118 protein-coding genes, 1 tRNA gene and 2 pseudogenes (2 of these 121 cut by a window edge) are annotated in these 111,942 nt (G+C 66.8%); 71 read left to right on the top strand and 50 right to left on the bottom strand.

Annotation, left to right across the window (positions count from 1 at the left end):
- The 10 genes and pseudogenes from D3874_RS07570 to D3874_RS07525 form a co-directional block, all read left to right on the top strand.
- Positions 1-86, top strand: partial view of an SAM-dependent methyltransferase gene (locus D3874_RS07570; protein WP_233559869.1) — the 3' end only. Its footprint begins 1,090 nt before the window's first position; only the last 86 of its 1,176 coding nucleotides appear in the window; its start codon lies beyond the left edge, outside the window; the stop codon is at positions 84-86.
- Between the two features lie 175 nt (positions 87-261).
- Entirely contained in the window at positions 262-1,947 is a 1,686-nt protein-coding gene (gene ybaL, locus D3874_RS07565; RefSeq protein WP_119782199.1) for a YbaL family putative K(+) efflux transporter, read from the top strand.
- A 28-nt stretch (positions 1,948-1,975) separates the two neighbouring features.
- Positions 1,976-3,603: pseudogene (locus D3874_RS31925) on the top strand (replicative DNA helicase).
- Positions 3,600-4,688: an alanine racemase gene (alr, locus tag D3874_RS07555; RefSeq protein WP_119777537.1), complete on the top strand. Its 1,089-nt coding sequence runs from the start codon at positions 3,600-3,602 to the stop codon at positions 4,686-4,688. Before D3874_RS31925 ends, alr begins: the two are co-directional and overlap by 4 nt.
- On the top strand, positions 4,685-5,461 hold the full coding sequence (locus tag D3874_RS07550; protein WP_119777536.1) for an MlaE family ABC transporter permease: 777 nt from the start codon (positions 4,685-4,687) through the stop codon (positions 5,459-5,461). The genes alr and D3874_RS07550 overlap by 4 nt, the downstream gene beginning before the upstream one ends.
- Positions 5,458-6,231 (top strand): ABC transporter ATP-binding protein, encoded by a 774-nt coding sequence (locus D3874_RS07545; protein ID WP_119777535.1) that lies wholly within the window; start codon positions 5,458-5,460, stop codon positions 6,229-6,231. The genes D3874_RS07550 and D3874_RS07545 overlap by 4 nt, the downstream gene beginning before the upstream one ends.
- Positions 6,231-7,637, top strand: a complete 1,407-nt coding sequence (radA, locus tag D3874_RS07540) for a DNA repair protein RadA (protein WP_119777534.1) — start codon at positions 6,231-6,233, stop codon at positions 7,635-7,637. Before D3874_RS07545 ends, radA begins: the two co-directional genes overlap by 1 nt.
- A gap of 2 nt (positions 7,638-7,639) precedes the next feature.
- Positions 7,640-8,419, top strand: a complete 780-nt coding sequence (locus D3874_RS07535) for a CvpA family protein (RefSeq protein ID WP_119777533.1) — start codon at positions 7,640-7,642, stop codon at positions 8,417-8,419.
- 7 nt (positions 8,420-8,426) lie between these two features.
- The gene (gene purF / locus D3874_RS07530) at positions 8,427-9,884 is read left to right on the top strand and encodes an amidophosphoribosyltransferase (RefSeq protein WP_119777532.1); all 1,458 of its coding nucleotides are present in this window, start codon (positions 8,427-8,429) and stop codon (positions 9,882-9,884) included.
- 3 nt (positions 9,885-9,887) lie between these two features.
- A complete protein-coding gene (locus tag D3874_RS07525; RefSeq protein ID WP_338016692.1) occupies positions 9,888-10,613 on the top strand; it encodes an SDR family NAD(P)-dependent oxidoreductase in 726 nt (241 codons plus the stop codon).
- 3 nt (positions 10,614-10,616) lie between these two features.
- Here D3874_RS07525 and D3874_RS07520 read toward each other — a convergent pair whose 3' ends face one another.
- Together D3874_RS07520 and D3874_RS07515 are read right to left on the bottom strand one after the other, a co-directional pair.
- Positions 10,617-11,762 (bottom strand): extracellular catalytic domain type 1 short-chain-length polyhydroxyalkanoate depolymerase, encoded by a 1,146-nt coding sequence (locus D3874_RS07520; RefSeq protein WP_119777531.1) that lies wholly within the window; start codon positions 11,760-11,762, stop codon positions 10,617-10,619.
- A 28-nt stretch (positions 11,763-11,790) separates the two neighbouring features.
- On the bottom strand, positions 11,791-12,210 hold the full coding sequence (locus D3874_RS07515) for a CopG family transcriptional regulator (RefSeq protein ID WP_119777530.1): 420 nt from the start codon (positions 12,208-12,210) through the stop codon (positions 11,791-11,793).
- Between the two features lie 176 nt (positions 12,211-12,386).
- Here D3874_RS07515 and cysE point away from each other — a divergent pair, with 176 nt between their 5' ends.
- Entirely contained in the window at positions 12,387-13,277 is an 891-nt protein-coding gene (cysE, locus tag D3874_RS07510) for a serine O-acetyltransferase (RefSeq protein WP_119777529.1), read from the top strand.
- Here the strand turns inward: cysE and der are convergent.
- The 6 genes from der to D3874_RS07480 form a co-directional block, all read right to left on the bottom strand.
- Positions 13,259-14,683: a ribosome biogenesis GTPase Der gene (gene der, locus D3874_RS07505; RefSeq protein WP_119777528.1), complete on the bottom strand. Its 1,425-nt coding sequence runs from the start codon at positions 14,681-14,683 to the stop codon at positions 13,259-13,261. The genes cysE and der overlap by 19 nt on opposite strands.
- Before the next feature lie 178 nt (positions 14,684-14,861).
- Positions 14,862-16,202 carry an outer membrane protein assembly factor BamB family protein gene (locus tag D3874_RS07500; protein ID WP_158595884.1) on the bottom strand — a complete coding sequence of 447 codons (1,341 nt, stop codon included), beginning with the start codon at positions 16,200-16,202 and terminating at the stop codon, positions 14,862-14,864.
- Between the two features lie 139 nt (positions 16,203-16,341).
- Positions 16,342-16,884 (bottom strand): tetratricopeptide repeat protein, encoded by a 543-nt coding sequence (locus tag D3874_RS07495; protein WP_158595883.1) that lies wholly within the window; start codon positions 16,882-16,884, stop codon positions 16,342-16,344.
- Between the two features lie 137 nt (positions 16,885-17,021).
- A complete protein-coding gene (gene panB, locus D3874_RS07490; protein WP_119777525.1) occupies positions 17,022-17,879 on the bottom strand; it encodes a 3-methyl-2-oxobutanoate hydroxymethyltransferase in 858 nt (285 codons plus the stop codon).
- Positions 17,880-17,936: 57 nt separating this feature from the next.
- Entirely contained in the window at positions 17,937-18,143 is a 207-nt protein-coding gene (rpsU, locus tag D3874_RS07485) for a 30S ribosomal protein S21 (protein WP_109902776.1), read from the bottom strand.
- A 157-nt stretch (positions 18,144-18,300) separates the two neighbouring features.
- Entirely contained in the window at positions 18,301-19,236 is a 936-nt protein-coding gene (locus tag D3874_RS07480) for a LysR substrate-binding domain-containing protein (protein WP_119777524.1), read from the bottom strand.
- A 109-nt stretch (positions 19,237-19,345) separates the two neighbouring features.
- Here D3874_RS07480 and betC point away from each other — a divergent pair, with 109 nt between their 5' ends.
- The 8 genes from betC to D3874_RS07440 all read left to right on the top strand — a co-directional run bounded on the left by betC (position 19,346) and on the right by D3874_RS07440 (position 29,538).
- Positions 19,346-20,854 (top strand): choline-sulfatase, encoded by a 1,509-nt coding sequence (gene betC / locus D3874_RS07475; protein ID WP_119777523.1) that lies wholly within the window; start codon positions 19,346-19,348, stop codon positions 20,852-20,854.
- Positions 20,855-20,882: 28 nt separating this feature from the next.
- Positions 20,883-21,824 carry a choline ABC transporter substrate-binding protein gene (choX, locus tag D3874_RS07470; protein WP_119777522.1) on the top strand — a complete coding sequence of 314 codons (942 nt, stop codon included), beginning with the start codon at positions 20,883-20,885 and terminating at the stop codon, positions 21,822-21,824.
- 201 nt (positions 21,825-22,025) lie between these two features.
- Positions 22,026-22,691 carry a class I SAM-dependent methyltransferase gene (locus D3874_RS07465; protein ID WP_147385559.1) on the top strand — a complete coding sequence of 222 codons (666 nt, stop codon included), beginning with the start codon at positions 22,026-22,028 and terminating at the stop codon, positions 22,689-22,691.
- Positions 22,675-23,313, top strand: coding sequence for an OmpH family outer membrane protein (locus tag D3874_RS07460; protein WP_119777520.1), 639 nt, complete (start codon positions 22,675-22,677; stop codon positions 23,311-23,313). The genes D3874_RS07465 and D3874_RS07460 overlap by 17 nt, the downstream gene beginning before the upstream one ends.
- A 149-nt stretch (positions 23,314-23,462) precedes the next feature.
- On the top strand, positions 23,463-24,536 hold the full coding sequence (locus D3874_RS07455) for an efflux RND transporter periplasmic adaptor subunit (protein WP_119777519.1): 1,074 nt from the start codon (positions 23,463-23,465) through the stop codon (positions 24,534-24,536).
- Positions 24,537-24,572: 36 nt separating this feature from the next.
- Complete coding sequence (locus D3874_RS07450; RefSeq protein ID WP_119777518.1) at positions 24,573-27,653, top strand: efflux RND transporter permease subunit; 3,081 nt, start codon at positions 24,573-24,575, stop codon at positions 27,651-27,653.
- Complete coding sequence (locus D3874_RS07445) at positions 27,650-28,846, top strand: class I SAM-dependent rRNA methyltransferase (RefSeq protein WP_119777517.1); 1,197 nt, start codon at positions 27,650-27,652, stop codon at positions 28,844-28,846. Before D3874_RS07450 ends, D3874_RS07445 begins: the two co-directional genes overlap by 4 nt.
- Complete coding sequence (locus D3874_RS07440) at positions 28,843-29,538, top strand: DUF1194 domain-containing protein (RefSeq protein WP_158595882.1); 696 nt, start codon at positions 28,843-28,845, stop codon at positions 29,536-29,538. Before D3874_RS07445 ends, D3874_RS07440 begins: the two co-directional genes overlap by 4 nt.
- Here the strand turns inward: D3874_RS07440 and D3874_RS07435 are convergent.
- Entirely contained in the window at positions 29,519-29,965 is a 447-nt protein-coding gene (locus D3874_RS07435; protein WP_119777515.1) for an NfeD family protein, read from the bottom strand. The two genes, D3874_RS07440 and D3874_RS07435, sit on opposite strands and share 20 nt — an antisense overlap.
- 10 nt (positions 29,966-29,975) lie before the next feature.
- Positions 29,976-30,896 carry an SPFH domain-containing protein gene (locus D3874_RS07430; protein ID WP_119777514.1) on the bottom strand — a complete coding sequence of 307 codons (921 nt, stop codon included), beginning with the start codon at positions 30,894-30,896 and terminating at the stop codon, positions 29,976-29,978.
- A 74-nt stretch (positions 30,897-30,970) separates the two neighbouring features.
- Here D3874_RS07430 and D3874_RS07425 point away from each other — a divergent pair, with 74 nt between their 5' ends.
- Both D3874_RS07425 and D3874_RS07420 read left to right on the top strand, forming a co-directional pair.
- On the top strand, positions 30,971-31,702 hold the full coding sequence (locus tag D3874_RS07425) for a type 1 glutamine amidotransferase (RefSeq protein WP_119777513.1): 732 nt from the start codon (positions 30,971-30,973) through the stop codon (positions 31,700-31,702).
- The gene (locus D3874_RS07420; protein ID WP_119777512.1) at positions 31,699-32,892 is read left to right on the top strand and encodes a hypothetical protein; all 1,194 of its coding nucleotides are present in this window, start codon (positions 31,699-31,701) and stop codon (positions 32,890-32,892) included. The genes D3874_RS07425 and D3874_RS07420 overlap by 4 nt, the downstream gene beginning before the upstream one ends.
- Positions 32,893-32,942: 50 nt before the next feature.
- Here the strand turns inward: D3874_RS07420 and D3874_RS07415 are convergent, their stop codons facing one another.
- The 6 genes from D3874_RS07415 to D3874_RS07390 all read right to left on the bottom strand — a co-directional run bounded on the left by D3874_RS07415 (position 32,943) and on the right by D3874_RS07390 (position 39,299).
- Positions 32,943-35,321, bottom strand: coding sequence for an efflux RND transporter permease subunit (locus tag D3874_RS07415; RefSeq protein WP_199698984.1), 2,379 nt, complete (start codon positions 35,319-35,321; stop codon positions 32,943-32,945).
- Between the two features lie 220 nt (positions 35,322-35,541).
- Positions 35,542-36,249: a TetR/AcrR family transcriptional regulator gene (locus D3874_RS07410; RefSeq protein WP_147385558.1), complete on the bottom strand. Its 708-nt coding sequence runs from the start codon at positions 36,247-36,249 to the stop codon at positions 35,542-35,544.
- Positions 36,250-36,344: 95 nt separating this feature from the next.
- The gene (locus D3874_RS07405; RefSeq protein WP_147385557.1) at positions 36,345-36,869 is read right to left on the bottom strand and encodes a hypothetical protein; all 525 of its coding nucleotides are present in this window, start codon (positions 36,867-36,869) and stop codon (positions 36,345-36,347) included.
- A 37-nt stretch (positions 36,870-36,906) separates the two neighbouring features.
- The gene (locus D3874_RS07400) at positions 36,907-37,386 is read right to left on the bottom strand and encodes a DoxX family protein (RefSeq protein ID WP_158595881.1); all 480 of its coding nucleotides are present in this window, start codon (positions 37,384-37,386) and stop codon (positions 36,907-36,909) included.
- Between the two features lie 28 nt (positions 37,387-37,414).
- Positions 37,415-39,022, bottom strand: a complete 1,608-nt coding sequence (gene bufB, locus D3874_RS07395; RefSeq protein WP_158595880.1) for an MNIO family bufferin maturase — start codon at positions 39,020-39,022, stop codon at positions 37,415-37,417.
- A gap of 19 nt (positions 39,023-39,041) precedes the next feature.
- A complete protein-coding gene (locus D3874_RS07390; RefSeq protein WP_119777507.1) occupies positions 39,042-39,299 on the bottom strand; it encodes a BufA1 family periplasmic bufferin-type metallophore in 258 nt (85 codons plus the stop codon).
- Between the two features lie 185 nt (positions 39,300-39,484).
- Between D3874_RS07390 and D3874_RS07385 the strand changes: the two genes are divergently transcribed.
- From D3874_RS07385 to D3874_RS07340, 10 genes are all read left to right on the top strand, one after another.
- The gene (locus tag D3874_RS07385; protein WP_119777506.1) at positions 39,485-40,057 is read left to right on the top strand and encodes a sigma-70 family RNA polymerase sigma factor; all 573 of its coding nucleotides are present in this window, start codon (positions 39,485-39,487) and stop codon (positions 40,055-40,057) included.
- Between the two features lie 17 nt (positions 40,058-40,074).
- A complete protein-coding gene (locus tag D3874_RS07380) occupies positions 40,075-40,761 on the top strand; it encodes an NrsF family protein (protein WP_158595879.1) in 687 nt (228 codons plus the stop codon).
- A 74-nt stretch (positions 40,762-40,835) separates the two neighbouring features.
- Positions 40,836-41,360, top strand: coding sequence for a gamma carbonic anhydrase family protein (locus D3874_RS07375; protein ID WP_119777504.1), 525 nt, complete (start codon positions 40,836-40,838; stop codon positions 41,358-41,360).
- Positions 41,361-41,417: 57 nt separating this feature from the next.
- Positions 41,418-42,050: a glutathione S-transferase family protein gene (locus D3874_RS07370; RefSeq protein ID WP_119777503.1), complete on the top strand. Its 633-nt coding sequence runs from the start codon at positions 41,418-41,420 to the stop codon at positions 42,048-42,050.
- Positions 42,051-42,205: 155 nt separating this feature from the next.
- Positions 42,206-43,150, top strand: coding sequence for a sulfotransferase domain-containing protein (locus D3874_RS07365; RefSeq protein ID WP_119777502.1), 945 nt, complete (start codon positions 42,206-42,208; stop codon positions 43,148-43,150).
- Between the two features lie 102 nt (positions 43,151-43,252).
- Positions 43,253-44,233, top strand: a complete 981-nt coding sequence (locus D3874_RS07360) for a tripartite tricarboxylate transporter substrate-binding protein (protein WP_119777501.1) — start codon at positions 43,253-43,255, stop codon at positions 44,231-44,233.
- A 134-nt stretch (positions 44,234-44,367) separates the two neighbouring features.
- Positions 44,368-44,820, top strand: coding sequence for a tripartite tricarboxylate transporter TctB family protein (locus D3874_RS07355; protein ID WP_119777500.1), 453 nt, complete (start codon positions 44,368-44,370; stop codon positions 44,818-44,820).
- Positions 44,821-44,832: 12 nt separating this feature from the next.
- Positions 44,833-46,335, top strand: coding sequence for a tripartite tricarboxylate transporter permease (locus tag D3874_RS07350; protein WP_119777499.1), 1,503 nt, complete (start codon positions 44,833-44,835; stop codon positions 46,333-46,335).
- An 85-nt stretch (positions 46,336-46,420) separates the two neighbouring features.
- On the top strand, positions 46,421-46,795 hold the full coding sequence (locus tag D3874_RS07345) for an EF-hand domain-containing protein (RefSeq protein ID WP_119782196.1): 375 nt from the start codon (positions 46,421-46,423) through the stop codon (positions 46,793-46,795).
- A gap of 80 nt (positions 46,796-46,875) precedes the next feature.
- Positions 46,876-47,304, top strand: a complete 429-nt coding sequence (locus D3874_RS07340; RefSeq protein WP_158595878.1) for an EF-hand domain-containing protein — start codon at positions 46,876-46,878, stop codon at positions 47,302-47,304.
- Between the two features lie 46 nt (positions 47,305-47,350).
- Here D3874_RS07340 and mscL read toward each other — a convergent pair whose 3' ends face one another.
- Positions 47,351-47,773: a large-conductance mechanosensitive channel protein MscL gene (mscL, locus tag D3874_RS07335; protein ID WP_119777498.1), complete on the bottom strand. Its 423-nt coding sequence runs from the start codon at positions 47,771-47,773 to the stop codon at positions 47,351-47,353.
- A gap of 278 nt (positions 47,774-48,051) precedes the next feature.
- On the opposite strand from mscL, the gene nosP reads away from it, so the two are divergent.
- Both nosP and D3874_RS07325 read left to right on the top strand, forming a co-directional pair.
- Positions 48,052-49,212 carry a nitric oxide-sensing protein NosP gene (gene nosP / locus D3874_RS07330; RefSeq protein ID WP_119777497.1) on the top strand — a complete coding sequence of 387 codons (1,161 nt, stop codon included), beginning with the start codon at positions 48,052-48,054 and terminating at the stop codon, positions 49,210-49,212.
- On the top strand, positions 49,205-50,389 hold the full coding sequence (locus tag D3874_RS07325) for a sensor domain-containing diguanylate cyclase (RefSeq protein ID WP_119777496.1): 1,185 nt from the start codon (positions 49,205-49,207) through the stop codon (positions 50,387-50,389). Before nosP ends, D3874_RS07325 begins: the two co-directional genes overlap by 8 nt.
- A gap of 16 nt (positions 50,390-50,405) precedes the next feature.
- Here D3874_RS07325 and D3874_RS07320 read toward each other — a convergent pair whose 3' ends face one another.
- From D3874_RS07320 to D3874_RS07285, 8 genes are all read right to left on the bottom strand, one after another.
- Positions 50,406-50,765 (bottom strand): ArsC family reductase, encoded by a 360-nt coding sequence (locus tag D3874_RS07320; protein WP_119777495.1) that lies wholly within the window; start codon positions 50,763-50,765, stop codon positions 50,406-50,408.
- Between the two features lie 10 nt (positions 50,766-50,775).
- Positions 50,776-51,888, bottom strand: coding sequence for an NADH:flavin oxidoreductase/NADH oxidase (locus D3874_RS07315; RefSeq protein ID WP_119777494.1), 1,113 nt, complete (start codon positions 51,886-51,888; stop codon positions 50,776-50,778).
- Positions 51,889-51,907: 19 nt separating this feature from the next.
- Positions 51,908-52,339, bottom strand: a complete 432-nt coding sequence (locus tag D3874_RS07310) for a DUF427 domain-containing protein (protein WP_233559868.1) — start codon at positions 52,337-52,339, stop codon at positions 51,908-51,910.
- A 36-nt stretch (positions 52,340-52,375) separates the two neighbouring features.
- Positions 52,376-53,122, bottom strand: a complete 747-nt coding sequence (locus D3874_RS07305) for an SDR family NAD(P)-dependent oxidoreductase (RefSeq protein WP_119777493.1) — start codon at positions 53,120-53,122, stop codon at positions 52,376-52,378.
- A 474-nt stretch (positions 53,123-53,596) separates the two neighbouring features.
- Positions 53,597-54,178, bottom strand: coding sequence for a TetR/AcrR family transcriptional regulator (locus tag D3874_RS07300; RefSeq protein ID WP_119777492.1), 582 nt, complete (start codon positions 54,176-54,178; stop codon positions 53,597-53,599).
- A gap of 36 nt (positions 54,179-54,214) precedes the next feature.
- Positions 54,215-54,847, bottom strand: a complete 633-nt coding sequence (locus D3874_RS07295; RefSeq protein WP_119777491.1) for a glutathione S-transferase family protein — start codon at positions 54,845-54,847, stop codon at positions 54,215-54,217.
- Entirely contained in the window at positions 54,844-55,329 is a 486-nt protein-coding gene (locus D3874_RS07290; RefSeq protein ID WP_119777490.1) for an SRPBCC family protein, read from the bottom strand. Before D3874_RS07290 ends, D3874_RS07295 begins: the two co-directional genes overlap by 4 nt.
- Positions 55,313-55,663, bottom strand: a complete 351-nt coding sequence (locus D3874_RS07285; protein WP_119777489.1) for an ArsR/SmtB family transcription factor — start codon at positions 55,661-55,663, stop codon at positions 55,313-55,315. The genes D3874_RS07290 and D3874_RS07285 overlap by 17 nt, the downstream gene beginning before the upstream one ends.
- Positions 55,664-55,791: 128 nt before the next feature.
- Between D3874_RS07285 and D3874_RS07280 the strand changes: the two genes are divergently transcribed.
- From D3874_RS07280 to D3874_RS07270, 3 genes are all read left to right on the top strand, one after another.
- Entirely contained in the window at positions 55,792-56,148 is a 357-nt protein-coding gene (locus D3874_RS07280; RefSeq protein WP_119777488.1) for a YciI family protein, read from the top strand.
- 73 nt (positions 56,149-56,221) lie between these two features.
- Positions 56,222-56,467 carry an ArsR/SmtB family transcription factor gene (locus D3874_RS07275; RefSeq protein WP_233559867.1) on the top strand — a complete coding sequence of 82 codons (246 nt, stop codon included), beginning with the start codon at positions 56,222-56,224 and terminating at the stop codon, positions 56,465-56,467.
- Between the two features lie 97 nt (positions 56,468-56,564).
- The gene (locus D3874_RS07270) at positions 56,565-57,047 is read left to right on the top strand and encodes an SRPBCC family protein (RefSeq protein WP_119777487.1); all 483 of its coding nucleotides are present in this window, start codon (positions 56,565-56,567) and stop codon (positions 57,045-57,047) included.
- Between the two features lie 172 nt (positions 57,048-57,219).
- On the opposite strand, the gene D3874_RS07265 is transcribed toward D3874_RS07270, so the two are convergent.
- From D3874_RS07265 to D3874_RS07240, 6 genes are all read right to left on the bottom strand, one after another.
- Positions 57,220-57,789 (bottom strand): DUF4142 domain-containing protein, encoded by a 570-nt coding sequence (locus tag D3874_RS07265; protein ID WP_158595877.1) that lies wholly within the window; start codon positions 57,787-57,789, stop codon positions 57,220-57,222.
- Positions 57,790-57,924: 135 nt separating this feature from the next.
- On the bottom strand, positions 57,925-58,167 hold the full coding sequence (locus tag D3874_RS07260; protein ID WP_119777485.1) for a hypothetical protein: 243 nt from the start codon (positions 58,165-58,167) through the stop codon (positions 57,925-57,927).
- A gap of 100 nt (positions 58,168-58,267) precedes the next feature.
- On the bottom strand, positions 58,268-59,251 hold the full coding sequence (locus D3874_RS07255; protein WP_119777484.1) for an aldo/keto reductase: 984 nt from the start codon (positions 59,249-59,251) through the stop codon (positions 58,268-58,270).
- Between the two features lie 44 nt (positions 59,252-59,295).
- A complete protein-coding gene (locus tag D3874_RS07250) occupies positions 59,296-60,351 on the bottom strand; it encodes an alpha/beta hydrolase (protein WP_199698983.1) in 1,056 nt (351 codons plus the stop codon).
- Positions 60,352-60,380: 29 nt separating this feature from the next.
- On the bottom strand, positions 60,381-61,106 hold the full coding sequence (locus D3874_RS07245; protein ID WP_119777482.1) for a DUF4405 domain-containing protein: 726 nt from the start codon (positions 61,104-61,106) through the stop codon (positions 60,381-60,383).
- 15 nt (positions 61,107-61,121) lie between these two features.
- Positions 61,122-61,610 carry a cytochrome P460 family protein gene (locus tag D3874_RS07240; RefSeq protein ID WP_199698982.1) on the bottom strand — a complete coding sequence of 163 codons (489 nt, stop codon included), beginning with the start codon at positions 61,608-61,610 and terminating at the stop codon, positions 61,122-61,124.
- A gap of 94 nt (positions 61,611-61,704) precedes the next feature.
- On the opposite strand from D3874_RS07240, the gene D3874_RS07235 reads away from it, so the two are divergent.
- The 3 genes from D3874_RS07235 to D3874_RS07220 all read left to right on the top strand — a co-directional run bounded on the left by D3874_RS07235 (position 61,705) and on the right by D3874_RS07220 (position 64,446).
- Positions 61,705-62,604 (top strand): LysR family transcriptional regulator, encoded by a 900-nt coding sequence (locus tag D3874_RS07235; RefSeq protein ID WP_119777481.1) that lies wholly within the window; start codon positions 61,705-61,707, stop codon positions 62,602-62,604.
- 202 nt (positions 62,605-62,806) lie between these two features.
- Positions 62,807-62,877: transfer RNA gene (locus D3874_RS07230), tRNA-His, on the top strand.
- Between the two features lie 420 nt (positions 62,878-63,297).
- Positions 63,298-64,446 (top strand): slipin family protein, encoded by a 1,149-nt coding sequence (locus D3874_RS07220; protein WP_199698981.1) that lies wholly within the window; start codon positions 63,298-63,300, stop codon positions 64,444-64,446.
- A gap of 178 nt (positions 64,447-64,624) precedes the next feature.
- On the opposite strand, the gene D3874_RS07215 is transcribed toward D3874_RS07220, so the two are convergent.
- Together D3874_RS07215 and D3874_RS07210 are read right to left on the bottom strand one after the other, a co-directional pair.
- Positions 64,625-64,819, bottom strand: coding sequence for a hypothetical protein (locus D3874_RS07215; protein ID WP_199698980.1), 195 nt, complete (start codon positions 64,817-64,819; stop codon positions 64,625-64,627).
- Positions 64,812-65,576, bottom strand: coding sequence for a DUF899 domain-containing protein (locus tag D3874_RS07210; protein ID WP_119777480.1), 765 nt, complete (start codon positions 65,574-65,576; stop codon positions 64,812-64,814). The genes D3874_RS07215 and D3874_RS07210 overlap by 8 nt, the downstream gene beginning before the upstream one ends.
- Before the next feature lie 104 nt (positions 65,577-65,680).
- Between D3874_RS07210 and D3874_RS07205 the strand changes: the two genes are divergently transcribed.
- From D3874_RS07205 to D3874_RS07185, 5 genes are all read left to right on the top strand, one after another.
- Positions 65,681-66,838 (top strand): helix-turn-helix domain-containing protein, encoded by a 1,158-nt coding sequence (locus tag D3874_RS07205; RefSeq protein WP_199698979.1) that lies wholly within the window; start codon positions 65,681-65,683, stop codon positions 66,836-66,838.
- Positions 66,839-66,909: 71 nt separating this feature from the next.
- Positions 66,910-67,554 carry a Vgb family protein gene (locus D3874_RS07200; protein ID WP_119777479.1) on the top strand — a complete coding sequence of 215 codons (645 nt, stop codon included), beginning with the start codon at positions 66,910-66,912 and terminating at the stop codon, positions 67,552-67,554.
- Positions 67,555-67,633: 79 nt separating this feature from the next.
- Positions 67,634-68,503: a glutathione-dependent disulfide-bond oxidoreductase gene (gene yghU / locus D3874_RS07195; protein WP_119777478.1), complete on the top strand. Its 870-nt coding sequence runs from the start codon at positions 67,634-67,636 to the stop codon at positions 68,501-68,503.
- A 70-nt stretch (positions 68,504-68,573) separates the two neighbouring features.
- The gene (locus D3874_RS07190) at positions 68,574-68,816 is read left to right on the top strand and encodes a type II toxin-antitoxin system Phd/YefM family antitoxin (RefSeq protein WP_119777477.1); all 243 of its coding nucleotides are present in this window, start codon (positions 68,574-68,576) and stop codon (positions 68,814-68,816) included.
- Positions 68,816-69,241 (top strand): type II toxin-antitoxin system VapC family toxin, encoded by a 426-nt coding sequence (locus D3874_RS07185; RefSeq protein WP_119777476.1) that lies wholly within the window; start codon positions 68,816-68,818, stop codon positions 69,239-69,241. The genes D3874_RS07190 and D3874_RS07185 overlap by 1 nt, the downstream gene beginning before the upstream one ends.
- Before the next feature lie 9 nt (positions 69,242-69,250).
- On the opposite strand, the gene D3874_RS30090 is transcribed toward D3874_RS07185, so the two are convergent.
- From D3874_RS30090 to D3874_RS07130, 12 genes and pseudogenes are all read right to left on the bottom strand, one after another.
- Positions 69,251-69,727, bottom strand: coding sequence for a dienelactone hydrolase family protein (locus D3874_RS30090; protein WP_233559866.1), 477 nt, complete (start codon positions 69,725-69,727; stop codon positions 69,251-69,253).
- Positions 69,649-70,548, bottom strand: a complete 900-nt coding sequence (locus tag D3874_RS30085; protein ID WP_233559865.1) for an alpha/beta hydrolase family protein — start codon at positions 70,546-70,548, stop codon at positions 69,649-69,651. The genes D3874_RS30090 and D3874_RS30085 overlap by 79 nt, the downstream gene beginning before the upstream one ends.
- Positions 70,545-70,994, bottom strand: a complete 450-nt coding sequence (locus D3874_RS07175; protein WP_119777475.1) for a PIN domain-containing protein — start codon at positions 70,992-70,994, stop codon at positions 70,545-70,547. Before D3874_RS07175 ends, D3874_RS30085 begins: the two co-directional genes overlap by 4 nt.
- On the bottom strand, positions 70,991-71,281 hold the full coding sequence (locus D3874_RS07170; protein ID WP_119777474.1) for a hypothetical protein: 291 nt from the start codon (positions 71,279-71,281) through the stop codon (positions 70,991-70,993). Before D3874_RS07170 ends, D3874_RS07175 begins: the two co-directional genes overlap by 4 nt.
- A gap of 44 nt (positions 71,282-71,325) precedes the next feature.
- Positions 71,326-71,913: a hypothetical protein gene (locus D3874_RS07165; RefSeq protein WP_119777473.1), complete on the bottom strand. Its 588-nt coding sequence runs from the start codon at positions 71,911-71,913 to the stop codon at positions 71,326-71,328.
- Positions 71,914-71,957: 44 nt separating this feature from the next.
- Positions 71,958-74,435: a DEAD/DEAH box helicase gene (locus tag D3874_RS07160; RefSeq protein WP_119777472.1), complete on the bottom strand. Its 2,478-nt coding sequence runs from the start codon at positions 74,433-74,435 to the stop codon at positions 71,958-71,960.
- A 245-nt stretch (positions 74,436-74,680) separates the two neighbouring features.
- Positions 74,681-76,246 carry a glutamine-hydrolyzing GMP synthase gene (gene guaA / locus D3874_RS07155; protein ID WP_119777471.1) on the bottom strand — a complete coding sequence of 522 codons (1,566 nt, stop codon included), beginning with the start codon at positions 76,244-76,246 and terminating at the stop codon, positions 74,681-74,683.
- Positions 76,247-76,319: 73 nt separating this feature from the next.
- Positions 76,320-76,766 carry a tetratricopeptide repeat protein gene (locus D3874_RS07150; RefSeq protein ID WP_158595876.1) on the bottom strand — a complete coding sequence of 149 codons (447 nt, stop codon included), beginning with the start codon at positions 76,764-76,766 and terminating at the stop codon, positions 76,320-76,322.
- A gap of 186 nt (positions 76,767-76,952) precedes the next feature.
- Positions 76,953-78,236 carry an RsmB/NOP family class I SAM-dependent RNA methyltransferase gene (locus tag D3874_RS07145; RefSeq protein ID WP_119777469.1) on the bottom strand — a complete coding sequence of 428 codons (1,284 nt, stop codon included), beginning with the start codon at positions 78,234-78,236 and terminating at the stop codon, positions 76,953-76,955.
- Positions 78,237-78,252: 16 nt separating this feature from the next.
- Entirely contained in the window at positions 78,253-79,725 is a 1,473-nt protein-coding gene (guaB, locus tag D3874_RS07140) for an IMP dehydrogenase (protein WP_119777468.1), read from the bottom strand.
- Between the two features lie 118 nt (positions 79,726-79,843).
- A pseudogene (locus D3874_RS07135) lies at positions 79,844-80,505 on the bottom strand (RlmE family RNA methyltransferase).
- A gap of 41 nt (positions 80,506-80,546) precedes the next feature.
- Positions 80,547-81,458: a Ppx/GppA phosphatase family protein gene (locus D3874_RS07130; RefSeq protein WP_233559864.1), complete on the bottom strand. Its 912-nt coding sequence runs from the start codon at positions 81,456-81,458 to the stop codon at positions 80,547-80,549.
- A gap of 375 nt (positions 81,459-81,833) precedes the next feature.
- Between D3874_RS07130 and D3874_RS07125 the strand changes: the two genes are divergently transcribed.
- Positions 81,834-84,017 carry a putative bifunctional diguanylate cyclase/phosphodiesterase gene (locus D3874_RS07125; RefSeq protein ID WP_119777466.1) on the top strand — a complete coding sequence of 728 codons (2,184 nt, stop codon included), beginning with the start codon at positions 81,834-81,836 and terminating at the stop codon, positions 84,015-84,017.
- A 12-nt stretch (positions 84,018-84,029) separates the two neighbouring features.
- Here the strand turns inward: D3874_RS07125 and D3874_RS07120 are convergent, their stop codons facing one another.
- The 5 genes from D3874_RS07120 to D3874_RS07100 form a co-directional block, all read right to left on the bottom strand.
- Positions 84,030-84,512: a carboxymuconolactone decarboxylase family protein gene (locus D3874_RS07120; protein ID WP_119777465.1), complete on the bottom strand. Its 483-nt coding sequence runs from the start codon at positions 84,510-84,512 to the stop codon at positions 84,030-84,032.
- 171 nt (positions 84,513-84,683) lie between these two features.
- Positions 84,684-84,992: a BrnA antitoxin family protein gene (locus tag D3874_RS07115; protein WP_119782190.1), complete on the bottom strand. Its 309-nt coding sequence runs from the start codon at positions 84,990-84,992 to the stop codon at positions 84,684-84,686.
- Positions 84,992-85,237 (bottom strand): BrnT family toxin, encoded by a 246-nt coding sequence (locus D3874_RS07110; protein ID WP_119777464.1) that lies wholly within the window; start codon positions 85,235-85,237, stop codon positions 84,992-84,994. Before D3874_RS07110 ends, D3874_RS07115 begins: the two co-directional genes overlap by 1 nt.
- A gap of 503 nt (positions 85,238-85,740) precedes the next feature.
- A complete protein-coding gene (locus D3874_RS07105; protein ID WP_119777463.1) occupies positions 85,741-86,679 on the bottom strand; it encodes a diacylglycerol kinase catalytic domain-containing protein in 939 nt (312 codons plus the stop codon).
- A gap of 2 nt (positions 86,680-86,681) precedes the next feature.
- Positions 86,682-87,692: an SPFH domain-containing protein gene (locus D3874_RS07100; protein WP_119777462.1), complete on the bottom strand. Its 1,011-nt coding sequence runs from the start codon at positions 87,690-87,692 to the stop codon at positions 86,682-86,684.
- A gap of 143 nt (positions 87,693-87,835) precedes the next feature.
- On the opposite strand from D3874_RS07100, the gene D3874_RS07095 reads away from it, so the two are divergent.
- The 26 genes from D3874_RS07095 to D3874_RS06975 all read left to right on the top strand — a co-directional run.
- Positions 87,836-88,558 carry an NUDIX hydrolase gene (locus tag D3874_RS07095; RefSeq protein WP_119777461.1) on the top strand — a complete coding sequence of 241 codons (723 nt, stop codon included), beginning with the start codon at positions 87,836-87,838 and terminating at the stop codon, positions 88,556-88,558.
- A 20-nt stretch (positions 88,559-88,578) separates the two neighbouring features.
- Complete coding sequence (locus D3874_RS07090) at positions 88,579-89,040, top strand: ADP-ribosylglycohydrolase family protein (RefSeq protein ID WP_119777460.1); 462 nt, start codon at positions 88,579-88,581, stop codon at positions 89,038-89,040.
- A gap of 236 nt (positions 89,041-89,276) precedes the next feature.
- The gene (locus tag D3874_RS07085) at positions 89,277-91,184 is read left to right on the top strand and encodes a proline racemase family protein (protein WP_119777459.1); all 1,908 of its coding nucleotides are present in this window, start codon (positions 89,277-89,279) and stop codon (positions 91,182-91,184) included.
- A gap of 132 nt (positions 91,185-91,316) precedes the next feature.
- Positions 91,317-92,075 carry a transporter substrate-binding domain-containing protein gene (locus tag D3874_RS07080; RefSeq protein WP_199698978.1) on the top strand — a complete coding sequence of 253 codons (759 nt, stop codon included), beginning with the start codon at positions 91,317-91,319 and terminating at the stop codon, positions 92,073-92,075.
- A 64-nt stretch (positions 92,076-92,139) separates the two neighbouring features.
- Entirely contained in the window at positions 92,140-92,793 is a 654-nt protein-coding gene (locus D3874_RS07075; protein ID WP_119777457.1) for an amino acid ABC transporter permease, read from the top strand.
- Complete coding sequence (locus D3874_RS07070; protein WP_119777456.1) at positions 92,790-93,605, top strand: amino acid ABC transporter ATP-binding protein; 816 nt, start codon at positions 92,790-92,792, stop codon at positions 93,603-93,605. Before D3874_RS07075 ends, D3874_RS07070 begins: the two co-directional genes overlap by 4 nt.
- A gap of 44 nt (positions 93,606-93,649) precedes the next feature.
- Entirely contained in the window at positions 93,650-94,558 is a 909-nt protein-coding gene (gene dapA / locus D3874_RS07065) for a 4-hydroxy-tetrahydrodipicolinate synthase (protein WP_119777455.1), read from the top strand.
- A 7-nt stretch (positions 94,559-94,565) separates the two neighbouring features.
- Positions 94,566-95,573 carry a proline racemase family protein gene (locus D3874_RS07060; RefSeq protein ID WP_119777454.1) on the top strand — a complete coding sequence of 336 codons (1,008 nt, stop codon included), beginning with the start codon at positions 94,566-94,568 and terminating at the stop codon, positions 95,571-95,573.
- A gap of 13 nt (positions 95,574-95,586) precedes the next feature.
- Complete coding sequence (locus D3874_RS07055) at positions 95,587-97,065, top strand: aldehyde dehydrogenase family protein (RefSeq protein WP_119777453.1); 1,479 nt, start codon at positions 95,587-95,589, stop codon at positions 97,063-97,065.
- A gap of 3 nt (positions 97,066-97,068) precedes the next feature.
- Positions 97,069-98,769 carry a GMC family oxidoreductase gene (locus D3874_RS07050; protein WP_119777452.1) on the top strand — a complete coding sequence of 567 codons (1,701 nt, stop codon included), beginning with the start codon at positions 97,069-97,071 and terminating at the stop codon, positions 98,767-98,769.
- Positions 98,770-98,812: 43 nt separating this feature from the next.
- Positions 98,813-100,255: an aldehyde dehydrogenase family protein gene (locus D3874_RS07045; RefSeq protein ID WP_119777451.1), complete on the top strand. Its 1,443-nt coding sequence runs from the start codon at positions 98,813-98,815 to the stop codon at positions 100,253-100,255.
- A 19-nt stretch (positions 100,256-100,274) separates the two neighbouring features.
- Positions 100,275-100,661: a DeoR family transcriptional regulator gene (locus tag D3874_RS29165; RefSeq protein WP_199698977.1), complete on the top strand. Its 387-nt coding sequence runs from the start codon at positions 100,275-100,277 to the stop codon at positions 100,659-100,661.
- Positions 100,658-100,930 (top strand): DeoR/GlpR family DNA-binding transcription regulator, encoded by a 273-nt coding sequence (locus tag D3874_RS29160; RefSeq protein ID WP_199698976.1) that lies wholly within the window; start codon positions 100,658-100,660, stop codon positions 100,928-100,930. Before D3874_RS29165 ends, D3874_RS29160 begins: the two co-directional genes overlap by 4 nt.
- 65 nt (positions 100,931-100,995) lie before the next feature.
- Positions 100,996-102,744: an ABC transporter substrate-binding protein gene (locus D3874_RS07035; protein WP_199698975.1), complete on the top strand. Its 1,749-nt coding sequence runs from the start codon at positions 100,996-100,998 to the stop codon at positions 102,742-102,744.
- 92 nt (positions 102,745-102,836) lie between these two features.
- Positions 102,837-103,799 carry a carbohydrate ABC transporter permease gene (locus D3874_RS07030; protein ID WP_119777449.1) on the top strand — a complete coding sequence of 321 codons (963 nt, stop codon included), beginning with the start codon at positions 102,837-102,839 and terminating at the stop codon, positions 103,797-103,799.
- Positions 103,796-104,755 (top strand): carbohydrate ABC transporter permease, encoded by a 960-nt coding sequence (locus D3874_RS07025; protein ID WP_119777448.1) that lies wholly within the window; start codon positions 103,796-103,798, stop codon positions 104,753-104,755. Before D3874_RS07030 ends, D3874_RS07025 begins: the two co-directional genes overlap by 4 nt.
- Positions 104,752-104,979 (top strand): hypothetical protein, encoded by a 228-nt coding sequence (locus D3874_RS07020; RefSeq protein WP_199698974.1) that lies wholly within the window; start codon positions 104,752-104,754, stop codon positions 104,977-104,979. Before D3874_RS07025 ends, D3874_RS07020 begins: the two co-directional genes overlap by 4 nt.
- Before the next feature lie 3 nt (positions 104,980-104,982).
- The gene (locus tag D3874_RS07015; RefSeq protein WP_119777447.1) at positions 104,983-106,143 is read left to right on the top strand and encodes an ABC transporter ATP-binding protein; all 1,161 of its coding nucleotides are present in this window, start codon (positions 104,983-104,985) and stop codon (positions 106,141-106,143) included.
- Positions 106,136-107,161 carry an ABC transporter ATP-binding protein gene (locus D3874_RS07010; RefSeq protein WP_119777446.1) on the top strand — a complete coding sequence of 342 codons (1,026 nt, stop codon included), beginning with the start codon at positions 106,136-106,138 and terminating at the stop codon, positions 107,159-107,161. The genes D3874_RS07015 and D3874_RS07010 overlap by 8 nt, the downstream gene beginning before the upstream one ends.
- Positions 107,162-107,193: 32 nt before the next feature.
- Positions 107,194-107,805 carry a dihydroxyacetone kinase subunit DhaL gene (gene dhaL / locus D3874_RS07005; RefSeq protein ID WP_119777445.1) on the top strand — a complete coding sequence of 204 codons (612 nt, stop codon included), beginning with the start codon at positions 107,194-107,196 and terminating at the stop codon, positions 107,803-107,805.
- The gene (dhaM, locus tag D3874_RS07000) at positions 107,802-108,194 is read left to right on the top strand and encodes a dihydroxyacetone kinase phosphoryl donor subunit DhaM (protein ID WP_119777444.1); all 393 of its coding nucleotides are present in this window, start codon (positions 107,802-107,804) and stop codon (positions 108,192-108,194) included. The genes dhaL and dhaM overlap by 4 nt, the downstream gene beginning before the upstream one ends.
- Positions 108,191-108,493, top strand: a complete 303-nt coding sequence (locus D3874_RS06995; protein WP_119777443.1) for an HPr family phosphocarrier protein — start codon at positions 108,191-108,193, stop codon at positions 108,491-108,493. Before dhaM ends, D3874_RS06995 begins: the two co-directional genes overlap by 4 nt.
- Positions 108,494-108,498: 5 nt before the next feature.
- A complete protein-coding gene (locus D3874_RS06990; protein ID WP_119777442.1) occupies positions 108,499-110,103 on the top strand; it encodes a putative PEP-binding protein in 1,605 nt (534 codons plus the stop codon).
- Complete coding sequence (locus D3874_RS06985) at positions 110,093-110,551, top strand: hypothetical protein (RefSeq protein WP_119777441.1); 459 nt, start codon at positions 110,093-110,095, stop codon at positions 110,549-110,551. The genes D3874_RS06990 and D3874_RS06985 overlap by 11 nt, the downstream gene beginning before the upstream one ends.
- A gap of 31 nt (positions 110,552-110,582) precedes the next feature.
- Positions 110,583-111,590 carry a dihydroxyacetone kinase subunit DhaK gene (dhaK, locus tag D3874_RS06980; RefSeq protein WP_119777440.1) on the top strand — a complete coding sequence of 336 codons (1,008 nt, stop codon included), beginning with the start codon at positions 110,583-110,585 and terminating at the stop codon, positions 111,588-111,590.
- Between the two features lie 44 nt (positions 111,591-111,634).
- Positions 111,635-111,942, top strand: the 5' end (the start) of a protein-coding gene (locus tag D3874_RS06975; RefSeq protein WP_119777439.1) for a dihydroxyacetone kinase subunit DhaK. It continues 1,339 nt past the right edge of the window; the window shows 308 of its 1,647 coding nt (coding positions 1-308); its start codon is at positions 111,635-111,637; the stop codon falls past the right edge of the window.

The raw sequence follows: 111,942 nt of genomic DNA, 5'->3' as shown, positions 1-111,942 counted from the left end.
CCCATGACGCCGGCATCGTGCCGATGACCCGCGACTACCTCTATGAGGCACCGGAGGATCAGCGGGTCCACGACGCGGCGCAGTAACCACGCTGCGTGGCTCGGCAGGGTCGAGCAAAAATTTCACTGCGCCGCGCTTGCCGTGGACGAACATTGTCAACCATAATGGTGGAAATCGACCAATTCGGTTGAGTTTTCAAGATGATGCAGGGTTTCGCGTCAGCGTTCCTCCTTGCCCGCAGCCTGGGAGATCAAGCAGGGGATGCCGCACGAGACGCCATTGATCAGCATGATCGTCATCGGTCTGGGCCTGGCTTTCGTGCTGGGCGCGATCGCCAGTCGCTTTCGCGTCTCGCCGCTGGTGGGCTATCTGCTGGCGGGCGTCATGGTCGGGCCGGCCACGCCGGGCTTCGTGGCGGATCCCCACCTCGCCGCTGAACTGGCCGAAATCGGCGTCATCCTGCTGATGTTCGGGGTCGGCCTGCATTTCTCGCTCAAGGACCTGCTGTCGGTGAAGGCGATCGCCGTTCCGGGCGCGATCGTGCAGATCGCCATTGCCACGGCGCTGGGCTTTGCCCTGTCCTGGGGGCTGGGCTGGTCGATCGGGGCGGGCATCGTCTTCGGCCTTGCCCTGTCCTGCGCCAGTACCGTGGTGCTGCTGCGGGCCATGCAGGAACGCCGCCTGCTGCAGACCGAGCGCGGCCGGATCGCGGTCGGCTGGCTGATCGTCGAGGACCTGGCCATGGTCCTGGCCCTGGTGCTGCTGCCGGCGCTGGCCGATGCCCTGGGCGGGGGCGAAGCGGCCCAGGACTGGAGCGCCATCCTCGAAGCCCTGGCCATCACCCTGGGCAAGGTTGCCGCCTTCGTCGTGCTGATGCTGGTGGTCGGCCGGCGGGTCATCCCGTGGATCCTGCACACCATCGCCCACATGGGCTCGCGCGAGCTGTTCCGGCTGTGCGTCCTGGCGATCGCCCTGGGCGTTGCCTATGCCGCGGCCCAGCTTTTCGGGGTCTCCTTCGCCCTGGGCGCCTTCTTCGCCGGCATGATCCTGAGCGAGTCCGAGCTGAGCCACCGGGCCGCGGAAGAAACCCTGCCGCTGCGCGATGCCTTCGCCGTGCTGTTCTTCGTTTCCGTCGGCATGCTGTTCGACCCGGCCAAGCTGCTCGACGACCCACTGTCGCTGGCGGCGACGGTGACGATCATCATTCTGGGCAAATCGCTGGCCGCTTTCGGCATCGTCAAGCTCTTCGGCCATCCCACCCACACCGCCCTGACCATCTCGGTCAGCCTGGCGCAGATCGGCGAATTCTCGTTCATCCTGGCCTCGCTGGGCCTGGGCCTGGGCCTGCTGCCCGCGGCGGGGCAGGATCTGATCCTGGCCGGGGCCATCATCTCGATCGTGATCAACCCTTTGCTGTTCGGCCTGCTCGACCGCGTCAAGCCGCGGGCCGAGGCAAAGCCGGACACGGCCCGGCCCGATGCACCGGCGCCTGATGCCGACGAGGCCGCCCTGCTCCCCACGGGCCAAACCGGCCATGCCATCGTCATCGGCTTCGGTCGGGTGGGGACGCTGATCGTCGACGCGCTGGAGCGACAGCGCCATCCCTTCCTGGTGATCGAGGAGAAGCCGGCGCGTCTTGCGGCGTTGAAGGCGCGGGGCATCGAATCGCTGAACGGCAACGGCGTGACGGCCGAGCTGCTGTCGGCGGCCAATGTCGCCGGCGCCCGGCTGCTGTTCGTCGCGATTCCCGAATCGTTCGAGGCCGGCCAGATCGTGCAGCAGGCGCGCGCCGCCAGCCCGGCGCTGGCCATCATCTCCCGGGCGCATTCCGATGCCGAGGTCGAGTACCTGCTGTCGCTGGGCGCCTCGAGCGTGATCATGGGCGAGCGGGAAATCGCCCGGGGCATGGTGGAGCAGGCCTTTCCCGAGGCAGCGCCGGCGGCCTGAACACAACTGCCCCCGTTCTCAACAGGGTGTGGATAAGATTCGCGCCGGATGCCTACCCGGACGGTGCCATCCCCATTCGCTTCCCGGCCCCGCTTGGTTAAACTGCGCCGATGGATACCGCCCGTACCTTCCCACCCAGGCCTTCGCCGTGAACGATGCCGGGCCGGAGCCGCAGTACCGCACGCCGCCCCACAATCTCGAGGCCGAGCAGGCGCTGCTCGGCGCCGTCCTCGTCAACAACGAGGCGATCGCCAAGGTTACCGAATTCCTTCTGGCGCAGCATTTCTACGAGCCGCTGCACCAGCGCATCTACGAGCACGCCCTGAAGCTGATCGAGCGCCAGCAGATCGCCACGCCCGTCACCCTGCGGCCCTTCTTCGAGAACGACCCGGCCCTGGCCGAGATCGGCGGCCCGTCCTACCTGGCGCGCCTGGCCGCCAATGCCGTCACCATCATCAACGCCGGCGACTATGGCCGGGCGATCTACGACCTCGCGCTGAAACGCGAGCTGATCCAGGTCGGCGAGGAGATCGTCAACACCGCCTATGAGCCCGACATCGACAGCGATGCCGAAGCGCAGATCCAGGAAGCCGAAGGCAAGCTGTTCAAGCTGGCCGAATCGGGCACCCGCGACGGCGGGTTGGAGCCTTTCTCCAAGGGCCTGACGGAGGCGGTCGAAGCGGCCGAACGGGCGTTCAAGTCGGATGGCCGGCTGACCGGCGTTTCGACCGGGCTGATCGACCTCGACCGCATGCTGGGCGGCCTGCACCGGTCCGACCTGCTGATCCTGGCCGGGCGCCCGTCGATGGGCAAGACCGCGCTGGCCACCAACATCGCCTTCAATGCCGCCCGCGCGGCCCGCTTCACCAAGGACGCCTCGGGTCGCAACCAGACCACCGACGGTGCCGTGGTCGCCTTCTTCAGCCTGGAAATGTCGTCGGAACAGCTTGCCATGCGCATGCTGTCGGAACAGGCGCGGATCGTCTCGGAGCGCATCCGCCGCGGCCAGATGACGACCGAGGAATTCCACCAACTGGTCCAGGCGGCGCAGGAGGTGCAGAGCCTGCCGCTCTACATCGACGACACCCCGGCATTACCATCTCGGCCCTGCGCACCCGCTCGCGCCGGCTGAAGCGGCAATACGGCCTGGGGCTGATCGTGGTCGATTACCTGCAGCTCGTGAACCCTTCCGGCAAGTCGCGGGTCGAGAACCGCGTCGGCGAAATCTCCGAGATCACCCGCGGCCTGAAGATGCTGGCCAAGGAACTGGACGTGCCGGTCATTGCCCTCTCCCAGCTCTCGCGTCAGGTCGAGAGCCGCGAGGACAAGCGGCCGCAACTGTCGGACCTGCGCGAATCGGGCTCGATCGAGCAGGACGCCGACGTCGTCATGTTCGTGTTCCGCGAAGAATATTACGTCCTGCGGCGCGAACCGCGCGAGGGCACGCCGGAACATGCGGCGTGGCAGGAGGAAATGGCCCAGGTCCACAACCTGGCCGAGGTCATCATCGGCAAGCAGCGCCACGGCCCCACGGGCACCGTCAAGCTGCGTTTCGAGGCCTCGCTGACCCTGTTCCAGAACGCCGCCATCGACGACCACCTGCCAGATGGCCCTATTGACGTGCTGCCCCTCCCCTCGGCGCGACCAGCCGGCTGACCATCGACCTGGGCGCCCTTGCCGGCAACTGGCGGGCCCTAGCCGCCCTGGCCCCCGCGGCCGCGACCGGTGCCGCGGTCAAGGCCGACGGCTATGGCCTGGGCGCTGTCCCGGTGGCGCGCGCGCTCTATGGCGCCGGCTGCCGTCACTTCTTCGTCGCCCATCTGAGCGAGGCCCTGAGCCTGCGGCCACACCTGGCCGCCGATGCGACGGTGTTCGTCCTCCACGGCATTGCGCCCGGTACCGCCGGCGAATTCATCGCCCATGGCATAACCCCGGTCCTGAGCAGCCTGCGCGATATCGAGGCCTGGGCGAGTGCTGCCCGGGCGGCGGGGCGCACCCTGCATGCCGCCCTGCAGGTCGACAGCGGCATGAATCGCATGGGCCTGAGCACCGCCGAGGTCGACGCCCTGGTGGCGGCGCCCGAGCGCCTGGCGGGGATCGACTTGACGGTCGGCATGAGCCACCTGGCCTGCGCCGATACGCCGGAACACCCGCTGAACGCCGAGCAGCGGCGGCGTTTCATCGCCGTAACCGGCCGGATCGAGGCGCTGGCCGGCGCCCGCCTGGCCCTGGCCAACTCCGCGGGGATCCTGCTCGGCCCCGACTTCCATTTCGCCCTGACCAGGCCCGGCATCGCCCTTTACGGTGCCAATCCCACGCCCAGCCGGCCATCGCCGGTCGCCCCGGTGATCCGGCTCGAGTCCGATATCCTGCAAGTGCGTGAGATTGACCGGCCGGAGGTGGTTGGCTACGGTGCGGCGCACGAAGTGACCGGGCCGACGCGCGTGGCGACGGTGGCGGTCGGTTACGCCGACGGCTATCTGCGGGCCGCGGGCAATCGCGGCAAGGTACGGGTCGCCGGCCGGTTGGTGCCGATCCTGGGGCGTGTATCCATGGACTTGATGACGATCGATGTGACGGACATTCCGCCCGCCCTGTCGGCCCCTGGCATGCCGGTGGTGCTGGTGGGCGACGGTCTCGCGATCGAGGACGTGGCACAGGCCATGGGCACCGTGCCCTACGAGTTCCTGACCCGCCTGGGCGCCCGCTTTGCCCGCACTTACCTGGGCGGGGAGTCATGAACAATCCCCTGGCCATTGTCGGGCGCGTCTTTCTCGCCTTCCTGGCGGCGGCGGGCCGGCTGGCGATCTTCGCCGGCAACGGCGTGCAGCACATCGTCCGGCCGCCGATCTATTTCGGCCTGATCGGCCGGCAGATGCTGTCGATCGGCTATTTCTCGCTGCCCGTGGTCGGCCTCACCGCCTTGTTCACCGGCATGGTGCTGGCCTTGCAGATCTATATCGGCTCGTCCCGCTTCAACGCCGAAAGCGCCGTGGCGACCATCGTGGTGATCGGCATCACCCGCGAGCTGGGCCCGGTGCTGAGCGGCCTGATGGTGGCCGGCCGCGTCTCGGCCGCCATGGCGGCCGAACTGGGGACCATGCGCGTCACCGAGCAGATCGACGCCCTGACCACCCTGTCGACCAACCCCTTCAAGTACCTGGTGGCGCCGCGCCTGATCGCCGCCACCCTGACCATGCCCCTGCTGGTGCTCATCGCCGACATCATCGGCGTCATGGGCGGCTATCTGGTGGGCACGACCAGGCTGGGCTTCAACTACGGGACCTATCTGAAGGCGACCGCCGACTTCCTCCAGCCGATGGATGTGATCTCGGGCTTGGTCAAGGCCGCCGCCTTCGGCTTCGTGCTGGCCTTGATGGGCTGTTACCACGGCTATCACAGCAAGGGCGGTGCCCAGGGCGTGGGGGCCGCGACGACCAATGCCGTGGTCTCGGCCTCGGTGCTGATCCTGGCCGTGAACTACCTCATCACCGAACTGTTCTTCGCCAAATGACCGTGCCGAAGCTCAAACTCAACCATGTGGCCAAGCACTTCGGGCGCAAGGTCGTGCTGGACGGCATCGATCTCGAGATCGAGCGCGGTTCCTCCCTCGTGGTGATCGGCGGCTCGGGCACCGGCAAGTCGGTGATGCTGAAATGCGTGCTGGGCATCATCAGGCCCGACGCCGGCAGCATCGAGGTCGACGGCCAGAACGTGGTCGGTCTCAGGGGTTCGGACCGGGACGCCTACTTGCGCAAGTTCGGCATGCTGTTCCAGGGCAGCGCCCTGTTCGACAGCCTGAAGGTCTGGCAGAACGTCGCCTTCGGCCTGATCCAGGGGCGCGGCATGCAACGCGCCAAGGCGCGCGAGATCGCCTATGAAAAGCTGGGGCGGGTCGGCCTGAAGGCCGATGTGGGCGAGCTTTTCCCGGCCGAGCTGTCGGGCGGGATGCAGAAGCGCGTGGCGCTGGCGCGGGCGATCGCGACCGAGCCCGAAATCATCTTCTTCGACGAGCCGACGACGGGCCTCGACCCGATCATGGCCGATGTCATCAACGACCTGATCGTGGAATGCGTGAAGGATCTGGGGGCGACCACCCTGACCATCACCCATGACATGGCCTCGGCCCGCAAGATCGCCGACCGGCTGGCCATGATCTACAAGGGCCGGATCATCTGGAACGGCCCCAAGCACGACATCGACAACAGCGGCAATCCTTACGTCGACCAGTTCATCCATGGCCGGGCGGAAGGCCCGATCACCATGGATGTCTTGAAGCCCTGATGGCCAAGGGCGGCGAAAGCTGGGTCTGCCAGGTCTGCGGTACGGCTGCGCGCAAATGGGGCGGGCGCTGCGAGGCTTGCGGCGCCTGGAATTCCATGGTCGAAGAGGCGGCCCCCGTGGCCCTGCCCGGCGGCCTGAATGGTAAGGCCAAGCGCAAGGGCCGCGCGCCCGTCTTTGCCGACCTGACCGGCGGCGAGGCCCCGCCGCCCCGGCTGCCGTCAGGCATCGACGAATTCGACCGCGTGGCCGGCGGCGGCCTGGTGCCCGGCTCGGCCCTGCTGGTGGGCGGCGATCCGGGCATCGGCAAGTCGACCATCCTGCTCCAGGTGGTGGCGAGCCTCGCCAGGCTGGGCCGCAACTGCGCCTATATCTCGGGCGAGGAGGCGATCGACCAGATCCGCCTGCGCGCCGGGCGCTTAGGCTTGGGCCAGGCCCCGGTCAAGCTGCTGGCCGAAACCAACCTGGCCAATGTCCTGGCGGCCCTGGACGGGGCCGGCAAGGTCGACGTGGTGGTGGTCGATTCGATCCAGACCATGTTCGCGGAAAACATCGAGTCGGCACCGGGCACCGTCTCCCAGGTGCGGGCCGTGGCCGGCGAATTGGTGCGCTATGCCAAGGGGCGCGGCGTCACCGTGATCCTGGTCGGCCATGTCACCAAGGACGGCCAGATCGCCGGGCCCCGCGTGATCGAGCACATGGTCGACACCGTGCTCTACTTCGAAGGCGAGCGCAGCCACCAGTTCCGCATCCTGCGCGCGGTCAAGAACCGCTTCGGGCCGACCGACGAGATCGGCGTGTTCGAGATGACCGATGCCGGCCTCTCGCAGGTGCCCAACCCTTCGGCCGTGTTCCTGGGCGAACGGCGGGAGGATGTCTCGGGCACCGTGGTCTTCGCCGGGATCGAGGGAACCCGGCCGCTGCTGGTGGAAATTCAGGCCCTGGTTGCACCATCCGCCCTGGGCACCCCGCGCCGGGCGGTGATCGGCTGGGACGCCGGGCGCCTGGCCATGGTCATGGCCGTACTCGAAGCCCGCTGCGGGATTGCATTCGGGCCCCGGGATATCTATCTGAACGTCGCGGGCGGCCTGCGCATCAACGAACCTGGTGCCGATCTAGCCGTTGCCGCGGCCCTTGTATCCGCCATGATCGACATCGCCCTGCCCCGGGGCATGGTGGTATTTGGTGAAATCGGCCTGACAGGCGAGGTTCGGCCGGTCACCCAGAGCGAGGCAAGATTGAAGGAAGCCGCCAAATTAGGCTTTGAGCAGGCACTTATCCCCGCAGGTGGGACAAAACGCGCGGCAAGTCTGCGTGTTACGGAGATCTCTCGACTTGCAGACATGGTCCATCGCCTTGTAGGAGATGGATCAGGGACCCAAGCAGGCCACCCTCCGAGGAATCGCTGATCATGTCCGATCTGCCCTTCAACATTGTCGACGGGGTGGTCATCGCACTTGTTGTGCTGTCCGCGCTGTTCGCCTTCTTCCGCGGCTTCACCCGCGAGGTGCTGTCGATCGCCGCCTGGGTGGGCGCCGCTTTCGCCGCCCTCTATCTCTACAAGCAGGTCGAGCCCTTCGCCCTGCAGGCGACCGGCAACGAAACCATCGCCAAGGCCATCGCCGTGGGCGCGCCGTTCCTGGTCGCCCTGCTGGTCTTCTCGATCATCACCCATGTCATCGCCAGCCGCGTCCAGAAGAGCGCGGTCGGCCCGCTGGACCGGACGCTGGGCTTCGTCTTCGGCGTCGCCCGCGGCATCGCGGTGGTGGCGGTCGCCTATCTGGTGGTCACCAACCTGGTGCGCGAACCGGAAGATCCCGCCTGGATGCGCGAGGCCAAGACCCTGCCCATCGTGCGCGCCGGCGCCGAGATCGTCTTCGACCTGCTGCCGACCGAATTGCGCAGCCCCGAGACCCTGACCCGCCTGCAGACCCAGGGCGGCGGTCTGGTCGAAGGAGCCCGGGCGCTGGAATCGCTGGCCCCGGCCCTGGGCGGCTCGAGCCCCGCGGTCACACCCGCCCCCGCCCCTGCCCCTGCCACGACCCCGGTCGCGCCGCCACCGCCCCCCGCCCCGCCGAAACCGCAGGGCAGCGCGCCATCCACGGGCAAGCCCGAAACCGGTTATTCGACCGAGCAGGTGAACGACTTCAACCGCCTGATCAACAGCGTTGGTACCACCAACCAGAATTGAGGAGGACGTGTTGACCACCCCCTTCGACGACGACCAACTGCACGAGGAATGCGGCATTTTCGGTGTCTACCGCCACGCCGATGCCGCCCGCCACGTCGCCCTTGGCCTCCATGCCCTCCAGCATCGGGGCCAGGAAGCCGCCGGCATCGTCGCCTTCGACGGCGCCCGTTTCCAGGCCCACCGCGCCATGGGCCACGTCGCCGAAGCCTTCGAGTCCGACCGGGTGATGGCCGAACTGGCGGGCTATACCGCCATCGGCCACGTCCGCTATGCCACCTTCGGCGCCACCATCCTGCGCAATGTCCAGCCGCTGTTCGCGGACATGTCCTTCGGCGGCTTTGCCGTGGCCCACAACGGCAACCTGACCAATGCCATGGCGCTGCGCCGGCGCCTGGTCAAGGCCGGCTGCATCTTCCAGTCGACCTCGGACACCGAGGTCATCCTGCACCTGGTCTCGACCTCGCAGCAGAACGGCGTGATCGACCGCTTCATCGATGCCCTGAAGCAGATCCAGGGCGCCTACAGCCTGGTCGCCCTGACCGACAACATGATGATCGGCGTGCGCGATCCCCTGGGCGTGCGGCCGCTGGTGCTGGGCAAGTTCGAGGACGGCACCATGGTCTTCGCGTCGGAGACCTGCGCCCTCGACATCATCGGCGCCGATTTCGTACGCGATGTCGAAGCCGGCGAGATCGTCATCGTCTCGGACGAGGGCATCCGCAGCCTGAAGCCCTTCGGCAGCCCCAAGTCGCGCTTCTGCATCTTCGAGCACATCTATTTCGCCAGGCCGGATTCGATCGTCGACGGCCGCAGCGTCTATGACGTGCGCAAGCACATCGGCGCCGAGCTGGCGCGCGAAAGCGGCGTCCCCGCCGATGTGATCATCCCGGTTCCCGATTCCGGCGTGCCGGCGGCGATCGGCTATGCCGCCGAGGCGGGCGTGCCGTTCGAGCTGGGCATCATCCGCAATCACTATGTCGGCCGCACCTTCATCGAGCCGACCCAGCAGATCCGCAACCTGGGCGTCAAGCTGAAGCACAATGCCAACCGCCCGCAGATCGAGGGCAAGCGCGTCATCCTGGTCGACGATTCGATCGTGCGCGGCACCACCTCGCTCAAAATCGTGCAGATGGTGCGCGATGCCGGTGCGACCGAGGTGCACATGCGCATCGCCAGCCCGCCGACCACCCATTCCTGCTTCTATGGCGTCGACACCCCGGAACGCAGCCAGTTGCTGGCCGCGACCCACGACATCGAAGGCATGCGCAAGTTCATCCAGGCCGACAGCCTGGCCTTCATCTCGATGGACGGCCTCTACCGCGCCATGGGCGAACCCCGCCGCAACACGGATGCGCCGCAGTACTGCGACGCCTGCTTCACCGGCGACTACCCGATCCCGCTGACCGACCATTGGGGCAGCGAAGAGGACGGCCCGCGGCTTCCCCTGTTTTCCAAAGCGATCTGAATTTTGAGCATTGACCGGCCTCTCGAAGGGCGCCTTGCCCTGATCACCGGCGCGTCCCGTGGCCTGGGCTGGGCCGCCGCCAAGGCCTATGCCAAGGCCGGCGCCGACCTGATCCTGCTGGCCCGTACCGTGGGCGCCCTGGAAGAGCTGGACGACGCCATCGTGGCCGAGGGTGGCAAGTCCTCGACCCTGGTGCCGCTGGACCTCAAGGACGGCGACGGCATCGACCGCCTGGGCGGCGCCATCGCCGAGCGCTGGGGCCGCCTCGACATCCTGGTCAGCAATGCCGGCGTGCTGGGGACGCTGTCGCCGGTCGGCCACATCAAGCCCAAGAGCTGGGACGAGCTGATGGCGGTGAACGTCACGGCCAACTTCCGCCTGATCCGCTCGATGGATGCCCTGCTGCGCGTCTCAAGCGCCGGCCGGGCGATCTTCGTCACCTCGGGCGCCGCCGCCAAGGGCGAGGCCTTCTGGGGCGGCTACGCCAGCTCCAAGGCGGCGCTGGAGGCCCTGGTCCGGGCCTATGCCGCCGAGGTCGGCGACATTACCCGGATGCGCGTCAACCTGCTCTCGCCCGGCCCGGTCGACACCGGCATGCGCGCCAAGGCCTTCCCCGGCGAGGATCGCAGCACCCTGCCCCGCCCGGCCGACCTGGCCCCCCTGTTCGTCGAACTGGCCCGCGCGGAAGAGACCCGCAACGGCCAGGTCATCCGCTTCACGCGCGACTGACCTTTACCACCAGCCGCGCCGTTGCGGGCTGGGTTTTTCCAGGAAGAAACGCAGCATTTCGCGCGTGGCGTCGGGCCCGCGCGGATCGGTGTAGGTGCCGGCCAGGCTGCCGCCGGACCAGGCATGGCCGGCGCCGTGAATCACCCATTGTTCCAGCACCGTGGTGCCGTCGGCCGCCGTGTGCAGGCTGCGGCGGAAATGGTGGCCGTCGGGGACGCGGCCTTCCTCGACATGCACCGCCAGCGCGCTGCCGTTCGTCCACTGCGCGACCACGGCATCGCCGTTGGTGGGATGCACGGTGGTGTCGCGGTCGCCGTGAAAGATGATCGCCCGCGGCGCCTTGCCGGCATGCCCCTCGGGCCGCCGCCCCTCGCTGCCGCGCCGCATTGCCGACAGGGCGGTGGGCAGGTCGCGGGCGGCACCGCAGGCCAGGCCCGAATGAACGCCGATCGCGGCATAGAGCTCGGGATAGGTCGCCCCCATGATCGCCGCGGCCGCCCCGCCCGCCGACAGGCCGGCGACGAAGATCCGGCCGGCGTCGACCGCGTAACCGTCCATGACCGCGCGGGTGATGCCGGCGATCAGTGACGGCTCCCCGTTGTCGCGGCGCTGGTCGCCGGGGCTGAACCAGTTCCAGCACTTGCCGGGATTGGCGCCCGCGGTCTGCCCCGGATAGACCACCAGGAAACCGTGCTCCTCCGCCGCCTGGTTCATGCGCGTGCCGGCGGCGAAATCGTCGGGCGACTGGGTACAGCCGTGCAGCATGACCACCAGCGGCACCGGCCGGCCGCGGTAGCTGGCGGGCACGTAGAGCTTGTAGGGCCGGCTCCCGGCGGCATTGGTGAAGCTCGCGGCGAGGAATTGCGCCGGCCCTGCCGCCGGCATCTCCTGTGGCGGCGCCGGACGGGGGGCGTCGGCACCGGGCAGCGCGAATTCGCCGCGGCTGACCCGGTCGTAGAGCCCGCGCAGGGCGCTGGGCAGCAGCGGCTGGCCGGCCTCGCCGGCGAGATCATCCGGCGCCGGTGCCGTACCGGGCTGCCGGCCCGGCTTGAGCAGTCGTCGCAGCAGGGCCGAGGTTTCGCTCAACCGCTCGGCCAGGGTCAGGCGGGTCACCCTCAACAGGCCCCGCGGCGGCAAATCGATGGTCATGACGGACGTCTTTCCAAGCAAAGCATACTCAACGGATACGGTCGCGTAGCGCGCTTCTCACCTCGGCGCTGGCGTGCAGCGCGCCCAGGACGGTCACCGAGGCGATGGCGGCCTGCGCCAGTTCGGGCGTGACGTCGTCACCGATGCGGGCAAGGCCCAGGATATTGATGTGCAGCACCTCGCCCCGGTCCCGCACCGCTTCGAGTTCCGCCCGGCCGAAATAGCGCAGGCCCAGGTCGAGGGTTTTGCGCGCGACCGACTTGCGCACCACCTCGGCATGACGATCGAGCTGGTTGCGGATCGCCGTGCGGATGAAATCCGTGCGATTGGCATAGAAGCCGTCCTGCACCATCAGGTCGATGTGACCAAGGTCCATGAAGCCCAGATTGATCGTGATCTTCTCGCTGTCGGGGCTTTTCGGCCGCAGTTCGTGAACATTCGCCGCCATGGCTTACCATCCGTCTACCATCCAACTGGATGGTATATTGGGTCCTGCGGCGGCCGCTTGCAAGTCCTGAACGCATAGGAGGCTCTCGCCGGCGCGGGTCCATTGGAACTGGCCCGCGGCCCGCCCTCCGGTGTACCGTCTGGTCATGGCTGTCTGCACACCCAAGGATGCGCGGGATGCAACGTAGTTCCAGCAAGCGTGTTGCCGGCTCTCCGGCACTCAAGACCCCGCTGCTTCGCGGCGTGCCCGACATCTGGCAGGCGCTGCGCGAGCATGCCGAGACCATCATCGTGAACGAGCCCTTGCTGGCCGGCCCGGTGCAGCGGCGCATCCTCAATCACGATCGCTTCGAGGATGCCTTGGCCAGCATGCTGTCGGTCAAGGTCGCCTCGGAATCGCTGGGCTCGGCGGCTTTGCGCGGGCTGATCGGCCAGGCCCAGGCCGACGATCCGACGCTTGCCGTCTCCTCGCGCGCCGATCTCTCGGCGGTGGTCGAGCGGGATCCGGCGGTCAAGGGGCCGGCCCACCCGTTCCTGTTCTTCAAGGGCTATCAGGCGCTGCAGCTCCACCGCATCGCCCACCACCTGTGGCTGGACGGGCGGCGCGACCTGGCGCTGTTCCTGCAAAGCCGCGCGTCGGAAGTCTTCGGTGTCGACATCCATCCCGCCGCGCCGATCGGCCGCGGCGTGATGCTGGATCATGCCACCGCCCTGGTGGTGGGTGAGACCGCGGTGATCGGCAACAATGTCTCGATCCTGCAGAAGGTGACGCTGGGCGGCACCGGCAAGGAAAGCGGCGACCGCCATCCCAAGATCAGGGACGGCGTGCTGCTGGCGGCCGGGGCCATCGTGCTGGGCAATATCGTGGTCGGGACCAATGCCAAGGTCGCGGCCGGCAGTGTCGTGCTCGAGGATGTCCCGCCCTGCGCCACGGTGGCCGGGGTGCCGGCGCGCATCGTCGGCTGGTGCAAGGAATCGGTGCCGGCCCTGGCCATGAACCAGGCCCTGCCGCCGGCCAGCTTCCCGCTGCCCGACAACCTGCCCGAGGATCACTCCTGGTCGGTATAGGGGTTGTCGTTGCGGCGCAGGGTCAGGCGCACGGGCACGCCTTCCATGTCGAAGGTCTCGCGCAGGCCGTTCATCAGATAGCGTGAATAGGATTCCGGCAGGTCGCCGGGCCGGTTCATGAACAGCGCGAAGGTCGGCGGCCGGGCCTTGACCTGGGTCATGTAGCGCGGGCGCAGGCGCTTGCCGGCGACCGCGGGGGCCGGATGGCGTTCCGTCGCCTCGCCCAGCCAGCGGTTCAGCCTGGCCGTGGGAATGCGCCGGTTCCACTTGGCATTCACCGACAGCACCGCCGGCATCAGCTTGTCGACGCCCCGGCCGGTGCGGGCCGACAGGGTGACGATGGGCAGGCCCTTGACCTGCGGCAGCGAGATTTCCAGCCGGTCCTTGAGGTCGTTCAAGGTCTTGCTGTGGTCCTCGACCGCGTCCCACTTGTTGAGCGCGATGACCAGGGCCCGGCCCTCGTAGATGGCGCGGTCGGCGATCACCAGGTCCTGGCGGTCCATGCCCTGGATCGCATCGATCAGCAGGATCACCACCTCGGCGAACTTGACCGCGCGGATGGTGTCGCCGGCCGACAGCTTTTCGAGCTTGCCCTCGACCCGCGCCTTCTTGCGCAGGCCGGCGGTGTCGAACAGCTTCACCGTGCGACCGTCCCAGTCCCAGGGGACCGAGATCGAATCGCGGGTCAGGCCGGCCTCGGGCCCGGTGATCAGCCGGTCGTCGCCGATCAGGCGATTGATCAGGCTGGACTTGCCGACGTTGGGCCGCCCCACCACGGCGATGCGCAGCGGCTTGGCCGGATCCTCCACGACCTCGGCATCGGGGTCGAAGGGCTCGCTCTCCTCGTCCTCGGCGAAGTCGTCTTCCGCCTCGTCGTCGGCCGGGTCCAGGCCCTTGGCTTTCAGGCGGTCGATGATGGTCTCGAACAGGTCGAGCATGCCCTCGCCATGTTCGGCCGACAGGGCCACCGGCTCGCCCAGGCCCAGTTCCCAGGCGCCGTGGGCGCCCATGGTGCCTTCGCGGCCCTCGGCCTTGTTGGCGCACAAGACGATGGGGGTGGCGCTCTTGCGCAGCAGGCGCGCGAATTCCATGTCGAGGGGCGTGATGCCGGCGCGGGCGTCGATCAGGAACAGGGCCACGTCGGCCTCCTTGATCGCCCGTTCGGTCTGACGGCGCATCCGGCCTTCGATCGAATCGTCGACCGCGTCCTCGAAGCCTGCCGTGTCGAACACGGTGAAATTGAGATCGCCCAGATGCCCGTCGCCTTCGCGCCGGTCGCGGGTGACGCCGGGCGTATCGTCGACCAGGGCCAGCTTCTTGCCCACCAGGCGATTGAACAGGGTGGACTTGCCCACGTTCGGCCGCCCGACGATGGCAATCCGCAATTTAGCGCGTTCCGCACCCATTCTCTTCATTCCTAAAAAAAGAAGCCCTTTCCGCCCTTAGGGGGGAGAGGGTTTGGGAGAGGCGGGCCGGCGGCATAAAGCGCGCTCGTGACAACCACCACCTCACCCTCCCATTGCCTCCGGCAACGGGTCCCTCCCTCTCCCCCGCAAGCGGCGGAGAGGGCCTATAGATGCCCCGTCAGCGCAGGGCTACGAGCGTACCGTTCGAGGTCAGGACGTAGACCGTGCCATTGGCGACGACGGGTGTGATCACGGTCTTGCCCGGCAGTTCGATCGAGCCCAGCACCTCGCCGGTGTAGGGCGAAACCGCGGTCATGATTCCGGTGTTCGAGGCGAGCAACAGCCGGTCGCCGGCCAGGACCGGACCCGACCAGGTGATATTGTCGGACGAGGTATCCTCGTCCTGGAAGCGCGGCAGCGGGGTGACCCAACGCACCCGGCCCTCGTTGCGGGTCAGGCAGAGCAGTTCGTTGTCGTCGGCCAGCACATAGATGTAGTCGCCGCCGGCCCAGGGCGTCTGGGTCGAGCCGATGGAGCGATCCCACAGCCGGCTGCCGGTGCGCAGCTCGATGCCGACGATGCGGCCGCTGTGGCTGGCCGCGAAGACCGCGCCGCGATCGATCACGACCTGGCCGCGGATATCGTTCAGGGCGTCGATCGGCGTGGTCGAGCCGCCGCGGGTCAGGGTGTCGGACCAGACCACCCGGCCGTTTTCGACGCGCAGGGCGAAGATTTCGCCCGAGGAGAACGGCACCACCACCGCCTCGCCCGCGACGGCGGGGCTGGCAGCACCCAGGAAGCCGGCGCTTTCGGAGATACCGACGTGGTTCCACAAGACTTCGCCGCCCTCGGTCGCCAGGGCAAAGAGCTGGTTGTCCTGGGTGATGGCGAAGACGCGGCCGCCGTTGACCGTCGGGGCCGAGCGGAAGGGAATGCCGATGCCGCGCTTCCAGATCGTGCTGCCGTCGCCGGCGTTGAGGGCAAAGACCTCGCCATAGCCGGTCGAGACATAGACCCGGCCTTCGTCGAAGGCCACGCCGCCGAAGAAGCCGGTCGGCGAATCCTCGTCCTCGGGCCGCAGGCTGACGCTCCAGCGGCGCTTGCCCTGGAGGTCGAAGGCATTCACGTGGGCCTCGGTATCGAGGACGTAGATCGAGTCGGCGCTGACCACGGGCGAGGCAACCAGGCGCGTATCGGAACCGTCGCCGACCCCGGCATTGGCGGTCCACATCACCTTCAGTTCCGGCCCGACCTCGAGATGGTACATGGCATGGGCGGCGTATCCGCCCGGCTGCGGCCATTCGGGATTGAGGTAGGGCTGCGGCAGTTGCACCGGCACGTCGGCCAGGGCCGGATCGACGCTGATGGTCACCTGCTGCGCCAGCACCGAGATGCGTTCGCCTTCGACCTTCTGCGTCGTCCCGCCCCCGCTGAAGGGATTGATGCTGTCGAGCGTCGAGCAGGCGCCCAGGAACGCGGTCAAGGCAACGACGGCCAGCGGTGAAGCGAGTCGGCTCAAACTACGGCTTGCGATCATTGGCGTGGCGCCTCGCTCTGGGTCGGTTGATCGGGCTGCGGGATGGTGGGGGCAGGCGTGGTGGGGGCAGATTCGGGCAGGCGCCCGCCCAAGGCAGCGAGCACTTCGGTCGCGCGTGTCTTCAGCCGCGTCGGGGCGGTAGCGTCGTCGATGACTTCGGCCAAAAGACGGCGGGCCTCGGGGTGTCGCCCTTCTTCAGCCGGACATAGGCGCGCAATTCCTTGACCGCCGGGGCAAAGCCCGAATCGCCGATCGCCTCCAGCCGCTTGTTGAGTTCGTCGACCGAAGCCGTGTCCATCAGGGCCTGCACCGCCAGCACCTGGGCCAGGGCGCGCAGGGTGCTATCGCTGCCCGACGCGGCGACCTGGTCGTAGAGGGCCACGGCGGCGGCCTTGTCGCCGGCATCGTAGGTCGCGGCCGCGGCGTCGAGCCGGGCAAAGGCGCCATAGTTGCCGCCCGCTTCCACGGACAGGGCCTCGAACGCCTTGGCGGCGTCGGCGTGCTTGCCCTCGCTCACCAGCTTGGCGGCAGCGGCCAGGGACTGGGCATGATCGTTCAGCTTGGCCTCGGCATAGTTGCGCCAGCCGATGTAGGCCGCGATCCCCACCAGCAGACCGATGCCAAGCGCGATGATGACGGTGCCGTAGCGACGCCAGAACCCCAACAGACGTTCGCGCCGGAGATCTTCATCGATCTCCTGAAAAATATCGGACACTAGAACCTACCTATGACAGAGGCAGAGAAGGCGGAAAAAGGCGTCGAACCATAGCCAAAGGGCGCCCCCTTGGCAAACCGCTCGCCTTACGATCGCTCGCTGCCGCCTGCCGGCCGATTATCGCCCTTCAGCTTGTACGTATATTCCTCGCTCGGGAACTGGCGGGAACGCACCTCGGCGGCATAGCGCGCCGCCGCCTCGTCGATGGCATGGCCCAGTTCCGCATAGCGTTTCACGAATTTCGGCGTGCGTGCCGACATGCCCAGCATATCGTCGATCACCAGCACCTGGCCGTCGCAATGGGCCGAGGCGCCGATGCCGATGGTGGGAATCGAGATCGAGTCGGTGATGCGCACGGCCAGCGGCTCGCTCACCGCCTCGACCACCACCAGGAAGGCGCCAGCCTTGTCGACCGCCACCGCGTCCTCGACGATCCGGTCCCAGCCCTCGGTGCTGGCCGTCCCCAGGGCGGCATAGCCGCCGCTGACATTGACCGACTGGGGCAGCAGGCCGACATGGGCCATCACCGGAATGCCGCGCCTGGTGAGGTAGGAGATGGTTTCGGCCATCACCTGCCCGCCTTCGAGCTTCACCGCCGCGGCGCCGGTCTCGCGCAGCACGCGGACAGCGTTGCGGAACGCCTGCTCGGGGCTTTCCTCATAGCTGCCGAAAGGCATGTCGATGACCACCAGCGCCTTGTGGGCACCGCGCACCACGGCCGCGCCATGGGCGATCATGATGTCCAGGGTGACGCCGATCGTGCTGGGCAGGCCATAGAGCACCATGCCCAGCGAATCGCCGACCAGCAGCAGGTCCGCGTGGGGGTCCAGCATCTTGGCCATCGGCGTGGTGTAGGCCGTCAGACACACGATCGGCTCCGCGCCCTTGCGGGCGCGGAGCCGAGGTACCGTCACGGTCTTGGTCGTGGTCGATTGGGCCGACATCGGGGCGATCCAGCTCGACCGAGCGTTCTTAGGAGGTGAGACCGGCCAAGGGGCCGATCACGCCACGCCGTCGCGCTGGGCCCGCTTGCGCGCCAGCTTGCGGGCGCGGCGGACAGCTTCGGCCTTTTCGCGGGCACGCTTCTCGGAGGGCTTCTCGTAATGGCCGCGCAGGCGCATTTCGCGGAAAATGCCCTCGCGCTGCATGCGCTTCTTCAATGCGCGCAGCGCCTGGTCGATATTGTTGTCCCGCACCAAAACTTGCATTCGTCTGACCTTCCAAGGCCTCGCCAGGCCCGAATCGCGCCCCCTTCCGGGGCCTACGATCAAAAATAAAAATTCGTTTCGGGGGGTGTTTCTACCCACCGGAGGCGCGCTGTATATCACGCACAAGTCGCCTTGGGAAGCGGTGCGGTGGCGCCGATCAGCCGATAATAACCATGGTTTCCAAGGGCGCCAACTGGCCGAACTCGGCCTGCAGCCAGCGCTTGAAATCGCGGATCACCGGGTTGGCGCCGCCGCGCGGCGGCACCAGGAGATCATAGCCGCGGGAGCGGTTGCGCACGGTCCCCAAGGTCGGCACCAGCAGCCCGCGGTCGATCAGGTCGTCGACCAGCGGCCGCCAGCCCAGCGCCACCCCCTGGCCCGCGATCGCCGCCTGAATCAGCAGCGGATAGTTGTTGAAGGACAAGTCCGCCCCCGCGGGCGCGGGCGCCAGCCCCGCCAGGCTGAAATAGTCGGGCCAGGACAGCCAGCGATCGCGCCCCGGGGTATCGAGGTGCAGCAGCGGCACCCGGGCCGCGCCATCGGCGGCAAACAACCCCTGGCGCGCGGCCAGTTGCGGGCTGACCACCGGCACCACCTCCTCGTCGACGAGACGGGTGATCTCCCAGCCCTTGGGTGCCTGGACGCCGAAGGTGACCGCCACATCGCCGATCGAGAGATCGACCGCCGCACTGGCCTGGCTGGTGACGATGCTGGCATCGCTGCCGCCGCTGATCCGCCGCAACTCGGCCAGGCGCGAGACCAGCCAGAACGAGGCGAAGGCGAAATCGGTGACCACCGTGAACTGGCGCTGGCGCGCGGCGGCGCGCGCCCCTTCGATCCCCGCGCCGATCGCCGCCAGGCCATTTTTCATGCCGTCGAACAGGACGGCGCCCGAGTCGGTCAGGGCGACGCCACGCCAGACCCTGGCGAACAGCCGGAAGCCCAGAACTGCCTCGAGCGTGGCCACGTGATGGCTGACGGCGGACTGGGTCATGCCCAGTTCGCGCCCGGCCGCACTGAAACTGCCGGCGCGCGCCGCGGCGTCGAACACCGAGAGTTCGTGCAAATGCTGGTGCAGGAGGCTGCTTGCCATGAGTACCACTCATATATCCATCTCGACTTGATAGCTTTACCGGATCCCTGACGCTTCTCAAGCTGGCTGTGGTGAAGGCCGCTGGAGAGATAGCTTGGGCACGCGTGGCATGAACATCGTTGTGGTCATGGCCGACCAGATGACGCCGGCCGCCCTGCCCTTCCACGGCCATCGCGCGACCCGTGCGCCCAACCTGGAGGCGCTGGCGCGGGACGGCGTGGTGTTCGAGGCGGCCTATAGCAACAGCCCGCTGTGCTCGCCCGCCCGCGCCGTCTTCATGACCGGGCAATTATCGTCGCGCACCGGCGTCTACGACAACGCGGCCGAGTTCCGCTCGGACATCCCGACCTTTGCCCATTACCTGCGGCGGGCGGGCTATCGCACGCAACTGGCCGGCAAGATGCATTTCTGCGGGCCCGACCAGCTCCACGGTTTCGAGGAACGCCTGACCACCGACATCTACCCGGCCGATTTCGGCTGGACGCCGGACTGGGACCAGCCTCATCAGCGGCCGAGCTGGTATCACAACATGAGTTCGGTCACCGATGCCGGGCTGTGCGTGCGCACCAACCAGATGGATTTCGACGACGAGGTGATCTTCGCCGCCGAACGGGCGATCTATGACCATGTGCGCGGGTCGGACGGGCGGCCGCTGTGCCTGGTCGCCTCCTTCACCCACCCCCACGACCCCTATGCGGTGCCCGCCCGTTATTGGGATCTCTACTGCGACGACGAGATCGATCTGCCCCGGGTGCCGCTCGACCGCGCCGCCATGACCCCGCACGAGCAACGCCTGTGGCAGGTCTGCGACATGGGCAATGCCGAGGTGACGCCGGCCCATGTCCGCGCGGCGCGCCGCGCCTACTTAGGTGCTGTGGCCTATATCGACGACAATGTCGGGCGGATCAGGGCGGCCCTGGCCGCGACCGGCCTCGCCGACGACACCGTGATCCTGGTGACCTCGGACCACGGCGAAATGCTGGGCGAGCGCGGCCTTTGGTACAAAATGAACTATTTCGAGGGCGGCGCACGGGTGCCCCTGGTGGTTCATGCGCCAGGCAGATTCCAGCCAAGGCGGGTCGGCGAGGCCGTGTCGCTGGTCGATATCCTGCCGACGCTGACCGATATCGCCACCGACGGCAAAGGCCTCGCCCCCGTCTCGCCCATCGACGGGCGCAGCCTGCTGCCGCATCTGGGCGGCACCGGCGGCCACGACGAAGTCCTGGGCGACTATCTGGCGGAAGGCGCCGTGGCGCCGATCGTGATGATCCGGCGTGGAACCTTGAAATTCGTCCACAGCCTGGCCGACCCCGACCAGCTCTACGATCTGGCGACCGATCTGGACGAACGCCACAATCTGGCCGCCGACCCCGGCCGGACGACGCTGGTCGCGGAACTGCGCCGTGAAGTGGCGCAGCGCTGGGATCTGCCCGGGCTGGACCAGGCCGTGCGCGACAGCCAGCGGCGGCGCCACATGGTGGTCGACGCCTTGGGCATCGGCACCGCGGCGCCCTGGGATTTCAACCCGCCGCGCGACGCCAGCCGCCAGTACATCCGCAATCACATGGATCTCGACGACCTGGAAGCGCGCGCCCGCTTTCCGCGCGTCCGGGCCTGACTTCGATCGCAACCTGAGGGGTTTCAACATGAATCTCGGACGTGCTCTGCTCCTTGCCGGGGCCATGATTTGTGCGGCAGCGCCGGCTTTCGCCGCGGAAAAGGCGGCCTGCGCCAGCCTGCGCATGTCCGATCCCGGCTGGACCGACATCACCTCGACCAATGCCCTGCTGGGCGTGGTGCTCGAACCGCTCGGCTATGCCCAGAAGGTCGAGCCGCTGGCGGTGCCCGTCACCTACGAGGCGATCAAGAACAGCCAGCTCGATGCCTTCCTGGGCAACTGGATGCCGGCGCAGAAGCGCTTCATCGAGCCCCTGGTGGCGTCGGGCGACCTGGAAGTGATCCGCGCCAACCTGGACGGCATCCGCTTCACCCTGGCGGTGCCCGACTATGTCGCCAAGATGGGGATCAAATCCTTTGCCGACCTGGCGGCCCATGCCGATGCCTTCGATCACAAGATCTACGGCATCGAGCCCGGCGCGCCGGCCAACCAGAACATCCAGAAGATGCTCGACGCCAAGGACTTCGGCCTGACCGGATGGAGCCTGGTCGAATCGAGCGAGCAGGCCATGCTGTCCCAGGTCGAACGGGCGCAGCGCGCCAAGAAGGCGATCGTCTTCCTGGCCTGGGAACCCCACCCGATGAACACCAAGTTCGCCCTGACCTATCTCGCCGGCGGCGACGCCTATTTCGGGGCGAACTTCGGGGCCGCCACGGTCTACACCGTCGCCCGCAAGGGCTTCGCGGCCGATTGCCCCAACCTGGCCCGGCTGCTGGGCCAGCTCACCTTCAGCGTCGACATCGAGAATCAGATCATGGCCGCCATTCTCGACCATGGCGAAGACGCCAGGAAGGCGGCCCTGGCCGCCTTGAAGGCGCATCCGGGCCTGGTCGACGCCTGGCTTGCCGGGGTCACCACCAAGGACGGCGGCGACGGGCGCGCCGCGGTGAAAGCCAGCCTGGGCCTGTGATCCGCCGGCCTCCGTCGCGGCGCGATCGCCGCGACGGAGGTGACGCAAAAGAAAATCCGCCTTCGGTTGGGATTGCCGTCACATTCGACCATCCCGCCACTTTCTTTCCCCATTTGTCATGATAGTGTGCCGCGCCAAAGCGAGCGGAATGCTTCGCACAACCGGTTTTGGGCGGGCCACGTGGACGATTCTGGAAATCTGTTGAACGCTGGACATTCTCGTGGGCGCGCGCCCTCGTTCCTGCTGAAATGGTTGCGTTCGCCCTTCAAGATCGGCGCCATTGCCGCCTCCAGCAAGGGATTGGCCCGGGAAATGGCGGCGCAGGCCGACCTTTCCCTGCCCGGCGCGGTCATCGAACTGGGCGGCGGCACCGGATCCATCACCCGCGCGATTCTCGACCGCGGCGTCGGCTATGACCGGCTCTATTCCGTCGAATTCGACCATGAGCTGGCCGCCACGCTGCGCCATCGCTTTCCCCGGCTGCACGTGGTCGAGGGCGATGCCGGCGAGCTGGTCCCGCTGATGGCGGCGCGCGGCGTCCACCAGGCGGCCTGTGTGATCTCCGGCCTGCCCCTGCTGGGCATGCCGGCCTCGGTCCAGCACCGCATCCTGAAGGCCGCCTTCATGCTGATCGCCCCGGGCGGCCGCTTCATCCAGTTCACCTATGGCCCGACCACGCCGACCAGGCCCGCGATCATGCGCGACCTGAATCTCAAGGCGCGCCGGGCCGGCCACATCATGATGAATGTCCCCCCGCGCGCGTTTGGTGCTACGAACGGGCAGAAACGCGCTAGGCGCTGTTTGAATTCCCTGCCGTCGCCCACGCCGGCATCGGAGGTCTGGAGAAACGATGTTTACTGCACTTAAGCGCCTGGCTCTTGTGACCGGCCTTGGCCTGGCGATCGGCGCCGGTGTCGCCGCTGCCCCCCACCCCGTCCAGGCCGAGGAAGCGGGGCCTGCCACCATCGCCTTCGTCGATGTTCCCCGCATCATGCGCGACAGTGCCGCCGCCAAGAGCATCCGTGCCCAGCTCGAGCGCCAGGAAAAGGCCTATGGCGCCGAGATCAAGGCGCAGACCGACAAGCTGCGCCAGGAAGAAGAGGCGCTGAAGAAGCAGGCCGCCAATACCGACGCCTTCCGCGCCAAGCAGCAGGAATTCCAGGGCAAGGTCGACGCCCTGCGCCAGCAGGTGGAGCGGCGGCGCCAGCAGATGTCTTTCGCCCAGGAAGACGCCATGAAGAAACTGACGCCGGTGTTCAAGGACATCGTCTCGGAAGTCGCCAAGGAAGTGGGCGCCAGCATCGTCCTCGACAGCGCCCAGGTCCTGGTCACCTCGAACAACCTGAACGTGACCGATACCGTGCTGCAGCGGCTCGACGCCAAGCTGCCCTCGGTCGCGGTGAACTTCAACGCCCCGGCAACGCCGGTCGGCGGCGGGTCGGGCGGTGGCGCGGCGTTGCCGCCGCCGCCGGGCAAGCCCGCCAAGTAAGACCCACGGCTGAAAAAAATTTCGGGGCCGGGCGCAGGAGCGTCCGGCCCCGTTCCGTTTCAGGTGGGGCTGTGGCGTCTTCACCCAGGCGCCTTGACGCTTTTCACGGCCGCCACCACAGTCTTCTGCGTATCCAATGACGGTTTGTCATGACCCTGACCGCGAAAAGCCCGGCCATCGTTGCCGCCCTCCTGGCCGCGTTGCTGATCGGCGGCCTGGACCTGACACCGGCCAGCGCGCAGAACGCACCGGCCAAGGGCATACCGGTCGAGGTCGTCAAGGTGGTGCCCAAGGACCTGACCGACCAGCTGGAGGCCGTGGGCACCCTGCGCTCGAACGAGTCGGTGGTGCTGCGGCCCGAGATTGCCGGCCGGGTGACCAGGATCCTGTTCAACGAAGGCCAGCCGGTCGCGGCCGGCGCCCCGCTGATCGACCTCGATGCCTCGACCTATGAAGCCGAACTGGCGGTGGCCCGGTCCGACCTGAAACTGGCCCAGGCCGATGCCGAACGGGCCCGGACCCTGTTCAACCAGCGCGCCGGCACGGCCCGCGCCCAGGACGAGGCGATGGCCAGGCTGTCGTCGACCCAGGCCGCCGTCGCCCTGGCCGAGGCCCAACTGGCCAAGACCCATATCGTGGCCCCCTTCGCCGGCATCCTGGGGCTGCGGCAGGTCAGTGTCGGCGACGTGGTTCAGCCGGGCGAGACCCTGGTCAACCTGGAAGCCATCGACCCGCTGAAACTGGATTTCTCGGTCCCGGAGATGATGCTGTCGCGCCTCGGCGTCGGGCAGCCGGTCACCCTCGCGGTCGACGCGCTGCCCGGGCGCAGCTTTACCGGCCAGGTCTATGCCATCAACCCGCTGGTCGACGAGCGCGGCCGGTCGGTCGCGCTGCGGGCCACGGTGCCCAATCCCGACGGCGTGCTGAAGCCCGGCCTGTTCGCCCGGGTGAAGCTGACGACCGAGATCCGGGGCGGTGCGATCATCGTGCCCGAACAGGCGATCGTGCCGCGCAACGGCGCCCTCTTCGTCTTCAAGGTGACCGGCGACAGCGTCAGCATGGTCGAGGTGACGCTGGGCGAGCGGCTGGTGGGCGAGGTCGAGGTGCTGAGCGGCATCGCCGCCGGCGACACCATCGTCACCGCCGGCCAGCAGCGCCTGCGCGACAAGGCCAGGATCCTGATCGTGGGACCGGACGGCACCCCCGTCGCCTCGGAAAGCTGATCGCCTCAGCCTGTAACGGACAAGGAACACGCACCCATGGGTCTGTCCGAGCTGTGCATCCGCCGCCCGGTCTTCGCGACCGTTCTGGCCCTGATCATCCTGCTGGTCGGCATCGTCGCCTATCAGCGCCTGTCGGTGCGGGAATATCCCAATATCGACGTGCCCGTGGTCAGCGTCCGCACCGATTACACCGGCGCCAGCGCCGCGGTGATCGAAAGCCAGATCACCCAGGTGCTGGAGGATTCGATTTCGGGCCTCGACGGCATCGATACCATCACCTCGACCAGCCGCGACGGCCGCAGCGCCATCAGCATCCGCTTCCTGTTGAGCGTTTCGCCCGACGTCGCCGCCAGTGACGTGCGCGACCGCGTCTCGCGCGTGCGGGGGCGCCTGCCCAACGAGGTCGACGAGCCGATCATCGCCAAGGTCGAGGACGACGCCCAACCGATCATCTTCCTGTCGGCCAATGCCGAGAACATGAACCCGCTGGAAGTCACCGAGATCGCCGACACCTATATCGTCGACCGCCTGCAGACCATTCCCGGCATCTCCTCGGTCGACCTGCGGGGTGCCCGCGAATATGCCATGCGCATCTGGCTGGACCGCGCCCGCATGGCGGCCTATGGCATCACCACCCAGGACATCGAGAACGCCCTCTCGGCCCAGAACGTGACCCTGCCGGCCGGGCGCATCGAATCGTCGTCGCGGGAATTCACCGTCGAATCCCGCACCGACCTGCGGGAACCCGCGGAATTCACCAAGATCATCCTGCGCCAGGATGGCACCTACCTGGTCCGTCTGGGCGATGTCGCCCGGGTCGAGCTGGGTGCCAACGACGAACGGACGATCGCCCGCTTCAACGGCCGGCCATCGGTGACCGTGGCGATCACCAAACAGGCGACCGCCAACCCCCTGGACATTTCGCGGGAACTGCGCGCCCGCCTGCCTGAAATCCAGGCCGCCCTGCCGCCCGGCTTCCAGCTCGAACTGGGCTACGACAGTTCCGTGTTCATCGACCGCTCGATCGAGGCGGTCTACCACACCATCGCCGAGGCGGTGCTGCTGGTCGTCGTGGTGATCTTCTTCTTCCTGCGCAGCGCGCCGGCCACCCTGATCCCGATCGTGACCATCCCGGTGTCGCTGATCGGGGCGTGCATGATCATGTACGCCTTCGGCTTCACCTTGAACACCATGACCCTGCTGGCCTTCGTGCTGGCGATCGGCCTGGTGGTCGACGATGCCATCGTGGTGCTGGAAAACATCTTCCGCCACGTCGAGGACGGCATGAAGCCGATGCGGGCGGCGATCCAGGGCGCGCGCGAGATCGGCTTCGCCGTGGTCGCCATGACCCTGACCCTGGTCGCGGTCTATGCCCCCGTCGCCTTCGCGGAAGGCCGGGTGGGCCGGCTGTTCGCCGAATTCGCCCTCACCCTGGCCGGCGCCGTGCTGATCTCGGGCTTCATCGCCCTGACCCTGACGCCGATGATGTGCTCGCGCCTGCTCAAGCATTCGCCCCGGCACGGCCTGCTGTACCGCACGATCGAGCGCTGGCTGGACGGTCTCGACCGCGGCTATGGCCGGGCGCTGACCTTCGCCCTGCGGCGCTGGCCGGTCGTGGTCGCCGCCGGGCTGCTGGTGGCCACGGCCAACTGGTTCCTGTTCACCAGCCTGAAATCGGAACTAGCCCCGCTGGAGGACCGCGGCACGATCTATGTCCGCGGGACCGCCCCCGAGGGCTCCACCCTCGACTTTACCTCGCTCTACGGCAGCGTGGTCGAGAAGATGGTGGCGAATATCCCGGAGGTGGAATCGGTCCTGTTCATCGTCGGCAATCCCGACGTGACCTCGCTGACCGCCATCGTGCGCCTGAAACTGTGGGAGGAGCGCGAGCGCACCCAGCAGCAGGTCGCCGCCAGCATGGCGCCGATCCTGTCGCGGGTGCCAGGCGTTACCCAGTTTCCCAGCAACCCGCCGTCGCTGGGCCAGAATGCCCGCGACAAGCCGGTGCAGTTCGTCATCCAGACCAGCGGCAGCTTCGGCGAACTCGACGAGGTGGCCCAGCGGCTGATCCAGAAGATCGAAACCAACCCGGGCCTGGTGAACATCGAATCCGACCTGACCCTGAACAAGCCGCAGATCGACGTCGTCATCGACCGCGACAAGGCCGCCAGCTTAGGGATAGACGTCGGCGTGATCGGCCGCACGCTGGAGACCTTCTTCGGCGGCCGCCAGGTCACCCGCTTCGAGCGCAACGACAAACAATATGACGTGATCGTCGAGGTGACGGACGCCGACAGCCGCCAGCCGTCGGACCTGACCTCGCTCTATGTCCGGGCCGCCTCGGGCGAGATGGTGCAACTGTCGAACCTCGCCACCATCGACGAGCAGGTCGGCCCCAAGGAATTGCTGCGCTTCAACAAGTCGCGCTCGGCCACCATCTCGGCCAATCTCGCCGCGGGCTATGGCCTGGGCGAGGCCCTGGCCTTCGTCGAGGCCGCCGCGCAGGAGGTGCTGCCCCAGGGCTATCGCTACGATTACTCAGGCCAGAGCCGCGAGTTCCGTGATGCCTCGGGCACGCTCTATGTCACCTTCCTGCTGGCCATTGCCTTCATCTTCCTGGTGCTCTCGGCCCAGTTCGAGAGCTTTGCCGCGCCGCTGGTCATCCTGCTGTCGGTTCCCCTGTCGATCGCCGGTGCGCTGACCGCCCTGCTGCTGTCGGGCGGCACGCTGAACGTCTACAGCCAGATCGGCCTGATCACGCTGATCGGCCTGATCTCCAAGCACGGCATCCTGATCGTCGAATTCGCCAACCAGCTCCAGGAAGCCGGGCGTTCCAAGATCGAGGCGGTGATCGAGGCGGCGCGCCTGCGCCTGCGCCCGATCCTGATGACCACCGGCGCCATGGTGCTGGGCGCCGTGCCGCTGGCCTTCGCCACCGGCCCGGGTGCCGAAAGCCGGCAGGATATCGGCTGGGTCATCGTCGGGGGCTTGAGCTTCGGCACGGTGCTGACCCTGTTCGTGGTGCCGATCGCCTATCTCCTGATCGGCCGCAGCCACAAGGCCGGGGCGGAAGCGGATGCGGACGAGGCAGTTTCTGCTAATGTCCCGCAACGATGACCGATGCCCCGATTCAGACGATCCAATTGCTTGCCGGCCATGACCGGCGCATTGCCGGCGGCCACCCCTGGGCCTATTCCAACGAGTTGAAGCTGGACGCCGCGGCCAAGGCGATCGCGCCGGGCGCCCTGGTCCACCTGACGCGGATCGACGGCAAGCCGATGGGCCTTGCCACCTTCAACAAGAACACGCTGATCGCCGCGCGCCTGATGTCGCGCGATCCGGCGGTGACGACCATCGACCAGGGCTTTCTGCACCGGCGCCTCGCCGCGGCCCTGGCCCTGCGCCAGCGCCTGTTTGCCGAACCCTATTACCGCCTGGTGCATTCCGAGGGCGACGGCCTGCCCGGCTTCATCATCGACCGCTTCGGCGATGTCGTGGTGGTCCAGGCCAATACCGCCGGCGCCGAGCATCTGACCGAAGCCATGCTCGACGCGCTCGAGGCCATGGTGCAGCCCCGGGCGATCGTGCTGCGCAACGACAGCAGCTACCGCGACCTGGAAGGCCTGAGCCGCAGCATCCGCCTGGCGCGCGGGGTGCTGCCGGCCCAGATCGAGGTCAAGGAGCACGGTGTCCGCCATCTGGTGGAACCCCTGGACGGCCAGAAAACCGGCTGGTTCTTCGACCTTCACGACGCCCGCGGCCTGATGGCGCGGCTGGCCGCCGGCGGCCGGATGCTGGACCTGTGCTGCAACACCGGCGCCTTTTCGCTGGCCGCCCTGGCCGCCGGTGCCGAGCAGGCGCTGCTGGTCGACCGCTCGGATTCCTCGCTGGCCCAGGCCAGCGCCAGCGCCGCCCTGAACGGCCTGGCCGCCCGCACCGAGATCCGCCGCGGCGATCTGTTCGACGAGGCCGACCGGCTGTCCCATGCCGGGCGCCAGTTCGACACCGTCATCGCCGACCCGCCCAGCTTCGCCAAGTCGCGGCGCGACGTGCCCCAGGCGCTGAAAGCCTATCGCAAGCTGGCGCGCCAGGCGGCCCTGCTGACCGCCCCCGGCGGCTTCCTGTTCATCGCCTCGTGCAGCCACAATATCGAGACCGAGGCCTTCGGGACCGAGGTCGCCCGCGGTATCGCCGGGGCGGCGCGCGAAGGCCGCATCATCGCCGCCGGCGGCGCCGGCGCCGACCATCCCGTCCACCCCTTGCTGCCCGAGACCGGCTATCTCAAATGGCAGGTCCTGGCGCTCGATTGATCGGGCGCCTCGCCCTTCTCGTGGCACTCTGCCTGCCCGCCGCGGGGCGGGCCGCATCGGTCGACGTCGCGCTGGTGCTGGCGCTCGACTCGTCGTCCTCGGTGAACCGGGACGAATTCTTCCTGCAGACCCAGGGCATCGCCGCCGCCTTTGCCGACCCCGAGGTGCAGGCCGCGATCGACGCCGGCCCCAAGGGCACCATCGCCGTGGCGATCATGGAATGGTCGCATCCCACGCGGCAGAACCTGAGCCTGGACTGGCAACTGGTGACCGCGGGCAATGCCGCCGCCTATGCCGAAAGCGTCAGCAATATGCCGCGTTACATCGAAGGTGGCGGCACGGCGGTGGGCGCCGCCCTGCTGCGGGCGGGCGCCGTCGTCGACGCGGTGCCGCACCAGGCGGCGCGCAAGGTCATCGACCTGTCGGGTGACGGCAAGACCAGCGCCGGCCCGCCAGCGGCCCCCATCCGCGACAGCCTGGTGGTCCGCGGCATCACCATCAATGCGCTGGCGGTGGTCAACGAGGAGCCGGACGTCGACAGTTTCTTTGCCCGCGACGTCATCGGCGGCCCGGGCGCCTTCGTCGAGGTCGCCAGGGATTACGACGACTTCGTCAATGCGATCAAGCGCAAGCTGCTGCGCGAACTCAAACCCGAGCCGCTGGTCGCGGCAATCATATCGCCTCGACAGTGAGGCGGGGACCGTCGGCGGCGATCACGCGCACGCGGGTACCGACGGGCAAATCCGTTGCCGCGGTTACGGCCCAACTGCCGTCACCCAGGCGTACCCGGCCGGTGCCGTTCACGACCGGCTCGATCAGGACCGCCTCGGCACCGATCAGCGATACGCCGCGCTGGTTGAGCCCCTTCGCCGCCGCCTCCTGCCCGGTGCTGCGCAGCAGATTATGGCCGAACAGCAAGGCCAGTGCGCTGGCCACGGCGAAGATGGCGGCCTGGAAGTACCAGATCAAATCGGGCACCGCGAGCAGCACGGTGCCGGCGGCAACGGCGCCGATCGCCAGCCACAGAAAGACGATCCCCGGGGCCAGGATCTCCAGAATGATCAGGACGCCGGCCAGGGCGTACCAGTACCAGTAGACCAGGACGATCGGCTCTGCCATGCCCCCTCCATCACGTGTGACCGCTGCCGGAATGCTTGGTCAGGTCGGCGATGCCAGAGATCGCGCCCATGATGCCGGTCGCCTCCAGCGGCAGGAAGGTGACCTTGTTGTTGGGTGCAACGCCGATAGCGGTTAAGGCCTCGATATATTTCTGGCCCAGGAAGTAGTTGATCGCCTGGGTGCCGCCCGAGGCAATGGCGTCAGAGACCATGGCGGTGGCGCGGGCTTCGGCCTGGGCCGAGCGCTCGCGCGCCTCGGCATCGCGGAAGGCGGCCTCCCGGCGACCTTCGGCTTCCAGGATCGCCGCCTGCTTTTCGCCCTCGGCCCGCTTGATGCTGGCCTCGCGGACACCTTCGGCCTCCAGGATCACCGCGCGCTTCTCGCGTTCGGCCTTCATCTGCCGGCCCATGGCGATGACCATGTCTTCGGGCGGCGCGATGTCCTTGAGCTCAATACGGGTGACCTTGACGCCCCAGGGCTGAGTCGCCTGGTCCATGATCACCAGCAACTGGTCGTTGATTTCGTTGCGCTTGGACAGCACGTCATCGAGATTCATGCTGCCCATTTTCGAGCGGATGTTGGTGATCACCAGGTTGATGATGGCGCTGGTGAGATTCTGGACTTCATAGGCAGCCTGGGCCGCATTGATGACCTGATAGAAGGCGACGGCATCGGCGGTGACGATGGCGTTGTCCAGGGTGATGATCTTCTGGGAGGGGATGTCGAGCACCACCTCCTGGGTATTCATCTTCCGCCCGATCTGGTCGATCACGGGGAACAGGAAGTTGAGGCCGGGGCTCAATGTGCGGGTGTATCGGCCGAAGCGCTCGAGCGTGTAGGCCTGCCCCTGGGGCACCGTGCGCACCCCCAGCACGACGAGGATGACGACCAGGATGACCAGTACCAGGATGAATACCGCAATTCCTTCCATCGTCCCCTCCAAAATGCTGTTGCCCACAGTGTATAACAGGTCCTCCCGTCGGCCATCCGTGAACAACGTCACAAATGAACATCCTTTGTATCCAGAATGATTTGCGTACCCCGCCGGGGCTGGCCGGCCTTGCCCTGATCGAGGCGGGCTGCCGGCTCGACGTCATCGCCCCCCATGACGGCTGGTCCAGCCGCCAGCCGGCCGCCGACACGGCGCCGCTGCCGGCGGATGATGCGGGTTATGACGGCCTCATGGTGCTGGGCGGGCCGATGCACGCGGGCAATGACCGCGACTACCCCGCCCTGGCCCAGGTTGCTGGGCTGATTCGCCGCTTCACCGCCGCCGACAAGCCGGTCCTGGGGATCTGCCTGGGCGCCCAGTTGATCGCCCGGGCCTTCGGCGCCCGGGTCTATCCCCACGCCATCACCGAGATCGGCTTCCTGCCCCTGGACCTGCTGGACGCGGCGGCGGGCGATCCGGTGCTGGGCGGGCTGGCCGCACGCCAGCACGTGATGCAGTGGCACGAAGATACTTTCGACCTGCCCGAGGGGGCCACCCTGCTGATGACCGGCGAAACCTGCCGCCACCAGGCCTTTCGCATCGCCCGCGCCACCTATGCCTTCCAATGCCATTTCGAGGTAACGGCGGACATCGCCCGCGAGTGGATGCGTGGCCGGGCCCAATGGGTTGCCGAGGAACGCCCCGAGGTCCTCCTCGATTTCGAGGACGGCCTGCATCGCCACCTGCCCCAAGCCGCCCGATTCGCGGTCGATGTCACCCGCCGCTGGCTGGAGCTCATGCCGTGACCTTTTATCGTGATCGGGCGGCCCTTGCGGCTGCCCGGCGGCCGTCCCGTCGGCATTTCCTGGCGCTTGGCGCCGCCGCGGCACTGGGCGCGGGCCTGGGTTTGCCGGCGCGCGCCGCCGCATCGAGCCTGCGCCTGCTGGCGCCCGAGGCCTACGGCGACAAGGCCCTGCTCGCGGCCCTGGGCGGCGACGGGCCGCCGCTGGTCCATGTCCCGCTGGCCGACGACGACCAGGCCCTGTCGCCCTTGCGGCCGCTGGGCCCGACCGCCAGTGCCGCCGAGAAGGCCGCCCGCCCCGCCCTGGTGGTGACGGCCCATCCCTTCCCCCGCGGCATCCTGTGGCCCGAGGGCGTGATCGACCCGCTGGGCAAGGATGATCCCGCCAACGCCAGCCCGACCAATATCCTGCCCGGCTTGACACCGACCACGGCAACCCTCGAGTCCGGCTTCGAAGGCCGCTACCGGGTCGGTATCGCAACCCGGTTCGACCTGGCCGCCGTCGCCATCGATCGCCGGCGCGTATCGGCCGCGGCGGTCGGCGACCTAGGCCTTGCCGTGCTCGACGACCCGGCCTTGAACGGCCGCTACGGCCTGCTGGCCGACCCGCGCTGCCTGCTGGCCAGTGCCATGCTCTATGCCGGGCTCGACCCGTTCCGCCTGCAACTGCCCAGCGAACTGCGCCGCTTCGAGGCGGCGCTGGACCGCTTCGTGGGACAGGCCGCGCTGGTCACGCCCTCGGCCGACGAACTGGTGGCGGCGCTGGTCGACGGCCGGATCGATGCCGCCCTGCCTTGCGGCCTGCGCCATATCGCCCGGGCGCGCCTGGACGGCAAGGGCGACCTTGCCCTGGCGATACCGCGGCGCGGCCCCCTGGCCGGGCGGGCGGCGTTCTACTGGCTGGAGATGATCTCCCTGGCTGCCCAGCCCAAGCCGATCGGCCAGGCCCTGGAGATCATGGGCCGCGTCCGCGGTGCGGCGGTGGCGGCAGCGCTGGCCCGGGCGGGCGGCGGCCTTGCCCCCGCCGTCGGCCTGCTGGATCCGGCCAATGCCGGCGCGCTCGAGGCGGCCGAGCGCCGGGCGCTGGGCCTCGACGACCTGGCCGGCCTGATGCCGCTGGCGGTCCCCATGGCCCTGGTTCCTGAACGGCACCGATTGCAGCCGTTGCTGGACAAGGCGCTGAAGCCCAAATGACAAAGGGCGCGAGTGATCGCGCCCTTTGCCTTGGTCCGGGCCTGGTCGGCCTAGTGCATGCTGCGCATCAGCGCATTGCGCTCTTCTTCCGACAGCGGCGGATACTTCTTGGGCAGCAGCTGGTCGATGATCGAGATCATCGCTGGCAGCAGCGTAACCGCACCGATCATGTTCACCATGAACATGAAGGTCAGCAGCATGCCCATGTCGGCCTGGAACTTCAGGGCCGAGAAGCTCCAGGTGGAGACGCCGACCGCCAGGGTGAAGCCGGTGAACATGGTCGCCGAACCGACGTCCTTCAGGGCCTGCTCATAGGCTTCGAAGGGCGACTTGCCCAGGCGCATGTAGCGCTGGATGCGGTTGTACTCGTAGATGCCGTAGTCGACGCCGATGCCCACCGCGATCGCCAGCACCGGCAGGGTGGAGATCTTCAGGCCGATCTGCGCCAGCGTCAGGAACATGTTGCCGATGATGGTGGACAACACCAGCGGCACCACGCAGCACAACGACCCGCGCCATTCGCGATAGGTCAGCAGCACCAGGCCGATGACCACCGCGTAGACCCACAGCAGCATCGGGATTTCCTGCTCCTCGACCACTTCGTTGGTCGCGGCGGTGACACCGATCGAACCCGCCGCGAGGCGGATGTTCATGCCCTCGAGCTGGTTCTCCGGCTTGGCGCGGAACTCCTTCACCGCGTTGACCACGCCCTTGATGGTGATCGCCTTGCTGTCCTTGGTGAAGATCAGCAGCGGCAGCACGGTGCAGGTGGTGTTCAGCGTCATGGTCGAGGTCGGGATCGGGCCCACGGCCTGCGCCAGCACGCTGGTGTTACGCGGCAGGAAGTACCATTTCAGGTTACCCTCGCGCCACATCGAGCCGACCATCTTGGCAAGCAGCGGCAGGCCGATAGTGGACTGCACGCCCGGCACGTTGGCCATCTCCCACTGGAAGCGGTCGAGCAGGCTCATGTACTTGTGGTCGACGCAGGCGCCTTCCGGCGTCTCGACGATCACGGTCAGGATGTTCACGCCGATATCGAAGTTGCCGACGACAAAGCGGGTGTCCTGGTTGTAGCGGCTGTCGGGGCGAAGCTCCGCCGCGCCGGCATGCACGTCGCCGATCTGCAGCCCCTTGGAGACATAGACGCCGACGGCCCCCAGGATGAGACAGCCGATGACCATGATCCACGCATTGCGCGGCTTGGCGATACGGGCGACGTAGGGCCAGACCTTCTCGCGCTTCTCCATCTGCTTCTTGACCTGGCGGGCATATTCGCCGGTGGGGGCGATATACGAGGCCAGCAAGGGCAGCATGACCAGGTTGGAGACGATCTTGAGCGCAATGCCGATCGAGGCGGTGATCGACAGTTCGCGGATCATGCCGATGGGGATCAGGTAGAGCGTGCCAAAGCCGGCGAGGCAGGTGCATAGCGCCACGGACCCGGGGACCAGCAGGAAGTGGAAGGTATCCCGCGCGGCCGTCATCTTGTCCTTGCCGTTGGCGATCTCGGCACTGACCATGTTGATCTGCTGCACGCCGTGGGACACCCCGATGGCGAACACCAGGAACGGCACCAGCACGGCCAGCGGATCGAGACCGAAGCCCATCAGGTTGAGGATGCCGAATTGCCAGACCAGCGAGCATAGGGACGCCGACAGGGTGACGAAGGTCAGGCGCCACGACCGGCAATAGAGCCACAGCATCATGACGGTCAGCAGGAAGGCGGCGCCCATGAAGAAGACGACGCTTTCGGCCCCGTCCTTGATGTCGCCGACGACCTTGGCAAAGCCGACGATCTTCACCGAGATGCCGTCTTTTTCGTACTTGTCGCGGAAGGCCTCGAGCGCGTCGGCCACCTTGAAGTAATCGAGGCGGTCGCGGGTCTCGGGATCGATGTCCTGCAGCTCGGCCGAGATCATCGAGGCTTCGTAGTTGTTCGAGACCATGCGGCCGACGATGCCGGCCTTCTGCACGTTGGCGCGGACCAGCGCCATCGAGGCGGCATCCGCCTGGAATTCGGCGGGGATGACGTCGCCGGCGTTGATGCCCTCCTCGGTGATTTCGAGGAAGCGGGTATTGGGGGTCCACAGGGAGGCGAGCGTCGGGCGCGAGACGCCGGAGATGTAGAACACGTCGTCGGTGGCGGCCTTCAGGACCTTCAGGTATTCCGGCGTGAAGATCGTCCGCTTGCCCTGGGCGTCGGGGGCGGCCTCCAGCACGATGATGATGCGGTTGCCGCCGGCAAAATCGTCCCGGTACTTCTGGAAGGTGTCGATGTACTCATGGCCGATCGGCAGCATCTTCTCGAAGCCGGCGTCCATCCGCAGGCCGCTGGCGAAATACGCCATGAAGACGGTCACGATGGCGAGCGTGATCAGGATATAGGCCCTGAATCTGAATAAAAAATTCTCGATGATCTGCAGCATCAAGGCTCCCCTTCCCCGCCGGTCGTTGCCGGTTATCTTTAACGCCGACCGCGATGCGGTTCGGTCCCAAGTGTCACATTCGTTATTGGAGCGCAACTAACCCCGTAATCCCAACGCTCTTAGGCCGCACCGCTTGCCGCGTCAACGATGATCACCGCAGCTTTGGCGCGGAAATCCGACGTTTTCACGAATTCGCCTGCTTGACGCTGCGACACCGGCGTCATTCTGGCAGCAGGGCCAGGAAGACCTGCGTCATGGCGGCCTGCGCCGGGGAAACCTCGAGGTCTTCGGCCCGACGCAGGGCATACCAGGCGTGGAAGCCGGTGACGGCCGCGATCTGCCGGATCACGATCTTGCGCCGCGGCGGGCGCAGCGAGGCCAGTTCGGCCTTGAAGGTGACCTCGATCTGCACCCGGAAGATATGTTCCAGATGCCGATAGGTGGTTTGCAGCGTGGTCGAAATCGGTTCTTCCAGCAAGCCGGCGCGCCAGATGTTGCCGGCCCGCTCGAACAGGTCGAAGCGCTGCTTGATCAGGGCGTTCTGGCGCACCGCCAGCGTGGCATCGGGCCGGATCGGCTGGACCAGCGGCGCGAAGCGGTTCACCTCGCGCTGGACCGCCGCCGAAAACAGGGTCTCGAGATCGGGAAAATGCTGAAAGATCGAGCGGGTGGACACGCCCGAGCGCTCGGCGATGACCTTGGCGGGCGGCTTGAAATGGCCCTCCTCGAGCAGGGCGATCAGGGCGTCGAGCACCGCCGCGCGGGTACGGTGCGACCGCGCCACCCGCCCGTCGACCCGCGGCCCTGCCGGAACCTTGGCCTGGACCGCCTCGTCAACCTTCCAAGCCCCGGGATTGCCCCACGGCTGGGTCTCGGGCTTATCTGCAGCTTTCTTTCGGCGAACACCCGATTGTTCTTTGGAAGCCACGCCTTACCCCCGGAATCCGACAAAGACATCAACAGCTTGTCGCACCCCGGCGCGCGCTCGTCCAGTCGCACGACAACAGTCTGACACCGGCGGGGCTAGAAGCCGGCGCAGGGCCGTCCCATGGCATCCACCGCCACGCCGTCCAGGAAATACTGCCCGCCGCAGTTCGCGGGGCCCAGCCGAAGCACGGGCGCAGGCCCCTGGCCCTTTTTGCGCGGCGGCACGGCCGCGGCCGGTGCCGGCCTGGCCGGCCTTATCGGGGCGGCGACCACCGGTGCGGCGGGCGCCGCGGGCATCGGCGTGACACGCACCGGCGGCGGCAGAACGGCGGCGGACCGCGATGGTGCCGGCCGTGCCGCCGACGGCGGCTTGCCCGGGGCGTCGGGCTGAGTGGGGTCGGCCCAGCGCCGGTGCAGCGTTTCGCCGGGCAACAACAGGTCTTGGGGCGATTTGGGCGACGGCCGGGTGGCGATCTCGCGGCTTTCCAAGGGCGGCAGCGGCGACGGCGCGGGCCCTTGCGCCGGCACGGCGGCCGGTGTGTCGGCGAAGGCCGTCCCCGGCGCCCCCGCGACCAGCCCGAAGGCCGCCGCCAAGCCTATCGTCGCCCACACTTTCGGCATCGCCTCGATCCTGCGTGTCGGCGGCGATACTAGCAGATCAGTGCCGCCCGAACACAAAGGACAACAGCCGATCGGCCGACAAGGTCCCGCCCCCCTGGACCAGCAGCACCAGCAGGGCACCGCCCCACAGGCAGAACTCGACGGCATTGAAGGCGATGCCGTCGCCGGTGAACGGCACCACGAGCTGGATCATCATGGTGACGCCCAGCAGGATGACGGCGCCAAAGCGCGTGAACAGGCCCAGGAACAGCAGCCAGGCCCCCGTCGCCTCGGCCGCCGTGCCGAGATAGGCCGCGATTTCAGGCGGCAGCAGCGGCACCTTGTAAATTTCGGCAAACAGGCTGATGGCGCTGTCGCTCAAGCCGAAACCATCGAACCGGGTGCTGGCCGATTTCCAGAACACCAGGCCCACCCCCAACCGCAATGCCAGCAGCCCCAGGGGCAGCAGAACCACCCCGGCGGTGGCGGCCGCCTCGCGCAGGCCGCCGCCGGCCCGCACGCCGCCCGTATCGCTCATCGTCATGATCTCGTCCCCTCCCCGGATTTCAGGTTTCGGCCCGGCACAACAGGCCGCGCCCCAGGGCGGCGGCCAGAATCTCGCCAAGTTCGGCTTCCGCCCCGGCCCGCACGACCGCCGCCGCCGCATCGCCGAGGCGCGCGCCCTTGGCCACGGCGTCCAGAAACGCCCAGTCGCCCTCGCCCAACCGCGCAACCCGAATCATGTCCCCGCCGTCGCGCCAGACCGCGAGCCGGCGGGCCTCGTCGATCAGCCCGTCGGGCGTGCCGTCGCAGCCTTCCTGATTGGCCAGCCACAGCCGATCGACCGCCCAGCGGGACTGGATCAGCGCGGCCGAGGGTGGCAAGGCCAGGCTCAGGGTGTCGAGGTCGGCCGGGGCGATGCCGGCCAGGCCAAGGGCACTGAACACGGCCCTGGACGGCGCAAGTGCCGCGCCATGGCGCGCCCATTCCAGGTGTGCCACCGCCGCCACGTAGGGCAGGCCGGATAGGGCCTCTTCCCGGGCCAGGAAATCCGGCAGCAACGCGCCGAAGCGGCTCAACACCGGATCGGTCGGCGGATGGGCCGCGATGAAGCGGTTGGCGATCGCCGCGAAGGCCTCATTGCCGACCAGCCTGGCGACGACGGGGAAATGCAGCGCCAGAGCGGCGCTCAAGGTGATGCGCACATGATTGCGATGAATCGCCAGGCGCCTAGCGGGCGCCATGCCGGAGGCGCCGACCTGGGCCACCAGGGCCGGCGGCATCTCGCCCGTTCGCAAGCCCTGGGCGAATGTCCCCTGAAGCTCAGCCAAGCGCATGGCGCGCCTCCGGAACCGGCGGCCGGTCAGCCTTGGCGGCTTGCGCCAACAATCGCTCGACCGGGGCAAGGCACTGTCCCATTCGACCAGGGCCGGCACCGGCCCCAGACGGCGACGGGTGAGCGCGAACAGATCCCAGACGGCATCGGCCACGGCGCTGCCGTGATCGTCGATCCGGATCTGCGCATCACCCAGGTCGACCAGGGTGTGCCCGGCCAAATGAATCTCGCCCACACAGCCCAGCGGCATCGCCTCCAGGTCGGCCAGCGGATCGCGGCCCAGGTTGCAGGCGCTGAGATAGAGATTGTTGAGATCGAGCAGGACGCCGCAGCCGGTCCGCCGGGCCAGATGCCCGAGGAATTCCCCCTCGCCCATCTCGCTCGCCTCGAAGGACAGATAGCTGGAGGGGTTCTCGACCAGGATCGGGCGCTTGAGCGCGTCCTGGACCAGGGCGACATTGGCCGCCATGACGTCGAGCGCCTCGGCGGTCAACGGCAGGGGCAGCAGGTCGTTCCAATAGTGGCCGCCGGCGACCGACCAGGCCAGGTGCTCGGAGACCAGGACCGGCTCGACCCGCTCGACCAGGCGCACCAGCCGCGACAAATGATCCCGGTCGATCCCGCCGGCCGAGCCCAGCGAGAGACCGACGCCGTGAATCGAGACCGGCCGATCGCGCCGCACCGCTGCCAGGCGATCGCCGCCGGGACCGTCCAGCATGTGGTTTTCGGCATGGATCTCGACCCAGGCGGGATCGGCTTGCCCGCCGGCGACCGCATCGAGATGGGGCGCGCGCAGGCCGATCCCGCACCGGTCCATCCGGTCCGGCAAGGCCGTCATGGCGCGCGCCGACATCGGATCAGCCCGGCTCGAGCGTGCCGCCGGCCTGGGCGCAGGTGCCCTTGGGCACGTATTTCCAGGCATCCTTCTGGTGGTCGATGGTCGAGGTGCCGGCACACGACGACTTGGCCGTCTGACAGTCGTTCTGGCCGGCCTTGGCAATGCCGAAGCACTTTTCATTGTCGGCCGCGTAGGCACCGGTCGAAGCCAGGCCGACGGCGGCGGTTACGGCCGTGGCGAGCAGCGACGCCGTGGCGATCTTGGACGCGAGTGACATTTTTCTTCCCCTGATTTCAATGGCTTGCAGAAGCGGCGAGGCGCCGGCGGCCGAATGGCCAACAACAACCGGCCTCGTCAACTGGTTCGCCGGTAAAGCGCAGAGGTTACACCGGCTCTCGAATTGCCATGCTTTGGCGCTATTGTGTCCAGCGAGTCGCGACGGCGACGGGGGATTTCCAGCGGATGAGCGATCCGGCGGATGACGGTGCAGTCCTGGCCGAGCTGATGGCCGCGGCCCAGAACGGCGACCAGCGGGCCTATGCATCGCTGCTGCGCACCGTCACGCCCTATCTGCGGCGCCAGGTCCGGCGCTATCTGCGCGACGCCGGCGAAGTCGAAGACGTGGTGCAGGAAATCCTCCTGACCATTCACCGGGTGCGCCACACCTACGATCCCGCGAGGCCGTTTCGCCCCTGGCTGGTCGCCATTGCCAGGCGCCGGATCATCGATCGCCTGCGCGGCCTGATCCGGCGCGACGGCCGCGAGGTCGTGGTCGCGCCGGATGACGAAACCTTTACGACCGCCGCGGCGAACCAACCTGCGGAGGAGCCCGACCACGCCGCCCTGCATGCGGCGGTGGCGGCCCTTCCCGAAGGGCAGCGGCGTGCAGTAGAGCTGTTGAAGTTTCAGGACCTGTCGCTGAAGGAGGCTTCGGCCGTCAGCGGCATGTCGGTGGGGGCCCTGAAGGTTGCCGGGCACCGGGCGTACAAGGCGTTGCGCGCCGCCCTGTCGGGCGGGCGGGCGGTTGACGAGTAAGGCTAGGAACCATTGACGTGACGGTGGAGACCGACCGACTGATCGAGGAACTGACGCGGCAGGCAAAGCCCGTGCGACGCCTGTCGCCGCCTTTGCGCCGTGCCTGCCTCTGGCTGCTCGGCGCCGTCGTCGTCATCGCCGCGACCGCCGCGTTCCACGGCCTGAACGAAGCGCACGGCTTCCACCACATGTGGGCCAAGCTGGTCGAGACGAAACTCGCCCTGCAAATCCTGGCGAGCCTGGCGAGCGGCGTGACGGCGATCGTCGCGGCCTTCATGATCAGCCTGCCCGACCGGTCGCCGAACTGGTCCCTGCTGCCCCTGCCCGCCCTGGCGCTGTGGGCCCTCTCGATCGGCTACGGCTGCCTGACCGATTGGATCGAGCGCGGCCCGGACGGCTTCAAGCTGGGCACCAGCTTCGGCTGCTTCCTGACCATCGTGGGGACCAGCGTGCCCCTGGGCCTGCTGCTGGGCTGGGCGCTGCGCTACGCCACGGCCTTCCGGCCGCTGGAGACCATGACCATGGGCGCCCTGGGTGTCGCCGCCCTGTCGGCGACCGGCCTCAGCTTCTATCACGAGCTCGACGCGACGATCATGATCCTGCTGTGGCACGGCGGGTCGACCCTGATCGTGATCCTGATGACCCGCCTCATCGGCGCGCGCCTGTTGCAGCGCACCGCCCGGCCTGTCCGCGGCCAGGCTTGAAGCCCTACGCCGAGATTGCGCCGGGCGGGGCAGCCGGGGCATGCTGCCGCCACGAATTTCGGGGGTGGCAAACGATGATCTACCGGTTGGGCACGCGTGAGGTGGTCTGCGAGGAGGGCGTCTGGATTGCGCCCAGCGCGATCGTGATCGGCTCGATCATTCTCAAGCGCAATGCCAGCATCTGGTTCAACGCCGTGCTGCGCGGCGACAACGACCCCATCGTCATCGGCGAGAACACCAACATCCAGGACGGCTCGGTCCTGCACACCGACGACGGCGTGCCCTTGACCGTGGGCAGCCATGTCACCGTCGGCCACAAGGTCATGCTGCATGGCTGCACGATCGGCGACAACACGCTGATCGGCATCAATTCGGTGATCCTCAACAATGCCAGGATCGGCCGCAACTGCATCATCGGCGCCAACAGCCTGATCGGCGAGGGCAAGGAAATCCCCGACGGCTCGCTGGTCATGGGCAGTCCCGGCCGGATCATCCGCCAGGTTTCCGAGGCGCAGACACAGATTCTGACCATGCAGGCCCTGCATTACGTCGAAAATGCCCACCGCTTTGCCCGCGATCTTGCCCCCGTTTCGACGTAACCCCTTTTTCGGCCCTCGACCTTCCCCATCTATTGCGGGTTGAGGGAGGAGCGCTGCATGTCCGATCGGCCCCAGATCTTCGGGATACCCACCAGCACCTACTGCTGGACCATTCGCATGGTCTGCGCGGAAAAGGGCCAGGATCACGACTTCTTCGAAATGATTCCCGGCGGCGTGCTGGACGGCGTGCGCCATCCTTTCGCCCGGGTCCCGGTGATGCGCTACCGCGGCGTGGTGATTTACGAATCACTCGCCATCGCCCGCTACCTCGACCGCGAACTGCCGGGGCCGTCGCTGCAACCCGCCGACAGTTTCGAAACGGCGCGCATGGATCAATGGATCAGCGCCACCTCGGACTATCTCTACGACAGCATGATCACGGGCCTGGTGACCCAGCGGCTGGTCGCCCCCCTGGACGGGCAACTGCCGAACGAGGACGTCATCAGCGAACACAGCGCCATCATGCGCGAGCAACTGGGCGTAATCGACGAGATCCTGTGCCGCAGCCGCTACCTCGCCGGCGGGACCATGACCCTGGCCGACCTGTTCCTGGCCCCGCTCATCTACTGGATCGAGAAGACGCCCGAAGGCGAGGAAGCCCTCGACATGTATCCCACGCTCAAGCGCTGGTTCCACGGCATTGCCGGGCGCGAGAGCTTCAAGGCGACGACGCCCGCGATCCGGGTCTGAGCGGCGGCCGTTTTTTGTCGCCTGACGGCGAAGGAACGACAATCCTGGTGCGTTCTTCCGAGGCAACCCCAGACGGAGCCTCGACGATGACCATTTCCAGCGACCAGGATTCAGCCGGCAACTAGCCCCGGCGACCACCTGCATCACCAAAAGACATGGGTTTCGTCGTGGCGAGCGGCGGGCCGATGCCCCTGCTCGCCCACAACGGTCTTGGAATATTCAGCGACATGGACCTTGCAGCAATTCCCGAATACATCAGCGGAAAATTTCGGGCCCGACGCATCGAACGCGCCTACTGGCGGCAATTCGTTGCCGACCGGAATGCAGCCGACACTTTTCTCATTTCCTTTCCAAAATCGGGCAGGACATGGCACCGCGTCCTCCTCGGCCATTACTTGTGTCAGCTTTGCGGGGTTCCCGAACAACAGGCCTTTCAACTCGATGAGTTGAGCCGGATGGCTGGCACGGCCGGTCTGGTCTATTCGCACAACGGGGCAAATTTCACCGACGGCATCGCCCCTTCGCGCAAGGTCGTCGCGGCGCCGGCCTCGTGGCAGGGACGCAGGGTCATCCTGCTGGTGCGCGAACCGCGCGACACGCTGGTTTCCGCCTATCACCACGCCCGCCACCGGGACAAGACCTTCGACGGCAGCCTGCACGACTTCATCCGCGATCCGTGCACGGGCATCGACAAACTCATGACGGCCAGATGCCGCTGGTACGATAACAGGGCCCTGGCCGCGGAATTTCATGTGCTTTCCTATGAAGAGATGCATGCAGATCCCGCCGGTGCACTGCGTTCTACGCTGCAGTGGATGGGGGTCACCGAGATAATCGACGAGTACATCCTGAAATCAGTCGATTTCTGTTCGTTCGAAAAGATGAAAATCTATGAAATAACCAACTATTTCGATAACTGGCGCCTCAAGCGCGCTTCCGGCGACCCCAGCGGCGGCAAGGTGCGCGAGGGCAAGATCGGCTCCTCGCGGCGCCACTTCTCCGATGACGACGAGGCTTTCGTGAAGGAGCGGGTCCTGGCCTATGGCGGCGATCCCTTCGCCGCCTACCATCTGCCGCCCTCAGCAACGATACCGGCTTAGACTATCGTCGCTGGCAAAAGCGGTCGCCAAGGGCGACCCACCTCGTTATCCTCCCTAAGCGAAACCAGACGGTTACAAGCCTGGTCGACAAGGGAGGACATAATGAAGAAGTGGCTCGTCGCCGCCAGTGCCGCCATGGTCTTTGCCGCAGCCGGGTTGGGCGCGGCGCAGGCCGAAACCTATCCCTCGCGGGCGATCACCATCGTGGTCCCGTTCTCGGCCGGCGGCCCGACCGACACCGTGACCAGGCTGGTCGCGGAATCCATGACCAAGACGCTGGGCCAGCAGGTGATCGTCGAGAATGTCGGCGGCGCCGGCGGCACCCTGGGCGCGGCCCGCGTGGCCAAGGCCGACCCCGACGGCTACACCCTGCTGCTGCATCACATCGGCATGGCGACCAGCGCCACCCTCTACCGCAAGCTCGCCTACAAGCCGCTGGAAGATTTCGACTATGTCGGCCTGGTGACTGAAGTGCCGATGGTCATGATCGCCAAGAAGGACATGCCGGCGACCGACCTCAAGGGCCTGATCGAGTATGTCAAAGCGCACAAGGATACGGTGACCTATGCCAATGCCGGCATCGGCGCCGCCTCGCATCTGTGCGGCATGCTGTTCATGCAGGCGATCGAGACGCCGCTGACCACGGTTCCCTACAAGGGCACCGGCCCGGCCATGACCGACCTCCTGGGCGGCCAGGTCGACTTCATGTGCGACCAGACCACCAACACCACCGGCCAGATCAAGGCGGGCACGGTCAAGGCCTATGCCGTGACCACCAAGGCCCGGGTACCTAGCCTGCCCGACCTGCCGACCATGGCCGAAGCCGGCCTGCCCGGCCTCGAATTCGGCATCTGGCACGGCATCTACACGCCCAAGGGCACCGCGCCCGAGATCATCGCCAAGCTCGAAGACGCCTTGCAGAAGGCCCTGGTCGACGAAACGGTGATCGCCCGCTTTGCCGAACTCGGCACCGCCCCGGTTTCAGCGGCGGATGCCACGCCGGCAGCGCTGGAAGCCAAGCTGAAGGCCGAGATCGCCCGTTGGGCACCGGTCATCCAGTCGGCCGGCGTCTACGCCGACTGAAGGCCGGGATCGGCCTGGTTGCGTGGTTCGACAGGCTCACCATGAGGGAAATCTTTCTGCCATGAAGATTCCCCTCATCCTGAGCCTGTCGAAGGACGCACAGTGGCAGTGCAACGGGGGAAGCGGGGCGCAGCATGACGATCAATCGCAAGGACTTGGGCGCCGGTCTCGTCTTCATCGTGATCGGTGCCTTCTTCGGCCTGCAGGCAAACGGGCTCGACCTGGGCACCCGCCTCAAGATGGGGCCCGGGATGTTCCCGCTGATCCTGTCCTGCCTGCTGGTCGCGCTGGGGGCGATCATCATCCTGCGCGGCATCGGTACGGCGACGCCGGCCTCGACCCCGGTGCCGTGGCGGGGCCTGGCGCTGGTCCTGCTGGCACCGGTGGTGTTCGGCCTGACCGCGCGTGGCCTGGGCTTCGTGCTCGCCATTGCCCTCGTGGCCCTGATCACGGCCTATGCCTCGCAGCGGATGCATGCCGTTCTCGCCGTCTGTCTCGCCGTTGGCCTGACGGCCTTTTGCGTCGCCGTTTTCTATTTCGGCCTGGGCCTGCCGCTCGTCTTGTTCGGGCGCTGGCTGACTTTCTGACGGGGGCGTCGCATGGAGTTACTCGACAACCTGGCACTGGGCTTCGACACGGCCTTCACCACCGGCAACCTGCTCTACTGCTTCATCGGCGTCTTCCTGGGGACCCTGGTCGGCGTGCTGCCGGGCGTCGGCCCCACGGCGACCATCGCCATGCTGCTGCCGATCACCTTCGCGTTGGCGCCGGTCGCGGCCCTGATCATGCTGGCCGGGATCTACTACGGCGCCCAGTACGGCGGCTCGACCACCGCCATCCTGATCAACATGCCGGGTGAATCATCGTCCGCCGTCACCGCCATCGACGGCTATCAGATGGCACGCCAGGGACGCGCCGGCCCGGCCCTGGCGACGGCGGCGATCGGCTCCTTCGTCGCCGGCACCTTCGCCACCTTCGTGCTGGTCCTGTTCGCCCCGCCGCTGACCAAGCTGGCCCTGGAATTCGGCCCGGCCGAGAATTTCTCGCTGCTGATCCTGGGCCTCGTCTTCTCGATCGCCCTGGCCCACGGCTCGGTGCTCAAGGCGCTGGCCATGGTGGTGACGGGATTGCTGCTGGGGCTGATCGGGACCGACGTGTTCACCGGCACCCCGCGCTTCACCTTCGACGTGACGCAACTGGCCGATGGTCTGAATTTCGTCGCGGTGGCGGTGGGCATCTTCGGCATCGCCGAGATCGTGCGCAACCTTGAGAACGAGCACGACCGCGAGGTGGCGGTGAAGCACGTAACCGGATTGATGCCGACCCGCGCCGACCTGAAGCAGATGGCGGCGCCGATCGTGCGCGGCACCCTGCTGGGCTCGGTCCTGGGCGTGTTGCCCGGCGGCGGCGCGATCCTGTCGTCCTTCGCCGCCTATACGCTCGAGAAGAAACTGTCGAAGACGCCCGAGCGCTTCGGCAAGGGTGCGATCGAGGGCGTGGCAGCACCGGAATCGGCCAACAATGCCGGCGCCCAGACCTCGTTCATCCCGATGCTGACCTTAGGCATTCCCGCCAACCCGGTGATGGCCATGATGATCGGCGCCCTGATCATCCAGGGCATCACGCCGGGGCCCAATGTGGCGACCGACGAGCCGGCGCTGTTCTGGGGCATCATCGTCTCCATGTGGATCGGCAACCTGATGCTGATCATGCTCAACCTGCCGCTGGTCGGGCTGTGGGTGAAGATGCTGACCATCCCCTATTATTCGATGTTCCCGGCGATCTTGGCCTTCTGCTGCGTCGGCGTGCTCAGCGTCAACAACAACGCCTTCGACCTCTATACCGTCTCGGTCTTCGGCTTCCTGGGCTACGTCCTGGTCAAGCTGGATTGCGAGCCGGCGCCCCTGCTGCTGGGCTTCGTGCTGGGGCCGATGCTGGAGGAGCATCTGCGCCGCGCCATGATCATCTCTCACGGCAATCCGGCGGTGTTCGTCGAGCGCCCGCTCAGCGCCGGGCTGCTGGCGGTGGCGGCCATCGCCCTGATCGTCGTGTTCCTGCCGGGCGTGGCGCGCCGGCGCGAGGTTGTTTTCGTCGAGGATTGACGGCGCTCACGCAACCGGCGCAGGAGAGGCCGCGTTACTCCGTTCAAGAATCGCAAGCACAGTGCTTCCGGTACGGAGTTCGATCATGTCAATCATCAAGCCGGGTCACGTTGCCGGCCTGGCGCTGCTGGGCATCGCCTGGGCGGCCCTGAGCACCGCCGCCCCGGCCGACGCCCCCGCCGCTGTGCGCTCGGAAATGAAGTCGGCGCTGTTCCGGATGATGGATGTCGACAGTGACGGCATCGTCACCAAGGCCGAATTCGATGCCAGGAGCACCGGCCTGGTCAAGGAACTGGCCGGCCGCGATCCCGACCTGGCCGAGCGCTTCCTGCTGCTGACGCCCGACGAGCAGAAGCTGCGCTTCGACCAGCGCTTTGCCTCGATCGATGCCAATCGCGACGGCAGGATCGACGACCGGGAATGGGCATCGGCCCGGCCCAGCCCGCTGCTGCCCGGCTGATCGCCGCAGGAGATCGCCCCGTCCGGCCGTTCAACCCGGCAGGCGACGATCGTCGCCCTTACGATAAGGAGTCCTGGCTGATGACCGCTGTTGCCCACCGCTTTGTCGCCGGCCTCGCCGCCCTGCTGATCGCCGGCGCAGCCACCGTCTCGCCCGCCCTGGCCGACCAGGCGCCGACCGCCGCTGCACCGGCCGCCAGTGCACCGCCGGCCGGTGCACCAACGGCAGACCGGCACGCCGCCGCCAAGCAGGCACGCTTCAAGAAACTCGATGCCGATCGTGACGGTGTCGTCACCAGGGCCGAATTCGAGGCCGGCAGCCAGATGATGATCAAGCGCATCGCCGACACGAAGCCCGACCGCGTGAAGGCCTTCCTGGCCCTGCCGCCGGCCGAGCAGACCGCGCGCATCGACGGCAGCTTTGCCAGGATCGATGCCAATCACGACGGCAGGATCGACGCCGGCGAATGGCAGAGCGGCCGCGCCGGCTCCATCATCCCGCGCGGCTGATCCGGAAGGCGGGGCCAGGGCCCCGCCTTCGCGAGCGTTGCGGCGTTCAGTTTGCCTGGGACTTCAGGGCGTCGCGGATTTCGGTCAACAGGGTTTCCGTCGGCGTGGGCGCCGGCGGCGCGGCGGGTGCTGCCTCGGGCTTGCGGACCAACCGGTTGACCAGCTTCACCAGGAGGAAGATCGCGAAAGCGACGATCAGGAACTGGATCAGCACATTGATGAAGGCGCCGTAGGCAATGACCGCCGCCTTGGCCTGGCGCGCCGCCGCCAGCGAGTCGTAGGCGACACCCGACAGGTTGATGTAGAGGCCCGAGAAATCGATGCCGCCCAGGACCAGGCCGATCGGCGGCATGATGATGTCGTCGACCAGCGAGGTCACAATCTTGCCGAAGGCCGCGCCGATGATCACGCCGATGGCGAGATCAAGGACGTTGCCGCGCATGATGAATTCCCTGAATTCCTTGAACATGTGGTTCCCCTCAGAGTGATCGAGTTCGCGGCAGCCCTTTGCCCACGTTGTTACCCGACAAGGAAACGGCTTGGGAACCCCAAATTTGCCGGGCCGCGGGCGGGCCGGCCGCGCCTGCCACGCTTCGCATAAAAACCGCCCCCATCCCGACAACTCGACGTTTAAGTTTTTTAAATGGCTTGAAGCAATACTCGGGAAACTTGCTTCGGGACAAAGTAAGCAGCGCTCAAAAAGGGCCAAGCAATAACCGGCACTGACAAAGGTGCGAGGGAACAAACATGAAAGAACCGGCAATCATCCGCAGGGCGCAATCATGCGCACGCGATGCCCGCGAGGCCGTGCGCGAATTCCACGCCGCGGTGGCCCGGCCTGACACGGCCCTGGTGGTGTTCTTTTGTTCCAGCGACTACGACCTCGAGGCCCTCGCCGAAGAAATGCGGCACCTGTTCGATGGTATCCAGGTGGTGGGCTGCACCACGGCCGGGGAGATCGGACCGGCGGGCTGCCGGGACCACAGCCTCAGCGGGATGAGCTTTCCAGCCGAAAGCTTCGATATCGTCTGCGGCCAACTGGAGCAGCTTCAGCAGTTCGACATCGCCAAGGGCCAGGCCTTCGCCGAAGCCCTGCTGGAGCGCCTGAAAAGCCAGGCACCGCAGGCCGACGCCGACAACAGCTTTGCCCTTCTGCTGATCGACGGCTCGTCCGTGCGCGAAGAGCCGGTCACCCGCAGCCTGCAGAGCGCGCTGGGCCATCTGCCGCTGGTCGGCGGATCGGCGGGCGACGGCCTGAACTTCGGGAAGACCTATGTCTATTTCGGCGGCCGGTTTCAGACCGACAACGCCGCCCTGGTCCTGATCACCACCCCCTTGCCGTTCAAGCTGTTCAAGACCCAGCACTTCGTCGCCATGGACGACCGGCTGGTCGTCACCCAGGCCGACAGCCGGCTGCGCGTGGTCAACGAAATCAATGGGCTGCCGGCGGCGGAAGAATACGCGCACCTGCTGGGCGTCGATGCCCGCGACCTCGACCCCAGCCGCTTTGCCGCCTGGCCGGTGGTGGTCATGATCGACGGCACGAACTATGTCCGCTCGATCCAGAAAGCCAACCCCGACGGCAGCCTGACTTTCTTCTGCGCAATCGAGGAGGGCCTGGTCCTGCGGGTCGCCCGGGGTCAGAACCTGGTGAACAACCTGGAGCAGACGTTTTCGCAGATCCGCGCCGAAATCGGCCAGCCCCAACTGATTTTCGCCAGCGACTGCATTCTCCGCAAACTGGAAATCGCGCAAAACGGCCTGGAAGACCGGGTGGGCCAGTTGTTCGCGCAGAACAATGCGGTCGGCTTCAACACCTATGGCGAGCAGTACCACGGCGTGCATGTGAACCAGACGCTGATCGGCGTTGCCATCGGGGCCGCCCCGGCCGGAGGCCACGATGCCTGATCTGTCGTTGCCGGGACCTGACCCGGGTATGCTGGCACTGGAGAAGGAGGTCGCCCGGCTGAACAAGATGGTGCGGGCGCTGATGGATCGCGCGGAGCGCAGCACCAGCGTGCAGGCTTCCGATTTCAGCCTGTTCCAGACCGCCATCCTGCTGGAGGAGCAGGTTCGCAAGCGTACCGCTGAAGTGGAGGCGGCGCTGCGCGAGAACGAAAAGATCACGCGGGCCCTGCGCGAGTCGGAAGCGAAATTCCGCGGCCTGGTGACTCAGTCCATGGTCGGCATCGTCACGATCGAGGACGGCAAGTTCACCTATGCCAATGCCAAGTTCGAAGCGATTTTCGGCTATAGCGCGGAGGAGCTGCGCGGGATGGGTGCCATCGACCTGACGGTCGAAGAAGATCGCCCCCTGGTGGCGGAGAATCTGCGCAAGCGTCTCAGCGGCGAGGTCGACCAGGCCCACTACGTTTTCCATGGGCGGCGCAAGGACGGCATCGTCCTCGACATCGAAATTCAGGGCGGCGTGATGGAACTCGCCGGCAAGCGCGTCCTGCTCAGCCTGGTCATGGATGTAACCGAACGCGCCCGCGCCGAGCGCGAGGTGCAGGCGCTTCAGGAAAGGCTGCGCGAGCAATCGACCCATGACGCGCTGACCGGCCTCTACAACCGCCGCTATCTCGACGACACCCTGGCCCGGGAACTGACCCTGGCCCAGCGCCATGGCCACGAGGTCAGCGTGATCCTGGGTGATCTCGACCATTTCAAGTCGGTGAACGACCGCTTCGGGCACCTTGCCGGTGACGAGGTGCTGCGCGCCTTCGGCGAGTTGATGAAAGGCCATGCCCGCAGCAGCGACATCTACTGCCGCTATGGCGGCGAGGAATTCCTACTGGTGTTGCCACGGGTGACAACGGCGATCGCGATCGAACGCACCGAGCAGTTGCGCCGCTCGCTGGCCGCCACGCCGATCCCTTTCGACAAGGTGCTGATCCCGGTGACCGCCTCCTTCGGGATCGCGACCTTTCCGCGCGATGGCCAGACCGCCGACGCGCTGATCGCCGCCGCCGACAAGGCCCTGTACGGCGCCAAGGCCGCGGGCCGCAACCGGGTCCATGCCAGCTCGACCGATGCCAGGCCGCCGCACGGCACCGGCCTTCGCGCCGCCGCCCCGGTTTGCTGATCAGGAAAAGCGGGCTTCAGTCGAAGATGTCGGCATAGACCTCGGGCTTGAAGCCCACGGTCAGCCGGCCGCCGACATCCAGCACCGGGCGCTTGATCATCGACGGCTGGTCCAGCATCAGGGCGATGGCCTTGGGCTCGGTCAGGTCCGCCCGGGCTGCATCGGGCAGCTTGCGGAACGTGGTGCCGGCGCGGTTGAGCAGCACTTCCCACCCGACCTTGCGCGCCCAGCCTTCGAGCACCTCGCGCCCGATGCCCGACACCTTGTAATCATGGAAGTCATAGGCGACGCCCCGGCCCTCGAGCCAGGTGCGCGCCTTCTTCATCGTATCGCAGTTCTTGATGCCGTAGATCGCGACCGCCGGTGCCTTTGCCATGCTTGTCACCTCAGCGCGCGCCGGTGACCGTGTCGCCGAACAGGGCCTTGTGCGCATGCGGGGGCGAGCGCCAGAACTGCGGCGCGGCCTCGACGGTGGCGCCCAGTTCGGCCGCCGCATGCCAGGGCCAGCGCGGGTCGTAGAGGATGCCGCGGGCCAGCGCCACGAAATCCGCCTGGCCGCTGGCGACGATTTCCTCGGCCTGTTTTGCCTCGGTGATCAGGCCCACGGCCATGGTGTTGACGCCCGTGGCCGCCTTCACCGCCTGGGCGAAGGGCACCTGATAACCCGGGCCCAGGGCGATGCGCTGCTGTGGCGATACGCCGCCCGAGGAGACATCGATCCAGTCGACGCCGCGGGCCTTCAGGGCATGGGCGAAAACCACGGTCTGTTCCAGGTCCCAGCCGCCGGCGACCCAGTCCGAGGCCGAGACCCGGATGCCGACCGGCTTGTCCGCCGGGAAGGCCGCGCGCACCGCATCGAAAACCTCGAGCGGGAAGCGCAACCGGTTCTCCAGCGAGCCGCCGTATTCATCGGTCCGTCGATTGGCGAGGGGGGACAGGAATTGATGCAACAGGTAGCCATGGGCCGCGTGGATTTCGATCGCGTCGATGCCCAGCCGGTCTGCCCGGCGGGCCGCCGCCGCGAAAGCCTCGCGTACCCGCGCCAGGCCGGCGGCATCGAGCGCCAGGGGTGCTGCCTCGCCGTCCTTCTGCGGCACGGCCGACGGGGCATAGGGTCGCCAGCCGCCCTGGTCGGCCGGGATCAATTGTCCGCCCTCCCACGGCACATGGCTGGAGGCCTTGCGCCCCGCATGGGCAAGCTGCACGGCGACGGCGACCTTGGAATGCCGGCGGATGGCAGCCAGCACCGGCACCAGCGCCGCCTCGGTCTCGTCATCCCACAGGCCGAGATCGGCGGGGGAGATGCGGCCCTCGGGCTCGACCGCCGTCGCCTCGGTGATCAGCATGCCGGCGCCCGACAGGGCGAGATTGCCCAGGTGGATCATGTGCCAGGCCATGGCTTTGCCACCCTGCGCCGAATACTGGCACATGGGCGATATCACGATGCGGTTGGACAGGGTCAGGCCACGCAAGGTGGCGGGGGAGAACAGAACGCTCATGTCGACTTTCCAGGAAGGTTCAGGTCGCGGGCCGTTCCTCGATCGTCACGCGATCGGGGTAGAAGGCCAGGTGATCCTTGATCGGCGCCACTGCGGCATAGGGTGCCTCGTAGGTCCACACGGCGTTGGCCCCGCGCGGCGCATCGGTGATGGTGTAATAGGCGCAATCGCCCTTGTAGGGGCAGTAGGTGACGTGGTCGGTCCGCACCAGCAGGGTCATGTCGACATCCCGGCGCGGGATGTACTGGACCGCCGGATAATCCGCCTCGCGCAGGGCCAGCGCCGCCGTGGTATCGGCGATGATCCGCCCGGCCACGGAAACGACGACGCGGGCGGGGTTGCGCGCGATGGTGATCGGATGATCGGCACCGGGGAGCTTGATGGCCTTGGCGGTCATGGCATCGAATTCCTTCGTCTGCGGCGGGGCGAGCTTAGACCCGATCATGGCCATGGGCGACCGTCCGCGAAGGCCGGTCGCCCATGCGGATTACGCCGCCAGCCTGCCGCCGTCGACGGCAACGGACTGGCCGGTGAGGAACGGCGCCTTGGCCGAGGCCAGGAAGACGATGGTCTGGGCAATCTCGTCGGCGGTACCGGCACGGCCGGCGGGGATGCCGGCCAATAGCCCGGCCTTGTTCTCCTCGTTGCCGACGAAGCGGTTCAGCATGCCCGTCTCGATCGGGCCGGGTGCGACGGCGTTGATGCGCACGCCGGTCCCGGCGACTTCCAATGCCGCCGACTTGGTCAGGCCTTCGACGGCGTGCTTGCTGGCGGTATAGACCGAAGCGCCTGGCGCGCCGATGCGGCCCAGCACGGACGAGACATTGACGATGCTGCCGTGGCCCTGGGCCAGCATTACGCGCAGCGCGTGCTTCATGCCCAGCAGCGTGCCCAGAACATTGGTATCGAAGGTGGCGGCATAGCTCTCCGCCGTCTGCTCGACGACCGGGCCGGGTTGGCCCTCGGTGCCGGCATTGTTGACCGCGGCATCGAGGCGGCCGAAGCGGGCCACGGTGCGGTCGACCAGGTCGCGCACCTCGTCTTCGTTGCGCACGTCGGCGCGGATGAACTCAGCCTCCGCCCCCAGCCCGCGCAGTTCCGCGGCCAGGGCCTCGCCCGCATCGTCGCGGCGGCCAGAGACGACAAGGCGGGCACCTTCACGGGCGAAGGCCAGGGCGGTGGCGCGGCCGATGCCGGTCAAGGCGCCAGTGATCAGGACAACGGGGGAGGTCATGGGGGAATTTCCTAACGAACCGGCCGGCGCCTCATGCATCCGGCAAGGGCTAATATGGACGTCCATCTCGCCAGGTCAAGGCGATAATACGGCCGTCCATACTTTATATCTTCTCCACGCTATGCCGACCTGCCCACCACCCGCCGCCGTCATGCCCGGCCTTGTGCCACGGCTACCCGATTAAGGAAATCGGGTTGTTTCACGGCATATGCGTACCACCCTCAATCGTCATGACCGGGCTTGTCCCGGTCATCCACGTCGGGACGAGCCACATCCGTTGACGGCATAGGCAGCTTGCCGACGTGGATGGCCGGGACAAGCCCGGTCATGACGATTTAAGGTAGTGATGATGAAAGGAAACCATCCTAAGGAAGTGTCCTCCTACGCCCCTTTTTCCTTAACCGGACAGCCGTGGGACTTCGCCCGGCCATGACGAAGAGAAGGTATCCACGCCGGGGTGCCGCTGAAGGTTGTTCAGCGCAGGATCGTCTCGAACAGGATCTTCCGGAACCGCTCGACCGGGAGCGGGCTGCGGTGGGCTTTGGACAACAGGTTGGCGCCCTGCAGGGACGAGATGATGAAGCCGGCGGTCTCGTCGCAATCGAAACCCGCCGGCAGGTCGCCCGCCTTGACCGCCGCCGCCAGGCAACAGGCGACCGACTGCTCGACCTCGGCGAAGACCTCGACCAGCTTGTGACGGATGACCTCGCTCTCGGCACTCGCCTCGGCGGTGAAGTTGCCGAACAGGCAGCCGTGGCGCATCTCGCTCTGGTTCAGGCGGTGCTTGTTGGCGTCGATATAGGCGCCCAGCCGTTCCAGCGGCGGCAGCGCCTCGTTCAGCAAGGTCTCGCGCATCACGGTACGGGCGTTGGCGAGGTAGAGGTCGATGACCTCGAGGCCGAACGCCTCCTTGGAGCCGAAATGGTTGGTGAACGAGCCTTGCGGCACGCCGGCGGCCTGGACGATGTCGCGCACGCTGGCGCCGCCAAAGCCGCGCTCGTGCACGACACGCATGCCCTCTTGAAGAATCTTGTCGCGATTGGATAGCTTGGCCATGGGTTTAATATGGCCGTCCATATTATCCTGTCAAGGCTAATGGAACGGCGCCATATGGTCGCTCAGGGCACGCTGGAAAGCCGGGCGCGCCTCGCAGCGCTTCACATAGGCGGCCAGCGCCGGCTCGGCCGCCAGCAGGTCGGTATGGCGCAGGATGCGCAGCACGGCGGTCATCATGAGGTCGCCCAGGGTGAACTGCCCGGTCAGGTAGGCGCGATCGCCCAGCGCCACCGCGAGTTCGCGCAGGCGCAGTTTGACCCGCTGCTCAACCTGGGGCCGGCGGGTCGCCGCCCAGGCTTCGCCGCCATGGAACAGGTCGATCTCGGCCAGTGGCTGGACGGCCACCTCGATCGTGTTGAGTGCCGCCAGCAGCCAGGTAACCGCCTGCGCCCTGCCCGCCGCGTCGGCAGGCAACAATGCCTCGCTGCGGGCGCCGATGTGCAGGACGATGGCGCCGGATTCGAACAGGGAAATCCCGGCCTCCTCGAAGGCCGGCACTTGGCCGAAGGGCTGCCAATGGCGATAGTCGTCGGAGGCCTGAACCGCCGGATCGATCAATGTCGCCTGGTAGTCGAGGCCCGCCTCTTCCAGTGCCCAGCGCACGCGAAGATCGCGGACGAGGCCCTGGGCAAAGGGCGGCACCCATTTGAAGGCACTGATGGTAATCATGGGCGTATCTCCCGGGCCAGGGTTTCGACGTAGGTGCGCTCGCGCTCGAAGCACTGGCTCCAGCCGCCGATATGGCTGTCGCGCGCCTCGACGCTGATGAACGGCGTCTGGTGAAAGGTCTGCACCGTCTTGCCGTCCTGCTCGGCGAAGGTGACGGTGATCAGGGTCTCGATCCCCGGCTGAGCGTGGCCGTCGTCCCAGGCGAAGCTGTAGACGATGCGCCGGTTCTTCTCGATTTCGCGGTATTGCCCGCCCATCCAGCTCTCGCCGTAGGCCTGCGAGATGATGCAGGCGCGCCAGGCCCCGCCGGGGCGGAAGTCGAGCTCGCAATGGGTGCAGGTGAATTCGGTCGGCCCCAGCCAGCGGCTCATGTGTTCCGCCTGTGACCAGATGCGAAACACCAGGGCCACCGGGGCATCGAAGGTCCGGACGATCAGCAATTCGTCGTCGGCCAATTGCCGGGCTTCAGCTTTTGCGCTCATTGCCATCTCCTTTGGTCAACTGGGCCAGATAGGCCTCCATCTTGTCGAAGCTGCCTTCCCACAGGCGGCGGTAGCGCTCCAGCCAGCCGTCGACCGCCTTCAGCGGCGCCGCCTCCAGCCGGCAGGGCCGCCATTGGGCATCCCGCCCCCGCGAGATCAGCCCGGCCGCCTCCAGCACCTTCAGGTGCCGCGAGACCGCCGGCAGGCTGATCTGGAACGGTGCCGCCAATTCGTTGACCGAGGCCTCGCCCTGGCACAGGCGGCCGAGGATGGCCCGGCGCGTCGGGTCGGCCAGGGCGGCGAAGGTGGCACTCAAGGGATCGGCCGGCTCCATATTTAGCAACCTTGTTAATTAACATTTCGGTTAAATACGGAATTTTGGGCCGCCTGTCAACCGGCCTGTCTGAATCCCTGCCGCCTGGGCGTCATTATCCAGACGACACCCCGCGACGGAGATCCCGGATGCAGTATCTGCTCATGCTCTATTCCGACGAAGCCGGCTGGCACCGCCTGACGGCGCCTGAACAAAAGCAATGGATGGCGGCCTACCAGGCCTATACCGGCGCCCTGGCGTCGGCCGGCGCGCTCAGGGGCGGCAGCCACCTGGCCTCGCCCAGGACGGCGGTGACCGTGCGCGTGGCCGGCGGCAGGACCCAGGTCCTGGACGGCCCCTTCATCGAAACCAAGGAGCAACTGGCCGGCTATTTCATCATCGAGGCCCCGGACCTCGACGATGCCCTCGCCTGGGCCGCCCGCTGCCCGGCCGCCAGCCACGGCGTGATCGAAGTGCGGGCGATCGGCACGCCGCCCAGCCCGTAGATACCTAGGTATTGACCTAAGTATCAAGTTGCCTTACCGTGCGGGGCAGTGGGCGGACACGACGAGGGCGACCATGGACACGACGGCCATCACGCCCCGTCCGATCGACGGCATCTTTCGCGCCCTGGCCGATCCCACGCGGCGCGACGTGCTGGCACGGCTCAGCCACAGCCCCGCCTCGGTCAGCGAACTGGCCCGGCCGTTCGAGATGGCCCTGCCCTCGTTCCTGGAACATCTGAAGATCCTGGAAGGCAGCGGTCTGGTCAGCTCGCGCAAGGCCGGCCGGGTGCGTACCTATCAGCTCGTCCCCGGCAATTGAAGCTGGCGGAGGACTGGCTGGCCGACCAGCGCAGCCTGTGGGAAGGCCGCCTGGACCGGCTCGACCGCTATCTCATCACCCTCAAGGAGCAAGGCCAATGACCACGTCGCCGGTATGGCAACCCGACCCCAAGCTGGACCTGGTGATCGAGCGCACCATCGACGTGCCGCCGGAACTGGTCTGGACCGCCTGGACCAGGCCCGAACACATCAGCAAATGGTTCACGCCGGCCCCCTGGACGGTGACGGAATGCGAGATCGACCTGCGCCCGGGCGGCATCTTCCGCACCGTCATGCGCTCGCCCGAGGGTGAGGAAGCCGTGAACCTGGGCTGCTACCTCGAAATCGTGCCCAACCAGCGCCTGGTGTGGTCCGACGCCCTGCTGGCCGGCTTCCGCCCCTCGCCCCATCCGTTCATGACCGCGATCATGACCTTCGAGCGCGCGGGGAATGCCACGCGGTACACCGCCATGGCCGTGCACCGCGACCAGGCGACACGGGACAGGCACGAGGAGATGGGCTTCTATGACGGCTGGGGTACCGTCACCGACCAGCTCGCGGCGCTGGTCAAGACGCTGTGACCGCGTGCCTGTTGCCGGTCTGTGAGCTTGCTGATCTCACCCCGGCGTCATCCCGGCGAAGGCCGGGATCCATTCTGGGGCAGCGCGCGGTGTCGCAATGGATCCCGGCCTTCGCCGGGATGACGCGATAACTCGGACGCCTCCACGGGAATCAGGCGTTAGATTCAATCCGCTAGGACGGTGGTCCCATCGTCACCCGCAGGGCCTCGGCCTCCTCGAGGTGCGCTTGTGCCATGGCCGCGGCCCGGCCGGCAAAGCCGCGCAGGGCCTGGTCGGTACCGGCACTGGCATAGCCGCCGTGCAGGCGCCCGGCTTCGAGATTGGACTCGATCTGCTTCTCCAGATACTGGCGGTCGAAGTCATCCGCGATCCTGAGCGCGGCCAGACGCGTGTTGTGGAATGTATTGAGTGTCATGGTCGGCGCCGCCACCGGGCCGCCCTGGTAGGCCAGCACCCGCAATTCGCCGGCACTCGTGTCGTGGTCGCGGATCACGCGCTCGGCAAAGGCCGCGATCGCCCGGTCGCGGGTGCGCTCGATGGCGAGCTTGGCGGCCTCGATCTCGAACATGTCGATGCGGATGGCGGCTTCGACATAGCCGGCCTTGTCCAGCATCACGGTGCCCGGCGGGGGCGGTTCGTCGGTGCCCTCCGGGATGTGCGGCGCGGCCGGCATCAGCGTCTGGGCCCCCAGGGGCGCGCTGACCGACAGCAGCAGCAGGGCAGCAAGCGAGACAAGCCTCATGGCCTCGATCCTTCGCCAAGCCCGGCGCCACGGCATGCCAGCCGCGGCGGCGGGCAATTGCCCTCCGCCCCGCAACATCTCTTCACTCTCGCGAAGGCAACGACCGTCAGGCGGCCATTGTTCCCCAAAGGCGCCCTATGCCTTCCCCGCCGCATCGAGGGCGGCGAGATAGGCCTCGATCTCGTCGATATCGGCGGAGAAGCGATATTCCTTGTCGCCGAAGACGATCTTGGCGGTTTCCTCGTCGCGCAGCATATAGCCGCCGTGACGTTCGATCTGGGCATCGAGTTTCTGCGGCTTGAGCAGGTTCAGGCCGTGGCGGCCGGCGATGCGCCGGAGGCGGCGCTCGACCGCGTTGGGGCTGTCTCGGCGGCTCATCTGCGTCTGGGTTCCATCATGCCAATCGAGTCGGGCCGGCGGTGCCGGGCGGTGGCCAACTGTAGCCCACCGCGCCGGCAAGGTGAATCCCGGGGTTCGCTCAGCGCCCGACCCGATTTTGCAGATGCGCCGGGTAGCGGGCCCCCTGCACCGCTATCGCGGACACGGCGCTTTCGATGTCGCGCAGGTCGCCGGGGGTCAGGGCGACGTCCGCCGCACCGAGGTTTTCCTCCAGGCGGTGCAGTTTCGTGGTGCCGGGGATCGGCACGATCCAGGGTTTCCGGGCCAGCAGCCAGGCCAGCGCGATCTGCGCCGATGTCGCCTGCTTCTGCGCCGCGATCCGGCCCAGCAGGTCGACCAGGGCTTGGTTCGCCTTGCGCGCCTCGGGCGCAAAGCGGGGCACCACATTGCGGAAGTCGGTGCTGTCGAAGGTCGTGGTCTCGTTGATCGCCCCGGTGAGGAAGCCCTTGCCCAGCGGGCTGAAAGGGACGAAGCCGATCCCCAGTTCCTCGAGCGTCGGCAGGATCTCCGCCTCGGGTTCCCGCCACCACAGCGAATACTCGCTTTGCAGGGCGGCGACCGGCTGGACGGCATGGGCGCGCCGGATCGACTGCACCCCGGCTTCCGACAGGCCGAAGTGCTTCACCTTGCCTTGCTGGATCAGGTCCTTGACCGTGCCCGCCACCTCCTCGATCGGCACGTCGGGATCGACGCGGTGTTGGTAGAACAGGTCGATATGATCAGTCTTCAGCCGCCCGAGCGCCGCTTCGGCGACGGCCTTGATGCGCGCCGGCCGGCTGTCCAGCCCCTGCTGGACATCACCGCCCGCAAAGCCGAACTTGGTCGCGATCACGACCCGGTCCCGGCAGGGCGCCAGGGCCTCGCCCAGCAATGCCTCGTTGGTGAAGGGGCCGTAGGCCTCGGCCGTATCGAAGAAGGTCACACCGCGGTCGACGGCCGACCGGATCAGCTTGATCGCCTCCTGCCTCTCCGCCGCCGGGCCGTAGCCGTAGCTCAATCCCATGCAGCCCAGCCCGATCGCCGATACTTCCAGGCCGCTGGTGCCGAGTTTGCGCTTTTGCATGTTTGCTCTCCTTGATTGACATTCGCAGCGTGCAGGCCAGGCGATCAGTCCAAGTCCTTCGCTTCGAGGAACTTCGACATCTGGTCTGCGACTTCGAGATTGTTGAGATCCGAGAACGGAAAGTGCGTGTTGCCGCGGATTCCGATCTCCGGCAGATGCACCAGGATGACATCGCCGCCATGGCGGTTCACGGCATCCCGCCAGAGCCGCGCCATGGCGAGACGTACCCGCCAATTGTCCTCGCCCGGGCTCGCCGTCGGCAGCGCCGGAATGTTGTCGCCGAAGTAGACGACGATCGGGATCCTGGTGAGCCGCATGAAGTCCGGCAGCGGCACGCCGACGCCTTCGAGCGGGCCGGCCGAACTCGGCATCGGCGGCGGCACTTCGCCTTCAGGGAAAATGAAGTTGCTGCCCGGCTCGTAGGCGACGATCGCGCGGACATTCTGGTTCTTGATCGCCGTGACCCAGCCGAGACCGCCACTTTGCGAGTGAGTGACCAGGATTGCCGGCCCGATCCTGTCGAACAGGGCCGACACGCCAGCCGAGGCAACTTCGATCTCGAACGGCCCGGTATTGGGCGTCATGGAGCGGAAATACTGGTTCAGGGTTTCGCGGTCGCGCGAGAATTGAACCCCTGGGAAATAGTTCGGCCAGACACCGACGCGGAACATGCCGAACCAGACCTGCTCGTCGGGCGTGGGGGCGATCGTGGTCGCCACGGTGCTGCGCCCCGCGTCGCCCCGCCGCGGCTGATCGATGACATAGACGCCGAAGCCGCGGCGCAGAAAGATGTTCTGATATCCCTCGCGTCCATCCGGCGTGGTTTCCCAGGTCCTGGAGAACTGTCCGGCGCCATGCCAGAGCACGAGCGGCATTTTGCGGGCGTTCACCGGGATCTGGTAGAAGGCGTAGACATGGTCGCCGTGAAAGGTCTGCCCTGCCGGCGTTGGCTTGTAGGGGTCGAAGGTGCCGGGATTTGCGATCACGCTCCCGCCGGCGGCAAAACTGCCTTGCTCCTGGATGACCAGCGGTGCCGGCTTGCCGCCGTCGGCTGGCAGCGCCTGCCAAGACAAGAGGCTGGCGGCGGCGACCAGGAGCAACGCGATGGATAACTTCCGACGTTCCGGTCTCATGGAATTCTTTCCCATCGTTGCAGGTCGGAACAAGTACCGACCGGGGCTGTTGGGCGTTTGCCTTTCCGCGCCCATTTCACGAGGTAGTGGGCCAGGAACACGTAGAGCCCGCCGATCGACAGCCAACGGAGGAAGAATCCCAGCGTCGACGCCTCGAAATCCCACCAATCCAAGGTGAGTTGGAGGGACAATTTGGCGCCGACACCCATCTCGAACGAGCTTTGCACGCCGCAGGCGGCAATGGCGGCGGCGACCGCCCGCAATGCGGCGGTACGGATCGCACTCGTCGCGGCCAGCCCGAATAGATTGCGCATCGTGCTCATGATCATCGACCAGCGCAGGCCCAGGTGGATGGAGACCATCACCAGGGCCCAGTAGGCTGCAAGCGTGTGGATCTGCCGCGCGGTGTAGCCGCCGTTCAGCGGCAGGACGTCGAACAATGCGCGCGAGATCACCAGGCTGGTAACCAGCAGCGCCAGCATCACGGCCAGGAGCGACAGCGTCATCGCGCTGTTGATCAGGCCGCGCGGTTCACGCCGCGTTCTGGAAATCGTACCGTACCAGCGGCGATTGAAGGTGTTGTGCACGATGATCAGCAGGAACATGCCCGTGCCGACCAGTTCGTGAATCGTGTTGTCGAGCCAATAATAGGCAAGGCCGACCAGCACCAAGCCGGCCGCCACGAAGTCGAGCGCCAGTCGCAGCAGAAGCACCTTGTTCATCGCGCGACCGGCTTTCTACTCGAAGACCGAAATATCATTGAACGTGTACAGGTACTGGCTGTCTTCCCGCCCCTGGTGGCAGGATTGGCAGCGAGCGGTGTTCTCGTTCATGTTGATCGTCTGGTCGGGATTGAACCACTGGAACTGCCAGTCACCCGTGCGCCGGCGCTCGTCGTAATCCGTTCCCCACCCCTCGCCCTTCTCCATCACGAAATAGCGGAAGACGGCGCCGTCGCGATAATCGACGAGGACGAAATGCGTTCCATTGGGGACCGGCTGGCCGCTCTTGACGGCGTCGATCGCCTCTCGGCTCGTCAGGATGTGCTCGGTGACATTTCCGCGCGTGACGGTCGTATAGTGCACCAGTCGATCGAGGTTGTCGGGAAAGGTCACACGATTGCTCTCGGCGTCCGCCCGCCACCCGGCCAATGAGACGGCGGCGCAGGCCAAGGCGCTTAGGAGAATCCGGCCGGAGCGAGTCTTCATCTGTCGTTGCTTTCCCATGCTCATATCCCGCTGCCGTGACCTGAAGTTAGCGGGTGCGGCAACGGCCGATTAGATGATAAAATCGGCATGGACTTATAAGTTGGAATAATGAATGCCGCGGGAAAACGTCAACGACCTCCTCGCCTTCCTTGCGGTCGCGAAGGAGCGCAGCTTTACCCGCGCCGCCGCGAAGCTCGGGGTTTCCCAGTCGGCGCTCAGCCAGACCATCCGGGGAGTCGAGGAGCGCCTGGGTCTCCGGCTGTTGACCCGCACCACGCGCAGCGTCGCGCCGACGGAGGCCGGCGAACGCCTGCTGCGGACCATCGGGCCGCGGTTCGACGAGATTGAAGCGGCGCTGGCGGCCTTGAGCGAACTGCGTGAGCGGCCGGCCGGCACGATCCGCATCACCGCCGGCGAGCATCCGGCAACCGCGGTTCTCGAGCCTGCCCTGGCGCGATTGCTGCCGGACTACCCGGACATCAATGTCGAGATTGTCGTCGACTACGGCCTGACCGATATCGTCGCCGAGCGTTATGACGCCGGCGTCCGCCTGGGCGAACAGGTTGCCAAGGACATGATCGCGGTGCGCATCGGCCCGGACATGCGCATGGCGGTCGTCGGGGCGCCGGCCTACTTCGCCAAGATGAGTCCGCCACAGACACCGCAGGACCTGACGGACCACAGGTGCATCAATATGCGCCTGCCGACCTACGGCGGGCTGTACCCTTGGGAGTTCGAAAGAGACGGGCGCGAGTTGAAGGTGCGGGTCGAAGGCCAATTGGTGTTCAACAATATTGCCCTCAGGCTGAACGCCGCCCTGGCCGGCCTGGGTCTGGCCTACCTGCCCGAGGATCAGGCGCAGCCACATATCGCGCAGGGGCGGCTCGTCCGCGTGCTCGCTGACTGGTGCCCGCCGTTCTCGGGCTATCACCTCTACTACCCGAGCCGGCGACACCCCTCACCGGCCTTCGCCCTGCTCGTGGAGGCGCTGCGTTATCGCGAGCCTGGGTGAACGTTGCCTTTCACAACGGAACCGGCACACGATTTCACGCTGGCCCTGTGGATTTTCCCTCTTGCGCAAGGCGAATGCCGGACCTATAAAACCACCCCCGGTCATGAAGCCGGCGCGAGCACAACGGCTGGAGTTCCTGAACTCCGCCCGCGCGGGGCGGCCCTGCCGATCCCGTGTACGGCGCCGCGGCGGTAGATCGGATGAGGTTTTAGCTCAGCGGCAGAGCACCGGCATGGCCGGCGGTCGTGGGTTCGACTCCCGCAAACTTCGCCACTTGGATAGCTCAGCGGTAGAGCATCAGACTGTGGATCTGATTGTGGAAGGTTCGAATCCTTCTCCAAACCTGGTCTCGAAAACCAGACACCCTGCAAGGTGATCCAAAGTGGGCCGGGGACCGGCATGCGTAAGGGCCGGAAACCTCGCCATCGCCTTCGGGCGCTGGCGGCGGGGATGACCCTGACGCCTTTCGCGCGTTGCCTGGCTTCAGGTGACGGCCAAGACGCGGCCTTGCCGGCAAGCGGGGATTTCCCTGTGCGCCCGCCTTGCCGCCTCGAGGCCCTCTCCCTGCGGCCCGCGGCGCGTGGCTGCCGCCGGTCCCCGGTCTTTATATATAACCCCAGGCGTTTCCTGGGGCGGTAGCGTGAAACAGGAAAGGACAATCGACGCATGCCGTAACATGCCCGATGGAGCAAAATGATGATGTACCTTCTCGATGCACTCCGGGGACGCAAGCGCGTCCTGGTCAAGGAAAACGAACGGATCGTCGCCCTTCACAAGGGCGAGTTGCTGGGCATCTACGGCCCGGGCGAACACGCCCTGCCCAATCGCCGGCACAGCCTGGAGACGTTCCGCCACGACATCGGCAGCGCGGTTTTCGCGTCGCCCTTCGAAAAGGTCTTGTTCGACAAGCTCCCGGAGGTGGCGGCACGCCACCTGACGCAGTTCCGCACGGCGCGCGCCGAGATCGCCGTCATCGAGCGCGACGGCCAGATCCACACGGTGCTGGCACCCGATGCCAAGCTGACGGTGTGGACCGATGCCGGGCCCTGGGCCGTGACCCGTGTCGACACGTCGGCCGACCTGCGTGTCGATCCCGACCTGCTGCGCCGCCTGGCGCTGGCCACCAAGGCCGGCCTGGTCACGGCCGCCACGGTGCCGGAAGGCCACGCCGGGCTGCTCTTCGTCGACGGCATCCATGTCGAGACGCTGACGCCCGGCGTCTACGGCTTCTGGAAGGCCGGCCGGTCGGCGGCGGTGAAGGTGATCGACCTGAAGCGCCAGTCGCTGGACGTCACCGGCCAGGAAGTGCTGACCAGGGACCGCGTGACCATCCGCATCAACCTGGCGGCCGAATACCGGGTGGCCGATCCGGCCCTTGCCGTCTCGGCGGTGAAGGACTTCGCCGACAGCCTCTACCGCGCGCTGCAGTTCGCCTTCCGCAAGACGCTGGGCGTGCTCAGCCTCGACCAGATCCTGGAGAAGAAGGTGACGGTCGACGAGGAGGCCGCGGCCAAGGTGAAGGCCGACATGGCGGCGATCGGCGTCGAGGTCATCGACATCGCGCTCAAGGACGTGATCCTGCCGGGCGAGATGCGCGAGATCCTGAACCAGGTGGTCGCGGCCGAGAAGCAGGCCGAGGCCAACGTCATCCGCCGCCGCGAGGAGACGAACGCCACCCGTTCCCTGCTCAACACGGCCAAGGTGATGGCCGAGAACCCGGTGATGCTGCGCCTCAAGGAACTCGAGGCACTGGAGACGATCGCCGGCAAGGTGGAACGCCTGACGATCCACAACGGCACCGGCGGCCTGCTGAACGAGATCGTCCGGCTGCGCGACGAATAGGACATGGCACGGGCCGCGGCCCGTGCCACCTGCCTGTCCTGCAGAGACATCGTGCGTCCTTCGAGACGGTCGCTTTGCGCCCTCCTCAGGATGAGGGGAATCTTTATGGCAAAAAGATTCTCCTCATCCTGAGGAACCCCGAAGGGGGTGTCTCGAAGGACGCACGGCGCTCATCCCATCACGCGCGGCGAAACCTTCTCAGCCAGGGCGCCGCATGGAAGATGCTCATCAGCGCATACATGAGCGCCATGCCGTTAAGCGGCAGCCCGCCACCTGCCCCGCACAGGATGTTCGCCTGGCCGCCGAAGAGCGCCTCGACCAGCGCCATGGCGGCGAAGGTGGGCGTGGCCGCCAGGCAGAGCCGGTCAGCCATTGCCGTACTCGTCGTGACGGCGCCACCAGATATCCGCCTCGTTACGCCCCAGCGGTGCCCGGTCCAGCCATTGGTAGGATCCCCACAAGCCGTCCAGCCCGCGGGCATAGGTCGAATAGCTGTGGTAGACCGCGCCATCCTTCAGCACGAAGGCGCTCAAGCCCGGCCGGTCGCGGGTGTAGGTGGCCGCATCGGTGCCGCAGGTGGCGGCGAAGCGGACCACGGGTTCCGGGGCCGATGCCGCGTCCATCGCATGGGCGCCGCGCTGGTAATTGTATTCGATGTCGCCCAAGCGCTGCTGCTCCTCGCTGAACCAGACGTTGAAATCGGCATTGAAGTCGCTGCCGAAGGACGAGGCCCAGGGGAAGCTCCAGCCCATGCGCTGCTTGTAGGCCTGGAGCTTGGGCAAGGGCGCGCGCGAGACCGCCCACAGCATCACGTCGTGGCTCGCCAGATGAACCTGGAAGCCGTTGAAACCGTCCGCGATCATCGAGCAGGAGGGGCAGCCCGCCTTGTAATCCACCCCGAACATGAAGTGATAGACGAGGAGCTGCGAGCGGCCCTGGAACAGGTCCGTGAGCGAGGCACTGCCGGCCTCGGTGTCGAAGCGGTAATCCTTGTCGAGCCGTACCCAGGGCAAGGCCTGGCGCTGCCTTGCCAGTTCGTCGCTGCGCCGCGTCAGGTCTTTTTCCGCCTCCAGCAGGTCCAGCCGGGCGGCCAGCCATTCCGCGCGGGTTCCGGTGGTGTGCATCGTCATCGCTCATTCTCCCTTGGCTATTGCGACCATCTCGACAATGGTCATGGGCGAACCTTAAGGGCCGGCGAGCCTGGGGGCGGAGTGACAAGTGTGGCGGGATTTGCATGGACAGCCTGATCACGGCGGCGGCGCGGGCGCTCGCGGCCGGTGATCCGCTCGGTGCCCTGAACCGGGTGGCCCTGCGCGACGACGCGCCGTCGCTGGCCCTGCGCGGTATCGCCATGGCGCAACTGGGCGACCTGCCCCGGGCCAGGGTGCTGGTGCGCCATGCTGCCCGCGCCTTCGGCCCACGGGAGGCGGTGGCCCGCGCCCGCTGCATCGTGGCCGAGGCGGAAATCGCCCTGGCCGCGCGCGACCTGACCTGGCAGCCCAAGACGCTGGACGGCGCGCGGGCGGTGCTGGAGGCCCATGGCGACCGCCTGAACGCCGCCCATGCCCGCTATCTCGAGGTCCGCCGCCTGCTGCTGCTGGGCCGCCTGGACGAGGCGGAGGGCAAGCTGGCCCAGCTCGACCCCGCGCCCTTCCCGCCCGCCCTGGGCGCCGCCCATGCCCTGGTGGTGGCGGGCATCGCCATCCGGCGCCTGCGCACCGGGGCGGCGCGCGCGGCGCTGGCCCGGGCCGGGGCCGCCGCCCGCGAAGCCGGCATCCCCGCCCTGTCGGCGGAGGTGGAAAGCGCCGCCCTGGTCCTGAACACGCCCGCGGCGCGCCTGATCTTGGGGGACGAGGAACGCCCCATCCTGCTCGACGAGATGGAGGCCTTGCTGGCCTCCAAGGCGCTGGTCGTCGATGCCTGCCGCAATGCCGTCCACGGGGCCGGGACGACGGTCTCCCTGGCCAGCCGGCCGGTGCTGTTCGCGCTGGCCCGCGCCCTGGCGCAGGCCTGGCCGGGCGACGTGCCCAGGGCCGTGCTCATCGCGCGGGCGTTCCGGGCGCGGCACGCCGATGAATCGCACCGGGCGCGGCTACGGGTTGAAATCGGGCGGCTGCGCGCCCTGCTGCGCCGGCTGGCGAGCGTGAGCGCCACGGCTGGCGGCTTTGCCCTGGCGCCGCGGGACAAAGCCCAAGTCGCCGTGCTCGCGCGACCGGTGGAGGAGGCCCATGCAGCCGTGCTCGCTTGCCTCGCCGATGGGAAAGCTGGGCCAGTTCGGCCCTGGCCCTGGCGCTGGGCACCAGCCAGCGCAGCGTGCAGCGGGCGCTGGACGACCTGGCCGCCACGGGCAAGGTGCAGCCGGTCGGCCGCGGGCGGGCGCGGCGCTGGATGACGCCGAGCGTGCCCGGATTCACGACGGCCTTGTTACTCCCCGGCCCGCTGCCGGGCAGCTAGGATGGCCCTATGAAAAACACAGCCGCCGAAATCCTCCAAGAATATGGCCCCTTTCCCGGCGTCGACAGCGTCGCCGGGGTCACCTTTGACGGTAGCCAGGTCTGGTTTGCCAGCGGCGACAGGCTGAACGCCCTGGACCCGGCTACGGGCAAGACGGTGCGCTCGATCGACGTCGCCGCCGATGCCGGCACCGCCTTCGACGGCCGCCACCTGTTCCAGATCGCCGAGGCGCGCATCCAGAAAATCGATCCTAAGACCGGCCGCGTGCTCGGCACCATTCCGGCGCCGGGCGGCGGCGGGGATTCGGGGCTTGCCTGGGCCGAAGGCTCGCTCTGGGTCGGCCAATACCGCGAGCGCAAGATCCACCAGGTCGACCCCGACACGGGCGAGGTCCTGCGCACCATCGAGAGCAGCCGCTTCGTCACCGGCGTCACCTGGGTGGACGGGGAGCTGTGGCACGGCACCTGGGAAGGCGACCAAAGCGAGTTGCGCCACATCGACCCGGTAACCGGCGAGGTGCTGGAAGCCCTCGAAATGCCGCCCGACAAGATGGTGTCGGGGCTCGAATCCGACGGCGGCGACCGCTTCTTCTGCGGCGGCGGCAACAGCGGCAAGGTCCGCGCCGTGCGCCGGCCCAAGAGCGGCCGCGCATAGAAGCCCCGCGCCCCGGGGGCTTCCCCTGGGCCTCAGAATTCGCTTCCATTCCCTCCACCCGTGTTGCCGGAGAGCGAGAATGACGGAGTCGACCGAGTACGCGCCCCCGAAGGTCTGGGCCTGGAACAAGGAAAGCGGCGGCCGGTTCGCCGCCGTCAACCGCCCCATCGCCGGCCCGACCCACGACAAGGACCTGCCCGTCGGCCGCCATCCCTTCCAGCTCTATTCGCTGGGCACGCCCAACGGCCAGAAGGTCACCATCATGTTCGAGGAGCTGCTGGCCCTGGGCCACGGCGGCGCCGAATACGATGCCTGGCTGATCAACATCGCCGACGGCGACCAGTTCGGCAGCGGCTTCGTTGCCATCAACCCCAATTCCAAGATCCCGGCCCTGCTCGACCGTTCCGGCCCCACGCCGATCCGGGTCTTTGAATCGGGCTCGATCCTGCTCCACCTGGCCGAAAAGTTCGGCGAATTCCTGCCCACGGCCCAGCCGGCGCGTGCGGAAACCCTCTCCTGGCTGTTCTGGCAGATGGGCAGCGCGCCCTATCTGGGCGGCGGTTTCGGCCATTTCTATGCCTATGCCCCGATAAAGATCGAATACGCCATCGACCGCTTCGCCATGGAGACCAAGCGCCAGCTCGACGTCCTCGACCGGCGCTTAGGCGAAACCGAATACCTGGGCGGCGACACCTACACGATCGCCGACATCGCCGTCTTCCCCTGGTACGGCGGCCTGGCCAAGGGCCTGCTCTACGACTCGGGCGAATTCCTCGCGGTGCACGAGTACAAGCACGTCAACCGCTGGGCCGACCAGATCGCCGCCCGCCCCGCCGTGAAGCGCGGCCGCATCGTCAACCGCGTGTTCGGCGACCCCGCCAACCAACTCCGCGAACGCCACGAGGCCAGCGACTTCGAGACCAAGAGGCAGGATAAGGTTGGAGGGTGAGGCCACCCTCTCCGCTGGAATTGTCAAGCCACATGCGCTATATGACTATCTACATGGTCAGGAGCGCAGCGTGGACGCGATCAATCTGGCTGACGCCAAGGCACATCTGAGCGAACTCGTCGATCGGGTCGAGGCTGGGGATTCGATCGACATCACCCGGCGCGGCAAGCCGGTGGCGCGGCTCGTGGCCGTGGCCAGGCCCCGCAAGCCGGTGGATGCGGCCTTGCTGCAAGCCCTGACCGCGACCATGCCCCGGCCGGCGCAGGACGCTGCCGGCCTGGTGCGGTCGATGCGCGATGGCGACCGCTACTGATGCTGTATCTCGACACGTCGCTGATCGTCGCGGCGCTTTCCAACGAGGCGATGACGCCCCGTGCGCAAAGCTGGCTGGCCGAGCAGGATCCGGCGCAACTGCTGATCAGCGACTGGACCATCACGGAGTTGTCTTCCGCGCTGGCCATCAAGCTGCGGACCGGGCAGGTCACGCTGGACCAGCGGGCCGCGGCGCTCGCGATGTTCAACAAGCTGGTTGCCGAAAGCTTCACCGTGCTGGCCGTGACCGGCGGGCACTTCCGGACGGCGGCGAAGTTCGTCGATCAGCACACGCTGGGGCTCCGGGCCGGCGATGCCCTGCACCTTGCCGCCGCGTCGGAGCACGGCGCCACGGTGTACACGCTCGACCAGCGCCTCGCGGAAGCCGGGCCGATACTCGGCGTACCCACGCGGTTGCTCGATTGATCCAAGCGCCTATTCCGGCGTCGATCCCGGAAACTTCCCCACCAGCCACTCGAAGAAATCCCGCTGCCACAGGGTCACCGCGCCGTCCTGGCAGTGTTCCTTGCCGCCGGATTCGGCGTCGTAGACGATGGCGGTTACACTGCGGGCGTTGGTGAGGGCCGCGCGGAACTGCTCGACCTGGGCCAGCGGCACCAGGTGATCCTCGACACCCGCCAGGATCAGGACATCGGCGCGGATATGCTGAGCGATATCCTCGAGCGTGTAGGGGGCGAAGGCGGCCAGCACCTGGGTGGGGGAGGAAACGCCCATGACCCACATGGCATTATTCAGACCCCAGCGCAGGCCGGGGTCCGTGCTCATCTTGAGGCGCATCAGGATTTCCGCCACGCCGTCCAGCCCTAAGCCGGTCAGCCAGTCGACCAGGCCGCTGCCGCTGGATTGCCAGCGCGCGGCGGCGGCCACGTCGAACAGCACGTCGAAGGCCACCACGCCGTCGATGCGGGCATCGAAGGCCGCGGCGCGGGGGCGAGGTAGCCGCCCATGCTCATGCCCACCAGCACGATATGCGGCGGCCGGGGATGGCCGGCCAGGAAGGTGTCGAGCACGGCGCCGGTCGGCCGCTCCCACTCGACGACGAAGGTCAGGCCCTCGTCGCGCAGCGCCGCCCCCTGCCCCGGCCCCTCGTAGAGGAGCACGGAATAGCCGCGCTCCAGGGCGCCGGCTGCGACGGTGAAATACAATTCCTCGAGCGTTGAATCGAAGCCGCCGCAGACCACGATCAAGGGCTTGTCCGCGCGGCCCTCGCCGCCCGGGAAATAGAGCGCCCGCAGGCTGTGCCCGCCGTAAGGCACGGCGATCTGCTCGTAGGCCACGCCCAGCGTATCGAGGCCGGCATAGAACGATGCCGTCTGCCGCTGCCAGGCAGCCGCCCGGCGCGCGTCGCCGGGGAGGAGGAGAAATTCGGCCGTGCGGTAGTAGTTGCTGGCGCGCAGCAGGGCGCGGCCGCGGCTGACCCGGTCGCGCGAGGCCTCGCCCAGGGCGGCGACACGGTCGGCGGTGGTGCCCCAGGCGGCGTACCAGCTCTCGGCGTCGCCGGCGCGGATGTGCTTGATGGTTTCCAGCACCTCGCCGGTATCGGCCCCGCCATAGGGTATTTCACCCAGGGCCCGCATGGTGAGGTGGTGATAGGTCTGGTCCCTGAAATAGCGCTGGTTGCCATGGTCGAGCCATTGCCAGCCCCAGGCCGCGGCGACGACCAGCGCCAACACCGCGGCGACCTTGAACCAGCGGCTCTTCTTCCTTTTCATGGCTCGCCGTCGCGCGCCGCCTGGCCCAGGCCGCGCATCAGGTTGGGCGTCGACCAGGTGGCGACGCCCGCACCGGCGAAGTCGCGGTCTGTCGTCCAGACGTCGGCATCGATGTTCCAGGCCAGGGCCAGGACATGGGCATCACGGGTGGAACCGTTGCGGCTGGCCACCGCGTCGCGCAGGCTTGCCGCCGCATCGTCCAGCAGCATGTCGAGATCGGCGACCGGCACGACCGTGAGCGCGTCGGCCAGTTCGTCGAGCAGCGCCAGCAGGTCGGGACGGTTCAGCCCGAGTTCGATGCGGCGGCGCGCCTCGGCCAAGACACGATCCGTGGTCACGAGAATGGCGGCGCGCCGCACCTTGGCGATGATGCCGGCACTTCTGCCGAAAACCGCCGAGATCAGCACCGCGGCATCGACGACCAGCACCGGCGGCGGCGCCCTCATCGTTTTGTGCGCGTCTCGTTCATCAAAGCCGCAACCGCTTCGACCGACCAGTTGGTGGGGTCGATCCCCATCGCGATCAACGCGGCATCATCCTCCGCCGGGTCGCGTTCCTTGGCCAGCGCCTCGGCCTTGGCCAGCACGGCATCCAGTCGGGCGGGGTCCGGCGCCCTGAAGGGGATCAGCATGCCGACCGTCCGGTTGCCGGATTTGACCGCAGTCGGCCCCGGCAAGGCCGCGATCTTCTCGGCCGAGAGTTTCTGGAGGTCGCGGATGCTGAGGTAAGCCATGGCTATTTACATACACCCGTAAGTACGGCGCGGCAAGGCGCCGGTCAAGCCAGCCCGGGGGCCGGCAGGTCGAGCGCGAAGCGCAGCCGCCCCTCGCCCCGCCGATAGAGCGTCGCATGGGCGGCCGGGGCCAGCAGGTCGGCGTGGGCGACGAAGCCGTCGACCCGCTTGTTGAACGGGATCTCGCCGCAGCCGGGGACGAGACAATCCCGCTTTTCCTTCGGGCAAGCATTGTAGGCGCACAGCCGGCCGAGGTAGCGGTCGGTGCCCGGTTCGATCAGGAAGATGTCCAACTGAGAGCCGGCGACGCTCGGGCCCCTGCCGGCCTCATAGGCGTCCCGCAGGGCGACATGCGCGGCCCGGCGCAATTCGCCGAGACGGCCCTGGGCGTCGATCCACAGGGCCAGATCAAGGTCGCTGCATTCGTGCCACACCTCGATGCCCGCGCGACGGTATTCGCGGAAGCGGGGGACCTCCTTCCACAGCGGCTTGGCGACGGAGCCGATCACGGCGACCGCGGCCACTTCCGGGAAGCGGGCCCAGGCATCGGCCACCACGTCGGCGGCCTGCCGGAAGCGGCGCTGCTGCTCGACAAGGTAACGATTCTGTTCCTCGATCTCCGCGCGACGCATCCCCTCACCCCAGCAATTTCATGAAATTGCGCCGGCAACGCCGCTCACGCAATCCTGCCCCGCAAGCCATCGGCGAGCGCAGAGAGCACATGGGCGAGCTGCCGCGCAGTTTCCGGTGGCGGCAGCGGCATCTTCAGGCTTTGCACGCCGGTGGCCGGATCGCGCTCGATCCAGGGATGCGCCGCGGCGCCAGGATCGTTGGCGGCGGCCAGAGCGGCAATGAACTGCCCCCCGACCTGCACCAAGGCTTGCCACGGATCGGCAGCAGCGTCGCGCGGCGGCGGTCCGGCCGCCTCGATCCGCGCCACCATCCCATCGGCGCCGGCGTCGACATCCGCAGCGCCACCGTCATCGGCCGTGACGATATTCGTCACCTCTTCGGCCGGCGTCACGGCCTCGCCCTCGCCCATCCCCCCGGTGACGTTTTCCACTTCCTTCATGAACTGGCTGAGACGCGAGCCTTCGAGCGAAATCTCGCCGCCGGCCCCGTCGAGAATCCCCGCTGACAGAGAGCGTTTGAACGCCAGAACCGAAAGCATGCCCTCCTCGATGGTACCCTTCGAGACGAAATTGATTATCTGCACCGGCCGCGCCTGGCCCATACGATGGATGCGGGCGATGCGTTGTTCGAGGATCGCCGGGTTCCACGGCAGATCCATGTTCACCAAGGTCGAGGCATGTTGCAGATTGAGGCCCGTGCTGCCGGCATCGGTGGACAGGAACACGCGGCAGGCGGGGTCGTCACGAAACCGCTCGACCAGCGCCGGCCGCTTCTCCGACGGCACGCCGCCGTGGAAGCTGACATAGCCCAGCCCGCGCGCGTCGAGGCGGCGGATGACGATGTCGTGCGTCCGCGTCCATTGGGAGAATACCACCGCCTTGGCCTCCGGGTCGGCGAACAGTTCGTCCAGCAGTGCCGCCAGCTCGTCCGCCTTGACGCCGTGGTCGGTTTCCTGATCCAGCAAATAGGTGCTGTTGCATGACATGCGCATGTTCTGCAGCGCACAGGTCAGCCGCCGCTGGTCCTTGTCTGACAGGAAACCGGTCTTGCGCCAGCGGTGGACGATCTTCGCCACCGCGTCGGCATTCTCCTGGTGATACAGCATCTGCATCTCGGTCATCGGCACCAGCAGGTTCTGGTCTGTCCGGCTGGGCAGTTGCCGCAGCACCTCGGACTTGCGGCGACGGATCATGATCGGCGCCAGTGTCTGGCCGATCTTCTCCAGCCCCGTGTAACCGGTGACGCGCCCGCCTTCGTCCCTGACCTGGTGCTCGTGCAACAGTTTCCAGGTCGGCCCCAGCCGGTGCTGATCGACGAACTGGACGATGGATATCAGTTCCTCCAGCTTGTTTTCCAAAGGAGTCCCGCTCAGCACGATCGCAAAGGCGCTGTCGATGCGCTTCAAGGCGCGCGCCGCGATGGTGTTCCAGTTCTTGACCCGCTGCGCTTCGTCGACGATGACCAATTCGGGTGCCCAGGCGGCGATCAGGTCGAGGTCGGGCTTGAGTTTTTCGTAGTTCGTGATTTTGCAGAAATCATCCAGCGCGTAGTCCTTCTGCCGTTGCCCTCGACCACCGCCGATGACGCGCGCCGCATTCTCTCCCTCTCGTCCCGCAAATCGTGCAATCTCGCTTTGCCACTGGTATTTGAGCGACGTCGGGCAGATCACCAGCACGCGCGAGACACCGAAATGTCGTGCCAGAATCTCCGTTGCGGCGATCGCCTGGATGGTCTTGCCCAGTCCCATATCATCGCCGATCAGCGCCCGGCCGGCCCGCGTCGCGAACAGCGCGCCTTCGGCCTGATAGGGATAGAGCGGCACCTTCAACAGCGTCTGCAGCCCGGGATCGGCGGCACCTTGCGGGAAAAGCTGATCGAGCTTCGAGGCCCGCCGTGCCGCATCCCGCTTGCCGGCAATGAAATCGAGCGCATCGTCATAGGCGCGTAACTCATGGCCGCTCCCGGACGCCATGGCCATGAAAGGCTCCAGCCCGCCTAGGTGGTCGTCGGCAAGCATGCCGTCTCGGTCGGCGTCGAACAAGGCCGCGGCGGCCTCCTTCATTGCCTGCGGGCAGTCCGTTCCGGCGCGAAAATAGACGCGGCGTTCGCCGTCATTGCGTAGGTAGAGCTCGGAAAATGCGGGCCGGTAGCCCCGCGCGAACGCCGCCTTGGCGCCGCGCTTCTTCTCCAGTTGGGCGAGCGTGAATTCGATGTGCTTGCAGGTGCCCAGCTCGCTGGTGGCGTAATCGGGGCACGAACAGAAATTGCCGCCCGGCCCCAGGCCTCGAATCACCACGCGGTAACTGGAATTCGAAGCGGGATTGCTGACCCTGAACTCGGAGAAGAACGGCTCGCCGGTGAGATTCTCGAACCCGAATGCCTGCTCGCGGCCGAACTGGCGACGCAAGCGGCGTTGCCAGTCCACAGGCGACAGATCGGCGGGCGCCTGGGTGCGCGAGACCTTGGGTTCCTTGTCCGGCTTGGCCGCCGATTTCAGGCTTCGGCGCTTGGGTGTTTTCATCGAGGCATATTCCGTCCGGCATCGGCGTCTTGCGAGATATCGATCTACCACATCAGGGAAGATTGCGGGCTTCGAAGTCTAGCGGCTGCGCCAATCCATCGCCTATGCGGGTCTGGATCAAGCTGTACAGGCCGGCCCGGAGCCGCTCGTCAATGATATCGACGGTTGGCGGCCGTGGGCCGCCCCGAAAATTACCGCCGTCTCCGCTAAGGACTACGATCTAGCCCTCCAGAGTACGCCGCCCTTCACTCCCACTCGATCGTGCCGGGCGGCTTCGACGTGATGTCGTAGACGACGCGGTTGATGCCCCGCACCTCATTGATGATGCGGGTCGCGACGCGGGACAGGAAGGCGTGCTCGAAGGGGTAGCTGTCGGCGGTCATGCCGTCGACGGAGGTTACGGCGCGCAGGCCGCAGACCTGGTCGTAAGTGCGGCCGTCGCCCATCACGCCCACGGTGCGCACAGGCAGGAGCACGGCGAAGGCTTGCCAGATCTCGTCGTAGAGGCCGGCCTTGCGGATCTCCTCCAGGTAGATCTTGTCGGCCTTGCGCAGGATCTCCAGCCCCTCGAAGGTGATCGCACCCGGCATGCGGATGGCAAGGCCGGGGCCGGGGAACGGGTGGCGTCCCACGAAGGCGGGCGGCAGGCCCAGTTCGCGGCCCAGGGCGCGGACCTCGTCCTTGAACAGTTCGCGCAGGGGCTCGACCAGCTTCATCCTCATGCGCGCCGGCAGGCCGCCCACGTTGTGATGCGACTTGATGGTGACCGAGGGGCCGCCGGAGAAGGAGACGGACTCGATTACGTCCGGGTAGAGCGTGCCCTGGGCCAGGAAGTCGGCCCCGCCGATGGCCTTGGCTTCCTGCTCGAAGACGTCGATGAAGGTGGCGCCGATGATCTTGCGCTTCTGCTCCGGGTCGGTGACGCCGGCGAGCTTTTCCAGGAACAGGGCGCTGGCATCGGAATGGATCAGGCGGATGTTGTAATGGTCGCGGAACAGGGTGACGACCTCGTCGGCCTCGCCCGAACGCATCATGCCGGTGTCGACGAAGACGCAGGTAAGCTGGTCGCCGATCGCCTCGTGCAGGAGCACGGCGACCACCGACGAGTCGACACCGCCTGACAGGCCGCAGATCACCCGGCCCTTACCGACCTGGGCGCGGATGCGGGCGATTTCCGCCTCGCGGAAGGCGTTCATGGTCCAGTCGGCCTTGAGGCCGGCGACTTCGTGGACGAAGCGCGACAGGAGTTTCGCGCCGTCGGGCGTGTGCACCACTTCCGGGTGGAACTGCACGGCGTAGATCTTGCGCGCGTCATTGGCGATGGCGGCGAAGGGGGCACCTTCGGAAACCGCCACGGCGCGGAAGCCGGGCGGCAGGGCCGTGACGCGGTCGCCGTGGCTCATCCACACCTGGGGGGTGGCGCCCTTGGGCCACAGGCCCTCGAAGAGTTTGCAGTCGTCGGTGATGGTAATCTCGGCGCGGCCGAACTCGCGGGTCTCGCCCGGCTCCACCTTGCCGCCCATCTGGTGGCAGATGAGCTGTTCGCCATAGCAGATGCCCAGGATCGGCAGGCCGGCGTTGAGGATCCTTGTCGGCGCCAGGGGGCCGTTCTCGTCAGTCACCGAGGCGGGACTGCCGGAGAGGATGACCGCGCCGGGATTGAGGCGGTCAAAGCCTTCCTCGGCCTTGGCGAAGGGGACGATCTCGCAATAGACGCCGGCCTCGCGGATGCGGCGCGCGATAAGCTGCGTCACCTGCGAGCCGAAATCGATGATGAGGATGGGGTGGGATTCGGGAGGGGTCGTCGACATGGGAAGGAGATACAGATAAGACCCGCGCCAGTAAACGGCGCATTTGCACCCCTGCCCCCAGGCGATGCGCTGGTCAGCCGGCCGGTTTTGCCTTTTTATAGGCGTCGATGGCCTGCTGGAGACTGGTTCGTTCTTCGCAGCCCGCGGCGCACAGGCGCACCAAGCCGGCCAGCAGATCCTCGGCCTTGGGCAGGTCGCCCAGCTCCAGATAGGCCTCGCCCATGTATTCGTAGGCCCCCTTGTGATAGGGGTCGAGCGACAGGGCCTTCTGGTAGTGGATCAGGGCCTCGTCGTACTTGCCCAGCTTGCGGTAGGAAAAGCCCAGCAGGTTTTCGGCGTCGGCATTGCTGGGGTCGGTCCTCACCGCCTTGGTCAGCAGCATGACCGCCTTCTCGAACTGCTTGTCCTCGACCGCTTCCTTGCCCGCCTTGTATTCCTCGCTGCCCAGGGCTGTGGCTGCGTCACCGCCCATGGCCAAGGCCGGGCCGCCAGCGCCGATGGACAGGATCAGGATCGCCACTCTCAACATCCAGGACATCACTTTCCCCCAAAGTTGGCCCAAGCGTCGTGCGTCCTTCGAGACGGCCCTCCGGGCCTCCTCAGGATGAGGAAAATCTTTGTGGCGAAAAGACTTACCTCATCCTGAGGAGCCACTCGAAGAGTGGCGTCTCGAAGGACGCACGCCGGTCATCCCAGCCTAACCGTTTCAAGGATTGCGCGCGAGGATGCTCACGAAGAAACCGTCGGTGCCGGGCTGCGCGGGATCCAGGGCAATGCCCAGTGCCCCGGCCTTGACGGTTTGGCCGGTGGCCGCCTCGAAGGCTGCCGCCTGGTCGACCACGGCAAAGCCTGGATGGCGGTCCAGGAAGCCGGCCACCACATCCTCGTCCTCCTCCATGAAGACCGAGCAGGTGGCATAGACCAGCCGGCCGCCGGGGCGCACCAGCCGGGCGGCCTGGTCGAGGATGCGGCCCTGGAGGCTGGCCAGATCCGCCACCCGGTCGAGGTCGGTGTTCCAGCGATTGGCAGGGTTGCGCCGCCAGGTGCCCGACAGGCTGCAGGGCGCATCGACCAGCACGCAATCGAACTGGCCCGCCTCCGCCGTCAGCAGTTCGAGCGAGATCTCGCCCTGCTCGACGAATTTGTCGACCCCGGCACGGGCCAGGCGCGGCGCCATGCGGGTGAGGCGGCGCGCCTCGACATCCAGGGCCAGCAGGCGGCCCTTTTTCTGCATTGCCGCGGCAAGCCCCAAGGCCTTGCCGCCGGCGCCGGCACAGAAATCGGCGATGGCCTCGCCGGGCCGGGCCGCGCACAGCAGGGCGACGAGTTGCGAGCCCTCGTCCTGGATCTCGACACGGCCCTCGGCAAAGATCGCCAACTGGCCCAGACGTTCGCGCCCTTCGACCCGGATGCCGACCGGTGAGAGCAGGCTGGGCGAGACCATCAGCCCCTGCCCTTCCAACTCGGCCAGCGCCTTCTCGCGGCTCACCTTGAGCGTATTTACCCGCAGGTCCAACGGCGCGCGGCCGGCCATCGCCGCCATCACCGCGTCGTAACGCTCGCCGTAACGCCGCGCGAGCAAGGGTGCCAGCACGGCGGCATGATCGTGACGAACCCAGCCGGGCGGATCGGCGGCCTGAACTTCGAGCCGGGCCAGGGCGGCACGCTCGGCGTCATCGAGCGGCGCCGGCGAATGACCCTGGCCGTCACACAGGGACTCGAGCTCCGCCGCCTCGGCAAGGCCGGTCAGGCGGGCTGCGGCGAGGATCGCCACGCGCGGCGACGCGGTGCCGGCCCCGGTCAGCCAGCCGATCGAGCCGCGCCTGCGGATCGCAGTCCAGACCAGGTTGGCAACCGCCGCCCGGTCGCCCTTGCCGGCATAGCGGCGGGCCCGGAAGTAACGGTCGACATGGCGGTCGGCTGCGTCCTGGCTCGCCTCGATCTCGGCTAGGAGTTCGATCGCCGCGGCGATGCGGGCGCCGCGCTGCATCGGCTGTTCCTTGCGTTCAGCGACCGCCGCCGCCCTGCGGGTAGTTCGGGCTCTCCCGTGTGATGGTCACGTCGTGGACATGGCTTTCGCGCAGGCCGGCATTGGTGATGCGGACGAACTGCGCGCGCTCCTGGAAATCCTCGACACTGGCGCTGCCGGTATAGCCCATGGCAGCCCGCAGGCCGCCGACGAGCTGATGCAGGACGGTGTGGACCGAGCCCTTGTAGGGCACCTGGCCTTCGATGCCTTCCGGCACCAGCTTCAGCGTGTCCTTCACTTCCTCCTGGAAGTAGCGATCGGCCGAGCCGCGCGCCATGGCGCCCACCGAGCCCATGCCGCGATAGGACTTATAGGACCGGCCCTGGTAGAGGAAAATCTCGCCGGGCGCCTCGTCGGTGCCGGCCAGCAGCGAGCCGACCATGGCGACATTGGCGCCGGCCGCGATCGCCTTGGCGAAATCGCCCGAGAACTTGATGCCGCCGTCGGCGATCACCGGCACGCCGGCCTTGGCCGCTACTTCGACCGTGTCCATCACCGCGGTCAACTGCGGCACGCCGACACCGGCAACGATGCGGGTGGTGCAGATCGAGCCCGGCCCGATGCCGACCTTGATGGCATCGGCGCCGGCATCGATCAGGGCCTGGGCGGCATCGCCGGTGGCGACGTTGCCGGCCACGACCTGGGCCGAATTGGACAGTTTCTTGATCCGCGCGACTGCGGCGATGACCCGCTCGGAATGGCCATGGGCGGTATCGACCACGACCAGGTCGCAACCGGCGGCGATCAGCGCCTCGGCCCGGGCAAAGCCGTCATCGCCCACGGTGGTGGCGGCGGCGACGCGCAGGCGGCCGGCGGCATCCTTGGCGGCATTGGGGTGCTGCTGCGACTTCTCGATGTCCTTCACCGTGATCAGGCCGACGCAGCGGAAGGCCTCGTCGACCACCAGCAGCTTTTCGATGCGGTGCTTGTGCAGCAGGCGCTTGGCCTCGCCCCGGTCGATGCTGTCCTGCACCGTGATCAGGTTGTCGCGGGTCATCAGTTCGGCGATGCGCTGGCCGGGCTCGGTGGCGAAGCGCACGTCGCGGTTGGTCAGGATGCCGACCAGCTTGCCCGAACCGGGCTCGACCACCGGAATGCCGGAAATCGAATAGCGGCGCATCAGTTCCAGCGCGTCGGCCAGGGTCTTTTCCGGGGCGATGGTGACCGGGTTCACCACCATGCCGGATTCGAACTTCTTCACCTGGCGGATCTGATCGGCCTGGCGCTCGATGTCCATGTTGCGGTGGACGACGCCGATGCCGCCGGCCTGGGCCATGGCGATGGCCATCGAGGCCTCGGTGACCGTGTCCATCGCCGCGGACATCAGCGGAATGTTCAGCTCGATCGCCTTGGTCAGGCGGGTGCGGGTATCGACCTGGGCCGGCAGCACGCTGGAGGCGGCAGGCGTCAGCAGGACATCGTCGAAGGTGAGAGCTTCGCGGATCTGCATGGAATCCTCCGGTAGAGCGCAGGCCACTAAAATTTGGGTCGCGCTCTATACCACACCGCCACAGCTTGAGCCTAGCGGCCGCGTGCAGGGCCGCCATGCAGGCCGGTCGGGCGGCGGATCAGGGCCGGAAGCCGGTGGCGACCACGTACATTTCGGCGGAATCGGCGCGGCTGGCCGGCGGCTTCATGTGCTTCACCACGGCGAAATGGCGGCGCATGGTGGTCATCAACTGGCCTTCGCTGCCACCCTGGAGCACCTTGGCGATGAAGGCCCCGCCGGGTTTCAGCACCTGGAGCGCGAAATCGAGCGCGACCTCGCACAGATACATGATCTTCAGGTGGTCGGTCGCCTTGTGGCCGGTGGCCGGGGCCGCCATGTCGGACAGGACCACATCGGCCTGGCCGCCCAGCAGGGCCTTCAGCCGATCCGGCGCTTCCTCGTCGAGGAAATCCATCTGGATGACCTCGGCGCCGGCCAGCGGCGCCACTTCCGTCACATCGATGCCCACCACCTTGCCGTGGGGCGCATTGTCGCCGGGGCGCGAGCGCACCCGTTCGCTGGCGATCTGGCACCACCCGCCGGGCGCCGCGCCCAGGTCGACCACATAGGCACCGGCTTGAGGACCTTCAGCTTGTCGTCGATTTCCAGCAGCTTGAACGCCGCCCGGCTGCGAAAGCCCAGGCGCTTGGCCTTGGCGACGTAGGGGTCGTTGAGCTGGCGTTCGAGCCAGCGCGCCGACGAAACGGTTCGTTTCTTGGCCGTCTTGACCCTGACATGCATGCCGCGCGGCTGCCCCGCCGAACCCGAACCGCCTTTTTCCGTCACGACATCACCCCGGCCATCAGGCCCATCAACACCCCTTCGCGCAGGCCGCGGTCGGCGATCCGCAGGCGCTTCTCGGGCCAGGCGTCGAGGATCGCCTCGAGAATGGCGCAGCCCGCCAGCACCAGGTCCGCCCGGTCGTGGCCGATGCAGGGATTGGCCGCCCGCCCCTCGAAGGGCATGGCGCGAATATCGGCGATCACCTTGTCGATTTCCACCCGGGTCAGCCAACTGCCGTCGACCCGGGCGCGGTCGTAACGCGGCAGGTTCATGCGCACGGCGGCCAGCGTGGTGACGGTGCCCGAGGTGCCCAGCAACTGGAAGCCATGGTCGCGAGCGGCATCGCCCGCGACATATTTGGCTTCGAAGGGCGCCAGCGCCTTGCGCACCTCCGCCACCATGACGCCATAGAGCCGGTCGTCGACCTCGACCCCGCCGAAGCGTTCGGCCAGGGTGACCACACCCAGGGGCAGCGAAATCCAGTCCAGCATGGTCGCCCGGTCGGGACCGGTCACCGACAGCCAGGCCAGCTCGGTCGAGCCGCCGCCGATGTCGAACACCAGGGCCCGGCGGCGATCGGGATCGAGCAGCGGCGTACAGCCGGCAACCGCCAGCCGGGCCTCCTCGGCCGGGGAAATCACTTCGAGCGCGATGCCCGTTTCGGCGAGGGCGCGGGTCAGGAATTCGCCGCCGTTCGAGGCCCGGCGGCAGGCCTCGGTCGCGATCGCCCGAATGTGGGTGACACGGCGGCGGCGCATGCGGCCGGCGCAAACCTGAAGGGCATCGAGGGTGCGCTCAATTGCCGCTTCGGCGATGCGGCCCTGCGAAGCGATGCCTTCCCCTAAGCGAACAATGCGCGAAAAAGCGTCGACGATACGGAAAGTGCCGTGGCGCGCCGGTTCGGCGATCAACAGGCGGCAATTGTTGGTGCCCAGGTCCAGCGCCGCAAAAACCGGCGGTCCGGCAGCGGCAGCCGTGGCGCCGCTATATGATTCGTGGCCCCCGGGCGCAGTTCTGACACTTTTTTCCTCGACGCGACGGGCGGCAGTACCGACCCACTTACCGTCATGATAGCAGGATTGTTTCGAAGATGTGAATATTGCGGGTGCAGGCGGTAGGGGCGTAGCCGCGGCGTTCGCCGGGTTCTTATTGGCAATTAACGGGATCTTCTTGATTGTTACACAATTCTGGGCTGGTAGCGTACCTGCTCGGCGGGTGTGGCGATCTCACCTCGGACCTTGGGGCGGCATGAAGTGGGTTCTATCGGCAACAGCGGGAAATTGTCCGTGTGGCGCGGGCACACCCTGATTTTCAGCCTCGTCGGCCTGGTCATCCTGTCGCTGATCCTCACCGCCGGGCTGCTGCTGGGCATTGCGCAGTCTCAAGACCGCCGTGCGGCCGAACAATCGATCGCCTTTGCCGACGCGGCCCTGGCCAGGGAAACCGAAACCCTGACGCGGATGTCCAACGACTATGCCGATTGGGGCGACGCCTATCGCCACCTGCACCAGACGGTGGACACGGACTGGGCCTTCGATCAGGAAAACTTCGGCCCCTCGCTGAAACCCGGCTTCAACATCGACTACGTCCTGGTCATCCGTCCCGGCGGCGAAACCGTCTATGGCGTCGTCGACGGCAAGTTGATGGAGCCCCCGACCAGCGCGATGCTGACCGGCGGGCTCGCCGAGTTGATCGAGCGGGCGCAGCAAGTCGACGACGAAGCACTTCATGCCGAGGTCGGCATTCTCGGCCTCCTCGGCCAGCCCGGCCGCCCTGTGCTGGTGGCGGCCGAGAAGCTGGCGACCGGCAACGATCCAACCGTCGAGGCGACGCCGGGGCCACCCTCGGTCGCGATATTCGGCACCGAGCTTACCCCTGAGCGGCTGGCCGCGCTGGGCGGGCAATTCTTCCTCGACGGGCTGAGGCTGGCCGGGGATGGCGGCGACGCGGCGGCGGCCCCGTCCCGGGTCCTGCACAGCGTCGACGGCAGCACCGCCTTCACCCTGCGCTGGGATCCCGCGCATCCCGGCGCGACCATGCTGCGGATGGTGGTTCCCTGGCTGGCGCTGGGCGGCTTGTTGCTGGTCCTGTTGACCTGGCTGGTCGTGCGCTATGCGATGAAGAGCGCGGCATTGTTGGAAGCCGGCACCGTCCGCCTGGCGGCGGCGCTGGCACAGGCCGAACATATCGCCGTTCACGATTTCGTCACCGGGCTGCCGAATCGCCGCGGCCTGGTGCAGGCGGTCGGGGAAATGCTGGCCCGGCGAGACCGGGGGCCTGTCACCTTTGCCTTTGTCGACGTCGACCGCTTCAAATTGATCAACGATTCGCTGGGACATCCCACTGGCGACCGGGTCCTGTCGGCATTGGGCCAACGCCTGCGCGCTGCCGTGTCGGCCGATGACCTGGTCGCCCGGACCGGCGGCGACGAATTCGTAGTCGTCACCACGCACTGCGCCGATCGCGCCGCCGCCGAGCAGTTGTGCCGGACGATCACCGAGATCGCGTCATCGCCCATCGCCCTCGACTCCGGCATCATCCACCTCACCTTGTCGATCGGCGTCACCCATGTCGCTTCCCGGGTCGCCTCGGCCGACGAATTGCTGCGCCAGGCGGATATCGCCATGTATCGCGCCAAGGCCGAACGGCGCGGCAGCCATCGCTTCTTCGATCACGAGATGCACGAGGAAGTGGTGTCGCGGCGCGCCCTGGAAAACGATCTGCGCGATGCCCTGGCCCGGGGGGAATTCGTGCTCCACTACCAGCCGCGGTTCGAGGCGGCGACGTTGACCCTGCGGGGCGTCGAAACCCTGCTGCGCTGGCAGCACCCGGTGAGGGGCCTGGTGGGGCCGGAAGGCATCATCGAAGTCGCCGAGGATACCGGGCTCATCTATGAACTCGGCGCCTGGGTGCTGCGCAATGCCTGCCTGTTTGCGGCGCAGTGGCCGGGCCTCACCATTTCGGTCAATGTCTCGACCCTGCAATTGCTGCGCGGCGACCTGCCTGAACTGGTGCAGGCGGCCCTGCGCGATGCCGGCATCGCACCGGCGCGGCTGGAACTCGAGCTGACCGAGAGCGTGATGTTCGAGGACCGCGAACGGTCGCGCGAGATCCTGAACGAATTGAAATCCCTGGGCATCCGGCTGGCGGTCGACGATTTCGGCACCGGCTTTTCGTCGCTGGGATACCTCATGTACTACCCCTTCGACTGCCTGAAGATCGACCGCAGCTTCATCAGCAACCTGGAACCCGAGGGCGGTGCCCGGGCCATCGTCCAGGCGATGATGGCCCTGGGCCGCGCCCTGAACCTGGCGGTGGTTGCCGAGGGGGTCGAGACCGAGGGGCAATTGCGCCTGGTGCAGACCATCGGCTGCGACGAAGTCCAGGGCTTCTATCTGTCCCGCCCGCTGACCGCCGGCGCGCTGGCGGAGTTCATTCGCGCCTACGACAGCCAGCCGCGGCGAGCCTGACAGCTTGGGCGTTCAGGCTTGCAGGGTGATCGCGCAGGCCTGGCCCACATCGAGGACGCGCATCGCCCGGCCGACCCCCAGCCACAGGGCGACCGAGATGGTCAGTTCGACGACTTCGGCATCGCTGTAGGCGGCCCGCAGGCGCGCCCAGAACGCATCGTCGGCATTCATCGCCAGGTGATCGAGGGCAAAGCGTTCGGCAAACTCCGCCGCCAGCCGCTCGCGCTCGGAAAAGCCCGGTGCAGCGCGCCAATTGTCGATCTTGCGGTACAGGGACTCGTCGGCCCCACGGGCGGCGCCTTGCTCGTGCCGGGTGTTTCGGCACAGGTGGCAATCGTTGATATGGGCAATGCGCATCCGTGCGATCTCACGCTCGCGCAGCGGCAATTGGGCATTGCCGTAGACCGCCTCGCTGAAACCCGCCAGGCCGACCCCCAGTTCCGGCCGCAGCATCATCCAACTCGCCGGATCATCCGCCACATCGATACGCGCCATCACGTCCTCCCCTGGGATCTGATTTTGGCGCAGTCTAGGGAGGCGTCGACACAAGGTCATCGTCCAGTTGCGCTAAGAAACCCTGCCTGTCCGGCCGGGCCCCGACGCTCGGCGCCGGGTCGGCTAACCGGGGAGCAGGTCGATCTCGAAAGCCGGTGGGCCGCGGTCGTGTCAGGGCTTCGCTTTCTCCAAGATTTCCGCCATCCGGGTCCGCCAGTCCTTGCCCAGGGCCTGAAACCGGGCGACGGCATTGGGGTCCAGGCGCAGCGTGACGGCGGCCTTCGGGCTCTCCACGCGGGGCCTGCCGCGTGACCGGCGGATACTGGCGTGAAGGTCGGGAAAGGCTTCCGCGAACGGCCGCCCCTGCCGCAATTGTTCGTCGGTCAGTTCTGGCGCATCCGGGTCACTGGTGATCATCTTCTGGATTTGGGCCTCCTCCGCATCGGTGAGCGGCCGCTTCGACGAGAATTTGTCAGGCATCACAAGCCCCTTTCCTTGCGGCTCGCCGGCCGCATCGAGATAACCGAGACCGCTTCGGTGCCAAGTGGGCGAAACACCACGGTGATGACGATCTGGCCGTTCAATTCACCGATGGCGATGAACCGGCCGCCCTTCGCGGGGTAGACGGTCGAGCCCTCGAAGAACTCGACGGTCAGCGCCGCGAAGTCCAAGCCGTGTTTGGTCAGGTTGCCTTCGCGCTTCGGTTCGTCCCAAACGATCCTCATGGATTATTTGTACACGAATACCCCAGTGGGCGCGAGAATAAATGTGTACGGAAATTAGGGCGAGGCTAGGCGATGCCCGGCTACAACTCGGCCCGGCGCAGGGACGATGCTGGAATGATCAAGGCCTCCAATTGGGCGCCCAGCAGAACGGATTTCCGTACCTATTAGCTTTCCCGCCCCTCGCCCGTTTCCCTAATCCATTGAAAACATGGCGACGCCGAAGAGCCGCACCAATCCTCGCCTTTGGATCCAGAGTGCCGAGAAACCCTCTCTAAAGGTATCAATGACTTAGCGAAGTGTGCGTGCCGCTTGTGTGCCGCGCATTCGTCAAACAGTGCTCGTTCCCTGAGGTGGGATGACGGCGGTTCACGCCGATCATGGGCAGGGACACGATCACGGGATGGCACGGGGCAGGCCATCCTCGCCGCGTGTCACCTTGTCGAGCTCGCCCGCAAGCAAAGGATGGATGTCCCCCGATTGCTCGTGACTCCCTGAGAGAGGGCTCATACGACAATGCTTCCCGCCTTGTCGGCAACGCGGATCGAGGCCTCGACGCCGCTGCCGAACTCGATGTAGTCGTTCTCGATGCCATCGGAGAATATCACCCCGTTCTCCGGCATCTGGGAAACGATCGACAGGCGGTCCCCGGCGGTTACCCGGCCGATAACGATGTCTGCCCCCGTGGTGCGGCTGGGATAGGGCTCGCGGACATAATAGTGAAGGTGGGGCGCATCCCACGAAAAGGGTCCCTGCTCCACATCCGCGGGGAGTGCGCCGACGAGGCTCCGCGTGGCGCCCGCCCATCCGGCGTAGATGCTTCTCATCCAGCCGGTGGAGCCGAGGCCTGTCGAGACGATCACGCCACTCGATGATTGATTTTCCGCGCGGTCACCGATGGCGATCCTGTAGCGCGCGGAGCAATGCGTGCGCTGCCCGATGAACAGGTCGTTCACGGCGTGGAGCGTTTGCCCGGTGTTGAGGGTTGCCTGGGCCATGCGGACCGTCTTGACCTGCCGGCGGCCAGCCAGTTCCTCGCGCATGATTCCGGGCAGGTCATCGACGGTGAAGGGCAGGAGCACGCCGTCCCAGCGGCCCGGGTCCGGGTTGACGCCGACAACACGCTGGCCATCCAGATACTTGAGCGTATTGGCCACCAGGCCATCCTGGCCCAGAACCACGACCCGATCCTCGGGCGCGAAGACAAAATTGGAGAGATACCGGCGCTCCAGCCGCTGCACCCGCCCCAAATCCTTCAAGGCGGCCTCGGCCCGAGCGGCCGCCTCGCGGTAGCGGCGCTGCTCCATGAGGTAGTCGGAGAAGTCGGCGCCCAGATGCTCGACATAGAACTGCGCCTGCTGGACCGTGTTGAACCTGGTGATGAGGTCGTCGAGACGGGTCGGCCTGACCACGAGGACGATCTTGCAGTCGCCGATTGTGGTCATGATCAGCGCGCCGCCATCATCTCGCGCAAGAGATCCGGCGAGACGTTCAACTGCCCGATCTTGGTTGCGTTGTCAGCCAGGTCACGGAATGCCAGGGCCATGAGCTGGCCCGGTTCCATCCCCACGCTGGCCAGGGCTTTCAGGACACCGGCATCGCTGGCGGCAAAGGCCTTCATCATTGTGTTGATGCCATAGGCCTTGGCATCGGCCTCCTCGCGGGCATTGGCCACCGAGAGGCCCACCAGTTGCCGCCGGCGTTCCTCGATCGTGATCTTGCCGGCCATATCCTCTTCCTCGATCTGGCGCTGGCGCTCCCGCAGGGCCCGCTCGGCATCCATCTGCGCGTCCGCGATCTGGCGTTTCTTATTCTCGACGGCGATCTCCGTATTGAGCTCGTTCTCCTTGATCGCCCGTTCCTGCTCGACCGCGGCATTGCGGCGGGCATAGATGGCCTCGTCGGCCCGGCGCAGCAGCTCTTCCCGCGCGCCCGCTTCAAGTGCCCTGGCGGTCTCGGGCTTGGGCTTGACTGCCAGGACCGACAGGCCGAGGACCTCAAGGCCGAGCGCTTCAATTGTCGGTGCGGCGCGCAGGACATCGCTGACCTTGCCCACCAATCGGTCCCCGCTGGTCAGCGCCTCCTGAAGGACCAATCCTTGAAGTTCGGCACGCATGGCCACGCGAACCTGGTCGATCAGGCGCTGCGAGAGCTTGCCCGGATCCTCCGACGCGTAGCCGCCCTTTGCATCCAGGGCGAAGTTCAACAGCGCGGCGGTCTGGCCGGGATTGGCCACGCGGTAGGTTATCTGGCCCTGGATGGTGACTTCCTGATAGTCGGCCGTCACTTCCTGAAAAATGAAGGGTTCGTTGATGCTGCCGGTCGGGACCACGACCAGGGTCGTGGTTGGCGCAAAATACAGCATCGACAGGCCGGCGCCCTCGCGTTGCGGGCGCCCGTTGCGGAACTTGATGACGTATTGGGTGGGTTGAGCCTTGAGGAAGCGATACCCGAGCATGTGGACCTCCCGTGTCCGGCCTAAGTCACGCTCAGGCCCGGCACAAGGATAGGGTCACTTATTGACCACTGTCAACTAAGTTAGTTTACTATGGACAATAAGTAGGTGCGCCGATAGACTGCCCCTGCCCTGGAGAAATCGGCATGACGGCCAGAACGGGACGAATGAACGCCAGTGACGAGGCGAATGCCTATCCCGCGCCGCACGTTACGGTGGACCTGGTGATCTTCACCGTGCGTGACGAGCAACTTCATGTGCTGCTGATGAAGCGTGGCGCGCCTCCCCACAAAGGCTTGTGGGCCCTGCCCGGTGGCTACATCCACCCGGAAGAAGACCTGGACCTCGATGCCACGGCGCGCCGCATCCTGCTCGAGAAGGCCGGCATCGAGACGCCCTATCTGGAGCAGTTGCAGGGCTTCGGCAGCGCCACGCGAGATCCGCGGGGCTGGACGGCAACCTTCACCTATTTCGCGCTGATTTCATCGGAGACGCTCGCGCTGCGGCAAGGGGCAAATGCCGAGAAGGTCGCCTGGCGAACCATATCCGGTTACGGCGCGGCGCCAGGGCTCGCGTTCGATCATGACCAGATCCTGACAGCCGCCGTTACCCGCCTTCGCAGCAAAGTCGAATATACCTCGTTGCCCGTTCATCTGCTGCCGACAAAGTTCACCTTGACCGACCTGCAGCGGATTTACGAGCAGATCCTGGCCCGCCCGATGGACAAATCCGCATTCAGGAAGCGGATCGCGCGCGAAGACTTCCTGGAACCCGTCGAGGGCGAGATGCGTCGGGCAAGCAACCGGCCGGCGCAGATCTATCGCCTCAAGCCCGGGCAGGCGACCGCGTTCTTCGACAGCACGATCTGATGGCTCGGGAGCCCCGGCCAATGTCCGCGGAAACACCTGATCGCGCCTTGGGTGCCCTGCTCGGCCTGGCCGTGGGCGATGCGCTGGGGACGACCTTGGAATTCCGATCCCGCGACAGCCTCTCCCCGCTTACCGACATGGCAGGCGGCGGCCCTTTTGGTCTGAGTGCCGGTCAATGGACCGACGATACCGCCATGGCACTGGCCCTGGCAGACAGCCTCCTGAGAAGCGGCGGCAGGATCGACAAGCGCGACCTGCTCGTGCGGTTTGTCAATTGGTGGCAGTGGGGCGAGAACTCTTGCACAGGCACGTGCTTCGACATCGGCATTGCGACGCGCGTTCAGCTGAGACAACAAAAAGCCCGCTGCACTTTGTGGAGCGGGCTTTTTGTTGTCGTGGTTGCGGGGGCCTGCAACCGACGAGACGACAACGTGCGAAGCAGTGTTCTAATCTCTTTTGCGATCCCATTCGGCGCCAAGTAGAAAACCTCATTGATGCGTTGCCGCTCGGGCCGGCATACGCGGCCCGTGAGCAGGTCTTGTGAACAAGACCGGCCGAACCCCGCCATGCATGTCATGCGCCCGGGTGGCTCCACCCACTGAAATCTCTCGATGGCACTTGCGCTCGCGGGGCGAGGCAGGATCATGCTTGACTCGTTCAAAATACCTATACATGATCTGCAAGTTCATAAAAACGACAAACGTTCTGTAGGTGCCTTGTGGACGAAGCGGACGACGACCAGCGCAAGCCCTACTCGATCGGGCACGTAGCCAGCGTCACGGGCGTGAACGCCTCGACGCTGCGATCGTGGGAGCAGCAGGGGCTTATCGAGCCGGCGAAATCCACCGGTGGAAGGCGGACCTTCGGGGACGACACCATCCAGCGCATCGTCGAGATCAACCGCCTTCGCCGCGTCTACGGCTACAGCATCGCCGGGGTGAAGCGGGCGCTCGCCGAAAAGCAGACCGCGCTGTTCAGCGAACTGCAGGCGCCCGGCGCGGTGGAGGTCGAGCCGCTGGCGGACCGCATCGGCGCCCGGGTGCGCGCGCTTCGGCTCGAAGCTGGTCTCTCCCTGCGGCAGGTGGCCGAGAAGACGGGTGTCGCCGCCTCCCACTTGAGCATGTTCGAACGGGGCGCCGCCTTCCCGTCGCCGTCGCGCCTCGCCGCCATCGCCCGGCTGTTCAACCACACGCTGGCCGATCTCCTGGGCGGCACCAGCACGCGGGGCCAGCCGATCATCCGGCGCGGCCGGGGGCGCATCATCGGCTCCTTCGGACCCGGCGTGTCCGTCGAGCAGCTCACGGTCAGCGAGCAGATGATGGACTGCGAGATCTGGACCATCAGGCCCGGCGCCGAAAGCGAAGGCTATTATTCACACGAGGGGCAGGAGCTGATCCACGTCCTGGAAGGCGCTTTCGAGCTGGCCCTTGATGGCGAGGAAGCGGAAATCCTGGGTGCCGGCGACAGCGCCTACTTCGACAGCACCCGGCAACACCGCTGGCGCAATCCAGGCGCCGAGCCGGCCGTCGTCCTGTGGGTCAATACCGATCAGCGGCGCCTTGCCTCGCTCGAGCAAAAGTCATTCACCCGCGCGCTGAACCTCAACCTGCCCATCGGCAGCGGCATCGGCGAACAGGCCTTGGCCCTCGACCTGCCCGAGGGGTGCGAGACGTTCCGGGTCGTCGACACCCATACGGCGGGGCATCCGACCCGGATTCTCATCGAACCGCTGGAGGGCCTCGAAGGGGCGACCGTGCGCGAGAAGCGTGATCGCTTCATCGAGCACCACGACCGGCTGCGCTCCCTGCTGTTGCACGAACCCCGCGGCCATGCGGCGACCTTCGGCCTGGTGCCGGTCAAGTCGGAACAGGCCGACTTCGGCGCGATCTTCGTCTCGTCCTACAAATATCTCGACATGTGCGGCCACGGCACGATCGGCTATGCCCGCGTTCTCTCGGCGCTCGGGCGCCTGGGCAGCGCCACCTCCTTCAGCCTCGAGGTTCCCGCCGGGATCGTGCAAGTGGAACTTGGACGGTACGGCTCGGCCGACAACATCACGATCGAGAACGTGCCGAGTTATGTCGGCCTCGAGGAATTGGCCCTGCCCGAAATCGCGCCTGGCTGCACGGCAAGCCTCGCCTATGGCGGCGGCTGGTATGCAACCGTCGATGTGGCGGACTTTGACCTGTCCATCGTGCCCGATAGCGTTTCACGCCTGATGGAACTGGGCGCGCGCATCAAGGAGGCCGTCAACGCCCGGCTGCCGGGCCTTGGCATCGGCATCGAGGCCATCGACAGCACGCTCTTCTATGAGGAACGACAGGGCGCCCGGCCGCGCCAGCTCGTGATCCTGGAACGCAACAAATACGACCGTTCGCCTTGCGGGACGGGCCTTTCGGCGCGGATGGCGGAGCTGTGCCTCAAAGGCCGGCTGCAGGCCGGCGAGCAATACGAGATCGAGAATGTCCTCGGCGTGCCTTTCCTGGGAGAGGTCGCTGCCGACACGGCCGTGACCGGCCGGCCGGCGATCATTCCCCGCATCACCGGCCGCGCCCATCTCAGCGGCTTCTCGACCCTGATTGTCGAGGCGAACGACCCGCTCCCACAAGGCTTCCTGTGCCGATGAGGCCAGGGTTCCAGGCGTAATCCACGCGATGAAACAGAGGGGACTACGATGACATATGTAAAAAGACTGCTATCGCTGCCGGCTTTCGTCCTCGCCCTTTTGATGGCGATTGCCCTGACGGCGTCGCACGCCATGGCTGACCCGAATGCCACGCTCGACCGGATCAAGTCGAGCGGCGTGCTCAAATTCCCGGTCATGGTGGGTGAAGAACCCGGCTACATCAAGGATCCCGCCACCGGCAACTGGAGCGGTTTCTACGTGGATTGGGCGACCGACATCGCCACCCTGCTGGGCGTGAAAGTCGAGCCGGTGGAGACAACCTGGGGCAACCTTGCCGCGGACTTCCAGGCAAACAAGATCGACATCGTCTTCGGCCTCAACCCCAATCCCAAGCGCGGCCTGGTGGTCGACTACCTCAATGCGCCGCTCTTCACCGACGCCTGGGCGATCGTCGCCAAGAAGGGCTTCGAGAAGAGGACCTGGGCGGAGTTGAACGATCCCTCGGTGCGCATCGTCGTCCAGAAGGGCGGGACGATGCAGGTCATCGCCGAAGCGCTGACGCCCAAGGCCCAGATCATCCCGGTGGAAGAGCGCCCGCTCGGTGTGCTCGAAATCCAGGCCAATCGCGCCGACGTGATGATCCTCGCCGTGTTCGATGCCATCCAGGTGCAAAAGCAGATCAATGGCGAGGTCATCCTGCCCAAGCCCATGCTGCTCAACCCGGCCATGATCGGCATCAAGCGTGAAGACGGCAACGAAGGCTATGCCAACTGGCTGGTCAACTGGGTCAACCAGCAGCGGGCCCTCGGCCTTGCCCAGGGCAAACTCCATGCCGCCTTCGAAAAGGCCGGGATCGACCTGTCGGTCCTGCCGACCGAATTCAGCTTCTGAGCGTCGGCTCGCGCGCCGGGGTCCCTGCGATCCCGGCGCGCCCGACAAGGGTTGAGGAACAGCCATGTTCGACTGGACGATCCTGGTCACCAACCAGCACCTGCTTTGGTGGGGCTTGGTGACGACGCTGAAATACACGATCGTCACCTCCCTCATCGGGCTCGTGATCGGCCTGGTCGTGACGATGGCGCTGCGTAGTCGCTTTCGCGTGCTGCGCTATGCCGGCCGCGCCTTCGTCGAATTCTTCCGCAACATCCCGCTGCTCGTCTGGCTTTTATGGAGTTACTACGCGCTGCCGATCTTCGGCGGCATCGACATCTCGAAGGAGATGGCCGGCATCGTCGCCCTCAGCCTCTATGTCGCCTCCTACTACGCCGAGATCCTGCGCGCGGGCATCCAGTCGATCGATCGCGGACAGGCAGATGCCTCGCGCGCCCTCGGCATGTCCGAGTTCCAGGCGATGCGCCGGATCATCCTGCCCCAGGCCGTGCGCCGGATGATCCCGCCGCTCTCGGGCCAGACCATCATCCAGATGAAGAACACGACGCTCCTGTCGGTGATCACCATTCCCGACCTGCTTTACCAGGCAAGTTACATCTCCTCCTTCACCTATCGCCCGATGGAGGTCTACACGGCCGTCGGCGTTGGCTTCCTCGTCATCCTGGTGCCGCTGACCTATCTGGCGCGCCGCCTCGAAGCAACGGGAACACGCGCATGAACACCGCCGATCCTCGCGATACCCCGCTGGTCGAGATCGCGGGCCTGCGCAAATCCTACGGGTCCTATGACGTCCTCAAAGGGATCGACCTGACCGTGCGTCGCGGCGAGGTCGTCGCCTTGATCGGATCGAGCGGGTCGGGCAAGACCACACTGCTTCGCTGCGTCAACCTGCTCGAGACGCCCTCCAGCGGCCGCATCAACGTCGATGGCAAGCCGTTCTTTGAGATCAGGGACGGCCAGGACCAGGCCAGGCTCTCGCGCGGGGCGGTCAACGCCATGCGCAGCCGCATCGGCATGGTGTTCCAGCAGTTCAACCTCTTCCCGCACATGGACGTGCTGGCGAATGTGATGGAGGGGCCGCGCACGGTGCTGCGCGAAGCCGACAGCACCAACAGGGCCCGCGCCCTGGACCTGCTCTCCAAGGTCGGCATGGCGGATTTCGCCGACCGGCGGCCCGACCAGCTCTCGGGCGGGCAGAAACAGCGGGTGTCCATCGCCCGCGCGCTGAACATGCAGCCGATGCTGATGCTGTTCGATGAGCCGACCTCGGCGCTCGACCCGGAACTCGTCGGTGAGGTGCTCAAGACCATGATCGACCTCGCCCGCGAGGGCATGACGATGTTGGTCGTCACCCATGAGCTGGGCTTCGCCCTCGAGGTTGCCGATCGGGTGGTGTTCCTCGACGCCGGCACCATCGCAGCCGACGGGACACCGCAAGAGGTGCTGATCCGGCCGCCCAACGAGCGCGTCCGCGCCTTTGTCAACCGCTTCCACGAGACCGCCGAACTGATGAAGCCCCTGATGGGCTGACCTGCCACTTCCCTTTCATTCATGGAAACCAGCGAGATCCGAGCATGAACACTTCCAATTGGCGGGGCATTCACAGTGTCCTCGTCACCCCCTTCGATGCCGTCGGCAAGATCGACTTCAAGCGGTTTGAAGCGCTGGTCGACACCAACATCGCCAACGGCGCCGATGGCGTCATCGTGTGCGGCAGCACGGGCGAGTTCTACACCATGACGGTCGAGGAGCGCGAAGCGCTGTTCAAGGCGACGGTGGCCGCGGCGGACGGCCGGGTGCCGGTCCTGGCGGGCGTCTCCGATCTTCGCACCGACCTCGTCCTCGACCTGTGCCGCCGGGCGGAGACGGCCGGCTGTACCGGCATCCTCGCCCTGCCGCCGATCTACGCCGTTCCCGACGAGCGCGAGGTCGATCACTTCTACCGCGCCGTGGCAGGCGCTTCCGGCCTGCCGGTGATGCTCTACAACAGCCCGCGCCGCATCGGCCTGAACATCGGCCCCGAGCAGGTCGCAAGGCTTGCCGAACTGCCCACCGTCGCCGCGATCAAGGACAGCTCCGGCGATATCGTGCAGGTAACCGAGCTCGCCCGCCGGGTCGGCGGCGAGCTCAGCGTCTTCGTGGGCTATGAGACCATGATCCGCTCGGCCCTGGCGGTCGGCGCGGTCGGCGTCGTCGCGATGGCGCATCAACTGTCCGGCCGTCTGGTCCGTCGCTATTTCGACGCCTGCGCGGCAGGCGACCGGACCACCGCCGACCGTCTGGAACCCGCACTGTTTGCGATCTATCGCTGCTTCCGGACCGGCAGCTACTACGCCGGCATCAAGGCGACCATGAACGCCCTGGGCCAGCCCGTGGGCACACCGCGCGAGCCGCTGCTGCCCTTCACCGACGCCCAGGCCGCCAAGGTCGCGGCGATCCTCGACGAGGCCCATGTGGCCGACGTCATTCATTCTCTGGCGTGAGGCGACCATGCGATCCACCCGCATCATCCAGGGCATCGACAGCCACACGGCAGGTTGCCCGCTGCGCCTGATCACCTCGGGCTTTGGCCCGATCCGCGGCAAGACCATGGTCGAGAAGCGCGCCGATCTGATGAGCCGCGACGAGTTGCGGCAACTGGTGCTGTTTGAACCCCGCGGCAGCTTCAACATGCCGGCGGCAGTCCTGACCGAGGCCTGCTCGCCCGACGCCGATATCGGGATGATCATCCTGGAACCCGACACCTATCCGCCGATGTGCGGTCATTGCGCCATGGCGGTGGCCACGATCGCTGTCGAAGCCGGCTATATCCGCGCCGTCGAAGGCGAAACGCTGGTGCGCCTCGACACGCCGGCCGGGGTCGTGCCGGCCCGCGTGGCCGTCGAGAACGGGCGGGCGGTTTCCGTCACGCTCGAAATGCCCGCGTCCTTTCTCTATCGGCGCGACGTGATGCTGGAAACCCCCAGCTTCGGGCGGGTTCGCGGCGACATCGCCTTCGGCGGCGACTTCTACCTTCTCGTCGATGCGGCACAGCTCGGCCTCGACCTCGTGCCCGAACAGGCCTGGCAACTTGTCGGCGCCGCAGCGGAATTGCGGGCCGCCCTCAAGGACGTGCCGGTACAGCATCCGACGATGGCGCACATCAACGAGATCTACCAGATCGAGCTGACCGGCCCGGGCAACGGCGTCACGTCTGACGCGCGCAACGTCGTGGTCTGCCCGCCGACCGTCATCGACCGCTCGCCCTGCGGCACCGGGACCGCGTCGCGGATGGCGATGCTACACGGCCTGGGACGGATGAAGGCCGGGGACACCCTGCGCCATGCCGGCATCCTCGATACCGTCTTCACCGGCCGGATTACCGGCGAGACCAGGCTTGCCGATACGCCCGCCATCACCTGCACGGTGACCGGCAGCGCCTATCTCACCGGAACCTTCAACTTCCTCCTCGATCCGCACGATCCGTTCCAGGCGGGTTTCCGCCTGACGGGCGTGTGAGGCAGGAACCCCCATGTCCGACAGCTTCGACCCCAACACCCTCGACCTTGCGGCCGATCACATCATCGCCGGACGCCGCATCGGGCGTGGTGGGACGGCGGTGGCGGTCATTCGCCCCGCCGACCATGCCGAGATCGGTATCATCCGTGATGCGGACGAAGCCGTCGTCGACGAAGCCGTCCGTGCGGCGGACGCGGCGCTGCGCACCTCCGGCTGGGCGACGGCGCATCCGCAGGACCGCGCCGCCGTCCTGCGCCGCTGGGCGGATCTCCTCGAGGCCAGGCGCGTCGAATTCGCCCGGCTCGAGGCTGCGACCTCGACCCGACCGATTGCCGAGACCTTGGCGCGCGACGTCATTCGCGCGGCCGGCGCGATCCGCTATTTCGCCGAGTATGCCGACAAGCTCGAAGGCACGGTCGTGGGTACCGGGCCGGGCGACACCTGCATGGTGGTGGCCGAGCCCTACGGCATCGTCGCATCCATCACCGCCTGGAACTTCCCGCTGATCAACGCTGTGTGGAAGTCGGCCCCGGCCCTCGCCGTTGGCAATGCCGTCGTCCTGAAGCCTTCGGAACTGACCCCCTTCTCGGCCGCGCGGCTGGCCGAGATCGCGGTCGAAGCCGGCCTTCCCGTCGGCCTCTTCAACGTGGTACAGGGCCTGGGCCCGACGACCGGTTCGGCGCTCGTGCGCCACCCCCTGATCCGCAAGGTCACCTTCACCGGATCGGCCGCCACGGGGGCCAGGATCATGGCCGATGCGGCGGCGACGGGAACCAAACCCATTACCCTCGAACTGGGTGGCAAATCGCCTCAACTCGTCCTGCAGGATGTGCGCGACCTGGGGCCGGTCGCCCAGAATATCGCCAACGGCTTCCTTGCCAATGCCGGGCAGGTATGCACGGCGGGATCGCGCATCATCGTGGCGCGACGGCATGCGGACGAACTCACCCAGCGCCTGATCGCCCTGGCGAGCGCCCGTCGCCCCGGCCCTACCTGGGAGGAGACGACGACGCTCTCGCCCATCGTCACCGAACGGCAGGCCCAGCGCATCGAGCGGATGCTGGCCGAAACGATCGCCGGCGGCGGCGAGGTCGTCACGGGCGGAGGCCGTTTCAGCAGCCACAACGCCGGCGCCTATTTCGAGCCGACCATCCTGCGCAATGTCGGCGAACACACGGTCGGCTTCCGCGAGGAGTTTTTTGGCCCCGTCGTCGCCCTCTACCCCTTCGACGACGAGGAGGAAGGCATCGCGATGACCAACCATCCATTCTATGCCCTCGCCGCCAGCCTCTACACGGACGACGCCCGCAAGGCGCTGTCGGTGCCCCGCCGCATCGAAGCCGGCACGGTCTGGATCAACACCCATGGCCGGCAGCCCGGCTACGGCCACCCGCAGGGCGGCTTCAATCATTCGGGCTTTGGCAAGGAAATGGGGCGGACAGGGCTCGAGAGCTTCCTGCGTTACAAGACCCTCTGGCATGCGCACGGTTGAGACATGACCTCCCCCACATTCGACTATGTCATCATCGGCGGCGGTGCGGCGGGCGCCGTGCTCGCCGCCCGGCTATCGGAAGAATCACGGCTTTCGGTCGCCTTGATCGAGGCCGGCCCCGACACGCCGCCCGGCAAGGAACCCGCGGACATCCTGGATTCCTATCCCATCGTCGCCTATTTCAACCGGGACTATCACTGGCAGAATCTTCAGGTCCATTTGATGGATCCCGAGGTTCGCGCCACCGCCCCCCGCCGCTACGAGCAGGCGAAGGTCATGGGCGGGGGCACGAGCATCAACGGCATGTTCGCCTTCCGCGGCCTGCCGTGGGATTTCTCGGAATGGGAAGCCAAAGGTGCCGCGGGCTGGGGATGGGATGCCGTCCTGCCCTATTACCGCAAGCTCGAGCGCGACATGACTTTCGGTGCCACGCCGCTCCACGGCGATAGCGGTCCGATGCCGATCCGGCGCATTCCGCGCGCCGACTGGTCGCCGTTCACGCAGGCGACCGCCCGCTCGCTCGAAGACCTCGGCTTCAAGGATATCGGCGACCACAATGGCGACCCGCGTGACGGCTTCTTCCCGATGTCGATCAACAATCCCGACGGCACGCGCATGTCGACGGCCAGGGCCTATCTGACTGCCACGGTGCGGGCCCGGCCCAACCTCACGATCCTGGCCGAGACGGAAGCACGCAGCATCACCTTCGACGGGGTGAGGGCCACGGGCATCGTGGTGCGCGATGCGGCCGGCGAGCGGACGATCGGGGCACGAGAGGTCATCGTCAGCGCCGGCGCGATGCAGACGCCGCCCCTGCTGATGCGGGCGGGGATCGGTCCTGCTGCGCATCTGCGCGAACATGGCATCGCGGTGCGCGCCGATCGGCGCGGCGTCGGCGCCAATTTGCAGGACCACCCCATGGTGGCGCTTGCGGCCTATTTGCGGCCCGGCAACCGGCTGCCGTCGAGCATGCGCCGGCACATTCAGATGGGCTTGCGCTATACCTCCGGGGTGGCGAACACGACCCCCGGCGACATGTTCATCCTGCCCTCGAACCGCGCCGCCTGGCATCCGCTCGGCAAACGCCTGGCATCGATCCTGGTGTGCGTGAACAAGCCCTACTCGACCGGCCTGGTGCGCCTGACGGGTGCCAGCCCCGACGCTGCGCCGTTCATCAATTTCCGCCAGCTTTCGGACGAACGCGACCTCGTGCGGCTCGAGGACGGCATGAAGCGGCTGTCGACCATCATCTCCTCGCCGGCGATGACGGGCGTCATCGCCGAAATCTTCCCCGCGAGCTTCTCGGAGCGGGTGAGAAAGCTCGGCGCCGTCAACCGCAAGAACTGGTTCCTGACCCTGCTCGCCGCCGGCGTGATGGGCACGGGATCGCTGGCGCGCAAAACCATGATCGAGACACTCATCAGCCCCGACGCCAGCGTGCGCGATCTGATGGCGTCCGATAACACGCTCCGCGACTGGATCGTGGAGAATGCCTGCGGAAGCTGGCATGCGAGCGGCACTTGCCGGCTCGGCCGCGCCGACGACCCCGATGCCGTCGTCGATCCGCACGCCCGCGTGATCGGCGTCGGCGGTCTGCGCGTCGTCGATGCCTCGATCATGCCCAGCGTCGTCAGCGCCAACACCATGCTGACGACCATCATGGCCGCCGAGAAGGTCGCCGACGACATCAAGGCCGGCCAGTGACACCCCCGGCGAAGCATCCAGTTATGTTCAAGAAGGATTTGCCATGAACGCCATTGTCCAGAATATGATCGGCGGTCGCCGCAGCGTGCCCGGCGGCACCGAACGCTACCGCGCCATCAATCCCGCCAGGCTCGACGATATCGTCGCTGATTATACCTTCTCCTCCGCCTCCGACGTCGAGGCGGCCGTCGAGGCGGCACGGGACGCTGCCCAGTCGTGGCGTGAGACCTCGGCAATCGCACGCGGGGAAATCCTCACCAAGGCCGGCATTCTGCTTCGCTCGCGCGCCAAGGACCTCGGCGCCCTGATGACGCGCGAAATGGGCAAGCCGCTCGCCGAGGCGGTGGGCGAGGCCGACTATGCCGGCAAGGTCCTGCAATTCTATGGCGCCGAAGCGCAGCGGCCGGCCGGCGAGACGCTGCACTCCGGCCGGCCCAACGTCCATTACTACACGGTTCGCGAGCCGATCGGCATCGTCGGCGCCATCACACCATGGAACTTTCCGTTCTCGATCGCCTGCTGGAAGCTCGGCCCGGCCCTGGTCAGCGGCAACACCGTGGTCTGGAAGCCGGCGCCGCACCATCCCGGTTGCTCGCAGGCGGTGCTGGACCTGCTGATGGAGGCCGGCCTGCCGGAGGGCGTCGTCAACCTGGTGCATGGCGGTGCCGAGACCGGCGGTGCCATCGTCGGCGATACGCGGATTGCCGGCGTCTCCTTCACCGGCTCCACGCCGGTAGGCCAGAGCATCTATCGCCAGGTGTCCGCCCGCCTCGCCCGCGCCCAGTGCGAGATGGGGGGCAAGAACGCTCTCTATGTCCACGGCCAGGCCGATCTCGACAAGGCCGTGATGTTGACGGTCGAAGGGGCCTTCCGCAGCGCCGGCCAGAAATGCACGGCGACGAGCCGAGTCCTCGTCGACAAGGCGATCGAAGCTGCGTTCGTCGACAAGCTCTTGAGCCGTGTTGCGGAACTCAAGGCCGGCGATCCCCTGGATCCCGCGACTTTCCTTGGACCGGTGGTCGACGATCGGCAGTTCGGCAAGGTACGCGGCCATATCGGCGCGGCCATCGCGGCGGGCCATCCGCTGCTGGCCGGCGGGGCTCAGGCCCCCGCCGAAAACGGCTATTTCGTTGCGCCGACGGTGTTCGGCAATGTCGCACCGGACGCCGCCATCGCGCGCGAGGAGATCTTTGGCCCGGTCGTGGCCCTCATCCCGGTCGCCGGGCTCGAGGCCGCCGTGGACACCGTGAACGGCACAGCCTACGGCCTCAGCGCCACCATCGTCACCCGCGACCTGGAAGCCGCACACCGCTTTGCGCGGTCGGTCGACACGGGGGTGGTGGGGGTGAACCTGCCGACGGCGGGTGTCGAACTCCATGCGCCCTTCGGCGGCTGGAAGGGCTCGGGCCTCGGCGTGCCGGAGCAGGGCCTCAAGATCCTGGATTTCTATACCAAGTGGCGCAGCGTCGCGATGCAGTTCGCCTGAAGTGGCTAATCCAGGCTGATTGTGTATCTGTCCACAAATCTCGGGTAGCGGCGGCTGGGGTTACGGGCTTGCTTCCACCGCCGCTTCCCAGCTCCTGGAGGCATCGACGCTGCGGGCGTCCAAGCTGGCCACGGTGCTCAGCGTCTCGGGCGAAACCATCCGCCGCGACCTGTTGGAGCTCCAGGAACAGGGGCTGATCAACCGCACCTACGGCGGGGCCTCGCGCCCCTTCGCGCTGGAGCCGGCGCGCAGCGACCGCCGGCGCGTCATGGTCCCCGAACGCGAGGCCATCGCCGCCGCGGTCTCGGCCATGATCCTGCCGAAAGAGGTGCTGATGCTGGGCGGCGGGGCCACCACCTATCACGTCGCCCGCTTTCTGGCGGCGCGCAATCGCGACATCACGTGATCACCCACGATTTCGCCAGCGCCAGCGCGCTCGGCACCAATCCCACGATCCGCATGCTGTGCTGCGCTGGGCGCCTGCAGGCCGGCGAGGGCTATCTCCTGGGCTCGCAGGCCATCGCCAGCATCAACGGCTATGAAGCCAATCGCGCCATCGTCGGCGCCACCGGAATCTGCGTGCGTGGCATCTACGACGCCGACGAGGAGGCCGGCGCGCTCTATGCGGCGATGATCAAGCGGGCCGCCGCCACGATCGTGGTCGCCACCCCGTGAGGCCATCGGGTGCCAACCCCACCCGGCACCACGCCGTACCCAGCGTTGCACAGGAGCCGACCGCCATGCATAACCCTGGAATTCGCGACCGGCTCACGATACAGCGGCAGATCCGGATCGGCCGGCTCTTCCTCGATATCGCCGTCGCCGAGCCGCGACTGGTCCGACACCGCACCGGGTTAATAGCGCGGCCGACTTGCAATCAGGACACTTCGGTCCCACCCGGAGATGTCACCGACGCGCCTGCTTGTCCAGCCATCGACCGACCTGCCGGCATGCACCAAGGGCCCGAGCGGCAGACGGCCGCTGTTCTGCTCATACCTCGCCACTTGACATGTTTAGTATATTCAATTTCACTAAACAAGCTGCTTAACAGAGCGAACGTCTCTGAACCAGCGATCGGCGCCCATCTCTCTTGTTCATGGCGAGGGTTCGAGCGGGCGGCGAGAGGAAACGGTCAATCTCGGATCCCAAGGAGGACAATCATGTATTCCCTGAGGACGCTGGCGTTCGCCAGCGCTGTCGCCGCGTCCGCCCTGTTCTCCACGGCCGACGCCCATGCTGAGGCCAAGACGATCACGCTTTGTTGGGCGGCCTGGGATCCAGCCAATGCGCTGGTCGAACTGTCCAAGGACTTCACGGCCAAGACGGGCACGAGCGTCAAGTTCGAATTGGTGCCGTGGCCAAACTTCGCCGACCGTATGCTGAACGAGCTGAACTCGAAGGGGCAACTTTGCGACCTGATGATCGGCGACAGCCAGTGGATCGGCGGCTCGGCCGAGAACGGTCACTATGTGAAGCTCAACGATTTCTTCGACAAGGAGGGAATCAAGATGAGCGACTTCCTCCCCGCCACGGTCGAGGGCTATGCGACCTGGCCGAAGGGAACGGAGAACTACTGGGCGCTGCCCGCGATGGGCGATGCCGTCGGCTGGACCTATCGCAAGGACTGGTTCGCCCGTCCGGCCATCCAGGCCGAATTCAAGGCGAAGTACGGGCGCGACCTGGCGCCGCCCAAGACGCTGACGGAGCTGAAACAGACCGCCGAATTCTTCCAGGGCCGGGAGATCGACGGCAAGAAGATCTACGGCGCCTCGATCTACACCGAGCGCGGCTCGGAAGGCATTACCATGGGGGTGACGAATGCCCTCTATCCATTCGGCTTCCAGTACCAGGATCCCGCGAAGCCCTACGCCATGGAAGGCTTCGTGAACTCACCTGAGGCCGTTGCCGGGCTCGAGTTCTACAAGTCGCTCTTCAAGTGCTGCACGCCTCCAGGCGCTTCCAACAGCTACATGCAGGAAGGTCTCGACGCCTTCAAGTCGGGGCAGGTTGCGATGCAGATGAACTTCTTCGCCTTCTTCCCCGGCCTTTACAAGGATCCGAACGTAGGCGGTGACAAGATCGGTTTCTTCGTCAATCCCGGTGAGAAAACGGTGGGCTCCCAACTCGGTGGCCAAGGGATTTCCGTGGTCAGCTACTCCCAGAACCGCAACGAGGCCCTGGCGTACATCAAATGGTTCGCCGACCCCGAGATTCAGAAGCGGTGGTGGGCGCTAGGCGGGTATTCCTGCCACAAGGCGGTCCTTGGCGACCCGAATTTCCCCAACACGGCGCCCTTCGCCGCCGACTTCCTCACCGCCATGGGCCAGGTTCGCGACTTCTGGCAGGAGCCGTCCTACGCTCAGCTGCTTCAGGCCATGCAGCGCCGGGTACACGACTATGTCGTCGCCGACCAGGGGACGGCCAAGCAGGCACTCGACCTCCTGATCCAGGATTGGACCAAGGTCTTCAAGGAGGACGACAAGATCTGACCGCCCGCGCGGACACGGCGGGCATCCCGCCGTGTCCCTCCTCGCAATCGAGCGCGGCCGAGCGTATGCGGCGCCAGCGGAGACCGTGATCCATGAACCAAGCGCCACTTATTCCCGGCTTTGTCACAAGGGCCGCCGCGGCAACGCCCGCCGGTATCGCCTCTCGCATGCGGGGCCTTTCCGATAGCGCCATCGCCTGGCTCTTCATCACGCCGACGATGCTGCTGCTGCTGGCGATCAACCTCTTCCCGCTGCTCTGGACGATCCAGCTCTCCTTTACGAACTACCGGGCGAACCGGCCGAACGCGCCGGTGCGCGGCGTTGGCCTTGACCATTACGAAGCCATCCTCACCGATCCCGACATCTGGCTGCGGATGCAGGCAACCGCCCACTTCGTGTTCTGGACCATCCTGCTCCAGACCGTGATCGGCTTCGCCCTCGCCTATCTCATCGACCGCAAGTTCCGCGGCCACGGCTTCTGGACCACCTTGATCCTCATCCCGATGATGCTCTCGCCCGCCGTGGTCGGGAATTTTTGGACGTTCCTCTACCAGCCGCAGATCGGCCTGTTCAACTACGTCGTAGCCTTCTTTTCAGGGATTGAGCCTTCCTCGTTTCAGATGCTCGGCGATGTGGATTTGAGCCCCTGGGCGATCATCATCGTCGATACCTGGATGTGGACGCCTTATGTCATGCTGATCTGCCTCGCAGGGCTGCGTTCCATTCCTGATTACATCTACGAGGCCGCCGAGGTCGACCGCGCCTCCAACTGGCGTCAGTTCGTCTCGATCACCCTGCCGATGTGCCTGCCCTTCATCATGCTGGCGGTGCTGTTCCGAGGCATCGAGAACTTCAAGATGTTCGATCTTGTGAACCTGCTCACCGCCGGCGGGCCGGGTTCGACGACGGAATTCGCCTCGATCACGCTCAAGCGTGCCGCCTTCGAAGCCTGGCGGACCGGGTATTCCTCGGCCTTCGCCGTGATCATGTTCGTGATGATTTTCGGCCTGGCGAACATCTACGTGAAGGCCCTCAACCAGGTGAAGGCCCGATGAGCGCGACCGCCCATTCCGTCGTCCAACCGTCGACCGGCGCGAAGCTCGCCGCCAGCGTCGTCGTCGTGCTCTACGCTCTGGTCGCCTTGGTCCCCCTCGTCTGGATCGGGCTCACCAGCATCAAGACACCGCAGGACTCCATCGCCTATCCCCCGAAGGTGGTTCCCTTCGTCGACTTCACTCCCTCCATCGAAGGCTTCTGCAGCCTGTTCACCACCCGCTCGCGCCAGACGCCCGAATACATCGCGAGCCTGCCGCCGCCGCAAGGCGCCTGCGAGGAGGTGGCGCGGTCGCGCAGCATGGTGGTGGTCGGCTCGTCGAACTACGTGCCGCGCTTCGTCAACTCGCTCATCATCGCCTTCGGCTCGACCGCGCTTTCCATCGTGCTGGGGACCGCCACGGCCTATGCGTTCTCGCGCTTCCGCGTGCCGCTGAAGGACGATCTCCTGTTTTTCATCCTGTCGACACGGATGATGCCGCCGATCGCCGTCGCCATCCCGATCTTCCTGATGTACCGCGAACTCGGCCTGTCCGACACCAGGCTGGGGATGATCCTGCTCTACACCTCGGTCAACGTTTCCCTCGCGGTCTGGCTGTTGAAAGGCTTCATCGACGAGATCCCGCGGGAATACGAGGAGGCGGCCATGATCGATGGCTACACGCGCCTCCAGGCGTTCCGGATGGTCGTGCTGCCGCAAGCCACGACAGGCATCGTCGCCACCGCGATTTTCTGCCTGATCTTCTCCTGGAACGAATACGCCTTCGCGGTCCTCTTGACCTCGGGCGCGGCGCAGACAGCGCCGCCCTTCATCCCGATCATCATCGGCGAGGGCGGCCAGGACTGGCCGGCGGTGGCGGCCGGCACCGCCCTGTTCCTGCTACCCATCCTTGTCTTCACCGTGCTGCTGCGCAAACACCTCCTGCGGGGTATCACTTTCGGCGCGGTGCGCAAATGACCACAGACACCCCGGACATGGCGGCACCAAACCGCCCGCCGCCCCGCTCGCGCTGGCCCCGCTGGCTGCGGCGACGGCCCATGGAAACGATCGCGACGGTGCTCATCGCCGCGGGCGTCGTGATGCTGCTGCAGCCCTTCGCCCTCATTCTCTATACCTATTCCTTCGCAACCACGCTCGCGGGCGTCGTGATGTTCACGGCCGTCTCGAAGTTTCCGGAGTGAGCCATGGCCGAGATCCGGGTTGAGAACCTCGTCAAGCAGTTCGACGCCTTCACCGCCGTGAGGGACACCAGCTTCACCGTGCCCGACGGCGACTTTTTCTGCCTGCTCGGCCCCTCGGGCTGCGGCAAGACCACGACTCTGCGGATGGTGGCGGGCCTGGAACTGCCCACTTCCGGCCGCATCCATCTCGACAACCAGGACGTCACCTTCAAGCGGGCAAGAGAGCGGGACATCGCCATGGTGTTCCAGCTCTTCGCCCTTTACCCGCACATGAACGTACGCCGTAACATCGCCTTCCCGCTCGTCTCGGTCGGCACGCCGAAGAAGGAGATCCGGCGCCGGGTGGACGAGGCGGCACGAACGCTGCGGATCGAACACCTGCTCGACCTGCCCGTGTCCGGGCTCTCCGGCGGCGATCGCCAGCGGGTGGCGCTGGGGCGCGCCCTGGTGCGCCAGCCCAAGGCGTTCATGATGGACGAACCACTCGGTGCGCTCGATGCCGAATTCCGTCACATCATGTGCGGCGAGCTGCGCGCCATGCATGACCGGCTCAAGGCGACGACTGTCTACGTGACCCACGACCAACTGGAGGCCATGTCCATGGCCGACGTGATTGCCGTCATGAACGGCGGGTGCATAGAGCAGCTGGCACCGCCGCAGGAGATCTACGATCGTCCGGCCTCGATTTTCGTGGGCGAATTCATCGGTTCCCCGGCCATGAACTTCCTGCGGTTCGAGGGCGCCGTGGAACTGGGTGCGGCCCAGGTAACAGTGGGCGGTATCCGGGTCGCCATCCCGGCGCCCCGCGAGGGGCGTCCATCGGGCCCCCTGGCTCTCGGGGTCCGGCCCGAACATGTCGGCCTTGTAAGCGAGGGCGGCATCCGCGGGGAGGTCATCGGCATCGAGTACCTTGGCACCAATCAGATCGCCACGGTTGTCACTACTCACGGCATGGTCAAGGCTCGGCTGCCCGCTTCCGACGCGGTGTCGCTGGGCGAGCCTGTCGGGCTTGCCTTCAGATCCACCAAGCTGTCCCTTTTCGCCGGCGATACCGGCAAGGTCATTCGCTCGGCCCTGCACGACACGCCGCATTCCCGCCACGAATCCCTGCGGCGCGGGAACGCGAGAGTTGCCGCCCACGCCAATGGAGCCGCACATGTCTGAGATCGTTGTCCAGCACCTGACCAAGCGCTTCGGGTCGGTAACAGCGCTGCAGGACGCTTCGCTCACCATCGGAGACGGCGAGTTCATCGTCCTTCTTGGCCCCACGGGGGCCGGGAAGACGACGATGCTGCGCCTTGTCGCGGGCCTCGATCGCCCCGACGAAGGCCGGATCCTGATCAATGGCGCCGATGTCACCCGCGCGCCGCCGGCCGCCCGCGACATCACCTTCGTTTTCCAGCAGTACTCGCTCTATCCGCACCTCACGGTCTACGAGAACCTGGCCTTCCCGCTTCGCTCCCCCGTGCGAAAGATGCCCGAAGCGGAGATCCGCCGCGTTGTGCAGAACGTCGCCGAGCTCCTGCGGATCGCCGACAAGCTTCAGAACCGGGCCACCCAACTGTCGGGCGGCCAGATGCAGCGCGTGGCGATCGGCCGGGCGCTGGTGCGCCGACCGGCGATTGCGTTGATGGACGAGCCGCTATCCTCCCTCGATGCCAAGCTGCGCGCGGACCTGCGCATCGAGCTCAAGCGGATCCAGCAGGATCTCGGCGAGACCCTGCTCTACGTGACACACGACCAGACCGAGGCAATGACGCTCGCCACGCGCATCGGCGTGCTGCGGGACGGCCACCTCGTCCAGGTGGGCACGCCGCGGGAGATCTACGAGAACCCGGCCGACGTCTATGTCGCGGGACGGCTCGGCCATCCGCCCATCAACCTGCTGCCCAGGCGTCTTTTTCCCGACTTCCCCGCGCCGGGCGCGGCGGCGACGGTCGGCGTGCGTACCGAGCATCTCCAGATCGCCAAGGTGAACGGTCATAAGGGCGCCGGGCCTGCGGGCAGGGTGACCTGGATCGAGCATCTGGGAGATCAGAACAATATCCACGTAGCGATCGAGGACCAGGAGACCGTCAGCCTGGTCGATCCCGACACGCCGCTTGCCGTAGGCGATCTCGTGAGCGTCAGCCTGCACAGGCCCCTCTTCTTCGACCGCGCCGGCGCTCGCGTGCAGGCCTGATCCCGTCCCACCAGCATGACCCAGGCAATCCCATGACCCCTGCCACCCAACACGCACTGATCGCCGCCATGGCGGAAACGATCATCGCCCACACCGACGATCTCACCGCGCTGGACCTGGCGATCGGCGACGGCGATCACGGGCTGAACATGCGGCGTGGCTTCGAGGCCGTGCTCGCGGACATCGACAATCTCGCTGGCCAGCCCCTCCCGGAGGCGCTGAAAAGCCTTGGCACCACCCTGGTTATGAAGGTCGGGGGCGCGTCGGGCCCGCTCTATGGCACCCTGTTCATCACCCTTGCCAAGGAGCTGCCGGCCGAACCCACCGTCACCGACGCCGCGGCCGCCCTCGACAAGGCGATCGCGGCGGTGAAGGCGCGCGGCAAATCGGAACCCGGGCAGAAGACGATGCTGGATGTGCTCGTCCCGGTACAGCAGGCGCTGGCGCTGGGCGGGGGCAACCTGGCCAGGCGCCTTCCCGCCGTGGCCGAGGAAGCCGCACGGGCGACCGTCCCCATGCATGCCATCCGTGGCCGCGCGTCGTTCCTCGGGGCGCGGTCGGTCGGACACATGGATCCCGGCGCGTGCTCGTCGGCATTCCTCGTCGCGGCGGCCTGCGGCGTATTGGAGGGTGCGTGCGCATGACCCAGAACGTCGGAATCGTGATCGTCTCCCATTCTCCCAAGGTTGCCGAGGGCGCAGCCGACATGGTCCGCCAGATGGTGGGCGACAGCGTCCCCATCGCCTTCGCCGGCGGCAACCCGGAAGGTGGCATCGGCACGGACGTCGGTGCAATCATGGCCGCCATCGACGCGGCCTGGTCGCAAGCCGGCGTCGCCATTCTCGTCGACCTCGGCGGCGCCGAGACGAACAGCGAAATGGCGATCGAGATGATGCGTGAAGACCAGCGGTCCCGCATCGTCATTTGCAACGCCCCGATCGTCGAGGGGGCCGTCATGGCGGCGACCGAGGCCTCAGGGGGCTCGGACCTGGCAAAGGTAAAGGCTGCCGCCGAGGAGTTGATGGCACTATGAAGTTCACGCCAGAAAACAAGACGACCGAATTGACAGCGTCTGTCCTCCTCACCAACGAGGTCGGCCTGCACGCCCGCCCGTCTGTCAAGCTGACGCAATCCGCCAAGCGCTTCCGGGCGCGGCTCGAGGTCGCCACGGCACCCGACGGCCCCTGGGTGGACGCGAAGAGCCCGGTCAAGATCATGCGCGTGAAGGCCGCCAAGGGCGAAACCCTGTATTTTCGCGCCTCGGGAGCCGATGCCTTTGAGGCCTTGGATGCGCTCATCGACCTGGTCAAACGCCGGTTCGACGAGGAGTGAGGCCGATGGAGCGAGCGGTTTCGGGGCTCGGCGCTGCCGCGGGCGTGGCTGTTGGCACCGCCTGCCCGATCCATGCGATCGCCGCCGCCGAACGCGAGGCCGGGTCGCCGGACGACGAACGGGCGGCGATCGCGAATGCTATTCAAGCAGCAGCAGCCGAGCTTGCCACCCTCGTCGCCGCCCAGTCGGGAGAGGCAGCGGAGATCCTTGGTTTCCAGGGCGCGATGCTCGAGGACGAGGCCCTGGCGGAGGGCGCATTCGCCGCGATCGCCGACGGTGCTGCTGCTCACGACGCCTGGACCGCGGCGCTTGATGTGGAAATCGCCGGCTACCTCGCGGCGGATGACCCCTATTTCCAAGCGCGGTCGAGCGACCTCGTCGACATCCGCGACCGGGTACTGCGCCACCTTTTCGGCCTCGATGAATTCAAGGCCGAACCCGGCGCGGTCCTGGTGGCCGAGGATCTGCAACCTTCGCAGTTCCTGGCGATGGACTGGTCCCACGGCGGCGCCATCGCGCTCGGCGCAGGCAGTCCGCAGAGTCATGTCGCCATGCTGGCGCGCGCCCGCGCCGTGCCCATGGTGGTGGGCCTAGGCCCTGCTTGGGAAGCGCTGTCAGGCCTGCTCGCGGTCGACGGCGATGCGGGGCTGGTGATCGTCGACCCCTCGCCCGCGACGCTCGCCACGACGCAGCGGCGGGTGGCAGCGCGCCGCGAGGCAGCGGGGGAGGCCGAGCGACGGCGGTTGGAGCCGGCCATCACCCGCGACGGCGTCCTGGTGCAGGTTTCAATCAACGTCGCGGGCCTCGACGACATCGCCGGCTTGCCCGTCGAGGCGTGCGATGGCATCGGGCTTACGCGCACCGAGTTCCTCGCCATGAGTTCCATCGACGACGAGGAGCGCCAATTCGCCCTCTACCGCGCGCTCGTGCGCTGGGCAAAAGGGCGCCCTGTCACCATCCGTACGCTCGACGCTGGCGGCGACAAGCCGATCCCGGGCTACACCGCCGACAATGAGAGCAACCCGTTTCTCGGCCTGCGCGGAATCCGCCTGTCGCTGCGACACCCCGACCGGTTCGGCGTGCAGTTGCGCGCGCTGGCCCGCGCCGCCGCCGAGGGGCCGGTCCGGATCATGCTGCCCATGGTGACGCGGCAGGACGAGATCGACGATGCCGCCCGGCTCCTCGACCGCGCCGTGGGCGAATTGCGCGCTTGCGGGATTGCCCATGCCCGGCCCCAGCTCGGGGTCATGGTCGAGGTTCCCGCCCTCGCCTTCGCGATCGCTCAGATTCGCGCCGACTTCCTGTCGATCGGCTCCAATGATCTCACCCAATACGCTGCCGCCGCCGCCCGGGACAACCCGGCGGTCTCATCCTACGCGGACACGCTTCACCCCGGCATTCTGGGCCTGATCGGCCATGTCGCGCGGTACGGCTCGACCGGGGGCCGGCCGGTCAGCCTGTGCGGCGATGCCGGCGCCGACCCGCGGGCGATCCCGGCCTTGTTGCGCGCGGGCTTGCGCAGCCTCTCGGTCGCACCGGGCCTGGTCGCCGCGACGAAGGCCTCGATCCGGGCGGTCGACCTGTCGCAGGAGCCTGAACATGGACTCTGAACCGGACTCGCCCGGCGGCCCCGACGCGCTCTCGCCCTTGGCGCGGTACAAGACCATCCTGCGCGGGATCGTGGACAACAGACCCTCAGGCACCCGCCAGCGGCTCGCCGAGGCGCTGGGCAAGAACCGCAGCTTCATCTCGCAGATCGTCAACCCGGCCTACTCGACGCCGATCCCGGCGCAGCACCTGGAGACAATCTTCCAGATTTGTCACGTCACGCCCGTGGAGCGGGCGGCATTTCTGGCTGCCTACCGGGAGGCGCATCCCGGCCGCCTGGAAGTCGTGAGCGGTCCGCGCGCCATGCGCGAGGTTACGATCAGCATACCGGACTTTGGCAATGCTGCCCTCAACGCGCGCGCCGAGGCCTTGATACGCTCGCTCGCAACCGGGCTCGCCGGCCTGCTGCAATCCGACGACGACGATCCCGAGGCCCGAGCGCTGACTTGAACGGGCTCGATCGACAAACAGGGGGACAACAATGAAGAAACTGATCAATTCCGTCGATACGGTCCTGAGCGAATCCCTCCAGGGCTTGCTTGCCACGCACGGCGATATCCTGAGCCTCGGGGAAGACTTCAAATTCGTGCGCCGGCGTGACGTGGTGCGGACCAAGGTCGCCCTGATCTCGGGCGGTGGCTCGGGCCACGAGCCGCTGCATGTCGGTTTCGTCGGCCGCGGGATGCTGGATGCCGCCTGTCCCGGCCAGGTCTTCACCTCGCCGACCCCGGACCAGATGGTCGCAGCCGTCGACGCGGTCTCGGGCGCACCCGGCACCCTGTTTATCGTGAAGAACTACGAAGGCGATGTGATGAACTTCGAGATGGCGGCGGAGATGGTGGCCGGTCCCGTCGCCAGCATCATCGTCGACGACGATATCGCGGTGAAGACCTCGCCCCATTCGACCGGGCGCCGCGGTGTCGCGGGCACCCTTGCGGTCGAACGCATCGTCGGTGCCGCGGCGGAGCAAGGCCGCGATCTCGAGACCCTGGCCGCGCTCGGGCGCACGGTCAACATGCGTACCCGGTCGATGGGGGTGGCGCTCACCTCCTGCACGGTGCCGGCCGTCGGCCGGCCGACCTTCTCGCTGGGCGAGGACGAGATGGAGATGGGCGTCGGGATCCATGGCGAGCCGGGTTGCCGCCGCCAGCGAATGGCTTCCGCCGACGAGATTGCCGACGAACTCCTTACCCCGGTTCTGGACGACCTCGCGCCACCCCGGGGAACCCCTTGCCTGCTCATCGTCAACGGCTTCGGCGGCACGCCCATGATGGAGCTCTACCTCATGGCGAACAGCGCCGCGCGCATCCTCGCCGCACACGGCCTGATCCTCGCCCGAAGCCTGGTCGGCTCTTTCGTGACCTCACTCGAGATGGCGGGCTGCTCGCTCACGGTGACCACAATGGACGAGGAAGCGCTGGCGCTCTGGGACTCGCCCGTCCACACGGCCGCCCTCAGGTGGGAAGCCCCCGGCCTCGCCCAAGCATGATCTGAGCATGGTCCGTCGCCCCTTCATTCCAAGCGAGGCTTCGAATGCGACACTTCATCAACGCTACCGATGCCATTGTGGCCGAGGCCCTGGATGGCCTGCTCCTGTCTTCGGCCGACCGCGGCCTGGCGCGCCTGGACGGTTATCCGGAGATCAAGGTCGTCCTTCGCGCCAACCGTGATCCCAAAACCGTCGCGGTGGTTTCAGGGGGTGGGTCCGGCCATGAGCCCGCCCATACGGGATTCGTCGGCGAAGGGCTGCTGGACGCGGCTGTGTGCGGGGACATCTTCGCATCGCCAACGGTCGACGCGGTGTTCGCGGCAATCCTCAGCGTGACCGGACCCGCCGGATG

Source organism: Oleomonas cavernae (assembly GCF_003590945.1).
Taxonomy (GTDB): Bacteria; Pseudomonadota; Alphaproteobacteria; order Zavarziniales; family Zavarziniaceae; genus Zavarzinia; species Zavarzinia cavernae.
Note: the sequence above shows the minus strand (reverse complement) of the source record. Positions and strands in the feature narration are given on the sequence as shown.

Bases quoted from the DNA above. Each gene is read 5' to 3' on its own strand.
- D3874_RS07455 (WP_119777519.1), top strand. From the start codon at position 23,463: ATGACCCTGACCGCGAAAAGCCCGGCCATCGTTGCCGCCCTCCTGGCC.
- D3874_RS07415 (WP_199698984.1), bottom strand. From the start codon at position 35,321: ATGCTGCAGATCATCGAGAATTTTTTATTCAGATTCAGGGCCTATATC.
- nosP (WP_119777497.1), top strand. From the start codon at position 48,052: ATGAAAGAACCGGCAATCATCCGCAGGGCGCAATCATGCGCACGCGAT.
- D3874_RS07355 (WP_119777500.1), top strand. From the start codon at position 44,368: ATGACGATCAATCGCAAGGACTTGGGCGCCGGTCTCGTCTTCATCGTG.
- D3874_RS07260 (WP_119777485.1), bottom strand. From the start codon at position 58,167: ATGAGCCGCCGAGACAGCCCCAACGCGGTCGAGCGCCGCCTCCGGCGC.
- mscL (WP_119777498.1), bottom strand. From the start codon at position 47,773: ATGTTCAAGGAATTCAGGGAATTCATCATGCGCGGCAACGTCCTTGAT.
- D3874_RS07550 (WP_119777536.1), top strand. From the start codon at position 4,685: ATGAACAATCCCCTGGCCATTGTCGGGCGCGTCTTTCTCGCCTTCCTG.
- D3874_RS07160 (WP_119777472.1), bottom strand. From the start codon at position 74,435: ATGAAAACACCCAAGCGCCGAAGCCTGAAATCGGCGGCCAAGCCGGAC.
- D3874_RS07430 (WP_119777514.1), bottom strand. From the start codon at position 30,896: ATGGAAGGAATTGCGGTATTCATCCTGGTACTGGTCATCCTGGTCGTC.
- D3874_RS07015 (WP_119777447.1), top strand. From the start codon at position 104,983: ATGGCCGAGATCCGGGTTGAGAACCTCGTCAAGCAGTTCGACGCCTTC.
- D3874_RS06985 (WP_119777441.1), top strand. From the start codon at position 110,093: ATGGACTCTGAACCGGACTCGCCCGGCGGCCCCGACGCGCTCTCGCCC.
- D3874_RS07120 (WP_119777465.1), bottom strand. From the start codon at position 84,512: ATGGCGCGTATCGATGTGGCGGATGATCCGGCGAGTTGGATGATGCTG.
- D3874_RS07445 (WP_119777517.1), top strand. From the start codon at position 27,650: ATGACCGATGCCCCGATTCAGACGATCCAATTGCTTGCCGGCCATGAC.
- D3874_RS07200 (WP_119777479.1), top strand. From the start codon at position 66,910: ATGAAAAACACAGCCGCCGAAATCCTCCAAGAATATGGCCCCTTTCCC.
- D3874_RS07340 (WP_158595878.1), top strand. From the start codon at position 46,876: ATGACCGCTGTTGCCCACCGCTTTGTCGCCGGCCTCGCCGCCCTGCTG.
- radA (WP_119777534.1), top strand. From the start codon at position 6,231: ATGGCCAAGGGCGGCGAAAGCTGGGTCTGCCAGGTCTGCGGTACGGCT.
- D3874_RS07075 (WP_119777457.1), top strand. From the start codon at position 92,140: ATGTTCGACTGGACGATCCTGGTCACCAACCAGCACCTGCTTTGGTGG.
- bufB (WP_158595880.1), bottom strand. From the start codon at position 39,022: ATGACGGCCTTGCCGGACCGGATGGACCGGTGCGGGATCGGCCTGCGC.
- D3874_RS07405 (WP_147385557.1), bottom strand. From the start codon at position 36,869: ATGCCGAAAGTGTGGGCGACGATAGGCTTGGCGGCGGCCTTCGGGCTG.
- D3874_RS07030 (WP_119777449.1), top strand. From the start codon at position 102,837: ATGAACCAAGCGCCACTTATTCCCGGCTTTGTCACAAGGGCCGCCGCG.
- D3874_RS07295 (WP_119777491.1), bottom strand. From the start codon at position 54,847: ATGATTACCATCAGTGCCTTCAAATGGGTGCCGCCCTTTGCCCAGGGC.
- D3874_RS07245 (WP_119777482.1), bottom strand. From the start codon at position 61,106: ATGAACAAGGTGCTTCTGCTGCGACTGGCGCTCGACTTCGTGGCGGCC.
- guaB (WP_119777468.1), bottom strand. From the start codon at position 79,725: ATGCAGATCCGCGAAGCTCTCACCTTCGACGATGTCCTGCTGACGCCT.
- D3874_RS07305 (WP_119777493.1), bottom strand. From the start codon at position 53,122: ATGACCTCCCCCGTTGTCCTGATCACTGGCGCCTTGACCGGCATCGGC.
- D3874_RS07365 (WP_119777502.1), top strand. From the start codon at position 42,206: ATGGGTTTCGTCGTGGCGAGCGGCGGGCCGATGCCCCTGCTCGCCCAC.
- D3874_RS07310 (WP_233559868.1), bottom strand. From the start codon at position 52,339: ATGGCCATGATCGGGTCTAAGCTCGCCCCGCCGCAGACGAAGGAATTC.
- D3874_RS07270 (WP_119777487.1), top strand. From the start codon at position 56,565: ATGACCACGTCGCCGGTATGGCAACCCGACCCCAAGCTGGACCTGGTG.
- D3874_RS07450 (WP_119777518.1), top strand. From the start codon at position 24,573: ATGGGTCTGTCCGAGCTGTGCATCCGCCGCCCGGTCTTCGCGACCGTT.
- yghU (WP_119777478.1), top strand. From the start codon at position 67,634: ATGACGGAGTCGACCGAGTACGCGCCCCCGAAGGTCTGGGCCTGGAAC.
- D3874_RS07220 (WP_199698981.1), top strand. From the start codon at position 63,298: ATGATGATGTACCTTCTCGATGCACTCCGGGGACGCAAGCGCGTCCTG.
- D3874_RS07090 (WP_119777460.1), top strand. From the start codon at position 88,579: ATGTCCGCGGAAACACCTGATCGCGCCTTGGGTGCCCTGCTCGGCCTG.
- D3874_RS07235 (WP_119777481.1), top strand. From the start codon at position 61,705: ATGCCGCGGGAAAACGTCAACGACCTCCTCGCCTTCCTTGCGGTCGCG.
- D3874_RS07390 (WP_119777507.1), bottom strand. From the start codon at position 39,299: ATGTCACTCGCGTCCAAGATCGCCACGGCGTCGCTGCTCGCCACGGCC.
- D3874_RS07020 (WP_199698974.1), top strand. From the start codon at position 104,752: ATGACCACAGACACCCCGGACATGGCGGCACCAAACCGCCCGCCGCCC.
- dhaL (WP_119777445.1), top strand. From the start codon at position 107,194: ATGACCCCTGCCACCCAACACGCACTGATCGCCGCCATGGCGGAAACG.
- D3874_RS07255 (WP_119777484.1), bottom strand. From the start codon at position 59,251: ATGCAAAAGCGCAAACTCGGCACCAGCGGCCTGGAAGTATCGGCGATC.
- D3874_RS07050 (WP_119777452.1), top strand. From the start codon at position 97,069: ATGACCTCCCCCACATTCGACTATGTCATCATCGGCGGCGGTGCGGCG.
- D3874_RS07055 (WP_119777453.1), top strand. From the start codon at position 95,587: ATGTCCGACAGCTTCGACCCCAACACCCTCGACCTTGCGGCCGATCAC.
- D3874_RS07370 (WP_119777503.1), top strand. From the start codon at position 41,418: ATGTCCGATCGGCCCCAGATCTTCGGGATACCCACCAGCACCTACTGC.
- D3874_RS07105 (WP_119777463.1), bottom strand. From the start codon at position 86,679: ATGACCACAATCGGCGACTGCAAGATCGTCCTCGTGGTCAGGCCGACC.
- D3874_RS07325 (WP_119777496.1), top strand. From the start codon at position 49,205: ATGCCTGATCTGTCGTTGCCGGGACCTGACCCGGGTATGCTGGCACTG.
- panB (WP_119777525.1), bottom strand. From the start codon at position 17,879: ATGTCGGCCCAATCGACCACGACCAAGACCGTGACGGTACCTCGGCTC.
- D3874_RS07350 (WP_119777499.1), top strand. From the start codon at position 44,833: ATGGAGTTACTCGACAACCTGGCACTGGGCTTCGACACGGCCTTCACC.
- D3874_RS07435 (WP_119777515.1), bottom strand. From the start codon at position 29,965: ATGGCAGAGCCGATCGTCCTGGTCTACTGGTACTGGTACGCCCTGGCC.
- D3874_RS07345 (WP_119782196.1), top strand. From the start codon at position 46,421: ATGTCAATCATCAAGCCGGGTCACGTTGCCGGCCTGGCGCTGCTGGGC.
- D3874_RS07275 (WP_233559867.1), top strand. From the start codon at position 56,222: ATGGACACGACGGCCATCACGCCCCGTCCGATCGACGGCATCTTTCGC.
- D3874_RS07045 (WP_119777451.1), top strand. From the start codon at position 98,813: ATGAACGCCATTGTCCAGAATATGATCGGCGGTCGCCGCAGCGTGCCC.
- D3874_RS07460 (WP_119777520.1), top strand. From the start codon at position 22,675: ATGTTTACTGCACTTAAGCGCCTGGCTCTTGTGACCGGCCTTGGCCTG.
- D3874_RS06995 (WP_119777443.1), top strand. From the start codon at position 108,191: ATGAAGTTCACGCCAGAAAACAAGACGACCGAATTGACAGCGTCTGTC.
- D3874_RS07360 (WP_119777501.1), top strand. From the start codon at position 43,253: ATGAAGAAGTGGCTCGTCGCCGCCAGTGCCGCCATGGTCTTTGCCGCA.
- D3874_RS06990 (WP_119777442.1), top strand. From the start codon at position 108,499: ATGGAGCGAGCGGTTTCGGGGCTCGGCGCTGCCGCGGGCGTGGCTGTT.
- D3874_RS07175 (WP_119777475.1), bottom strand. From the start codon at position 70,994: ATGAGGGCGCCGCCGCCGGTGCTGGTCGTCGATGCCGCGGTGCTGATC.
- D3874_RS07520 (WP_119777531.1), bottom strand. From the start codon at position 11,762: ATGACCATCGATTTGCCGCCGCGGGGCCTGTTGAGGGTGACCCGCCTG.
- D3874_RS07290 (WP_119777490.1), bottom strand. From the start codon at position 55,329: ATGAGCGCAAAAGCTGAAGCCCGGCAATTGGCCGACGACGAATTGCTG.
- D3874_RS07095 (WP_119777461.1), top strand. From the start codon at position 87,836: ATGACGGCCAGAACGGGACGAATGAACGCCAGTGACGAGGCGAATGCC.
- D3874_RS07080 (WP_199698978.1), top strand. From the start codon at position 91,317: ATGGCTGACCCGAATGCCACGCTCGACCGGATCAAGTCGAGCGGCGTG.
- choX (WP_119777522.1), top strand. From the start codon at position 20,883: ATGAATCTCGGACGTGCTCTGCTCCTTGCCGGGGCCATGATTTGTGCG.
- betC (WP_119777523.1), top strand. From the start codon at position 19,346: ATGAACATCGTTGTGGTCATGGCCGACCAGATGACGCCGGCCGCCCTG.
- ybaL (WP_119782199.1), top strand. From the start codon at position 262: ATGCCGCACGAGACGCCATTGATCAGCATGATCGTCATCGGTCTGGGC.
- D3874_RS07100 (WP_119777462.1), bottom strand. From the start codon at position 87,692: ATGCTCGGGTATCGCTTCCTCAAGGCTCAACCCACCCAATACGTCATC.
- rpsU (WP_109902776.1), bottom strand. From the start codon at position 18,143: ATGCAAGTTTTGGTGCGGGACAACAATATCGACCAGGCGCTGCGCGCA.
- D3874_RS07280 (WP_119777488.1), top strand. From the start codon at position 55,792: ATGCAGTATCTGCTCATGCTCTATTCCGACGAAGCCGGCTGGCACCGC.
- D3874_RS07425 (WP_119777513.1), top strand. From the start codon at position 30,971: ATGAACATCCTTTGTATCCAGAATGATTTGCGTACCCCGCCGGGGCTG.
- cysE (WP_119777529.1), top strand. From the start codon at position 12,387: ATGCAACGTAGTTCCAGCAAGCGTGTTGCCGGCTCTCCGGCACTCAAG.
- dapA (WP_119777455.1), top strand. From the start codon at position 93,650: ATGAACACTTCCAATTGGCGGGGCATTCACAGTGTCCTCGTCACCCCC.
- D3874_RS07185 (WP_119777476.1), top strand. From the start codon at position 68,816: ATGCTGTATCTCGACACGTCGCTGATCGTCGCGGCGCTTTCCAACGAG.
- D3874_RS07205 (WP_199698979.1), top strand. From the start codon at position 65,681: ATGGACAGCCTGATCACGGCGGCGGCGCGGGCGCTCGCGGCCGGTGAT.
- D3874_RS07115 (WP_119782190.1), bottom strand. From the start codon at position 84,992: ATGCCTGACAAATTCTCGTCGAAGCGGCCGCTCACCGATGCGGAGGAG.
- D3874_RS07545 (WP_119777535.1), top strand. From the start codon at position 5,458: ATGACCGTGCCGAAGCTCAAACTCAACCATGTGGCCAAGCACTTCGGG.
- D3874_RS07025 (WP_119777448.1), top strand. From the start codon at position 103,796: ATGAGCGCGACCGCCCATTCCGTCGTCCAACCGTCGACCGGCGCGAAG.
- D3874_RS07285 (WP_119777489.1), bottom strand. From the start codon at position 55,663: ATGGAGCCGGCCGATCCCTTGAGTGCCACCTTCGCCGCCCTGGCCGAC.
- D3874_RS07515 (WP_119777530.1), bottom strand. From the start codon at position 12,210: ATGGCGGCGAATGTTCACGAACTGCGGCCGAAAAGCCCCGACAGCGAG.
- D3874_RS07385 (WP_119777506.1), top strand. From the start codon at position 39,485: ATGAGCGATCCGGCGGATGACGGTGCAGTCCTGGCCGAGCTGATGGCC.
- D3874_RS07215 (WP_199698980.1), bottom strand. From the start codon at position 64,819: ATGGCTGACCGGCTCTGCCTGGCGGCCACGCCCACCTTCGCCGCCATG.
- D3874_RS07240 (WP_199698982.1), bottom strand. From the start codon at position 61,610: ATGGGAAAGCAACGACAGATGAAGACTCGCTCCGGCCGGATTCTCCTA.
- D3874_RS07145 (WP_119777469.1), bottom strand. From the start codon at position 78,236: ATGCAGCGCGGCGCCCGCATCGCCGCGGCGATCGAACTCCTAGCCGAG.
- D3874_RS07035 (WP_199698975.1), top strand. From the start codon at position 100,996: ATGCATAACCCTGGAATTCGCGACCGGCTCACGATACAGCGGCAGATC.
- dhaM (WP_119777444.1), top strand. From the start codon at position 107,802: ATGACCCAGAACGTCGGAATCGTGATCGTCTCCCATTCTCCCAAGGTT.
- der (WP_119777528.1), bottom strand. From the start codon at position 14,683: ATGGGTGCGGAACGCGCTAAATTGCGGATTGCCATCGTCGGGCGGCCG.
- D3874_RS07300 (WP_119777492.1), bottom strand. From the start codon at position 54,178: ATGGCCAAGCTATCCAATCGCGACAAGATTCTTCAAGAGGGCATGCGT.
- D3874_RS07165 (WP_119777473.1), bottom strand. From the start codon at position 71,913: ATGCGTCGCGCGGAGATCGAGGAACAGAATCGTTACCTTGTCGAGCAG.
- D3874_RS07320 (WP_119777495.1), bottom strand. From the start codon at position 50,765: ATGGCAAAGGCACCGGCGGTCGCGATCTACGGCATCAAGAACTGCGAT.
- D3874_RS07010 (WP_119777446.1), top strand. From the start codon at position 106,136: ATGTCTGAGATCGTTGTCCAGCACCTGACCAAGCGCTTCGGGTCGGTA.
- D3874_RS07480 (WP_119777524.1), bottom strand. From the start codon at position 19,236: ATGGCAAGCAGCCTCCTGCACCAGCATTTGCACGAACTCTCGGTGTTC.
- D3874_RS07535 (WP_119777533.1), top strand. From the start codon at position 7,640: ATGTCCGATCTGCCCTTCAACATTGTCGACGGGGTGGTCATCGCACTT.
- dhaK (WP_119777440.1), top strand. From the start codon at position 110,583: ATGAAGAAACTGATCAATTCCGTCGATACGGTCCTGAGCGAATCCCTC.
- D3874_RS07060 (WP_119777454.1), top strand. From the start codon at position 94,566: ATGCGATCCACCCGCATCATCCAGGGCATCGACAGCCACACGGCAGGT.
- guaA (WP_119777471.1), bottom strand. From the start codon at position 76,246: ATGTCGACGACCCCTCCCGAATCCCACCCCATCCTCATCATCGATTTC.
- D3874_RS07375 (WP_119777504.1), top strand. From the start codon at position 40,836: ATGATCTACCGGTTGGGCACGCGTGAGGTGGTCTGCGAGGAGGGCGTC.
- D3874_RS07315 (WP_119777494.1), bottom strand. From the start codon at position 51,888: ATGAGCGTTCTGTTCTCCCCCGCCACCTTGCGTGGCCTGACCCTGTCC.
- D3874_RS07210 (WP_119777480.1), bottom strand. From the start codon at position 65,576: ATGACGATGCACACCACCGGAACCCGCGCGGAATGGCTGGCCGCCCGG.
- D3874_RS07400 (WP_158595881.1), bottom strand. From the start codon at position 37,386: ATGAGCGATACGGGCGGCGTGCGGGCCGGCGGCGGCCTGCGCGAGGCG.
- D3874_RS07070 (WP_119777456.1), top strand. From the start codon at position 92,790: ATGAACACCGCCGATCCTCGCGATACCCCGCTGGTCGAGATCGCGGGC.
- D3874_RS07170 (WP_119777474.1), bottom strand. From the start codon at position 71,281: ATGGCTTACCTCAGCATCCGCGACCTCCAGAAACTCTCGGCCGAGAAG.
- D3874_RS07265 (WP_158595877.1), bottom strand. From the start codon at position 57,789: ATGAGGCTTGTCTCGCTTGCTGCCCTGCTGCTGCTGTCGGTCAGCGCG.
- D3874_RS07110 (WP_119777464.1), bottom strand. From the start codon at position 85,237: ATGAGGATCGTTTGGGACGAACCGAAGCGCGAAGGCAACCTGACCAAA.
- D3874_RS30085 (WP_233559865.1), bottom strand. From the start codon at position 70,548: ATGAAAAGGAAGAAGAGCCGCTGGTTCAAGGTCGCCGCGGTGTTGGCG.